The following is a 115,343-nucleotide window of genomic DNA, read 5'->3' as shown; positions in this document are numbered from 1 at the left end:
GGCGCGCAATCACGGTCGCCGTGTAACCAAGACGCAGATATACAATGCGGTCTATGGTCTGATGAACGAGGACGTGGATGAGAGTGTTGTGGAGAGCCACATCTCCAAACTTCGCAAGAAGCTGAAGATGCAGCTTGGCTACGATCCGATCGAATCCGTTCGTTTTCTGGGCTACATGCTGAAAAAGGAAGATGAGCAGAGCTTGTGAATTCTCGGACCGGATGCGGAGGTGTTCTTCCCGCTTGGGCCTGTCCGAGGTCTGTCGCTCTGCCTCCTGCTTGACAAGCGGGCTCCAGCCCCTCAAAGGAGGGGCGACGATTTTCGGAAGAGTGGCCGAGTGGTTGAAGGCACCGGTCTTGAAAACCGGCAGGCGGGTGACCGTCTCGTGGGTTCGAATCCCACCTCTTCCGCCATTGCTCTCACCAAGCATATGATTCCGTTGGTGGTAATTCTCCTTGTGTGAAGTGGATCTCGCTCTTCTGGGGCGAGATTGCGCGAGGGGATGAGATCGATGGTCCATGCCTTGTTTCGCCGGAAGCCACATGAATGGCCCGCGCGGAAGTCGGTTCGCAAATTCGCTGACGCGTTCGCCACCGTCATTGCAGACCCATATAAGCGGGACGTGCCTTTCGGGTCTGGACGTTGCCTCGCGACGGTGTTTCAGGGCGGGCAATTGCCTCATTTCATTCCGCTTTGACATGTGAGGCCCCCGAGCGGACGCGTCTTGAACGTCTGTCCCATGCCAGATCGCGCGCATTCGCCGATCTCGGAGCAAACCCGCTGCATTGAACGATGAGACCGACAGATGACCGCAGTCCTTTCGGGACTGAGGTTTGCCGCCGTCCTGTTCATGGCGGAAATGGCGCTATTCTGAATCAGTTTCCAGCCTTCTGCGACGTCACGTTGCTGCTGGCCTTGCTGCAACATTGGCATCTGCCGCTGCGTCGTAATTGATTATTTTCAATGCTGAATATCCGCTCCGCATGATCGAATTGAGATAAGGAGCAGGCAGATCCTTGAAAAATCCGCGAAGAAGAAACCTCTTCGCGATGACCTATTTAGAGTTTGTCTTATTGGACCCGACTGCACCGGGTTGGCACACGATCCGGGAGGGGGCGTCATGCAATTTCAAAGTGTTCCGCTCAACGCGTTCAGGCTGGCAATTCGGATTGAAAGCAGGGGGCACCAATGACCGGGATCGTCAGGAATATCTCTCGTTTGATCGATGCGCGGAGCCTCTTGGGGATGCTCGCATTGGTTCTGGCCTTTGGGGCCCCGCTTTTCACCTCTCAGTCTGGCGCGCAGGAGCCTGCCCCGGAAGAGGCAGCCAGCGACAGCACGGCCGACCATTCCAAGTTCAAAATTCTCAATGGACCGTTCGCCAGCGGACAGGACGTCACGAAGGCCTGCCTGACCTGCCACAACGAAGCCGGCAAACAGGTTCAGGGATCGCTGCACTGGACATGGGACTACAAGCACGCCCGGACCGGCCAGACTCTTGGCAAAAGAAACGTGATCAACGCGTTCTGCGGCAATGTCGCGAGCAACGAGCCTCGGTGCACCAGCTGTCATATCGGATATGGCTGGGACGATATGCGCGAACCGCCACCTGCCGATGAAACGGCGGTGGATTGTCTCGTCTGTCATGCCGACAAAGAGCTCTATGCCAAGCTGGACAATCAGGCCGGACGTCCCGCCGTCGCCCCCTTCAAAGACGGTTCGAAGACGATCACGGGCGAGCAAGCCACCCCCATCGACTTGTCCGTCGCCGCCAGGAGCGTTGGTGCTCCGGGGCGCGAGAATTGCGGCCAATGCCATTTCTACGGCGGCGGCGGCGATAATGTGAAACACGGCGATCTCTCGTCCGCCCTCATGGCACCGGAGCGTTCCGTGGACGTTCATATGGCCAAAGACGGTGCGAATTTTGCCTGCTCAACCTGCCATGTCACCCATTCGCACAAGACCGCGGGCAGTCGTTACGACGTGGTGGCGAAGGATACGACGGGACGCGGCGGACCCGGAGCCTCGCGGGAGGCGGCAAGCTGTGAATCCTGTCACGGCACGAAGCCCCATCCGGGCAACTCGATCATCGCCACCAAGCTCAACCACCACACCGACCGGATCGCCTGCCAGACCTGTCATATCCCGTCTTTCGCGCGCGGCGGCGTGGCGACCAAGACCGCGTGGGACTGGTCGACTGGCGGCAAGCTGAAGGATGGCAAGCCCTATCACGAAGAGAACTTCGTGCAGAGCGACGGCAAGCATCTTCACACCTATCTGTCCACGAAGGGCGATTTCGAGTGGGGCGAGAATGTCGTGCCTTACTACGCCTGGTTCGATGGCGAGGTGAGCTACACATTGGCCGGCGACACGATCGACCCGACCAAGGTCGTCGAGATCAACGCGATCTCCGGGTCAGCCAACGATCCCGATGCCCGGATCTGGCCCTTCAAGCGGATGGTGGGACGGCAAGCCTACGACAAGAAGCTCAACCACCTTGTCTACAACAAGGTCTATGGGCCGGACACCACGACCGCCTTCTGGACGAACTTTGATTGGGCCAAGTCGATCAAGGCAGGGATGGACTACATGGGGGTGCCCTATTCGGGTGAGTTCGGCTTTGTCGATACCTTCATGTACTGGCCGATCACCCATATGGTCGCTCCCAAGGAGGATGCGCTGAAGTGTGGTGAGTGTCATTCGAAGGACGGGCGGCTTTCTGATGTGCCCGGGCTCTACATCCCGGGAGCGGCCCCGTTCTCCGACGCGACGAAGATCGGGCTCGGAATCCTGTTGTTTGTGATGATCGGCCTGCTGGGTCACATGGTCGTGCGTCTCGTGCGGTGCGGGAGGAAGGCAAATGGCTGAGCGCAAGGTCAAGATCTTCACGCGGTTCGAACGCTTCTGGCACTGGACGCAGGCGCTGCTCATCGTGACGCTGATGTTCTCGGGGCTCGGTGTCCACGGGCTGCATCATGCCCTGTATTTCGGTCAGGCGGTCACCCTCCACACCATTTCCGCCCTTTGTCTGATAGCCCTTTGGGTCTTCGCGATCTTCTGGCATCTGACCACGGGGACCTGGCGTCACTACGTGCCGGATATTTCGGGCCTCTGGCCGGTCATCCGCTACTACGCCTATGGCGTCTTCAAGTGCGAAGCGCACCCCTATCACAAGGGGTTCTGGCGCAAGCACAACCCACTTCAGGTGCTGGCCTATCTGGGGCTGAAGCTGGTTCTCTTCCCGACCATGTGGATCACCGGCATCGCCTATCTGACTTACGAGTTCTGGCAATCGACGCCGAATGCGTCCGCCAAGCTCGAACTGATAGCGAGCCTCCACCTGATCGCGGGCTACATGATTGTCAGCTTCGTCCTGATCCACGTCTATCTGCTGACGGTTGGGCACTTTTTCGAGCATGTCCGCCCGATGATCACCGGTGTGGACACGATCGATCTGACGCAGGAAGAGGAGGCCTATCTTGAGACCTCAGAGCCGCATCGCCTGAAGGGGTGAGCTCCTTGTGGCTCATCCCTCGTTTTCGCCGACCGCCAGGATCCGGTTCAAAAGATCCTGCGTGACCGAGCGCAACGGCTCGTTGCGGCGATGGAACGCGATGATCGAGATATCTGGAATATCGTGGACAGGCCGCCAGATTATGCCCGCGCGCTCGTAACCGCGCGCGGTCATTTCGTCCACGATCCCGATCCCGCCGCAACTGAGCACCAGCGCGCACACATTCGCACAAAAGGGCACCGTGCAGGATGGTTCATATGTGAGGCCGCCGCCCTGAAAGGCATCGCGAATGGATGAGCCCATGGGGGACCAGTCGGCGTCGTAACAGACCAATGGATGAGAGGCGATGTCCGAACACGAAAGCCGCTTTCGTGCGGCCAGCTCGTGTCCTTCGCGCATCACGGCAACAAGGGCGCTGCTCCCGACCATATGGGCATGAAACTCCACCTTCGGAGGTACGGCCATCTGCAGGCCAATATCGGCAATGCGAGAACGCAGGTCCTCGACCGGATCGTGGATCCGGATCTCGAGCGTCTTCTTCCAATTATCATAGCCCGCCGCCACGAGGGCCGGACCAAGATACCACTCCACCAATATGGGCGTTGCCGCGATAATCACGGGTTCCGCATATCGATCCCGCATGGCGGGTAGGCGTGACCTTATCCGCGCCTGCGTGGCAAAGATCGGCTTTGCCTGCTCGTAGATTTCCAGTGCCTCCGCCGTCGGCTCCAGCCTGTTTCCCGTGCGCTGGAACAGGGAAATGCCCAGCCGGCTTTCCAGCCGCTTCAGCTGCGCACTCACGCCGGGCTGAGAAATTCCCAGAACCCGCGCTGTCTCGGTGGTCGTTCCGACGCGCATGAGCGTACCAAACAGTTCCATTTCTCGAAGATTCATTATCAGCTCACTGATAGCAGGCCGCTTTTTATTGATTTTGTTTATGGATGTGAGCCGCCTCTAATATCAAGCCTGAATTGCGGGCGGATCAGGCCCGCGGAAAACCAGGAAAGCGGCCAGTTACCATGTTCTACCTCACCGACAGCGGCTGGAGCGAACGCTGTGAGACCGTAAAAGCGACGATTCTTGAACGTTTTGGCGCAGATGGCATTACCGAGGACGGTTTCGGCTTCGTGGCCTTGCGCGAGACGGGCAAAGGAAAGGCGCCCGCGGGCTACGCCCATAACGGCGACTGGCATTGCTATCCCTGCAGCCTGGTGAAGGCCTTTCATCTGATCCATGTGCTCAAAATTCTGGAAGACGAAAGGGTCTCGCCGCCGGTCGATCTCGATGATGCGATCCGCGACATGATCAAGTGGTCCTCCAACACCGCCACGAATTACGTGATCGATTTCGTGACCGGCACGACCGGCGACACCTATCTGGGTCGTGAAGAGTATGCGATCTGGGAAGAACAGCGAGAAGGCGTGAACCGGGTCTTCGCTGATCTGGGATGGCCTGAATGGTCCGGCTGCAATCTCAATCAGAAGCTGAACGGCGACATTCGCTATGGTCGGGAAGCGCAATTGGCCGGTGCTGACGGCAGTTATCTCAATTCGTTGACCCCTCATGCCTGCGCCCGGCTTTTCCATGAGCTGTTCTGCGGCGAGCTTCCCTTGCACGACACCAGCCGCAAGCGCGCCCAGGACACCCTGAAGCGCGATCGCGTCGGCCCTGATGCAAGCCTGCCTGCCTATCAGTTGGCCGAGTATCTGGGAGCCGGGATACCGGGCGAGGCAGACATATGGAGCAAGGCCGGTTTCACACCGTGGACCGGGGATCCGCGCACATCCTTTTACCGCCACGATTTGATGCGCGTCGCAATGCCCGATGCCGCTCCGGTCATACTGTCGATTATGACTAGAGGGGAGCAGATCAGCGACAACGGACCGAGGGTCTTTCCGCTGATCGGCGAGGTTCTCGCAAAATTGCTTGTTGATGCCCACTGACGAGTGGCTTGGGGGATCGTTATTCCCCTTTTTCTCAACGCCGATTGGGCGTAATGCGACCGGTGTCCTCTTCCTCGGGACCTTGGTCTTCTGTCCTGAAATGACCTTCCTGAACAAGAAACGGAGAAATTCATGTTTCTAAAGAAAAGACTGGGATTGCTGGCACTGGCGACGACGCTTGCAGTCGCCCCGGCAAGCGCAAAAACGCTTGTCTATTGTTCCGACGCCTCTCCGGAAGGCTTCGATGCCGCGCTTTATACCTCGATCACCACGTTTGACGCATCCTCGCGCCCGGTCTTCAACCGGCTCGTGGAGTTCAAGATCGGCACCACGCTTGTCGAACCTGGATTGGCGGAAAGCTGGGACGTCTCCGAAGATCGCAAGGAGTTCACGTTCCACCTTCGCAAAGGGGTGAAATTCCACTCCAGCGACATCTTCACGCCGACTCGTGACTTCAATGCCGACGATGTGCTTTTCAGCTTCAACCGTCAGCGTCTGGCGGACGATCCGTACCACAAGTATGCCGGTGGCAACTGGACCTACTTTGGCGCAATGGGGCTCGATGAGCTGATCAAGGACATCGTCAAGGTTGACGATTACACGGTCAAGCTGGTGCTGAACCGTCCCGAAGCGCCGATGCTGTCCAATCTGGCGATGGATTTCGCGACCATCCAGTCCAAGGAATATGCTGATCAGCTCATGGCTGCGGGAACGCCGGAACTGTTGAACCAGAAGCCCATCGGCACCGGTCCGTTCCGCTTTGTGGGCTACAAGCAGGGTTCGGTCATTCGCTATGCCGGCAACAAGGACTATTGGGCCGGTGCGCCTGCGCTCGACAGCCTGATCTTCGCAATCACCCCCGATGCCTCGGTGCGCTATCAGCGGCTGAAGTCCGGTGAATGCGATATCATGCCCTATCCGAACCCGGCCGACCTTGCCTTGATGCAGGAGGATCCGGCGATCAACGTGATGGAGCAGGAAGGGCTGAACCTCGGCTACCTTGCTTTCAACACCCTGCAGCCGCCGTTCGACAATCCCAAGGTTCGCAAGGCGCTGACCATGGCCATCGACAAGCAGGCCATTCTTGAGGCGGTCTATCAGGGCTCCGGCGAGATGGCGACGACGCCGCTGCCGCCCACGATCTGGTCGCACAATGCGGATGTGAAGCCCGCGCCATTCGACCCTGCCGCCGCAAAGGCGATGCTGGAGGAGGCCGGTGCGTCCGGCCTGGAAATGAAACTCTGGGCCATGCCGGTTTCGCGCGCCTACAACCCGAATGCCCGCCGCATGTCGGAAATGATGCAGGCTGACCTCGCCAATGTCGGCGTCAAGGCAGAGATCGTTTCCTACGAGTGGGGCGAGTATCTGAGCCGTGCGCGGGATCGCAATCGGGATGGCGCCGCGCTGCTGGGCTGGATCGGCGATAACGGGGATCCCGACAACTTCCTCGCCGTGCTTCTCGGCTGCGATTCCGTTGGCGGATCCAACACGGCCAACTGGTGTTATCAGCCCTATGAAGAGCTGATCCAGAAGGCGAAGATCACCTCGGATGTTGCTGAGCGAACAAGTCTTTACGAAGAGGCGCAGGTCATCGTGGCCGATCAGGCTCCGATCCTTCCGATTGCCCATTCGGTTGATTTCATGCCGATGGCCGTGAAGGTGAAGGGCTACAAGATCCACCCGATGGGCACGCACAATTTCTACGGCGTCGATATCGAGTAGCGAGCGCGTAAGCGACATCGCGCGAGACGGAAGAAAGCGGCGGGACCCGGACAGGTTCCGCCGTTTTGCGTTCGGCCCCCGGTGTTTGGTGGTTTGCTATGGGGGGGTGATACCTTACGTGTCATCGGACCGGAGAGATCACCCCCCGGACAGCCAGTTGCGGGGCGCTGCTTGCAGTGACGCCCCTATCACCCGCGGCACTTATGCAGGCTGTTAAACGGGATTTTTCAGGGCAATATGGGCGACCGGATCAGGCGCCCAAGCCACCCCTTTTTCATCGTGAGGATTATCGAATGAAGAGCCTCAATCCGTATTTTATCACCATCGCCGCTTTTCTGTTTTCCCTTGGCGCGCAGGCCAATGACACCTCTGCCACCATAGCCTCCGGTGGGTTGGAATTCGTTCAGCAGGAGGCTGTGGCGATGTTGCAGGAAGACCTCCACATCACGCCCGAGCGCATCGACGTGCGCTATGTGTTTCGCAATGAAAGCGACAGGGACATCACCACGCTTGTGGCCTTTCCGCTTCCCGATATCGGAGCGATCACCGACTTCAGCAATCCCATTCTTCCCGATCAGGACGCGGTAAACTTCATCGACTTCGCCACCAGGGTGAACGGGCAACCTGTCGAAATGGCGCTCGACCAGCGTGCGATTGCGCTCGGCGTGGATCGAACCGCCATGCTGCGGGAATATGGCCTGCCGCTGGAGCCCTACAAGTCCTCCACCCATGATGCCCTGGCGGCCTTGCCCCCGGACCAGAAGGCACAGTTGCGGGTGGTCGGGCTTCTTCGCGATGATTTCGACTACGAGGAGGCCGGCTGGACGATGCACACGACCTATTACTGGGAGCAGACCTTTCCGGCGGGGCGTGAGGTGGTGATCGAGCACAGTTACAGGCCCGTGGCGGGGCGCAGCGTGGCCGCACCGCTCGGATACGGCGATCCGCAGGGCGAGACGGCGCAACAGGCAAAGGCCGCCTATTGCATATCCGATGATCTGGCGACCTCCATCGAGATCAACAAGCCGCGGACGAAGGATGAATATGGCATGCCCTATACGAGTGCCACGGTGGAATACATCCTGAAGACCGGGGCGAACTGGTCCGGGCCGATCCGCAAGTTCAACCTCACCGTGGAAGCGGCAAGTCCTGCCCATTACGCTTTTCTCTGCCTGGATGGGGTTCGCCGCATTTCCCGATCCACGCTGGAATTGAGCGAGAAGGATTTCTGGCCGCAGCGGGATCTCGACATTCTTTTCATCGAACCCGCCGAAGGGAACTAATGGCGCGCTCACGAGTGCTGCTTCCTGCGGCAGTCGCCATCTCGGGGCGCGCCCCGCGAGCCCATCGCTTGCAATGATCTCGGTTCGCCTGCATCAAGACGCGGCTGATTAAGGGACTATGCGGGAGATCTGACCGGTGGACTACAACGAGATACTCGATGGCGAGATGCGCGCGTTCATAGATGAAACGCTATCCTTCTATCCCGACGATCTGGAACCCGGTGACTGGTCTGCCCAACGTGCCGTCTACGACCGCATGGCTGCTCATTTCCACGCGGGCAGGCCGCAGGGGCTGTCCATTGCCGATCGCACTGTCTCTGGCGTCCCGGTGCGCATCTATGGACCGGCAAGCGACACCGTCATTGTCTATGCGCATGGCGGGGGATTCGTTCTGGGCGGACTGGAAAGCCACGACGATGTCTGCGCCGAGATCGCCGCTGAAACGGCTGCCCGTGTTGTGTCGGTCGACTATCGACTGGTGCCGGAGCATCCCCATCCCGCCGCCTATGACGATGTGCTCGCGGTTGTGAGGGAACTCGCCCGCAATCATCGCATCGTCCTCTGCGGGGATAGCGCTGGCGCAATGATCATGGGCTCGATCGCGGGGACGTGGTCAGCGCCTGCCTTGCTGGGGCAGGTTCTGATCTATCCCGATCTCGGCTACAAGCCGGAAGGCGGCAGCTACGAGACCCACGCATACGCGCCCTTGCTAAGCCGCGAGGAGTGTCTCAGCTACGGTGATCTCCGCCATGGCCCGACGGACGATCCGACGGCCAATCCCTCGCGCGGCAACCTGACAGAGCTTCCCCCGACCTGGCTTTTTCCTGCCGAATGCGATCCGCTCCACGATGATTGCCTGCGCTATCGTGATCAGGCGAGGATGGCTGGCAGGGAGGTCGAAGTCCGCACCGGGCAGGGGCTCGTCCATGGATGGCTCCGCGCCCGCCATCGCAGTGCGCGGGCCCGTGAAGAGTTTGCGGTGATCTGCGACCGGCTGCGTCGTGCCATCTGAGCGGGCAATAGGGCGGCCGTGGCCGTTTCCCATGCACTCTTCGCCGCTTCGTTGGTTTTTCAATCCCGCTTGCGAGGCCGCCCCCTAGTTCTCCGACCCCTCGAAAAGCGGTCGGGTGTTCGCGGGGTGGATGGTTTTCTGATATTGGCGGATCGGCTGGCCGAAGACCCTTCGGAAGGCTTTGGTCAGCGAGGCCGCATCCGCGTAACCACAACGAAATGCGATTTCCCGAAGGTCCAGATCGGTATTTTCAGACAGCTCGCGCGCATTGGATAGCCGGAGCTGCTGGTAGTACTGGCCTGGTGACATGCCGAGCTCGGCGCGAAACAGCCTGTTGAGCGAGCGTGGCGAGATGTGTGCCCGTTCGGCCAATGCGGGAAGCGATAGCGGATGTTCGATCGTTTCCGCCATGATGGAAATGACCGGCTCCACGCGGCCCTTGCGGAGCGTGTGCAAGGCTGTGGGCGTCCGCTCTTCCTGCCTTTGAAGTGTCCCGTCCGATGTGAACATCGATGATGCCATGTAGGCCTTCGCCGGTCCGAACCGCTCCTTGATGAATGCCAGGCTCAGATCCAGCGCGGTGGAGGCTCCGCCACAGCTCCAGAATTTCCCCTCCATGACATTTTTTTCCTGGGTGACCTGAATGTGAGGATAGGTCTCGGCGAATTCCGACATGATCGCCCAATGCATGGTGACCGTCAGTTCATCGAGCAGGCCGGTCGAGGCCAGAAGCCAGACGCCTGCATCCGCCCCCACCACGATCTGCGACTGGCGCACGAGCTGCATGACCAGTCTCTGGTTTTCCGGCGTCGGATGTTGGCGATAGCCATTGCTTGAGATCACGACCAGAAGGTCGGAGGCCTCAATGTCTTCAATCCGCGCATTCGGGGTGAGATGCAGATTTGAGGAACTGGGAACAGGGCCATCCGTGGGCGTCACGACCCGCCATTCGATCTCGTCCTGATAGAGCTCGCGCAGCATTCTTATCGGTTCAAGCAGGCAGGAGAGAACGAGGTTTGAGAAGCCCTCGAAGAGCAGAAATGTGACTTTCATGCCGTAATGTGTCCAAAGAAGACAAATAATTGGCAATATAGGACAATAGATAGCGAGGCCACCAGCCTATTATCTCCATGTCAATTCGTTTTGACCCCTATGCGGCTCCCCCCGGTCGCTTGATGGGTCGGTTGGACGATCCGATGCCATGTCGGCCCTGACGAGGGTTTCGCCGCCTGCGGCGCGCGCAAAGACCCCGGCAACGGATCCGCCCATGAACCTGCGCGCTGATCGTATCGCGCATTCTCGGGTTTATGACGCGCGCACACGCCGAGTGGTCCGGCCGTTAATACCAGCATGAACGCGCTTCGCGGCGCCTAACTGCGAACGGTCCTGCTCTGCATCCGGTGTCTGGCGCCATTGCATTGCAACGATCTGAACGAAAAAGCGCAAGGCCCCGTGTTCGGGTTTTGCGGACGTGTGTACCGGGCCATGCGGGGCGTTCCGCAGGGACAGGACATGTGCGCCCAGTCGCCGGGCTATGGCCTGCTGTGCGCAAGCGTATCCGCAAGCCTTTGCGAATGAAAAAGTGAGCCCGAGGCGTATCCCGAAAATGGGATGTGGCGGGATACGGAAAACGAAACCATGGCAGCCGCCATCGAACGATGCGGAGGCTGTGGACCACAAGCGGACGATACATGCCAATAACAATGAATCGCGAAGTCTTCATCACTTGCGCCGTAACGGGATCTGGCAGCACACAGGATCGCTCCCCCCACGTGCCCCGCAGCCCCAGGGAAATCGCGAACAGCGCCATCGATGCGGCAAAAGCGGGCGCGGCGATTGTCCATTGTCATGTGCGCGATCCCGAAACCGGGGCTCCGGCGCGTCTCCCCGCACTTTACCGTGAAGTGACAGACCGTATTCGCGATGCGGAGATCGATGTCGTTCTCAACCTCACCGCCGGTATGGGGGGCGACATCACCTTTGGGCCCTGCGAAGCACCCTTTCCCGTCAACGAGGCGGGGACCGACATGATCGGTGCCAGCGAACGCATGGTTCACATCGCTGAATGTCTGCCGGAGATCGCCACACTCGATTGCGGCTCGATGAATTTCGCCGAGGCGGACTACGTGATGGTCAACACACCCGGCATGTTGCGCGCCATGGGATCGATGATGACGTCACTCGGTGTGAAGCCCGAAATCGAGGCGTTCGACACGGGCCATCTCTGGTTCGCCAAGGAGCTGGTGAGGGAAGGGACGCTGGACCAGCAGGCGCTCGTGCAGCTCTGCATGGGCGTTCCGTGGGGCGCGCCGAACGATCTCAACACATTCATGGCGATGGTCAACAACGTGCCGCAGGACTGGCACTGGTCTGCATTCTCTCTTGGCCGTGATCAGTTGCCTTATGCGGCGGCTGCGATCCTTGCCGGGGGCAATGTTCGCGTCGGACTTGAGGACAATCTCCACCTGAAGAAGGGCGTACTCGCAACAAACGCGCAGCTGGTGGAAAGTGCTGTGACGATTGCTGAAAACATGGGCTGCCGGATCGTTGGTCCGCAGGAGGTCCGAGAGAAACTCGGCCTCGTGAAGCGCGCGCCGGGGAGCGCAAGCTGATGGAGGCCGCAATGACCACGGGTGCAAATGCCAAAGTCGCCGCGATTGTTGGCGGTGGTGTGATCGGTGGGGGATGGGCTGCGCGGTTCCTGTTGAACGGCTGGGACGTGCGGATTTTCGATCCCGCGCCGGAAAGCCGTCGTCAGATTGGCGAAGTCATCGCGAATGCCCGTCGCACGCTGCCCGCGATTTATGATCGTGCTCTGCCGGAAGAAGGCAAACTAACCTTTTGCGAAACGCTCGAAGACGCGTTGAAGCAGGCATGCTGGATCCAGGAGAGCGTGCCGGAACGTTTGCCCTTGAAACAGGTCGTCCATGCCGCGATTGCCACCGCTGCAAGGCCGGATGCCATTGTCGGGTCCTCGACCTCTGGTTTCAAACCGTCGGAACTGAACGATCGCGGAACCAAGGCCATCGTCGCGCATCCGTTCAATCCGGTTTACCTGCTGCCTCTGGTGGAACTGGTCGGCGACAAGGCCGCTTGCGAGCGCGCATCCCGGATCTTGCGGTCCATCGGCATGTATCCGCTCATCGTGGAAAAGGAAATCGACGCCCATATCGCGGATCGCCTTCTGGAGGCTGTCTGGCGCGAGAGCTTATGGCTCGTGAAGGACGGGGTCGCCACAACGCGCGATATCGACGAAGCGATCCGCATGGGGCTTGGCCTGCGCTTTGCCCAGATGGGCATCTTCGAGACCTACCGCATCGCAGGCGGCGAAGCGGGCATGAAGCACTTTCTGGCCCAGTTCGGCCCGGCGCTGAAATGGCCCTGGACCAAGCTGATGGACGTGCCGGAATACAACGATGAACTGGTGGAGCTGATCTCCGCCCAGTCGGACACCCAGTCCGGCGGCTATTCCATTCGCGAACTGGAACGCCAGCGCGACGACAACCTCGTCGGCATTCTGCGGGCGCTTCGGGTCAACAAGGCTGCGGCGGGCAATGTCATCGCCGCGCATGAGACGTCGCTTGTCGTTGATGGTGAACGCGATGGCCTGCCAGTCACGTTGCGACGTCAGGTTCCGCCGTCATGGACCGACTATAACGGCCACATGAACGAGACCTTCTATCTGGAGGCCGGCTCCAAGGCGACCGACGGGTTCATGGAGCGGATCGGTGCGGATGAAGCCTATATCGCGCGGGGCCTGAGTTATTTCACCGTGGAAAGCCACGTTCGCTACCTCGACGAGGTGCATGGGGGCGACATGCTGACAGCAACGACCCAGGTGCTGAACGGCGAAGGCAAGAAGCTGCACCTCTATCACCGGCTTTTCCGCGGAGATGGCGCACTCGCAGCAACCGTCGAGACGTTGCTGCTTCACACCGACCTCACAGCCCGCGCCAGCTGTCTGCCTGCGCCCGAAGTCGCCCAACGGCTGGCAGCCTATGCGGCGGCGCACAAAAATCATGAAAAGTCGGGAGCAGGGCGGTTTGTCGGTGAACCCAACAAGCGGCGGGAGGAGGCACCTACGACCGCCTGACCGACATTGCCCGGAAATCCGGATGAGGCTCGTCCATCCAGAAAGATGCCGCTCGGTTTGAGGCTTGCGAGCCACCTCGATTACGAAGCGCACCAGAGAACGAAACGGACAGATCACCATGAGCGATTACATCAAATATTTGACCAGGTTGACAGCCGCAGGCGGCATGTCGCGTCGCGAATTTCTTGGCCGCACATCTGCCCTGGGCGTCGGCGCCATTGCGGCGAATTCCATGCTCGGTCAGGCCGTTATGGCCGCGGGGCCGGTCAAGGGAGGCCTGCTGAAACTCGGTCTCGCCGCCGGTCAGAGCACGGACAGCCTCGACCCGGCCATTGCCGCGAACACCGTGACCTTCATGGTTCAGCGCGCCTGGGCCGAAGCCCTGCTCGAAGTGAACCCGGACGGGACGCTCTCGCCGCGTCTTGCGGAATCCTATGACAGCTCCCCGGACGCGAAGACCTGGACCTTCAAGATCCGCAAGGGCGTGGAGTTCCACGACGGCAAGACCCTGACTGCCGAGGATGTCAGCGAGACGCTGCTGCGACATTCCGACGAAAACTCAAAGTCCGGCGCGCTCGGCGTGATGCGCGGCATCGAGAAGATCAGCGTGGACGGCGACAATGTCGTGGTGGACCTCAAGGCCCCGAACGCAGATCTGCCCTATCTGATGTCGGATTTCCACCTGATGATCCAGCCGGGTGGCGGTCGCGAGAACCCGAATGCCGCCATCGGCACCGGCGCCTACAAGCTCGTGGAGCATGAAGCGGGCGTTCGCTACACCTTCGAGCGCAATCCGAACTACTGGGACAGCGAGCGGGGGCACTTTGAGTCCGTTGAAATGGCTGTCATCAACGATGACACCGCCCGTAATTCCGCTCTCCAGTCCGGGCAGGTTCATGTCGTGAACCGCGTCGCTCCGAAGGTCGCGGGGCTTCTGGGACGCGTTCCCGGCATTTCGGTCAAGAACGTTTCGGGCCGTGGCCACTATGTCTTCATCATGCATTGCGACACCGCGCCCTTCAATTCGCGCGACCTTCGCAACGCCCTGAAATACGCCATCAACCGCGAGGAGATGGTGGAGAAGATCCTGCGCGGCTATGGCTCTGTCGGCAATGATATGCCGGTCAACGGCACCTATCCGCTGTTCGATGAGAGCATCCCGCAGCGCCATTATGACCCGGAAAAGGCGGCAAGCCTCTACAAGAGCTCCGGCCACGACGGCAGCCCGATCGTGCTGGAAGTCGCGGACGCAGCGTTCCCGGGCGCAGTCGATGCAGCCCAGCTTTTCCAGCAAAGCGCCAAGGCCGCCGGTATCCCGCTGGAGCTGAAACGCGTTCCCGATGACGGGTATTGGTCGGATGTATGGAACAAGAGGCCCTTCTGCGCGTCCTACTGGGATGGCCGTCCCGTTCAGGACCAGATGTACTCCACGGCCTATCTGTCTACTGCCGACTGGAACGACACGCGTTTCAAGAACGAGAAGTTCGACAAGCTGCTTGGCGAAGCCAAGGGGGAGTTGGACACGGCCAAGCGCAAGGCGCTCTACTCGGAAATGGGGATGCTTGTGCGCGACGAGGGCGGCCTGATCGCGCCGATGTTCAACGACTTCATCGAAGGCGTTTCGGACAAGGTCCAGGGCTGGGAGAAGAACGGTGTGTTCCAGCTCATGAACGGTCTCGTCACGACCAAGTGCTGGTTCGCCTGAGGACAGCACATGAGCCCCGCAATAGGAAAATTGTTGGCCCAGCGGATCCTGCTGGGCCTCTTCCTGATACTTCTTTCATCCCTCCTGATCTTCGCCGGAACGCAGATGCTGCCCGGCGACGTGGCACAGGCGATCCTCGGTCAATCGGCGACACCGGAAGCGCTCGCCAATCTGCGTGCGGAGCTTGGGCTCAACACGCCGATTTACCAGCGCTATCTCTCCTGGTTGATCAACCTGCTGCATGGCGATCTGGGGACCTCCCTCACCAACGGCCAGGATATCGCTGCCGCGATCGGACGAAGGCTCTCCAACACGTTGCTGATGGCGGGCGTTGCGGCGGCCATTTCGGTGCCGCTTGCGATCTCGCTCGGGCTGATTTCGGTGCTTTATCGCAACCGCTGGCCCGACAAGCTGATCTCAGCCGTCACGCTTGCCTCGATCTCGGTGCCGGAGTTCATGCTGAGTTACATCCTCGTCTTCTATTTCGCGGTGAAATTCGGCCTTGCGCCTTCGGTGGCGATGATCAACCCGCACATGTCATTGCTCGACAGGTTGCATGCCATCGCACTGCCGGTGGCGGTTCTGGTTCTGGTCGTTCTGGCGCACATGATGCGCATGACCCGCGCCGCACTGCTGAACGTCATGCAGTCGGCCTATATCGAAACCGCGGAACTCAACGGGCTGGGTCGTCTGAAAATCATCTGGCGGCACGCCATGCCCAATGCGGTCGCGCCCATCGTCAACGTGGTCATGCTGAACATGGCCTACCTGATCGTCGGCGTGGTCGTGGTGGAGGTCGTCTTCGTCTATCCCGGCATGGGGCAGTATCTGGTCGATCACGTCTCCAAGCGTGACGTGCCGGTGGTTCAGGCCTGCGGGATCATCTTCGCCGGTGTCTACATCTTCCTGAACATGCTGGCTGACGTGTGCTCCATCCTGGCGAACCCGAGGTTGAGGCATCCCAAATGAAAAAAATCCCTTTGCCATCCTTGCTCGGTCTCACGGTCACCGCGACCTTCTTCGCCGTCGCTTTGCTGGCCCCGGTTATTGCGCCCTATGGGGTGAGTGAAGTCGTTGGCGACGTGTGGGAGCCCGCCTCCGCTTCCTACTGGCTTGGCACCGACAATATCGGCCGCGACCTGCTTTCGCGGCTCATCTACGGCGGACGCACCACGATCTTCGTTGCGCTCGTGGCCACAATGCTCGCCTTCGCCGTCGGTACGGCGCTCGGTCTTCTCGCTGCCGTCGTCGGCGGCTGGGTCGATCATCTCCTGTCGCGCCTTGTCGATCTGATGATGTCTATCCCCTCGCTGATCTTCGCACTGGTGGTGCTGTCGGTCATGCCCGTGACGATCCCGGTGCTGATCGTCGTGATCGGCCTTCTGGAATCCACCCGCATGTACCGCCTGTCGCGGGCCGTCGCCGTGGACCTCGCGGTCATGGACTTCGTGGAAGCCGCGAAACTGCGCGGGGAGGGGCTTCGCTGGGTGATCTTCCGCGAAATCCTGCCCAACGCACTTTCGCCGCTGATTGCGGAAATGGGAATGCGCTTCATCTTCGTCGTGCTTTTCATCTCCACGCTCTCCTTCCTCGGCCTGGGCATCCAGCCGCCCGCTGCCGACTGGGGCGGCATCGTGAAGGAAAACAAGGACGGGATCGTCTACGGCATTCCCGCAGCTCTCCTACCCGCCGTTGCCATCGCGGCCCTGGCCATTTCGGTCAATCTCGTTGCCGACTGGATCCTTGAACGCACCACGTCCCTGAAAGGAGGCCGCAATGGATGACACGCTCCTTGAAATCGAGGGCCTGAAGATCGAGGCGACCGCTTATCCGCCCGGTGAAAAGCCCCAACGGATCACCATCGTCGACGGCGTTTCGCTGAGCCTTGAAAAGGGCAAGGTCCTGGGCCTCATCGGGGAATCCGGGGCGGGCAAATCCACCATCGGCCTCTCCGCCATGGGATATGGGCGCGGCGGTGTCCGTCTGTCCGCCGGCTCAATCCGCCTGAACGGGCGTGAACTGCGCAAAGCCAGCGGCGCGACATTGCGTAGTGTGCGCGGATCGGAGGTCACCTATGTGGCGCAATCCGCCGCGGCTGCCTTCAACCCGGCCCGAAAACTGATGGATCAGGTTATCGAGGCGACGGTGGAACATGGGCGAATGAGCCGGGCGGAAGCAATGACCCGTGCGGTCGAGCTTTTTCGCCGCCTCGATCTGCCCGACCCGGAAACCTTCGGCGATCGCTATCCCCACCAGGTCTCCGGCGGGCAGCTTCAACGCGCCATGACGGCGATGGCGCTGTGCCCGAAACCCGATCTTGTCGTCTTCGATGAACCAACGACGGCGCTCGATGTGACCACACAGCTTGGTGTGCTTCAGGCAATCAAGCGTGCGATCCGCGATTTCGAGGTCGCAGCGATGTATATCACCCACGATCTGGCCGTCGTTGCCCAGATCGCCGATGACATCATGGTGCTGCGCGGCGGCGAGATGGTGGAATATGGTTCCTGCGAGCAGATCATTACTGACCCGCAGGAGGAGTACACCCGCGATCTGGTGACCGCGAAGAGCGGTGAAAAGCAGGAGCAGCACCCGGACGGCGAGCCGCTTCTTTCCATCCGCAATGTCAGCGCCCGCTATCGAAGCCTCAATTTCGACGTGGTGCGCAACATCAGCCTCGATGTTGCGCCCGGCACCACCCTTGCTGTGGTGGGCGAAAGCGGATCGGGAAAATCCACGCTTGCTCGCGTGGTGACGGGTCTGCTGCCACCCCATGAAGGCGAGGTGGTTTTCGATGGGCGTCCTTTGTCTGCGAACCTGAAGGGCCGCACCAAGCAGGACCTTCGCGAACTCCAGATGATCTACCAGATGGCCGATGTCGCGATGAACCCGCGTCAGACGGTCGGCACGATCATCGGACGTCCGCTGGAGTTCTACTTCGGCTACAAGGGCGCGGAACGGCGCAAGCGGGTGATCGAACTGCTCGACAAGATCGAACTTGGCGAGGAGTTCATCGACCGCTATCCGGCAGAGCTTTCCGGCGGTCAGAAGCAGCGCGTGTGCATTGCACGGGCGCTGGCGGCGGAACCGAAACTCATCATCTGCGACGAGGTGACAAGCGCGCTTGATCCTCTGGTCGCCAAGGGCATCCTGAAGCTCCTGCGCGATCTGCAGAAGAAGGAAGGCGTCTCCTACATCTTCATCACCCATGATATCGCAGCCGTGCGCGAAGTCGCCGACACGATTGCCGTCATGTACCAGTATGAGGTGGTTCGTTATGGCGGCAAGAAGGAAGCCCTCAGCCCGCCTTATGACGACTACACCGAGCTTCTTCTGCGCTCGGTGCCGGAGATGCGCCTTGGTTGGCTCGAAGACACGCTGGAGGCGCTGAAAATGCACCTTCCTTCCGAACACCCGGCACCGGAGGCGGCCTGAGGGGCCATCTCCCTGATCCTGACCTTTCGACAGTAAAGGAGCCTGAAGTGGCACAGTCCCGTCAGGACGCATCGCCGCGCACAGCCATGGTCACCGGCGCGGCGTCGGGCATCGGGCGCGCGATTGCAAGCCTGCTGAGCGCACGTGGCTGGCAGGTTCACATTTGTGACGCGGATCGAGACGCCATTGCCCGGATGCGCGACGAAAATCCGGCCATTGAAGCAAGTGTCTGCGATGTGTGTGATGCGATGCGGGCTGCTCAGACGGTTGAGCGGATGCTGGAAAAGACCGGCGGGCGCCTCGATCTCCTCGTCAACAATGCTGGAACATCCGGCATGAATGCGCCCCTTGAGGAGATCGATCCCGACGACTGGCGGCGCACCCTGGATGTGAACGTCAACGGCACATTCAACTTCCTGCGCGCGGCCATTCCGGTCATGAAGCGGGCAGGAACAGGGACGATCGTGAATATCGCCTCCACGGCGGCGCTTTTCGGCTATCCCAACAGATCGCCCTATGCGGCGGCGAAATGGGCGCTGATCGGCATCACCAAGACGCTCGCCATGGAACTCGGCCCGCACAACATCCGGGTCAATGCAATCTGTCCGGGCTCCGTCGAAGGTCCGCGCATCGACGGCGTGATCGAGCGTGATGCCAGAACCCGCGGCGTGGCACCGGATGCGGTGCGTCGTCTGTATGAGGGCCAGGTCTCCATGCGCCGCTTTGTAAGCGCCGACGATATAGCCCGCATGTGCGCCTTTCTGGCATCAGATGATGCTGGCATGGTGTCGGGGCAGATTGTGGCTGTGGATGGTCACACGGAAACCCTGTCGAACCCTCTTTGACGGAGCCTTTCATGAAAGCCGTTTGTTTCGAGAAATTCGGCAAGGCCGCCGATGTGTTGCAAGTCGTCGAGATCGACAAGCCGGAGCCCGGCGAGGGAGAGGTGCTGGTGCGCCTCCATGCGAGCGCGCCCAATCCCTCCGACGTCAAGAAACGCATGGGGTCGTTTCCGAACCTCGTGGACGAAGGATACGTCATTCCGCACAGCGATGGCGCAGGCGTGATCGAGGCCGTTGGCGCCGGTGTGTCTCAAGCCCGTATCGGCGACCGGGTGTGGATCTTCAACGCGCAGTTCGGCAGGCGTTTCGGAACGGCGGCTGAATATGTCAGCGTCCCGTCTGCCCACGCGCCGAAGCTTGCGGAGGAAGCGGATTTCGAAATCGGCGCCTGTCTCGGCATCCCGGCCATGACCGCCCATCGCTGCGTCTTTGCCGATGGACCGGTGGAGGGGCAGACCATTCTCGTCACGGGGGGCGCGGGCCGGGTTGGATACTACGCCATCCAATGGGCCGCCAACGCAGGGGGCCGCGTCATTGCCACAGCCAGCAATGCGGACGATGAAGCCGCCTGCCGCGAGGCCGGGGCACAGATCGTCATCAATCACCGCAAGGAGGGCTGGCCGGATCTGTTGCTGGAGGCGACCGGCGGGGAAAAGGTCACCCGCGTCATCGACGTGGAATTCGGGGCCAATCTGGAGAAGGTTCTGGACGTCATCGCCACCGGCGGGGTGATCGCCACCTACTCATCGACGCAAGAGCCCACGCCGTCGCTTCCCTTCTTTCGCATGATGTATCTGGATCTCACGATCCGGATGGTGATCGTCTATGCGATGCCGAGGGCCGCGAAGGAGGCGGCAATCGCCGATATCGACGCCGCGTTGAAAGCTGGCAAGCTGAAGCATCGCATCGCCGAGACCTTGCCACTGGATGAATGCGCAAGGGCGCATGAGATCATCGAGGCGAGCAAGATTCGTGGCTCGGTGGTTCTGACGATCTGAATATCGCAAACAAGCCGTACCAGATGCTGGCCCGGTCGGGAGCGATCGGACCATTTCTCATTCAGGCGCCAGACCTTCAGGCGGGCCGCACTCTCGTCTTGGCGCGCAGGCGCTGATCGGCCTCATCCGCCAGCAAGCGCCCGAGCGGTGTCAGACGCAGGCTGCCTGCCGTCTGCTCAACAAGCCCTGCGCGCAGGAGCTTCGTGCCGGTTGCCAATGTGATGTGACTTCCGCCCGCCTGCTGTCTCCAGCCGTTTCGAACCCTCCAGAGCGGGCGGCTCCGCAAATTGGCGAGAACCGTCTGCTGCGCCTTCGTCAGATCCGACAGGCTTATGAGCCCGTCAACTCCCTCTTGCATGACCATTCGCGCTTCCCTCCGCGATCAACCATGACCGTGAAGTATCGTAGCGTATTGCGCGATTTTGACCAGTGCCTGCGCTTATCCGCCTTGCAGAAGCCCGGGCAGCAGACCCACGACTTGCGGAAAGACCGCAAGGAAGAAGACAAAGCACAGCATGATAATGAAGAACGGAAAGGCCGCCCGCACCACCCGCGTCAGCGGCTCACGCGTCAGCCCCTGAAGTACGAACAGGTTCATCCCCACCGGCGGAGAAATCTGCGCCAGTTCCACCATCAGGATCAGGAATACGCCGAACCAAACCTTGTCATAACCAGCCGAGACGACGAGCGGCAGGACAATGGGGATGGTCATCACGATGATCGACATGCCTTCCAGGAAGCTTCCCAGAATGATGTAAACCACCATCAGGAGCACGATCAGCCCGAGCGGGGGCAGGTTGAGCCCGTTTATAAAGGCGGAGACCGCTTGCGGCATTCCCAGAAAACCGATGGCCGAGGCAAGAAAACTCGCCGCTGCGATGATCAGGCCCAACATGGCGACCGTTCGTGCCGTTCCGGTCGCAGCATCGCTCAAGGCACGCCAGGTCAGCGACCGCTCTAGCGCCATCAGGACCATTGTCACAAGCACCGCCACGGCGGCGGCCTCCGTCGGGCTCGCGATCCCGCCATACATGGACCCCAGTATGGAGCCGATCAGCACGATGAAGGGGAGCAGTGCCGGCAGCCCCGCCAGCCGCTCTCTCCAGATGCGGGAGTTGTCGCCGGTGTGTTTCGGCACGATGTTCGGGCGCAGTTTTGCAAGAACCGCGATGAACCCCATGAAGCAAAGCGTCAGAAGTGCGCCAGGAAGAATGCCGGCGGTGAACAACTTCAGGACGGATGTCTGGGAGAGAACCCCATAGACGATCATGACGATGGAGGGAGGGATCAGGAACCCGAGCGTCCCCGCACCGGCCAGCGTACCAATGGTAAGGCGACGATCATATCCGCGCCCGTCCAGCTCGTTGATCGTGATGCGTCCGACGGAGCTGGTGGTTGCAGCGGAGGAGCCGGAGACAAGCGCAAAGAATGCGCAAGCGAGAATGTTGGTGTGCAGCAATCCGCCGGGCAGGCGCCGTACCCACGGCTCCAGCGCAGAAAACAGCCCGTCGATAAAGCGTGAGCGAAAAAGCAGCTCCGCCATCAGAATGAAAAGCGGCAGGGCAAGCAACTCCGCCGACGAAACACCATTCCAGATCGACTGCGCCAGCAGTTTCTCAACCGGAATGGAGCGGAAGATTTCAAGACTGAATATGCCCACGCCCATGAGGCCCAGGGACACCCACACTCCGGACGCCAGAATTGCCAGGAGCGAGATCATTGCGACGATGGAAGGTAATGGCATGCGGCAGGTCAATCCATGATGGGGGCGCGGTCGCCGTCGCGCATGTTGTCAATTTCCGGCTCACTGCCGAGGGCAAGGTGAACAAGGCGCAATGCAATCTGCACCGTCAGCAGGACAGCCCCGAAAGCCATGAAGCCCGCCGGATAAATCAATGCGATATCGGTGGTTGAACCCGAGGTTCGTCCGGTTCGCCAATAGCTCCACGCCAACAGCACAAGGGCGTTGGTCATATAAGTGGAGATGGCAAGCCCGATCAGCGTCGCAAACCATTCGAAAGCGCGCGGAAACACGGATTGCAGCAAAGTCACGCGGATGTGGCCGCCGGTACGAAGCGTCCAGGCCGAACCGAGAAAGATCGCCGCCATATGGAGGTAGACCGAAACCTCCCAGACGAAGGTGAGACTGATGGAAAACAGGTTGCGCAGCACGATCTCGCTGACAACAAGCCCGGCCATCAGAAAAATCGCAAAGCCGGACAGCACCGCCAAAGCTCTGGAAAAACGGTCGATCAAAGTAAGCAACGCCATCTGTTCCGGTTCCCTCTTCCGTCGTGGCATTTTTACTGGTCGATAGTAGGCAGTCGTCGATGTGACCCGCCCCAGGCCGAAACCCGGGGCGGGCCCAATACAGGTTATTCCGGCTTGAAGCCGTCCACGATGGCCTTTGCTTCGTCGCCCATCTTATCAAGGATAGCCTGACGCAGCGGCGCGGCGCGATCACGCAATTCCGCACGCAGAGCATCGCTGATCTTGCCAAGGGTGATCCCGTGCTCCTTCAGGATCGCCATGTTCTTGGCATCTTCGTCTTGAGCGGCCTGCCAGAACTTCGGTTCGACCTGGGCGGAGATTTCCAGGATCGCCTTCTGGTCCGCTTCGCTCAAAGCGTTCCAGGCATCAAGGTTCACCGTCATCGCATTGATGTTCCAGGTCTGACGGGTCGGGAAGCCGTATTTGATGAATTCCCAGAAGGAGCCGTCAACCGCAGAAGGGGACGACGTGGCCACCGCATCGATGGCACCGGCGGCCAGCGACGGGATGACTTCGCCCCACGGCAGCTGAACCGGGGTCATTCCGGCGGAATCGAACACGTCCGTCGATGCGCGGTCATAGGAACGGATCTTGATGCCGGCCATCGACGCGATGTCGGTGATTTCCGTCTTGGTCCAGATCTGCTGCTGCGGCCAGGGAATGGTGTAAAGCAGCTTCTGGTTGTTCTTCTGCATCAGGTCCGCAAGCGTCGGACGGAAATAGTCGTTGAACTTGATGAATTCATCAAAGGAGCCAAGGAAATAGGGCAGCGACGTCATGCCAAGAAGCGGCTCCGTGCCCACTTGCTGGTTCAAGAGCATGTCGCCGATCGGAACAAGACCGTCGCCAACCGTCGACAGCATTTCCGGCCCCTTGAAGCCGAGAGAGCCGCCCGGATGAAGCGTGATGTCCACGCGACCTTCCGTGGCCGCCTTGACTTCGTCTGCGAAGGATTGGGCGCTGACGCTAATGTAATTGGTTGCGGGCCATGCAAGCGGAAGGTCCCAATTTTCGGCCTGTGCCGTATTCGAGATCATGGCACCGGACAGAATGGCAATAGCCACAGTGGCGGATTTAAGCATGGAAGACGGGCTCCGATTGGTGAACTGATGTTATGTTCTTAGTTGACAGGAAGGCATGAATGCCGACGGACGAGGTTTGAGTTTGTCACCGCGGCTTTCAACGAAATAGCGATATTTTGTTGCCTCTATACATGCCGTTTGGGAATGTAATTGCGCAGGTGCTGGTTCATCTCATCGGCTTGCACGATGAAACCGGGACGACCTTGCAGCTGTCAGATTATTTTGCGTAAGGCGCAATCGATTGTCCGGCATCCTCGATGCCGCCGCGGATCGCGTGTGCAAGATCAAGGGCGCCGGCGGTGTCGCTGTGAACGAGAATGGAATCGACCGGCATCTCCATTCGTTCTCCGCTCACGGTCGTGACGCGACCCGTGGTCAGAACCTCCGCCACCCGTTCGCGCACCGCGGCAGGCTCGTGAATGACAGCCCCCGGTGTGCCGCGCGTCGCCAACCGACCCGGCGCGGTGTAGCCTCGATCCGCGAGGAACGACCAGATCACCGTCAGCCCCTGCCGTTCGGCCTCGTGGGCCGCTTCGGTATCGGGCAGGCCAATGAACTTGAGTGCCGGATCATAGGCCTTGATCGCGCCGATTATGGTTCGTGCGACGTCCTTGTCGGCGAAGGAGAGGTTGCCGAGTGCGCCGTGAAAATTCGCATGATCGAGCGTCATGCCGCAGTGAGCTGCGATGGCGCCGAGTGCGCCGAGCTGCGAGATCACCATCAATTCCAGTTCGTGCAGCGACATCTTGAATGCGCGCCTGCCAAAACCTGCGATATCCGGATAACCGATGTGACCACCAACGCTCACGCCATTGGCTTGAGCAAGCTTCAGCGTGCGTTCCATCGTAACCGGATCTCCGGCATGACCTCCCGTAGCGATATTCGCTGACGTGACCAAGGGCATGAGTGCCGCGTCATCGGTAATCGCGTAGGGACCGAAGCCCTCGCCCAGATCGGAATTGACGTCGATGGATTTCATGAGCCGAAAGCCTCGTGGTCGTGGAAGGGGAGTTCACTGCGAGAGATTTTGCAAAACCGCGCAAGTGCCGTCAGGCGTTCTTCTGCCGCCATGCGGGCCGCGCGGGCCTCGTCGAGGGTGCAGAGCTCAAAGCGAACGTTTTCACCGAGCGGCACCTGGGTTGCCCGCGCAAAATCGACGTCGATGAGAGTGCCGAGTTTGGGGTAGCCGCCGCAAGTATTGGCCTCGCGCATCTGGATGAGCGGAAGGCCGGAAGGCGGAAGCTGAATGGTGCCGGGAAGGATCCCGTGGGAAAGGAGCTCACGGCGAACCGAGGGGACCAATTCCGGGCCTTCAAGCCGGGCCCCGACGCGATTGCTGTCGTAGGATACTGTCCAGTGCGTCGAGGTGAACCGCGACCGGTTGGCCTCATCCAGATCGTCCCATTCGGCTGCCGGAATGAACCGCAGCACCTGTGCATCGCAGGGGCAATCGAAAAGCTCGGGGAATGTGGCGTAATCGAGCGCATAGGGCGAGAAGCGGAAGGCAGAACTGCGGGACACGGGCTTCAGCCGATCTCCAGCCTGCAACATTCGCCCGTCGAGCCCGCCGAACCCTGCCTTCACGTCCGTGGCCCGAGACCCCAGGATCTCGGGCACATCGATGCCGCCGGCCAGCGCGAGATAGACCCGCATGCCGGTCTCACTGAACGCGCATCGCAAGTGTTGGCCCTTCTTGAGCGTCTGGCTCCACCACCGCGGGATCGCTTCATCATCGATGGATCGCGGTGCATCTGCGCCACCAACCGCGATGGTCACATCCTCGCGGGCCAGCACGTCGAAATCGCCATAGGTGAACTCGACAACCGCCGCATTTTCCGGATTGCCCAGCATCAGATTGACGATGCGCGCGCTATGGGCATCCATGACGCCCGCACAGCCCACACCAATACTGCGATAGCCGTTTCGCCCCAGGTCCTGGACGGACCCGAGCGGGCCCGGATTGAGGATCTCGATCACGTGAGGACCTCCACAGCGCGGAAGCGGATACGATCTCCCGGCGCAAGAAGCGCGGGGGGCTCCCCATGCGCATCGAATACCTTGAGAGCCGTGTGGCCGATAATGTGCCAGCCGCATGGCGACGTGCAGGAAAGAATGCCGGCCTGCGCCCCGCCAATGATGATGCTGCCCTCGACCACGCTGAGACGCGGCACGGCGCGGCGCGGGGTTGCCAGGCTTGGATCGAGCCCGCCCAGATAGCCGAGGCCCGGTTGGCTGCCCAGCGCGAAGACCGTGTATTCGGGGCATGTGTGGCGCTTAACCACCTCATCTACGCTTAGTCCGTGCGTTGCGGCAAGGTCCGCAAGATCCTCGCCCATCTCCCCGCCATAACTGACCGGCACCTCGATGAGGCGCCCGGCCGTATCCAACGGTTCGACCTGACGCCACATTGCGGCGAGCAATTCGCGGAACGCTGCGGGCGCGACATCCGGGGCAAGAACGACAAGGACGCTATGTACGCCGGGAACAGTCTCCACGACTTCGTGATGTCCGGCGAGATGCCGGGCCATCGCCCATATCCGTTTCTGGACATCGACATTCATCGGGCCTGCCACATCCAGCAGCAGCGCCCTTTCACCGATATGTGTAATGCGATGCTCGAATACAGACATGGCTCGGTCGTGTCTCACTTCGAATAGGAAGCGCCGGTGTAGGTGCCGTTCGCGATGGAAGCCAGGATCTCGGTTTCCTTCTCCTGCTGCTTGAGTGTGGCAGCCAGCAGGTCCTCGGCAATATCGGGCGAGAAGGCCACGATACCATCGGCATCGCCCACCACGATATCGCCGGGAGAAATGACGAGGCCGCCAATGCTGACCGGCACGTTCAGCTTGCCCGGACCGTTCTTGTAGGGACCAAGGTGGCTCACAGCGCGCGCAAAGACCGGGAAGTCGCTTTCCTTGAGGGCTTCAACATCCCGAATGGCTCCATCAAGCACCACGCCGCCAGCACCTTTGGAGCGCGCGATATTGGCCATGATCTCGCCGATGAGCGCACGATCCCGGTAGCCCTCGCCGTCGATCACCAGGATTTCGCCGGGCTGAACCTCTTCGAACGACTTGTAGATATAGACATTGTCACCCGGTGCCGTTCGCACCGTACGGGCAACGCCAGCCATGCGCGGGCCAGTGTAGAAGGGGCGCAACCCACGCACACCGACAGCCCGTTCCAGATTGTCGCTGATATTGGGAACCGGGCATTTCTGGAAAGCCGCAACAAGGGCTTCCAGGCTCATTTTTTCAGAAGACGTTGTCATGAAGCGCAAAGTCCTGGTGTTGGGGACGCCGCTTATGCGGCGCCTGGATAACGAGACCCCTCAAGCGGACAGTTTTGCCACCGCCGCAGCAATCGCCGTACACCCGGCGCGGATCGTGTCAGAGCCGGTTGCATAGGATATTCGCAGGAAGCCGGGCATCCCGTAGGAGGTGCCGTCCATCAGCGCGACGCTTGCCTCTTCCAGCAGGTAATTGACCAGATCGACATCACTCTCGATGGTCGTTCCATTGGGCGCTTTGCGGCCGATGAGAGCGCGCACGTCGGGGAAGATGTAAAACGCGCCGGCAGGCTTCGCACAGGCCACGCCCGCGATGTCATTCATCATCGAGACGACGAGATCTCGACGCGCGCGATAGAGCGATACCATCTCCGCCACAGGCGTCTGATCGCCCCGAAGCGCGGCAAGCGCCGCTGTCTGGGCAAAAGCTGTCGTACACGTCGTGGACTGGCCGATCAGCTTCACGATGGCCTTGATGAGATTGGCCGGGCCCGCCGCATAGCCGAGACGCCATCCGGTCATGGCATAGCCTTTGGACATGCCGTTCACGACAAGGCAGCGATCCTTAAGGCTCGGCGCAATGCCGACGGGCGAGTGATTGACCACACCGTCATAAACGATCTTCTCGTAGATCTCGTCGGTCATCACGGCCACATGCGGATGACGTTCCAGAACCGCGATGATGTCCTTCCACTGCTGTTCGCTCAAAACCGCACCAGAAGGGTTGGACGGCGAATTGATGATCAGCCAGCGGGTCTTCGGTGTGATCGACGCTTCCAGCGCGTCCGCACGCAGCAGGAAGCCATCCTCGGCGGGGCAGGGAACGATGACGGGCTCGCCACCGTTGAGACGCACCATATCGGGATAGCTCACCCAGTAGGGGGCGGGAATGATCACCTCATCGCCGGGTTCCAGCGTCGCCGACAGGGCCTCGGCGATGATCTGTTTCGCCCCAACGGCGACCACGATCTCGTCGGGGCTGTAGGTGCAGCCGTTCTCTCGCGCGAGTTTTTCGCAGATCGCCTTGCGCAGCTCCAGTTTGCCTGCAGAGCCCGTGTAATGGGTATCGCCGGAGCGCAGCGCTGCAACGCCGGCTTCAACGATCGCCTCAGGCGTATCAAGATCCGGCTCGCCAAGGGTGAAATCCAGGATCTTTCGACCCTGAGCCTCCAATTCGTTCACGCGCTGCTTCGCTGCGATGCTTGCAGACGGCTTGAGTGCCTGAACCTTCTTCGAAAGCGCGATCGCCATTTTGGAAAAACCTTGATGCCTGGGTCAGATGGGCAAAAAGGTAGGACGGGCTGATAGGTCCGAAAAAGAGATATTACCGACTGCCTTTGCATTCCCCGCGGGAATGAAGCGATTTCAGCTCAGCAAACCCTGGCTGAAATCGGCGCATTCCGACGAGATCTGAGCGACTTCCTGGATCAGCGAATGCGGCCGGTCCTCGCGATACATCGCAACATAGGGAACCGGCGGAAGGCTTTCCTCGATACGGATGACCTCAAGCTGCCCTGCGTCAACAAACGAACGGAAACAGGCTTCCGGCAGATAGCCGACCCCAAGCCCCGCCACGACAAGCCCGAGCAGGGCCGTCATGCTGTCGGATGTCAGCGCTTCGGTGACGGTCACACCCTGCGTATGCAGCCATTTGTTGAGCAGGATCCCCGACCCGGATTTGGTTCCCTGCATCAGGAGGGGCGTGCGGGACAGATCATGCAGAGAGCGGACTTCAGCCGGATCGATCAGGCCCGTCTTCGCCATCCAGACATTCTCGACCTCTGCCAGCGCCAGCGAAACATATTCCGGCATCCGGAAAGCCGCTGGCACAATGATCAGGTCGAGATTGTCATCTTCCAGAGCCGTGAAGAGCGTTCGGCTCATATCCACGGTCGGAGTGATTTTCAGCGTCGGATACCGTAAGCGCAGCCGGGCGACGAGCCGGGAAAGCCATGTCATGGCCGTAAGTTCCGTCACACCGAGGCGCAACAGGCGAGGGCGGCCGCCGTCGCTGAGCCGGACATCCGCGATCTGATCGTGCAGATTGAGCATCTTCTCTGCGATCGCAAGCAGCTCCTCGCCCTTTGCCGAAAGCCGCGCGCCGCGCTGGCTGCGATCAAAGATCTCGATGGAAGAGGCGCGTTCAAGCTCTTGTATTCGCTTGGAAACAGCCGATTGTGACGTCGCAAGCCGGGAAGCCGCGCGCTCGAACGTCCCAAGGCGCGCGATCCAGAAAAGGGTTTCAAGCTGCTTCAGTGTGATCTGCGTGTTCATGGTGCCCTGCATCTGTGATCAAGCATTCGCCAACAGCATGAGAAATGCATATTTTCCATGAAGTTTCGAGATGAAACATGCCACACGCGGTCGGTTTGGATGCCCGACGCTCAGTCCTTGCGTTCCAGCATCAGGAAGAAGACCACGGTGATTGCCAACACAATGAGGAGCAGGACGAATGCGGCCGCGTTGCCTTCGTTAAGCGACAGCCCCTGAAAAGCGCGCTTGTAGGCGAAGAACGAAAGCAGTTCTGTGGAGACACCGGGCCCGCCCTTGGTCAACACGTAGATCAGATCGTATGTGCGGAATTCGTTGATCAGTTGAATGATGATTGCGATCGCCGAAATGGGTCTGAGCAGCGGCAGGGTGATGTACCAGAACTGTTGGAACGGGGAGGCGCCATCGACCTCCGCGGCCTCGTAAGGGTCCTTGGGAAGGGAGGCAAGGCCAGCCGAAAGCAAGAGAACGACGAATGAGGTCTGTTGCCAGATATCGATCCCCACCATGGTGGAGAGCGCGATGCTGGAGCTTCCGAGCCAGTCCACCGCCGGCAGACCCATTCCCGTCAGCATCTGGTTCACGATGCCGAGATTCGGTTGCAGCAACATGCGCCAGATAAGCGCCACGGCGACCGGAGACATGGCCATGGGAAGCGTCAGAATGGCGAAATAGACCGGCTTCATCTTCAAGGTGCGCTGAAGCATGAGCGCGATCGCAAGTCCGATCACGAATTCGCCGACGACTGTGGCCACGGAATAGCGCACGGTCAGAAACAGCGAGTGCCAGAACAGGTCCTCGCTCATGATCTGAACGAAATTGGCAAGCCCCAGGAAGGGCGACAGGTTCGGCTTGAGCAACGTCATTGAAGAGACAGAGATCAAGAGCGCATAGACGAGCGGAAAGCCCATCGTGATGGCGAGTGCGGAAAGTCCGGGAGCGGCGAACGCCCAACCGGTACGCCTGCGTCGATCCATTGCACTGAAAAGGGCCATTCGCGCGCTCCTGGAGGATAGGGACAGCCCGGCCCCGAAAAGGGGCCGGGCAGCTTTTGCGTTGTCGGCGAACCGCAGACTTACTTTGCCAGCAATTCGTCGAGCCCCTTGGCGGCCGCTGTGATCGCGTCGCTGGTGGTCGCATCGCCACTCGCAGCCAGCGAAACCTGCGTGCCGAGCACGTCTTCATACTGCGCGGTATAGGTGAAGATCGGGAACGACCTGCCGCTCGCCACAACGCTCAGGCCTTTGCTGTAGAACGGGTATTTGGCCAGAACGCCTTCATCCTCGAAGACATCGGACCGGACCGGCGCATGGCCCTCCATTGCGCGCTTGACGGCGATTTTCTTGCCCTGCACCCAGGTGATGAATTTCCAGGCGGCGTCCTTGGCTTCCGGCGAGACATTTCTCGGAATACCCCAGCCCCAGCCGCCGCTTTCGCCATGCCCGCCGGGCATCACGTCGAGCGCCAGCTTGCCGGCAACCGCCGGACAGGTTTCCGCATTGTCGAGCTGCGGCAGCATCCACCAGTAGGTGACCATGGAGAAGGCTTCGCCCGAGCACATCAGCCGCATCGTGTCGTCGAGCGTTGCGGAAAGGGCGCCAGTCTGCGCGGCGTTCTTGATGGCGTCCACGTAGAGATCAAGGGCGGCGACACCCGCATCGCTGTTCAGGGCCACCTTGCCCTCGGCGTCGAGATATGCGCCACCGGCGGAGAACAGGTAGTTGGAGAACTCCATGGAGTTGGGATCGCCGCGCTGGCCCTGCATGGCGGACCCTGCGACACCGGCATGGCCCTTCATGAACTTGGCCAGCTCGACATATTCCGCGAGCGACCCGGGCATCTCAAGCTTCTTCCCATAAGCCTTGGCGAGCTTTTCGTCGGCCAGCAGATCGGTGCGATAGATCACGCCCATGGAGTAGTTGTACATCGGCAGGATCGGCATGGTCTCTTCGGTGGCGCCCAGCAGATCCAGCATGGATGGGATAAAGGGTTTCAGGTCAAAGCCCGTCTTTTCCGCGTAGGGACGCAGATCTTCCAGCCAACCGGCGGCCGGGAACTCGCCCGCCCACAGGAAGTCGACGGAAAGGACGTTGTAGTAGCTCTCTCCGGAGACAAGCTGCGCGACGAGCTTGTCGTGCATGTCGCCATAGCCGACCTTCTCGAATTCCACCTCGATACCGGTTTCCTTGGTGAATTCCGGCAGGAGCGCCTCGATGATGGAGGTTTCCGGCACGTCCTCCATCAAGGCATGCAGCGTGACGCCTTCGGCATGGGAAATGGTGGTTGATGCGAGCAGTGCGGCGATGAGTGTGCCGGTATATTTGTATTTGGTCATGCGGGCTTGCCTCTCTGGAATTGGACATACACAGCGAGGGCCTTTGCGGCCCAAATCGGCTATTTTACGCTGCCGAATGAGAGCCCCTGGACCAGGTAGCGCTGGATGAAGCGCGAGGCGATCATCAGGGGAAGAATGGCGAGCGACACCCCGGCCGAGACCTTGGCGATTTCCACGCCGTTGGATGTCTGAAGCGATGCGAGAGCCACGGGCACGGTTGCCGTGCGCGGACCGCCGAGGATCAGGGCGACGAGGAATTCGTTCCACGACAGAATGAACCCGAGCACCGCGGCGGCGGCTATTCCGGGTGCCGCGACCGGCAACACGATGCGCCAGAACGCGCCCCACGCGGAGGCTCCGTCGGTCATCGCGGCACCTTCAAGATCGCGCGGAACGGCCTCGAAGAAGCCCATCAGGATCCATGTCAGGAACGGAAGGTTGAGCGCGGCATAGACCAGCATCAAACCGGGGAGGGAGTTGGTCAGCCCGATTGCGCGGTAAAACATGAAGGTCGGAAGGGCCAGCGCCACGGGCGGGAGCATCTGGGTGGCCAGGACGGTGAACCGCCCGGCAGCTCCACTGGTCTTGAAGCGGGCAAAGGCATATCCCGTGGTACAGGCCAGAGGCAGCGCCATGAGGACGGACCCACAGGCGACGAGGACGGAATTCAGATAGTTGATGCCGAAACGTTTGGTGGTGAAGAGCGCCACATAATTGTCGAAGGTCAGGTCGGGAAAGACCTGCGAGCTGTAGGACATATGCTCGGGAACGAGACTGGTTCTGAAGACCCAGAGGATCGGCAACAGCACAACGGTACAGAAAAATATCAGGCCGATGTGTGAGACGATCTTGCGCATGGGCCTAGTCCTTTCGCCCGTACGGGCGGGGATAGGCGCGCGTGGTTTCTTCATCGAAGAGATGAAGCTGCGCAGGATTGGCGTAAAGCGTAATCCTTCCCCCCACGGTTGGCAGGAAGTGCCGCCCCAATCGAGCGGTGAACTCCTGCCCTTCGACATTGAAGACGAGGATGTTCTCCGTCCCCAGTGCTTCGACAGCCACGATTTCTGCCTCAAAGGCCACATGGCCCGTCGCAGGCTCGGAATGGATATCCTCCGGCCGCAATCCGAGCAGGAGCCTTCGCCCCTGGGCCGGTTCGAAAGCAGCCCTCTGCGCGTCTGTCAGCGGAAAGCGGCCCAGGAGCGACGAGATCCGTGCGCCTTCGTCATCGATATGAAGCGTGGCCTTCAGCATATTCATGGCCGGTGAGGCGAGAAACTGCGCAACGAATGTATCAACCGGCTGGGCATAGACATCGAGCGGCTTGCCAACCTGAACCAGATGCCCGTCACGCATGATGCAGATCCGGTCGCCCATGGTCATGGCTTCCACCTGATCATGGGTGACAAAGACCGTTGTGCGCCCAAGACGGCGATGAAGCTTGATCAGCTCCAGACGCATCTCCGCGCGTAGCTTGGCGTCGAGGTTGGATAGCGGCTCATCCATGAGAAAGACGTCGGGCTCGCGGACCATCGCGCGTCCCAGCGCCACGCGCTGCCGTTGCCCGCCGGAAAGAGCGGCCGGTTTGCGGTTGAGATAGGGCGTCAGCCCAAGGATCTCGCTCACGTCTTCAATACGGGCATGACGCTTGCCGCTTTCCACACCGCGCATTTTCAGCCCGAACTCCATGTTCTGGCGCACGGTCATGTGGGGATAGAGCGCATAGCTTTGAAAGACGACGGCAACATTGCGATCGCGCGGCGCGGTCCGCGTCATGTCCTTGCCACCGATAAGGATCTTGCCGCTGGTCACGTCCTCAAGCCCTGCGATCATCCGCAATGTCGTGGATTTGCCGCATCCGGACGGCCCGAGGAAGATCATGAACTCCCCTTCCTCGATCGTCAGATCCACATCCCGGACCCCGTAGACATTGGGTCCGAAAGCCTTGGTGATCGCTTGCAGTTGAATGCTCGCCATACGCCTATCCGGTTGGCTGATCGCCGCGTGGTTCATGTGAGATTAAACAAACACAAACGAACAGTACAGATCAGGAATCGAACAAAGTTAGATCAGGTCATGTAGATTCCGCCGGTCACATTGATCGCCTGGCCGGTCATGAAACGCGCCGCGCCCGAGCACAGGAAAACGACGACGCCCGCGACGTCCTCCGCCGTTTCAATCCGCCCGAGAGGGGTCTGGGCAACATAGTCTTCCATCACCGCGTCCGGCGTCATGCCGCGAAGCTCGGCTTCCCATTGGATTTCACGGTCTTGCATGGATGTCTTGACGAGACCCGGACACACCGCATTCACGCGAATACCCTTCGGCGCGAGCTCCCTGGCGAGGCCTTGCGTCCAGCCGACCACGGCGAACTTGCTGGCGGAATAGTGCGCCAGAAGAGGCGCACCAACCTTGGCCGCAAGCGATGCCGTGTTGGAGATCACACCGGAGCCTTGCTCCAAAAAATGGCGGGCCGCCCACTGGTTGCATAGAAAGACGCCACGTGCGTTGACGTCCATATTGAAGTCCCAGTCATCGTCGGTCAGATCGATCGCGCGGGCCATCGTCGAGACGCCGGCATTCGCCACCAGAATATCGAGCCCGCCCATTTTCTCCCGCGCCGCTGTGAAGGCAGCATCGACGGACGCTCGTTCGCGCACGTCTATCGCTTGCGAAAAATGGGCGCCGGGCAGGGCGGCTGCTGAAGTCGCCGCTGCGTCCGCGTTCAGATCGGCAATGGTGACCGTCACACCCTGTGCTGCCAGGGCGCGTGAGATCGCGAAGCCGATGCCGACCGCGCCGCCGGTCACAATCGCCTTCTTGCCTTTGAGGTCAGGGTAAGATTGCTCTGGAAGATCGGTAGGGGTCATCGGTCGCTCCTTTGACGTATAGGAGAACAAAACCGCACACAAAAAACAACATAAATGTTTGATTTGAAGATTGGTTGAATGTAGCTTTGCAATGAAGCGGCTTGCTTGGCGCGCAGCCCTGTCTGCGGACCTGTTACGGCCGTCCCGTCCATATGACGTCATGCCCGGCAACGCGGCACAGGAAATTCGCGATGAGCATTACGGAAAAGACCCGTAGCCCTGCACAAGTGAGAATGAACGAGATTCTCAAGCGTCTGCACGAGGGCGGTGCGATCACCGTGGCTGAGATCGCGCGCGATTTTGGCATCTCCGACATGACGGTACGTCGGGATCTGAGCGAGCTTGAAAAGGAAGGCCTTCTGGAACGCGTCCACGGCGGCGCCATCCCTCCGGCGGGCGGGCCGCTGCGCGTGATTGACGATGTGGAGCCGACCTTCAAGGCCCGGCTCGACCACAATGTCGACATCAAGACCCGTATCGCGAGGAAGGCGGTTGAGGTCATCGCGCCCTTCCGCACCATCGCAATGGATGTGGGAACGAGCACATTGCTGGTTGCGCAGATACTGGCCAGGTCGGCGGAGCATCTGCATCGCAAGCGGGTCTTTACCAACAGCCTCCGTATCGCCGAGACCCTCGCGGAAACCGTGGCCGAGGTCTATGTGCCCGGCGGTCGCGTCCGTGGCGACGAGATGTCCATGACCGGCCCGGCCGCTGTGGAGCAGTTTTCCAGATATCGTTATGACGTGGCCGTTCTCGGCACCGCTGGCATGACCGTGGAAGGCTTCTTCGACTACTCGCTTGAGGAAGTGGAGTTGAAGCGGGTCTATCTGGATCGCGCCGCGCATCGCGTCGTGCTTTGCGATTCCTCGAAGTTCCGTCGCATGTCCACCGCCCACGTCGCTTCGCTTCAAGAGGCGAACGTCCTCATCACGGATGCGCCCCCTCCAACCGATATCGCCTCGGCGCTGGCCTTGGCCAAAGTCGACGTTCAGATCGCAAGCCTTTGAGATTGCACGATCGTCAGCGCTCACCCATCAGGAGTAATCGATGATTTTCGACTTTTTCGGCGACAAGAAAAAAGCCGTCATCGCCATGGCGCATATTGGTGCACTGCCGGGTTCGCCGCTCTATGACCCCAAGCGCGGGATGGACGGCCTGATCGAGGACGTCGCCGCCGACGTGGAAAAGCTGCAGGCCGGTGGCGTGGACGCCATCATGTTCGGCAACGAGAACGACCGTCCCTATGTGTTCAAGGGAAGTCCGGAGAGCATCGCCGCCATGACGTCGGTGGTCATGGCCATCAAGCCGTTGCTCAAGGTGCCCTTCGGCGTGAACTACCTGTGGGATCCGATGAGTTCGATCGCAATCGGATCGGTCACGGGCGCGAATTTCGTGCGTGAGATCTTCACCGGTGTCTTCGCCTCCGACATGGGCATCTGGGAGCCCGATTGCGCCTCTGCCGCGCGTCTGCGTGCCAATCTCGGCCGCCAGTCGATGAAGATGCTCTTCAACATCAACGCCGAATTCGCCCATTCGCTTGATCAACGCCCCATCGAACTCCGCGCCAGAAGCGCGGTTTTCTCGTCCCTGGCGGATGCGGTTCTCGTCTCCGGTCCAATCACCGGCCAGCCCGCCGACCAGTCGGACCTGCGCAAGGTCTGCGAAACGGTGACCGACGTGCCGGTCTTCGCGAATACCGGCGTGAACATCGACAATGTGGCCGATGTCATGTCGGTTGCCAGCGGGTGCGTGATCGGCACCCATTTCAAGGTCGGCGGAAACACCTGGAACGCGGTGGACGCCGACCGCGTCAAGCGTTTCATGGATAAGGTCGAAACGCTGCGCTAGCCGGGACAAGGCCGGAGCGCGACGCCAAACGCGATCCGGCCCCGCCGTCTTCGGGTGGAGCGCCCGAAGACGGCCTTGGTCCTGCAGCATCAATGGAGACGGTCCATGACGCTCGTCCTTGGTCTCGATATCGGCACGACTTCAACGATCGGAATTCTGATTGAACTTCCGAACAAGGTTCTGGCGACAGCATCGCGCCCCGTCACGCTGCATTCGCCTCATGCCGGATGGGCTGAGGAAGATCCGCAGCAGTGGTGGGCCAATGTCTGCGAGATCGTGCCCGATCTGCTGGGGCAAAGCGGCCAGGCAGGGAATGAGATCGTAGCGATCGGCGTCTCCGGCATGCTCCCGGCTGTCGTGCTGCTCGACAAGGAGGACCGGCTGATTCGCCCGTCCATCCAGCAAAGCGACGGGCGGTGCGGCGTCGAAGTCGATGAGATGCGTCGGGAGATTGATGAGGCCTCATTTCTCAAGCGGGCAGGCAACGGGGTCAACCAGCAGCTCGTCGGGGCGAAGATGCGCTGGATCAAGCGCCATGAGCCTGAAAACTATGCAAGGGTCGCGACCGTTTTCGGGTCCTATGACTTCATCAACTGGCGCCTGACCGGCTCAAAGGCCATCGAACAGAACTGGGCGCTCGAAGCCGGTCTGGTCGATGTGAAGAGCGGTGTGCTCGATCCGGAGCTGGCCCGCATGACCGGGGTGCCAGAGACCGCGCTTCCTCCGATGATCGGCTCCCACTGCATCCTGGGCAAGGTAACGCCCGAGGCAGCGGCTGCGACCGGGCTGGCCGAGGCCACACCCGTTGTGGGCGGCGCAGCCGACATGATCGCTTCCGCGCTTGGTGCGGGGGTCACCAAGGCCGGCGACGTTCTCCTGAAGTTCGGCGGTGCGGTGGATATCCTGACCGCCACCGACCGGGTCATTCCCGATGCCCGGCTCTATCTCGATTACCATCTCGTGCCCGGTCTGTTCATGCCGAATGGCTGCATGTCCACCGGCGGCTCGGTGTTGAACTGGTTCGTGAAGACCTTTGCGACCAACGTGGATACCGGGCGCTCATCCATCCACGCATGGCTGGATGAACGGGCAGCAGAAAAGCTCGCCGGATCCGATGACCTGCTTGTCCTGCCCTATTTTCTGGGTGAAAAGACCCCGCTGCACGATCCCTTCGCCCGCGGCGTCATAGAAGGGCTCACGCTCTCGCATGACATTGGCCACTTGTGGCGCGCGGTTCTGGAGGCCTATGCCTACGCATTGCGCCACCATGTGGAGGTACTGCGGGACATCGGGCATCCGGCGGAACGTTTCATCGTTTCCGATGGGGGCTCCCAGTCGTCGGTCTGGATGGGGATTGTCGCCGACGTCATGGGCGCGCCGGTCCACAGGCTCGGTGGTCATCCCGGCTCTTGTCTCGGCGCAGCCTGGACCGCGGCCGTCGGGGTTGGGCTGGCGGAGTGGGAGGGAATTTCCGCTTTCGTCAGTGATGCGGGCACGATAGAGCCGAATGCCGTGCATCGCGATGCCTATGAACGCGGGTATGCCCGCTTCCGTGAACTCTATAGTCGGCTGCAGGGATTTCACATTTGAACGAGAGAGATTTGCAGGCTGTCGCCTGGGATGTCGATGGCACACTGATCGATAGCGAACCGCTGCACCATGAGGCTCTGATTGCCATCAGCGCACGTTATGGCGTCGACCTCACGAACGAACCGGAAGAACGGTTTCGCGGCGTCCACATGTCGGATGTCTGGCGCGCTTTGAGCGAGGAATATCCGCAAGACCTGACGTTGGAAGCCTGGAACGACCAGATCACCGATTATTACGTCCAGAAGGCTGACGATTTGCGGCCCATTCCCGGTGCGGTGGAGACCGTTCGCAGGCTCGCAGATATGGGGGTGCCTCAGGTCTGTGTCTCTAACTCCTCCCGTCGCATCATTGACAGCAACATCCGCAGCCTGGGGATCCAGAACTGCCTCGCAGGCTCGGTCAGCCTGTCGGATGTCACGCGCGGCAAGCCAAATCCGGAGCCCTATGTGCGTGGCGTGGGCCTTCTGGGGCTTCCGGCAAATTCCGTGCTTGCGATCGAGGATTCCGCAACGGGAGCATTGTCGGCGCGACGCGCGCGCCTTGCGGTCGGCTTCTACAATCCTCGCCCCGGCTCCATTCGGGCGTTTGACTATGTGGACTACGAGATAATCGATCTCTCAGCCATTCCGGACATGCCGTTTTTCGCCGAACGATCAAGGGCGCGATGAGCCGCCATGGCTTGCGGTGCGAACGGCGCGATCAACGGCAGAACATGCGACCACCGGAAGCATCCAGGACATAGCCCGTGCGCGGGTCAAAACGGCGGTAGCGCGTGAGGCAGTAGTCGTACCATGCCTCGCTCCACGGAATGGGGCCGCGATAGCTGTGAGCAAACGGAGCGATCTGGAGCGGATAGGAATAATCCGGCGGGGCGGGGCGCGAGCCGACATAGTAGTTCGGTTCGCCGTATCCCGCATATCCGGGCCCATGGGGCCCGGGATAGGGAGCGGCGCCGGGCTCGCCCGCCATGGCAGACAACGAAAGGGCCAGTGCCATCGCGAGGCTTGAAAATCTGGCGAAAGCCGTCAGTAAAAAGCACGGCAAAGAAACGGAGTGTCCGCCGGAACAGGTTTTCAACATCCAGATTGCCTCGGAAGATGTCTTGCGCTTGCGACCACAAATCGGAGCGATTGGGGGCAACGATACGCTCCGAGCGACTGTGTGACCAGATCCCTGTCAAAGCGTTTGAATATCTGCAAGAGGGCCAAGTGTGTTGTTTGTCCGCAATAATGGCACAAAGAAACGTCCAATCAGCACCTTATTCCCACTGCCATCACATCTTCGTCACGTTTTTGCCTTGGTTGACATATTCCGTGCACGAGACGTGTAGCCCATTGTCTTGAACATCGGTGCGTGACGACTTGCGACAAGTCATTGCGTCCGGATGCCAAACTGGACTATGGGAGGCTACACAAATCGGGGATTGTCGGAAAAGTCGGATGAATTCAGGACTTAGCCGTCGGTTAAGACATCGGCACGATAATATGCGTTGGAGTTTGTGGGGACGGCTCCGCGTCGATGTTGCCACCGTTGGGGGAACGGTGTCGGGGAAGGTCGTGCGTGTTTTGCACGGATCCCAGATCGCGATCCTGACGTCCCTCGGCCGACAGAGTGTATCGAGTATGACGGCATGACGGATGTAACCAACGCCTTGACCGGTGGTCTTGACGGGCACGCAACAGTCGGGACGTCGGCCATGCGCCGGTTCTTGACCTGCGCTGTTCTGGTCGCGACCTGTGTTTCCATCGCCGCTTGCGGCACCACTCCGACGACGAAAAACAAGTTTGAGCCCAAGAAATACGGCGTGAAGGGAAGCCCGCGCGTCGTCTCGAAGGGCAGTTCCGTTCCCAAGGGGGGCGGGCGCTATGTTGTCGGCAAGCCCTACAAGATCGCGGGCAAGTGGTATCGTCCGAAGGTGGAGCCTGATTACGACAAGGTCGGCCTCGCCTCATGGTATGGCCCAACCTTTCATGGCCGCATGACCGCCAATGGCGAGATTTTCGACAAGAATGCTCTGACGGCCGCCCATCCGACCATGCCGCTCCCGTCTTATGCGCGCGTCACGAACGTCAAGAATGGTCGCTCGATGATCGTGCGCGTGAATGATCGTGGCCCATTTCATGGAAACCGCGTGATCGACCTGTCCAGCAAGGTCGCCGACATGCTCGACTTCAAGTCGAACGGCACGGCAAAGGTTCGCGTCCAGTATGTCGGTCGCGCCCGAATGGATGGGCTTGATCACTCCTATCTTGTTGCTTCCTATCGCGGGCCGGGTTCGGTCGCTCCGGGCGGAACGCGTCCGGGCACGATGATCGCCATGGCCCCGCCCGCAGGCCTCGTCGGCCCCGCACCGGTGCCGCGTGAACGCCCGCTTCTGTCCTCAGATGGCAGCTTCAGCGTCGCCTTCGATCCCGCTCAGTCCTATGAGACGTCGACAAAGGCCATCACGGTCGCCTCGAACAGCGGGCCCTACGGCACCGCCGGCGCCTTTGAACCGCGTGTGGAGAGCGGATCCCAAACGCTCGGCTATCTTCCGGCCAGCTCTGTTGGGGCATCCTCCGCCACCTATCAGCCCGCTGCCTACCGGCCCACGACGTCCTATGAACCGGCCAGCAGAGGCATCCTTCCTCCGGTTCCCGTCAGCTTGAAGAGCTCGTTTGCGGCCGAGAAGCGAATCGATGCGGCTTATGGCGCGCTCGCAGAAATCGGCGGCGGCGTTTCGCTCACCCGGATCTCCTCGTCAAACTGACATCCGGGGCGCGAATTATCGGAAGCGACGTCAGTTTTCGCATGAATTCGCTGTAAAATAGGCGGGCGGGCGATTAAATCGCGGCCCGCTCTTTCCTTTTCGGGTTTAAGCCAATTGCCAACCGCTGGCTGGCAGCCGATCATGTTAACCAAACTCCGCGCCATGACGGCGCGCTGTTCGAAGGCGCTTTTGTGCGTCTGCTTCAGAGGACCGATCATGATGACGGGGTACGGCATTGCCAAAAACTGGACGGCAGCCGTTACGCATGGTCTCAGGCACGCGGGGCTAAGCCTTGCCTGCATCGTCCTGTTTCTGGCAGCTGGCGCTGCACAGGCGGCGATGGAGACCAAGGCCAAGCACGCGATCCTCTATGACATGTCCAATGGCACCGTGCTGTTTGAAAAAGCAGCTGACGTCCCGTTTGAGCCGGGCTCTCTCGCCAAGCTGATGACCCTGGACATGATCTTTGAGGCGCTCGATGAGGGCTCCGTCACCATGGAGACGACCTATCCGGTCTCCGAGTTTGCGTGGCGGACCGGTGGTGCGCCGGCGCGCACGACGACCATGTTCGCCGCGCTGAAGTCAGAGGTCCCGGTCTCGGCTCTCATCCGCGGGATCATCGTCCAGAACGCGAATGACGCCTGCATCATTTCCGCCGAAGGGTCCGCGGGCTCCGAAGCCGCTTTTGCAAAGCGCATGACCGCGCGGGCGCGCGAACTCGGCATGACGCAATCACAATTTGCAAATTCGACCGGGTTGCCCGGATCAACCACCCGGATGAGCGCGCGCGATGTGTCCATTCTCGCCGAGCATCTGATCCGGGATCATCCGCAGCTTTATAAGATCTTCTCCGAAGAAGCCTTCACCTGGAACAACATCTATCAGCGCAATCGCATGGCGCTCTATGGCCACTCCATCGGCATTGATGGCCTGAAGGACGGCTTCGCAGAAGGGGCGGGGCACTCGCTTGTTTCCTCGACCACACAGGATGGCCGTCGCCTGATTGCTGTTGTCTCCGGACTTCCCGATGCGGATCAGCGAGACGCCGCCATTCTCTCGCTTCTGCGTTATGGCTATGAGGAATTCCAGACAGTCAGGCTGTTTGATGCCAACGAGACGGTCGCCGAGGCCCGTGTCTTTGGTGGCGCCAAGGGATATGTGCCGCTTGTCTCCTATGTTCCCGTCAGCATGACGCTGCCGAGTGATGGGCGCGAAGCCTACCGCATGCGCGTCGCCTACACAGGGCCGATACCGGCTCCGGTCAAGAAGGGGCTGAAGATCGGCGAGGTGCGACTTTACAAGGACAAGACACTCGTCCACACGGCGCCGCTTTTCACCGGGGAGGAGATTGCTGTCGGTCGCCTGGATCAACGTGCGGTGGATGGCGCACGTGAACTCTTGTTCGGCTGGTGGTAACCGATCCTTTCAGCCCGTATAAAGACGGAACGGTCGGGAACCAAGGAAGCGGCAAGTGCGAGGACAGTTCATCACCTTCGAAGGTGGCGAGGGCGCGGGCAAATCAACCCAGATAAAGCGTCTGGCCGACTACTTGCGCCAGTGCGGCGTCAAAGTGGTGACAACGCGCGAGCCGGGTGGCTCGACCGGCGCGGAGGCCGTGCGCCATGTTCTTCTGTCAGGTGCCGCCGAAGCCCTTGGTCCCGAAGCCGAGGCGATCCTGTTTGCGGCCGCGCGCGCCGATCATGTGGCCCAGACGATCGAACCGGCTCTTGCCGAGGGAACATGGGTCCTGTGCGACCGCTTCATCGATTCCACGCGCGTCTATCAGGGCGAGAGCGGCGTTGAGCCTGCCATGCTCGAAAAGCTCGAAGATGTGGCCGTAGGGCGTGTCATTCCCGACCTCACGATCATTGTCGATGTGCCGCCGAAACTGGGCCTTGCGCGCATCGCCGGTCGTGACGAAGCCTCCGGTGGGGCGGAAAAGGATCGTTTCGAGCGCGAGGCGCTGGAGGTTCATACCAGCCGCCGCAAGAGATTTCTCGACATCGCGGAGCGCGAACCGGAGCGTTGCGTGGTGATTGACGGATCGCGCAGGCAGGATCTCGTCGCAACTGACATCGTCGAGACGGTAGAAGGGCGCCTTGGCCCGGTGGCCGACAGCGTATCGGCCCCACGCGGCAAGAAAGCACGCTGACGAGAGAGACCCTGTTTCATGGCCGCAACCGCCAGCACCGATCAGGTGCCCGAATTCGACCGCATCGACGGCTTGCCGCTGCCACGCGAGCAAATGCGGCTTGTCGGCCACCGCGAGGCGGAGATGACGCTTCTCGATGCCTATCGCTCTCAGCGGTTGCATCATGCTTGGTTGGTCGGCGGGCCCAAAGGCATCGGCAAGGCGACCCTCGCCATGCGCATGGCGCGATTCGTCCTTTCCAATCCCGACCGCGACGCACCGCATCTTGCGCTCGCCACGGATCTTTCCGTGGACAGCGCAGACCCGGCTGTCCGCCGCATCCTTGCTGGCAGCCACGGCGACCTCTTGCATCTTCGTCGCCCCTGGGATGAAAAGGGGAAACGCTTCAAGTCGTTCCTGACGGTGGACGAGGTCCGGCGCACGGTGTCCTTTTTCGGATCCACCTCGTCTTACGGCGGCTGGCGTGTGTGTATCGTCGATGCTGCCGACGACATGAATGCAAGTGCAGCCAACGCCTTGCTGAAAATTCTTGAAGAACCGCCTGAGAAATGCCTGTTCTTCGTGCTCACCCATTCCCCAGGTCGGCTGTTGCCCACGATCCGCTCTCGCTGCCGTCGGCTTGATCTGAAACCGCTCACCGTGGACGAGATCGTTCAGGGGCTTGAGATGTTCGCTCGGGCGGGCGAGGAGGCGCGCCATGCCGCAGCCCTCGCGGATGGATCTCTGCGCCGAGCGATCCAGTTGCTGGATGCGGGCGGCATCGAGGTCGCCAACGGTATGGATCGGCTCATCGGCCAGCTTCCCAAACCGGATCTGCGCCAGATTCACCGTTTCGCGGATGTCGTGAGTGACCGAAAGAACGAGGAATCCTACCGCATTTTCCTCGATTTGCTGCGCGACTGGCTCGACCGGCGTGTTCGTGACGATGCGGCCGCGGGGCTGCCTCCCGCCGTGCTTGTCAGGTGGAGCGAGGTGTGGGAAAAGACCACCCGGGCCGCGACGCTCGCCGATGCGCTCAATCTGGACCGCAAGCAGGTGGTTCTGGATGCCTTTCAGGCGCTTGGCGAGGCGGCGCGCGAAAGACCTGCCGCTTGAGAGAGAATTGATCAGCCGGCCATTTACGTTGAAAGAACCGGGATACGGACGGCGCCGCGCCTGCAATGCCGTTCGGCCTGGGTTTTGAGCGATGTTCATGACCCGCCGCGCATGACAGGAATTCCATGACCGACACGACGCCGTTCTACATCACCACCGCCATTTCCTATCCCAATGGTGTGCCCCATATCGGCCACGCCTATGAAGCCATCGCGACCGATGCGATCGCCCGCTTCATGGCGCTTGATGGCCGTGATGTCTATTTTCTGACGGGTACGGACGAGCACGGTCAGAAGATGCATCAGACCGCCGCCCGCGAGGGTATGCCGGTGCGCGAGCTTGCCGACCGCAATGCGGGCCGGTTCAAGGAGATGGTGGCGGCGCTCGGGTGCTCCAACAATGATTTCATCCGCACGACCGAGCCGCGCCACCATGCCGCCAGCCAGGCAATCTGGCAGCGCATGCTGGAAAATGGCGACATCTACAAGGACAGTTATTCCGGCTGGTACTCGGTGCGCGACGAAGCCTATTACCAGGAAGGCGAGACCGAGCTTCGCGAGGACGGTGTCCGCTACGGCCCGCAAGGCACGCCGGTGGAGTGGGTGGAGGAGGAGAGCTATTTCTTCCGTCTCTCCGCCTATCAGGATCGCCTTCTGGCGCACTATGAAGCAAATCCGGATTTCATTGGCCCGTCGGAACGCCGTAACGAGGTCGTGAGCTTCGTGAAGGGGGGGCTGAAGGACCTTTCCATTTCACGCACCACTTTCGACTGGGGCATCCCGGTGCCGGGCGACCCGAAGCACGTGATGTATGTGTGGGTTGATGCGCTCACCAACTACATCACCGCGCTCGGCTATCCCGATGAGAGCGATCCGAAGTGGCAGAAATTCTGGCCGGCCAATCTTCATGTGATCGGCAAGGACATCGTCCGCTTCCACGCCGTCTACTGGCCCGCCTTCCTGATGTCGGCGGGCATCGCGACCCCGCATCGCGTCTTCGCGCACGGTTTCCTCTTCAACCGCGGAGAGAAGATGTCGAAGTCGGTCGGCAACGTGATCGACCCGTTCTCGCTGATCGAACATTATGGCCTTGATCAGCTCCGCTTCTTCCTGCTGCGTGAAGTGCCCTTTGGCCAGGACGGCAATTACAGCCACGATGCCATCGTCAATCGCACGAACGCGGACCTGGCGAATGATCTGGGCAATCTCGCGCAACGCTCATTGTCGATGATCGGCAAGAACCTTGGCGGTGTGCTGCCGGAGCCCGGCGAATTCTCCGCGGCCGACAAGGAGATGCTCACACAGGCTGATGCGCTGCTGGAGACATGCCGCAAGGCCATGGAGAAGCAGGAGATCCATCAGGCTCTGGCAGCCGTCTGGTCCGTGGTCGCGGAAGCCAACCGCTATTTCGCCTCCCAGGAGCCCTGGGCCCTGAAAAAGACCGACCCGGCTCGTATGGGCACGGTCCTCTATGTGACGGCGGAAATCGTCCGACAGGTGACGATCCTGGCCCAGCCGGTCATGCCGACCTCCTGTTCCAAGCTGCTCGACCTTCTTGCTCTTGACGAGGGCGCGCGCAGCTTTGCCTCTCTTGGAGAGACCGGGCGTCTCAAGCCGGGCGTTTCGCTTCCCAAGCCGTCGGGCGTCTTTCCGCGCTACGTCGAAGAAGCGAAGGAAGAGGGCACGGCGTAATGGTCGTCGACAGCCATTGCCATCTCGATTTTCCCGATTTCGACGCGGAGCGGGACGAGGTCATCGCACGCGCCAACGCGGCCGGGGTCGAGACCATGGTCACGATCTCCACGCGGGTGGCGCAGTTCGAGAAAATCCGCCCCATTGCGGAAACCTATGACTGCGTGTGGTGCTCTGTCGGCACCCACCCGCACAATGCGGACCAGGAACTCGATATCACCGCCGACGATCTCGTCGCGCTTGCCGAAGGCCATCCCAAGGTGGTGGCCATTGGCGAGGCGGGGCTCGACTATTTCTACGACAAGGCCCCGCGCGACGCGCAGGCCGAAGGCTTCCGCCGCCATATCGAGGCTGCCCGGCGCACGCAGTTGCCGCTGGTCATTCATGCGCGCGATGCCGATGACGACATGATCGCCATTTTGAGCGAGGAAATGGGCCGCGGATTCTTCCCCGCGATCCTGCATTGCTTCTCCTCTGGCCGGGATCTGGCCATGAAGGGCGTGGAGCTCGGGCTTCACATCTCGTTTTCGGGCATCCTGACATTCAAGAAATCGGAAGAAATCCGCGCCGTCGCGGCGGATATCCCGACCGATCGTCTGCTGGTGGAAACGGATTCGCCCTATCTCGCCCCCATGCCGAACCGTGGAAAGCGCAACGAGCCGTCTTTTGTGGTGAACACCGCAAGGGTGCTCGCCGAGGTTCACGGCGTCCCTTACGAGGAAATGGCGAAGATCACGACAGAGAATTTCTACCGTCTCTTCGCCAAGGTCGATCGCAGCAAGGCGGCTGTTCAGGGAACGTGAGCGTGCTGGAGTGGCGGGTATGACATCGCGTTATCGTTTCACCATCCTTGGATGCGGCTCGTCAGGTGGCGTGCCGCGCATTGGCAATGACTGGGGACATTGCGATCCCTCCCAGCCGCGCAATCGCCGCCGCCGGTGTTCTCTGGTGGTGGAGCGTATCGCAGCCGATGGTGGGCGCACGCAGGTTCTCATCGATACCGGCCCGGATATGCGTCAGCAGCTTATCGATGCCGATGTCGGAAATCTGGATGCGGTGCTCTACACCCATGCCCATGCCGACCACATCCACGGCATCGACGACCTGCGCCAGATCGCGATTCACAATCGCTCGCGTGTGCCTGTCTTTATGGATGAGACGACCGCCGAGCGCGCGCATGCGGCCTTTGGCTATTGCTTTACGACACCGCCCGGTTCCGGCTATCCGCCCATCCTGGAGGAAGCACGTCTGACGCCCGGCGAGCCGGTCACAATCGTTGGGGAAGGGGGGCCTATCACCGCCTTGCCCATCGCGGTCAACCACGGCGAGATCAACGCCCTCGGTTTCCGGATCGCTGGTCTTGCCTACATGCCGGATGTCAAAGCAATCCCGGAGGAAAGCGTGTCAGCGCTGGAAGGACTGGATGTCTGGATCCTCGACGCCTTGCGTCCGCGCACCCATCCCAGCCATTTCTCGCTCGATGACGCGCTTGACTGGCTTGAGCGCATGAAGCCCGCGCGCGGGATCCTTACCAATATGCATGTCGATCTGGACTACGACACATTGGTTGAGACCTTGCCGCAGGGCATCGAACCCGCCCATGACGGCATGGTGATCGAATATCCGGCTCCCAAGGCCTAGGCGGCGCGGGCAGGGCGGAAAGCGGCTTTGCCGAAAGCTCCGGTTCAGGACTTTCCAGAACCATAGCCGTTCAGGAAAATATCAACCGCCAGATCGACGGTCTTTTCAATCTCGGCCTCTTCGACAGTGTTGATCATCCCGAACATCCTGCGCTTCACAAGGCTGGCAACACAGAGCTCGAAGAAATGCTCGGCCGCGCGGACGGTGTCGCAGGATTTGAGCTTGCCGGCGGCGACACAGGTATCGAGATAGGCCCCGAGGCGTATCGCGCCCTGAACCGGACCTGCCTCATAGAGGAGGCGACCGAATTGGGGGAATTTCTCCGCCGCCCCCAGAACCATTCGCAAGGTCGCGATCTTGTCTTGTGAGACCATCAACCGGACGTAACGACGCCCCAGTGACTTCAGGTCTGTGACCATATCCGGGTGTTCGGTGTTGAATTTGAGGAGGGACTCAGCCTGGGTGTGGCGGTCGGCCAGAATGAGCGCCTCAAATAGCGCTTCCTTGCTTTCGAAATAGACATAGAGGGTCCCCTTGGAGACATTGGCCTCGCGCGCAATGGTCTCCATGCTCGCGCCGTCAAAGCCCTTCGCGCGGAACACAGTGCGCGCTCCCTCCAGAATCTGGCGGCACTTTGCATTGTCTTGCGGTGCAAGAGGGGCCTGCGTTTCCTTCGCACCACGAAGGTGCGCCGCTTTTTTTTCTGCCTTATCCATAACGCTCATGTTTGTATTGCCATCAGCTTTCTGGGCATTCATGCCGAAACACATGCCACTTCATTATATTCTTTTAGCGCCCTTCGGTCGATCATTCGGGATTGGCTGCGACCGAAGGGAGGCTTGACACCCGCAGTCCGTAATTCACATCTCCCTTGCATCGGGAATGCGCGGCAAAAGTCTTATATCCTATTGTATATAAAGACTTATTCGTTAGGTGTGCCGTACACGTGACTGAGTGCCTTTTCTGCCGTATCTGAGATGGTTTCGCGATTTCGGCTCTTGCCATCGCCGCGAAGATGCGACATATAGGCATTGACCGAACCGTTCAGTCAACTATTTTACGACCCGATCGTCGGCTTCGCGCGATTTTGCGCCAGACGTAGGTCAGCTTCTCGAATTCAAAGACCAAGGTGCAGCCCGTGGCATACCGGACCGACCGCTCATCGCAGGAAATCGTCATGGATTCCCCGATTCCCATTCGCAAGCAGGACAGTACCCCGGAGCCCGCAACGGCGAAAAGTTCCAAGGTCGACGCACTGCCGACCGGTGCCGCCGGTGCCAAGGGCGAAGCTCCGCAGCACAACGACGACGCGCCGATGCTCGAAGCCAGTGAGCCAAAGCGCGGTGGGCGTCGCACCCGCCCGCCCAAGCGGGGCAACAAGGCACGTCGCATTCTGTTGGCCATTCTGGCTCTCGGCGGCGCCTTCGGTGCCTATGAAGGCTTTACTTGGTGGACCCATGGTCGGTTCTACGAGACCACGGACGACGCCTATGTGAGTGCGGACATCACCACGATCATGTCCAAGGTCTCCGGTCACGTGGCCGCGATCGAGGTGAGCGACAACCAGACCGTCCGGGCAGGGGATGTTCTTGTCCGTCTTGATGATGGCGACTACAGGCTCGCCGTTCGTTCTGCGGAGAATGCGGTCGCGTCTGCCAAGGCAGCGGTTGTCCGGATCGAAAAGCAGATTGAAGCTGGCAAGGCGAACGTCACCCAGGCCGAAGCCTCCGTTGATTCCGCTGCCGCCAGCTATGAAAAGGCAACCACCGACCATACCCGCCAGAAGCGGCTCGTGGAGACACGCACCGCGTCACAATCCACGCTCGACACCGCCGAGGCCGCGCTCAAGCAGAGCCGGGCCAACCTGGCTTCCGCACGCGCTGCCGTGGTGCTTGCCAACGCCAATATCGATGTGTTGCGCGCCCAGCGCGAAGAGGCTCTTCAGGCTGTCGCGAGTTCTCAGACCGCGCTTGCCAAGGCCATGCGGGACCTGAGCTTCACGGTGATCCGTGCGCCGGTGGATGGTGTCGTCGGCAATCGCGCTGTCGATATTGGAACCCTTCTCCAGCCCGGCAGCCGCGTGGCGGCCATGGTCCCGCTTTCCAAAGTTTACGTGGAAGCCAATTTCAAGGAGACGCAGCTTGAGGGCATCGAACCCGGCGCCGTCGTTGACCTTGAGGTCGACGCGCTGCCCGGTGAACCGGTCCACGGCACGGTCGAGAGCATCTCGCCTGCGACCGGCTCGGTGTTCTCGCTGCTGCCGCCCGAAAACGCGACCGGCAACTTCACCAAGGTCGTTCAGCGCGTTCCGGTTCGCATCGCCGTTTCACCCGAGGAAGCTGCGCGCGGCCACCTACGGGCGGGCATGTCGGTTGAAGCCAGCGTCGATACCCGCACTGGCAACGCGCCGGGCGCGACAACGGCGGCGGCACTGCACTAGGCGTATGATCCAATGAGCAGCCAATCGCGGACCGGCGCGCCGGAAGACGAGCATATCGACGGGCGAAAGCTCTTCACCTTCATGTGCATGGTCTTCGGCATGTTCATGGCGATCCTGGATATCCAGATCGTCTCCGCTTCCCTCAGCGATATCCAGTCCGGCCTCAGTGCGTCGTCGGACGAAATTCCGTGGGTGCAGACGAGTTACCTGATCGCGGAGGTCGTCATGATCCCGTTGTCGGGCTATCTCTCGCGGATGTTGTCGACCCGCTGGATGTTCGCGATCTCAGCGGGCGGCTTCACGATCATGAGCCTCCTGTGCTCGACGGCGACGACCATCAACGAGATGATCATCTACCGCGCGCTGCAGGGTTTCATTGGCGGCGGCATGATTCCGACGGTTTTCGCGACCGCCTACCTCATTTTCCCGCGCGCGAAATTCAATATCGTCTCGCCGATCATCGGCCTCGTGGCGACGCTTGCGCCCACGATTGGCCCGACGCTCGGCGGCTACCTGACCGAATTCGCCTCCTGGCACTGGCTGTTCCTGATCAATGTGGTGCCGGGCATTCTCGTCACCATCGCGGCCATCGTGCTGATTGACTTCGACGAACCCGATCCCTCACTTCTCGAAAAGCTCGACTGGGCCGGGCTTGCAGGTCTCGCTGTCTTCCTAGGCTCGCTTGAATACGTGCTGGAGGAGGGATCCAAGGAAGACTGGTTCCAGAGCGAAATTATCCTGGTCTTCGCGATCGCTTCGGCCGTCGGCGGCTTTCTCTTCTTCTGGCGCGCCTTTACGGCCGAAGAACCGATCGTCGATCTTAGGGCCTTTTCGGATACGAATTTCGCAATGGGCAGCCTGTTCAGCTTCACCATGGGCATCGGGCTTTACGGGCTTACCTATCTCTATCCTGTCTATCTGGCCGGCATACGCGACTACAACGCGCTCCAGATCGGCGAAACCATGTTCGTGAGTGGGGCAGCCATGTTCCTGACGGCGCCGATTGCGGGCCGTCTGATGAGTGTGCTCGATCCAAGGGTGATGATGGCGCTCGGTTTTTCCGGCTTCGCGCTCGGCACCTGGATGGTCACCGGAATCACGGCGGAGTGGGACTTCTGGGAGCTGTTTATTCCGCAGATCCTGCGCGGTTGCTCGTTGATGATCTGCATGGTGCCGATCAACAACATCGCCCTCGGTCTGTTGCCGCCGGAGATGATCAAGAACGCCTCCGGCCTCTTCAATCTCACGCGGAACCTTGGCGGTGCATTTGGCCTTGCGGTCATCAACACCATGTTGAACGACCGTCAGGCGTTCCACTACGAACGGATCGCGGAAAACGTGAACTGGTCGCGCCACATGGTGAACGAGACCATGGCCGGCATGGCCCATGCCTTTGGGGCGCTTGGCCCCTCGGCGGAAAAGGCCGCACTGATCACGGTTTCAAACCTCGTGAGCCGGGATGCCTTCCTGATGTCCTTTGCGGATCTCTTCTTCGTTCTCACCCTGCTCTTTGTCGGCCTTCTGGTGGCGCTCGTCTTCGTCAAGAAACCACAGGGGCTCAGCGGGGGAGGTGGAGGAGGGCACTAATCCCGACTCCGCAAAGCGTATCGTGGAAATCGCTCCTGCGCGCGATTGAACAAACCCGTCAACCATGCAAGATGCGCCATCTTTATCCGGCTCGGGGAGCTTTCGCATGCTGGCAAGATCGACATTTCTGGCGCTGGCCACGCCATTTCTGGCTGCCTCCATGTTCACATCAGCGCATGCCCAGTCTCTGGACCAGGAATTGAAAGCCAGCTTTGAGGCAGGGGATCTGCCGGGACTTCACGGAGCGATAATCGATTTTCGGCACAAGAGGCTCGCTGAGGTCTATTTCCCCGGCGAGGACGAGCGCTGGGGCGATCCGCTTGGCGTTCGTGACCACGGGCCGGACACGCTTCATGATTTGCGCTCCGTGACCAAGTCGGTGGTCGGGCTACTTTATGGCATCGCCTTGTCCGAGGGCAAGGTCGCCAGCCCCGACGCGCCGCTCTACGCCCAGTTTCCCGAATATGCCGACCTCATGAACGAGCCGGGCCGCAACCGCATTCTGGTCCGGCATGCGCTGTCGATGCAGATGGGGCTGGAGTGGAATGAAAACCTTCCCTATAGCGACCCGCGCAACAGCGAGATCGCCATGGAGAATGCGCCGGATCGCTATCGCTATGTTCTTGAGCGTCCGATCCGCGAAGCGCCTGGTGGCAGCTGGATCTACAGTGGTGGATCGGTCGCGCTGGTGGGAAAGCTCATCGAAAAGGGCACAGGCATGAAGCTCGATGCCTATGCGGCGAAGGTGCTCTTCGAGCCGCTTGGCATTGACAGTTACGAATGGATTTCGGGCAAGGATGGCGAGCCCTCGGCGGCGTCGGGCCTGCGGCTCACCTTGCCGGAATTGGCCAAGATCGGGCAACTGGTCGCCGACGGCGGAAAGTTCGAGGAAAAGCAGATCATTCCAGCCGAATGGCTTGATGTCTCTTTCAAGCCGCGGGCCAAAGTCGATGACAGGACCCGCTACGGGTATCTCTGGTATCTGGCAGGCGGCGATGCCCGCACCATCGCGATTGCGGTCGGAAATGGTGGGCAGAGACTGACGGTTCAGCCTCAGGTCGGACTTGTCGTAGCGTCCTTTGCCGGCCGTTACAACGATCCGGGTGCCTGGCAAACCTCTCTCAAGGTGCTTCTCGACTTCGCGATCCCGCAGGCAAAACGTCTGATGGCCCAATAGGGCGCGATGTTCTTGCGTTTGGCGGCTTTCGAAACTTTGCCTCAATGCCCTGAATCGGCGAAAAGAAAGCATGAGCGCACCGACGGAAGACCCGGACGAGAAACGCCGCAGGATCTACAAGCTGCCGGATCCCGAGCGGCTGATAAGGTCCGCTGTGGCGTATCTCGACCGCTATGCCTCGTCGTCGGAAAACCTGCGGCGCGTTTTGGAGCGCAAGGTTGCCCGTGCGGCACATGCCCACCAGCGGGATCCGTCCGAATTCTCCGAAATGATCGGCCACACCGTTGAGCGCTGTGTTGCGCTCGGGCTTGTCGATGATACCGCCTATGCCGAAACGCGGGCCTATTCGCTACGCCGCAAGGGCGCGTCCCGTCGCCAGATCGAGGCGAAACTGGCGGCAAAAGGTGTTCCCAAGGCACTTATCGAACGTGTGATCGCGGCCGACACCACAGACGAGACAAGCGCGGCACGGCGTCTGGCCAAACGGCGCAGGCTCGGCCCGTGGCGCACACGCGGACAGCGCGCGGACTATAGCGAACGCGATATGGCAGCCCTGTGCCGCGCGGGCTTCAGCTACGATGTGGCACGCACCGTCATATCAAGTGAGGACGAGCCCGGCGATCCGTTCTGAACCGTCACGCTCGGTGGCAGCGCGCAAGTGGCAAGGCGCTCCCGATCATGGGACTGGTTGTCGTCGGCCCCCCCATGAACTCGGCAGCCAGCAAGTGTGCGGATCGGCTGTGATATCAACGCCTAAGGGCCGGGCCAGCCGCGGCACTCTGCGCCGATGGCCATCGAACCGGAACCGGCCAAGTCTCCCACCACAGACGCCCAGTCATAAGTTCCATAATATATCTTATGCGAATTATGGATCGGTACTGGAGATTGCGCCCCTCTGCACCAAAGGTCCCTTCGCTTCGTCCGTGCACATCAACTCTTTCGGCGACAGCGCCCTGTCTTCCGGCTGGGCGATCCTCGCCACACCCCATTTCGCATCGCCGATGCCGCTCTTTGTCACCGCAAGTCGTGTCTGTTTTCAGATTGCTGCGCTGGATGCCTGTCGTGCAAAGCGCCATGCGACAGCTGCGGACGGTTTGGCGTCGCCGACGATACGACTGACGCCTGCCGAAACACCAGATCAAGCCTTGCCAATTGTTGGGGCACCATCCCGTGAGCGCGCACGGTGGTGAAACAACAAGCCCAATAAACCTCCCAGGCAGAGCGCCACCGCATGCCCTGGCTTGGGATAACCTGCGGTCATGAAGTCAAGTGCCAGTCCAGGGATTAAGGCGAATGCCACCAGGACACCCCCGCGCATCCGCTCAACTTCACGATAAAAGATCAAAACGAGAGCAGTTGTCGCCAACGCAAAGACAGCTTGCGATGCGCCGGTTCCCACATTCCAGGGAGCCTCTACTCCAATCGGGCTGACATATGTTGCCAGTCCTCCCGCAAACAGCCAAATGACGAGGACGCGGGCTGGACCTATCTTTTTCTCAACGAGACTTCCGACAAGCAAAAGACAAACTGCATTATATAGCATATGTCCTTGTTTCACATGAACAAGTTGGGCTGTAATCAAGCGCCATAGTTCAAGATTTCTTATGTCAGCAAAAGTCGTTCCACCGTAGTCCCTGAGTGCAGCAACGCGGACCGTGCCAAACGGGTTCCCATTTGCGTCATATGCAACCAAGGCTGAGGCAATGATGGTCGCGATGGCAAGAATGGCGGATACAGACTTGATTGAAGGCGCAAGTTTCGGGTGCATTTGAATATCCAGCACTTCTCTTTTGAAGGAGTCGGGATCTTAGATGTAATTATGTTTATTCTTGGGAGCATCGGTGGGATTAGCCTAGAATAATGGTCCGCTCTTCTGCTTTAGTTTTCTGACCTCTAGACGTTTCCCTGTATGGATATGGCTGGCGTAGTGGGATGCGATTGCGAACCGAAAAAGCGGTCGCTCGGGATGAAAGCGGCTCAATAAGGCCAGCCATTGATCCAATGTGGCTGGCACATCCCCACGCGGGATTGAGGAGCTCCGGCTGGTGCGTCACGCGCTCATGTGAGCGACGGGCTGTCAAAGCGGTCCTGGGCCGTCTCGATTTCCGCTTTGTGCTGCCCTCTCCCGTCCCCACTTGTGCCCGGCCGGTCCGGTTGGGGGCTCGCGGTTGGAACCAACGTCGCATTTCTATCGCGCCAGACCCATCGTATGTCTGCAAGGACACCGGCGCTCCGGCCTCGATGCCGGCGCACTGCCTTCGGTGTGGACTGCCAACATCGGCTGAGCCTTTTTTGGCGGCCGTGTCGCGAAAGGCGTTGCGCCAACCCAGACCCTGCTGATTGCGCCCTTGCTCTGTGCCTATGACGATGGGGCGTCAGCAGTGAGGATGCCGGAATGCCGAGCGTGTTTGTTGCTTCCAATTGGAAGCTCGGAGTGACGATCCTCATTGTCTTGCTCAAAGCGGAGCTATATTCCCAAATTCAGAGATATTCACTAATTGCCATATGAGGGCTTTTCTAGATGACGGCTACTTCCCCGGATGCGGATGCAAACGAGCCCCGGCTCAAACATTTCCCAGTCAGCTTTTTCGCTGTGATCATGGGGATGGCAGGTCTGACGCTCGCCACCCAGCGCCTGCAGCATACGCTGGGCAGTCACGCGCTCTTTCCCCTCGCCCTTCTTGCCATCACCATTGTCTGCTTCATAGCCGTCGCCACGCTTTATGCCATCAAGGCAATGCGTCATCCCACAGACATCGCCTGGGAATGGAACCATCCGGTTCGCATCAGCTTCTTCCCCACCATATCCGTCAGCCTCGTGCTCATAGGCACGGCAATGGCAAAAGCTGCGCCTGGGGGCATGGCGATGACGATCTGGGGCATCGGGGCCCTGCTTCATCTGGTGGGCACGCTGGCGGTTGTCTCCGCCTGGATTGGCCATCGCCCCTTCGAGGCACTGCACATCAATCCGGCCTGGTTCATTCCCGCCGTCGGCAACATAATTGTCCCGATTGCCGGGGCCGAGTTCGGTTTCATCGAAATTTCGTGGTTTTTCTTCTCCGTCGGGCTCGTCTTCTGGGTCGTGCTGCTCACGCTGGTCTTCAACCGGCTGATCTTCCACAACCCGCTGCCGGACAAACTCATGCCGACGCTGGTTATCCTGATTGCGCCGCCCGCGGTCGGGCTCATCGCCTATGAGCAGCTGACGGGCGAGCTCGATGTCTTCGCCCGCATTCTCTACAACGCCGCCATCCTGTTCTTCCTGATCATTGCAGCACAGGCCACCAAGTTGCGCCGCCTTCCCTTCGCCCTGTCGTGGTGGGCCTATTCGTTCCCCATCGCCGCCTTCACGATCGCCACATTCATCTTCGCGGAAAAGAGCGGATCCGCGCTCCATCAAAAGGCGGGCATCGCCCTCTATGCGCTGCTTTGCGCCGTGATCCTGCTTCTGATCTGGAAAACGCTCACAGCGATACGAAACGGGGCGGTCTGCGTTCCCGAGGGCTGACAGGCGCGAACAGATCCAGTCTTCCTGCCAACCTCCAGTCACCTAAAGGTCTTTTGAAACTGGGAGAGGCTAATGCCTCGTGCCTGCGGGTGAGCTTTGATACGATCCACGGATTCGCAACGCAGCCTTGCAGCCTTGGGGCCGCGTTGCCGACCATTTCCGGAAGAACCATCATGCAGCCGTCCCGCGATATTTCCCGCCTGATCGAGATCATGGCCGCCCTGCGGCAACCCGAGACCGGGTGTCCCTGGGACGTGGAGCAGACCTTCGAGACAATCGCCCCCTACACGATCGAGGAAGCCTATGAGGTCTCCGACGCGATCCATCGCGGCGATCCGGTCGATCTGTGCGAGGAACTGGGCGATCTGTTGCTGCAGGTCGTCTATCACGCCCGCATGGCCGAGGAAGACGGAACATTCGCGTTTCCCGACGTGGTCGAGGCGGTGACCACCAAGATGATCCGACGCCATCCGCATGTCTTTGGCAACGAGGAAGCGCGCAACGCCGGAATGGTCAAAGGCCTGTGGGAGCGGATCAAGTCGGAGGAAAAGCGCGAACGCGCCGAACGCCGTGCCGCTGCTGGCCTTCAGGACAAGGCCCCAGGCCTGCTGGACGGCGTGGCGCGCGCCTTGCCCGCACTCATGGAAGCCGAGAAGCTTCAAAAACAGGCGTCAAAGGTCGGATTCGACTGGGGAAAGCCCGGTCCGGTCATCGCCAAGATCCGTGAGGAGCTGGACGAGCTTGAAGCGGAGATCGCGGCCTCTGAAGGCGATGCCACGCCTGAGATGGAAGATGAGCTGGGGGATGTGCTGTTTGCCGTTGCCAATCTCGCCCGCCACCTGAAACTGGAGCCGGAAAAAGCTCTTGCCGGCACCAATCGCAAGTTCCGCCGCCGCTTCGCAGCCATTGAGGACGCCGCTCTCGATCAGGGCCGAGATCTGAACGACATGACGCTCGACGAGATGGAGGCGGAATGGCAGGCCGCGAAACGGCGTGAAGGGAAGGCGCGCGAACAGGTCTAGCGCGCGCCCTCTATCTGTCCTGCAAACCGGGCTCGGAAGGCATCAAGCGCCTTTTCGGGAACCCGCACACGCAAGTCCATACCGGCTTCGCTATCTTCGCGGGCAAGAACCTCCGTGGCGCGGTAGAGCCATGCCAGCCCCTCCCCGTCATCGGCACTCAGGTGGACTTCCATCACCTCGCGCTCTGCCGTCAGAATGGCCTCCACACGGCCAAGCAGAGCCTCAACCCCCTCGCCCGTCAGCGCGGAAACGGCAATCGCCTCGCCACTTTCCTGCGTACGGGCAACAAGCCCAGCACGGTTGTCCGGCTCAAGCCTGTCTATCTTGTTCCAGACCTCGACAATCCGCACCCCATCCTTCGGATTGACGCCCAGCTGCTCCAGCGTCTCTTCCACGTCTTCCGCCTGCGCGCTCGTGTCGGCATGGCTGATATCGCGCACATGGAGGATGAGATCGGCTTCCAGAACCTCTTCCAGCGTCGCCCGGAAGGCGGCCACGAGATGTGTCGGCAGATCGGAAATGAACCCCACCGTATCCGACATCATCACTTCCAGCCCGTGCGGCAACGTGATCTTGCGCAAGGTCGGATCCAGCGTGGCGAAAAGCAGGTTTTCCGCCATCACCTTCGCGTTGGTCAGCCGATTGAACAGAGTCGATTTGCCGGCGTTGGTATAGCCGACAAGCGCCACGATGGGATGCGGGATCTTGCGGCGCTGGGCGCGGTGAAGCGTACGGGTGCGGCGCACCTGCTCCAGCTCCTTCTCAAGCCGTGTAATCCGCTCCTGAATGATCCGGCGGTCGGCTTCGATCTGGGTTTCGCCCGGCCCGCCAATGAAGCCCAGCGAACCGCGCTGGCGTTCAAGGTGTGTCCAAGAGCGCACGAGGCGCGACTTCTGCCACGTCAGATGAGCCAGCTCCACCTGAAGCCGACCTTCCTTCGTGCGCGCCCGCTCTCCGAAGATTTCCAGAATAAGCCCGGTCCGGTCGAGAACCTTCGCGTTCCACGCCCGTTCCAGGTTGCGTTGCTGGATGGGGGTGAGCATATGGTCCACGACCACCAGCTCCACCTCTTCCGCCTTCACAAGCGCGCCTAGTTCTTCAACCTTACCGGTGCCGAACAAGGTCGCAGGTCGCCTGTCATTCAGGCGGACCACGCTTGAGTGCTTGATATCGAGTGCAATGGCGGCGGCGAGCCCCACCGCCTCTTCCAGGCGCGCTTCCGGGGTCCTGCGCGGGGCTGAGCCCTGTGCCGCCCTGCGCCCCGATATAATAGGGACGATTACAAGTGCCGGCGCGCCATGGGTCACGCCGTCTTCCGGTCCGGTAGCCTCAGCCACCTCCGGCTTGTCAATCTGCCGCCAGTCGACGGGTTCCAATTAGTCCTGAGCCTTTTCCGTATCTTCGTCAGTGGGATCGAACAGCTGTACAGGCTGGTTCGGCATCACCGTAGAGATAGCATGCTTGTAGACGAGCTGTGAATGGCCGTCACGACGCAACAACACGCAGAAATTGTCGAACCAGGTCACGACGCCCTGGAGCTTCACACCGTTGACGAGGAAGATCGTAAGAGGCGTCTTGCCCTTGCGGACATGGTTCAGAAACGTATCCTGAAGATTCTGAGCGCGGTCTGCCATAATTGTTTTTTTCCTGTTCTGCGCGGACGCGGCTCCGGCGTCCTAGTCTTGATACACGGTTCTTTTGTGGCCACTGCCGGCCGTGTGCCGGGCACGTGCGCCTTGGTCCCACAGATTCAGACAAGCACAAGCGATGCCAATTGCTTCGCAAGCTTTCATCCACCTGCCCATCGCGGAGAAAAACCGAGAGCGGCTCGGATCAGGGCCCCATTCGCCCCCAATTCCGCCGACATTGCCCCCTTCGTTCTCCACGTCCCCTCTGCCGACAGCATCAACAGCCAATCCGGCACACGCGGCGGTGCCTCAAAATTGACCTTTGACGCCAGTGTCATCGGCATTTCGTCCCAGTCGGTTCCGAAAAACGACCGCGGGGAAAACCCGCCGCGATCCTGTCCCTGCCCCGAAAGGTGACCTTCCATTCCGGCCGGATTGCCGCCGATTGTCTGTCAGGCGCCTCCCGTCCGTTCACGCCTTCCCGCTCCACAGACCGCACGGGTTCCATCCCGTGCGGAGCCTGCCTCCGAGAGGACATGTCACACGATGCCGAAGCGGTTACCTCCCAACCGGACCGGCCCGCAAGCAAGATGCGAATGACGACGATGTCGCACCTCGCATCCGTTTCTTCCAACCTCTGGCTTGTTCAACCCGCAAGGCTTGCTAGCCGCTACGCCCCAAAGCACCCGGCCATGACCTTGCAGATTGGCTGTCCCGATCCTGCTCCGATTGTTCAACACCGGATCCAGGGTCTTGGTTCCTGTCCACCGGATGGGCTTCCATCGCCCATCCATCGTTTCGGGCCTCTGAATACCTGCTTCCGCCCGTTTTCATCAAGCTTTCCGGACACCCGATCCGCAAGCTCGACGGGCCAAGCACGAGACTGCCTTTTCGGACAGGCCCGTTCACCGTTGCTCCCCCCAACGACGCCAGCCCAACGGGCATCTGGCATTTCGCCCTCGTTCAGATATTGCTTGCCGTCGGGTTCGCCCCAGTCCTTCGAATCCCGTAAGCCTTGCCCATTTCAACGCTGTCCGGCACACCTTTCTATAACCCAAAAGGCTATAGCGGAACCATGGGAACCGGCGTGCCCCAAAGATCAATCGTCTTCCTCGGCCAACGCCATCGCCTCAGGACGTCCTGACCGCCGACAGTGATGACCAATACAAATCAAGGGCAGAACAATTGATTTCGCCCGAGTTTGCAGAATACCCAATGGATGGCGTGCGCGTCCCTCGTAACCGTCGGCTCCAAACGCTCGAAAAATGGCCCAAAAAGCCGCGCCTGTCACCCGTCAGCTACAGACCAAAGCGTATTGTGCGTAAAGACTGTGACAAAAATAGCATGGCCGCGGAGGTTGTGTACGAAAACGTACATATAACTCAAGCGTCCCTGCGGCTGTTTAGCGCCGGAACCAGTAGGTTCTGTTGAGCGCCCCAAACAATGCGAGCACCTCGATGCGACCCAGAATCATCAAGGCGCACAGGATCAGCTTCGTGTGGGAGTTAAAGGCAGAGAATTCCGGCCAGGCCGGCGCATCGATCGGAAGCCAGGCGCTCGTATAGAGCGTGCCGATATTCGAAAAGCTGCCGATGGCGGCAATCAAGGCGCCTTCGTAGTCCATGTTCTCCAGCGCCAGCGCCAGAGACCCCATGGCCACCGTGAAAATCGCGGCAACAAAGAAGCTCCAGATCGCCTTCATGAGCTGGATATCATAGGTCTGCGATCCGAATTGCGAGGACCGGATCGCGTGTGGGTAGACCAGCCGCCCGAGCTCGCGATAAGCCTGCACGGCCATGCCGCCAAGGCGGTAGTGCTTGAGCCCACCAGCGGTCGAGAATGTGCCGCCACCGACAAGCGCGATGAAGAGCACAAGGGTGAGCGGCAACACTGTGAAGCCCCCGTTGCGCACCTCAAAGCCGGTCGTGCTGACGAGAGAAATCGCTGTAAAGAGCCCTTCACGCAGCGCCTGGAACGGCCCCAGAACGGTACTGGATCCGGCGGCCCGGAACAGCACAGCCGCATAGACCAGTCCCAGCACCGCCGCCAGAATGATCACCGAATAGCTTTCACGGTGTTGTTTCAGGACCTGTACCCGCCCGACGAGCAGCATCCGCTGCCACAGAATGCTGGTGGCTCCGGCGAGCATGAAGACCATCAAGACCATTTCTGCCATCGGATTGGCGAAAGAAGAGATCTCGCCATCGATGGGAACGAAGCCACCCGTCGAAACGGTTGAGAAGGCGAGGCATACCGCATGGATGGGCGCGATGCCGGAAACGAGCAGCGCAATGATGCAGGCCAGCGTGACGCCGACGTAAAAGCCCGCAATATCGAGCGCAGCTGACAGCACACGCTTGCGATCCTGGTGTCCCTCTGTTCCGATCAGGCGGATATAGCGATCCGGCAATCCGCCGATCCCCGCAGGAGCCGAAATCAGGGTGATGCCCAGCAGGGTCAGCAATCCGCCAAGCCACTGCAGCTCCGCCCGCCATACGACCAGAGCCAGCGGCAATCGCTCAAGCGAGCCGATGGCGGTAGCTCCCGTCGTGGTGAAGCCGGAAACGGACTCAAAGATCGCTGTCCAGGGGTTGATGCCCGCAATCGTCATGAAAGGCAGCGCGCCGACGAGCGGCAGCACCACCCATGCGCTCACGAGCAAGACGTAGGATTGCACCCGGTTGAAGCGGCGCATGTTCCCGCCCAGGGCGAGAAACGTCGAGCCCGCAACGAACGCCACCAGCGCGGCGATCATGGCAAAATTCAACCCGACCGGCAGATCTCCCCCCGCGACCGCCACGGCAGCCGGGAACAACATGGTCCCCGAGAAGACCAGAAGCAGGATGGAGAGGAAATAGAATGTGCCGGTCATGGTGTCTCGCCGGCTGCCTCAGAAGAATTCGAGGCTGACGCGGAACATCTGTTCCACCTGCCGCACACGATCCGCCGTGGCGAAGATCACGACCCGGTCATTCGCCTCGATCTGGGTGCGCCCGTTCGGCGTGATCACCGTGTTGTCGCGAAAGATCGCGCCGACGCGAATGCCATCGGGAAGATCGACCGCAGACAGAGGGCGTCCGACGAGCGGAGAGGTTTCCAGCGCCTCCGCCTCGATGACTTCCGCCTGCCCGTTCTGCAACGAATGCACGCCCCGGATACGTCCGCGTCGCACATGTTGCAGGATCTTGGAGATCGTCACCGCGCGCGGGTTGATATAGGCGTCGATGCCCAGAGCATGGGCAAAGGCCGGATAGCCCGCATTGTTCAAAAGGCTCAGATTGCGGCGACAGCCGAGCTTCTTGGCCATGACGCAGGACAGGATGTTGACCTCGTCGTCATTGGTCAGGGCCACCATCGTGTCGGCTTCGCCGATATCGGCCTCGCGCAGGATTTCCTGATCGAGCGCGCTGCCATGCAGGATCACCGTGCGCTTCAGATCATCGGCGATCTGGATGGCACGGTCCCGCGAGCCTTCCACGATCTTGATCTTTGCCCGCGCCTGCCGCTTTTCCAGATTGCGCGCCACATAGAGCCCGATATTGCCACCGCCTGCGATCACGACCCGGTTTGCCTCCGGCTCCTCGTGGCCGAAAATGGCGAGCGTCCGGCGCACATGCTCGCGCTTGGCGACCACATAAACCAGATCGCCTTCCAGCATGCTGTCGGAACTCTTGGGCGCGAACAGGTGATTGCCGCGCATGATGCCCGTCACCACGGCGCCCAGATCGGAGAACAGCTCGGTGAGCTGGCGAAGCGGCGTGTCGACGACCGGGCAATCCTCTCCACACAGGATGCCGACCACGACAACGTGATCGTCTGCAAAACGGATGGTTTCCACCGCCCCCGGCAATGCCATCCGCCGCAACACCATTTCGCCCACCTCGATTTCCGGCGAGATGATCACGTCGATGGGCATGTTGTCCCGCGTGAACAGATCGCGCCAATGGGTGTGCAGGTAGCTTTGGGCGCGGATGCGGGCGACCTTGGTGGGAACGTTGAAGAGCGAATGTGCCACCTGACAGGCGACCATGTTCACTTCGTCGTAGAGCGTCACGCCGATCAGCATGTCCGCCTGATCGGCCCCGGCCAGTGCCAAGGTGTCGGGGTGAGACCCGTGACCGACAAAGCCGCGCACATCCAGCGTATCGCGGATCGCGTTGATCAACTTTGGCGAGGAATCGATGACCGATACGTCGTTTTGTTCGGCAGCCAGTTTTTCGGCGATGCCATAGCCGACCTGGCCGGCTCCACAGATCACCACTTTCATCGCGCGCTCCTGATCTTGCGCGCACGCCCCTCAAGCCGCGCACGCTGACCTGATCCGGTACCACGACTGTGACCGATTGCAAGGCCAAGCTGACAGCAAACGTCGCAATCCCCGGAAGAACGGACAAGGGTAACCCCCTGTCATCCCCACCGGAAACACCCCTGTCAGAGGGATTCCACGCCTCTGAATCGGGATGAATCGCGCCGCCTTTTCAACGACATCGCGCCGATCAGGAAACGCCCAGTGACTTCAGCTTGCGATGGAGTGCCGAGCGCTCCATGCCGACAAATTCCGCCGTGCGCGAAATATTACCGCCGAAACGCTTGATCTGGGCAGTCAGATAATCGCGCTCGAACATCTCTCGCGCCTCGCGAAGCGGCATGGCCATGAGGTGTTCGCCGCCATTGTTGGACGCCATCGGAGGCAGGGTGGACCCCACCTCGGCCGGCAGCATGTCGGCGGTGATTTCCGTGTCGCTGTCCCCGCGGGTCAGGATCATCAGCCGCTCCACATTGTTGCGCAGCTGGCGGATATTGCCCGGCCAGTCATGGGTCTGGAGCACCGCCATGGCGTCCGCAGCGATCGCGCGCACGGGCAGACCGGAGCTGGCGGAAATCTGATCCATGAAGAAGGCGACAAGCTCCGGAATGTCCTCGCGGCGTTCCGCGAGCCCCGGCACACGCAACGGCACCACGCCGAGGCGATGGAACAAATCCTCGCGAAAGCGGCCTTCTGCAATCTCGTGCTCCAGATCGCGCGAGGAGGAGGAAATGATGCGGATATCCACCTGAACGCGTGTTGCGCCATTGAGGCGGGTAAACGTCTGGTCGACCAGCACACGCAGGATCTTGCTCTGGGTCTCGCGTGGCATATCCGCCACCGCATCCAGATAGAGTGTGCCGCCATGCGCCTCCTCAAGCGCGCCCACCTTGCGCGGACGCCCTTCCCCATCCGGTTCCACGCCGAACAGCTCTTCTTCCATGCGATCTGGCGTGATCGCAGCCGCGTTGATGACCACAAACGGCCCGTTGCCGCGGCTCGACATGCGGTGGATCGTGCGCGCCGCCAGTTCCTTGCCCGCTCCGGAAGGACCGGAGATCAGAATGCGGCTGTTGGTCGGTGCAACCCGTTCGATGGTCTGGCGCAAATGGTGGATCGCGGAAGACGTGCCGATCAGCTCCTCTGCGCCACCGGAGCGCTGGCGCAGTTCGGCAACTTCCTTGCGCAGCTTGGAGGCCTCCAGCGCGCGTTCGGTGATGAGAACCAGCCGGTCGGCCTTGAACGGCTTCTCGATATAGTCGTAGGCGCCGCGACGGATGGCGGACACGGCGGTCTCCACATTGCCGTGACCGGAAATGATCACGACCTGGAGATCCGGGTGCTGTTCCTTGATCTGGTCGAGCAACGCCAGTCCGTCGAGACGGCTGCCCTGGAGCCAGATATCCAGAATGACCAGCGATGGCCTGCGTTCCTCGATGGCGGCAAGGGCGCTGTCGCTGTCCCCCGCGGTTCGGGTCTGATACCCCTCATCATCGAGAATGCCCGCAATCAGGTCGCGAATGTCAGCTTCGTCATCAACGATCAGAATGTCAGACGCCATTTGAGTGCACCGCTTGTGTTTCCAGATTGTTTGAATCGTGTTCCAGCGCGGCCTGCTCGCCGGACAAGGGCGCATCCCCGGCCGCGATCGTCAGACGCACCAGCGCCCCATGGCCGCCCTCTGCGACCTGCGGCGCATCCATCAGCTCGATGCCTCCGCCGTGGTCTTCCATGATCTTGCGAACGATGGCGAGGCCGAGGCCGGTGCCCTTTTCGCGTGTGGTCATGTAGGGCTCCAGCAGGCGCTGCCGGTTTTCCACCGGCAGGCCTATGCCGTTATCCGCGACATCGATCACGAGCCGGTCCCCCTCTTCATGAAGGGAAACGGTGATGTGGCCCTTTTCTTCGCCACTCTCCACTTCAGGCGCCGCGAGCACCGCTTCGGCGGCGTTCTTGATCACATTGATCATCGCCTGACCGATCAGCCGGTGGTCGAAATAGGCATTCACCGCGTGATCCGGCATCCGGCTTTCGATGTTCACGTCAGGGTGGCCGACCGACTGCAGGAAAACCGCCTCGCGCACAGCTGAGACGAGATCCTGATATTCCTTTGTCGGCTTGGGCATACGGGCGAAGGACGAGAACTCGTCGACCATCCGTCCGATCTCGCCCACCTGCCGCACGATGGTGTCGACGCACTGGTCGAAGACCTCGCGATCCGTCTCGATGCGTTTTCCATAGCGACGACGGATACGTTCGGCGGAAAGCTGGATGGGGGTGAGCGGGTTCTTGATTTCATGGGCGATGCGACGCGCCACATCCGCCCATGCGGATGTGCGCTGGGCCGTCACCAGGTCCGTGATGTCGTCCAGCGTCACCACATAGCCATGCTCGCTTTGCGAGGACTGTTCCGTCGTCACGCGAACATTGACGATCCGCTCCTGCCCGCCCCGCATCAGCATCATCTGGCCGGACACCGTCCGTCCATAGGCATGGTTCAAGGCAGGATCGACGATTTCCCCGATTTCCGGCACGGCTTCGGCCAGATCGCGCCCGAGCAGGCTTTCATCGTTCGCTTCAAGAAGCATCGTCGCGGAACGGTTGACGAGCGTGATGCGCCGACTCTCGTCAATGCCGATGACGCCAGCCGTCACGCCAGCGAGCACCGCTTCGGTGAACCGGCGGCGCTGGTCGATCTGGTCGTTGGCAGAAAGGAGCGCCTCGCGTTGGCTGCGCAATTGCGCGGTCATGATGTTGAAGGTCGCGCCGAGATTGGCAAGATCGCCTTCGCGCCGGTCGATTGGCACCTGCACATAGAGGTTTCCTTCGGAGACCTGTCCCGCCGCCGCGATCAGCCGCCGGATTGGCGAGACCATCGTGTTGGCAAAGCCGAAACCGAACCAGATCGCGGACAGGAGCAACACCAGCGCCACACCGATATAGACGAGCGCGAACGCGATCTGGACCCCGAAGCGACTGTTGTCGAGCGCGTTGTATTCCTGCGCACCTTCCTGCGACATGCGCAGATAGTCGACAACCCGCGGGTCCATGGACCGCGTCACATAGAGATAGATCCCGTCATAGGCGGTGAGCCTCATCACGCCGCCAACCTGGCTGGAGACACCCGGCGCGATCAGAACCGGCTGACCTGCGTCAGCCTGCTTGAATGCGCTCAAGGGCGGCATCAGCACCTGGGCCTTTGAGTCCACGACGGTTCGGGTAACGATGGAACCATCTGCCTTGAGAAGGAACGCCGCCGGAATGCCGCGCAGCGAGGCTTGCGCCTCAAAGAAACTGTCAAAGCGCGTCGGCTCGAAATCATAGACCGATTTCGCCCGGTCCACGTCATTCGCCATGGCGATGAGATCGGCGCGCAATACCCTCGCGTGTTCCTGAAGGTAGGCGCGGGCAACCGTCAGAGCGTTGTCGATGATCGATCGTGTGCGAACCTCAAACCAGCGGTCCAGGCCTCGGTCGAGCGTGAAGGTGGCGACAACGGCCACAAGGATGGCCGGAATAACCGCGATAAAGGAAAACAGGCCGACGATGCGGCCTTGAAGCCGGGCCGCCGCCCTGCCCCGCCGACGCGCGGTCCACAGCCCATAGATTTCCCAGGCGATCGCCGCCACAAGACCCGAGACGAGCACCCCGTTGGTGAGAAGCGCGATCGTCACCACTTTGCCCGTCGGGCGCAGCGGGGTCAGCCCGGTCAGCACGGCGAAGGTGACGCCAATCGAGATCAGCGACAGGACCATGAAGACGAGGCCATAGGACCGGATCATCCGGTTGCCGTGCGCCTGTTTGCGCTGAGCCGTGTCTGTTGCCAGGTCTTCGGAAGCCGTCATGGAATGCCTTCGGTCTACCGTTTGCATGCACGCTGAACGCGCAATGAACTCGCGTAACGGATATCACACACTGTAGCCAAAATGCGACATAGCAAAGGCTTGAGAAAAAATAAGCTCTCAAAACACAGCATAAACCGGATGGGACTGGAAAAAGTGCCCGTGCGCGACAGCAAGCATAGCCATCGCCAAGGGGGTGACCGGCCAAACTTCCCCGGCATTGCGCGAGGCGATTCTCCGATGAACTGGTGACTGTGGGCCCGGATGCCCTGTCCTCAGGGCCTCAACGGCGAGGTCTGGCGCCCGGTCCGGGGCTCAGACAAGGATCCCGGCCAAAGGCTGGGATCCTGATTGTCGTTCAAAGCAGGCGAACCGCGTCACCTAGCGTGAGTTCCGGATCACCTGAATGTCGAGATCGCGGATCTTCTTGCGCAGCGTATTCCGGTTCAGGCCAAGCAGCTCCGCCGCCTTGATCTGATTGCCGCGCGTGGCCGCCAGTGCGGAGGACAGAAGCGGATACTCCACTTCCCGCAGCACCCGGTGATACAGGCCCGGCGGCGGCAGCGCGTCACCGAAATTGGCGAAATAGGCGTTGAGGAACCGCTCCACCGAACCGGACAGATCCGTTTCGGCATTGTCGCCTTCCTGCTCGCTCGGCGTCGCCGTCTGTTGCGAAAGCTCCTGCTCCACCAGACCCGCGGTGATGAGTTCCTGCGGATAGAGTGCGGCAAGGCGACGGATCAGGTTTTCCAGCTCGCGCACATTGCCTGGCCAGCGATAGCGGCGAAGCTGCTCAAGTGCCGCCTGCTCGATTTGCTTGGCCGGAAGGCCCTCCTTCTCGACGAGAGCGAAGAAATGGCGCACGAGATCGGGAATGTCCTCTCCGCGCTCGCGCAGCGGTGGCAGACGCAACGGCACCACGTTCAGACGGAAATAGAGGTCCTCGCGGAACAGCCCCTGATTGATGAGCTGTCGCAGGTCCTTGTTGGTCGCCGCCACGATGCGCACATCGGTCTTGATCGGCGTACGCCCGCCGACGGCGGTGTACTCGCCCTGCTGCAACACACGCAGAAGGCGCGTCTGGGCCTCCATCGGCATATCGCCGATTTCATCGAGAAACAGCGTACCGCCATCCGCCTGCTCGAAACGACCGGCACTGCGCGCCTGCGCGCCCGTGAAGGCGCCCTTCTCATGACCGAACAGCTCCGCCTCGATCAGGTCGCGCGGGATGGCAGCCATGTTGATGGCAACGAAGGGCCCGTTGCGGCGCTTGCCATAGTCATGCAGCGCCCGGGCGACGAGTTCCTTGCCTGTCCCGGACTCGCCCGTGATCATGACAGTCAGATCCGTCTGCATCAGGCGCGCCAGAACGCGGTAGATTTCCTGCATCGCAGGCGAGCGCCCGACCAGCGGAATATTCTCGGTGTTCTCGTCCGCCCCCGTGACCCGCTTCGCCTTGGGCTCCGCAAGCGCGCGCCCAACGATCGAAATCAGTTCCTTCAGGTCAAAGGGCTTGGGCAGATATTCGTAAGCCCCGCGCTCGGACGCCCGGATGGCCGTCATGAACGTGTTCTGCGCGCTCATCACGATGACCGGCAGGTCGGGCCGCATCTTCTTGATCCGCGGCAGCAGATCGAAGGCGCTTTCGTCCGGCATCACGACGTCTGTGATGACGAGATCCCCATCGCCCGAAGAGACCCAGCGCCACAACGTGGCGGCGTTGGATGTCAGCTGGACATTGTATCCTGCCCGCGACAGGGCCTGATTGAGAACGGTCCGGATGGCAGCATCGTCATCGGCTACAAGAATGGTGCCGCTGGGCATGGTCAGTTGTTCCTGTCGCTGTCGGTCGTTTTTTCGCCGGTCTTGTCTACGCCACCCAGAGCCTCGTCCGGGTCTGCGTCGCCGCTATCCGATACGCCAAGATAGGCAGGCATAAGGATGCGGAAGGTCGTGCGACGTGGCTGGGACTCGCATTCGATGACCCCGCCATGGTCGCCTATGATCTTGGCGACAAGCGCCAATCCCAGACCTGTGCCGTTTATCTTGGTGGTGACGAACGGGTCGAACAGGTAGGAAACGAGATCATCGGGAACGCCAGGGCCATTGTCGCGGACGCAAAACTCAAGTGGCAGGGAGACGCGTTCGCCCGCGCCGGGTACGGATAGCCGGATCCCCGGCTTGAACGCGGTGGAGAGGACGATCTCACCTTCGGGATTGTCTCCAATGGCTTCCGTCGCGTTCTTCACAAGATTGAGGAACACCTGAATGAGCTGATCGCGGTTCGCATAGACCGGCGGCAAGGAGGGATCATATTCCTCCACGATGGAGATATCGCGCGCAAAACCCGACTGCGCGAGCCGCTTCACGTGATCGAGAATGACATGAATGTTTATGGGGTCCCGATCCACCGGGCGCTCGTCGGAGAACACCTCCATCCGGTCCACCAGTTTCACGATCCGGTCCGCTTCCTCCATGATCAGCCGCGTGAGCGACCGGTCATTGTCATCTGCAGATTGCTCCAGAAGCTGCGCCGCCCCCCGAATGCCGGAAAGCGGGTTCTTGATTTCATGGGCAAGCATCGCGGCAAGGCTGGTGACGGTGCGTGCAGCCCCGCGTGAGGTCAGCTGACGGTCGATCTTCTCCGCCATCGTGCGCTCCTGAAGCATCAGGGTCACGTGACCGGGATGTTCGGCGAGCGGACTGGCATAGATGTCCACCATCTTCTCGTTGCCGATACGCGGGGAAGAAATGTCCACCTTGTATTCGTTGACCGCGGCACCGCGCTGGCGCACCTGCTCGATCAGCGTGAGAACAGGGCTGCCGAAGGGAACGAAATATCCCAGCTTGTGCCGTCGAAGAACCGCGCCGCTTGCTCCGAAGAACTCCTCCGCAGCTATATTCGCGGCTTCCACCTGCTCGGTGGGACCAATAAGCAGCACCGGATGCGGGATCGCATCCAGGATACTCGTCTCCCCAACCGAGATGACAGGCTTCGGCCTCTTTGTCTCATGGTCGATCATGCAGCACTCCGGACTTCCGCTTCGCGGAAGATCTCACCGATCAGGCGAAGGACGACGGCGGTGTCTTCCGACGTCAAGAGAACGCGGCGGTTGCCCGCCGGACAGTCGATTTCGGCGGCATCGAGATACCAGGCCAGGTGCTTGCGCGCCGCGCGGAGCCCGATATGGATCCCATAGTGGTCGAGAAGCGCCTCGTAATGCTCGCTGACTAGTTCTGAAAGCGCGGGGCCGCTCGGGGTGTCAGGCACGGCTTCGCCATCGAGCGCCGCCCCGATCTGACCGGGAAGCCAGGGCCGCCCATAACTCGCCCGCCCGATCATTACGGCATCGGCGCCCGAGCGCGCCATTATCTCGCGCGCATCCTCCAATGACGCGCAATCGCCATTGGCAACCAATGGAATGGACACCGCATCACGTACGGCGCGGATGGCGTCCCAATCCGCCTGCCCCTTGTAGAACTGGCAGCGCGTGCGCCCATGGACCGTCACCATGGCGATGCCTGCTTCCTCGGCGCGCCGTGCAAGTTCAGGGGCATTGATGGATTTATCGTCCCAGCCGAGCCGCATCTTGAGCGTCACCGGCACGCTGACCGCGCCTATGGTCGCTTCAACAAGCGTCATCGCATGATCGAGATCGCGCATCAGCGCGGATCCGGAATAGCCGGTGGTGACGCGCTTGGCGGGGCACCCCATGTTGATATCGATGATCTGGGCGCCCGCTGCTTCCGCCATGCGTGCGCCTTCGGCCATCCAGCGCGCCTCACGCCCGGCCAGCTGCACCACATGCGGAGATATCCCCTCGCCTAACGTGCGCTGCGTCGTCTCGTCGTCGCCTTCCACGAGCGCATCGCTGGCGACCATCTCCGATATGACGAGGCCTGCACCAAAACGCGCGGCGATGCGACGAAATGGCAGATCGCTGACGCCGGACATCGGCGCAAGAAAAGATCGGTTGCGAACCTCTACACTGCCAACTACCAAGGGGGGCAACACGGGACCATCCTCGCTCTGGGACCTTGACTGAGAGCCCGATCCCGAATTCTGAGCCGAAGACCGCGCCTTCGCCTCGTCTGACATTACGGTTGCCGGAAGTCCATTCCATGCATCCCGCAAATTCATTCCGCTCCGCGCTCCCTGTGCATGCTTAATTCGTAAGCACAAGCATTTCGTGCCCATATATTAGCCAATATTCTCGAATGGGCAAGCGATTGCGTGTCATTTGTACAAGAAGATTGTCACACTGGCTGATATGAACGAAAACACCTGCAAGACCTGTCGGCAGCGATGCCGCTTTAAGTGAAGTTCACGCAGGAAAACGCAAATACCGTGCCGACACCGCCTCGTATAGTCGCCCTTCTCGTTGCTGCCGGTCGTGGAACCCGAATGGGCGACACATCAGGGACCGCGCCTAAGCAATACCGAGAGCTGGCGGGCCAAGCGATCCTTGTCAAGAGTATCGAATCACTGGCCGCCTCATCGCGGATTAACGCCCTCCAGGCCGTCATCCACGCAGATGACCGCGAATCCTATGAGACAGCGGTTTCCTCAATCGGACTTGGGGACAGGCTCCGGGCGCCAGTTATTGGCGGGGCAACCAGACAGGCATCGGTTCTTGCGGGCCTGGAGGCGCTGAGCGACGCGGCGCCGGACTACGTCCTCATTCATGACGGCGTCCGCCCCTTTGTCACTGTTGCCACCGTGGACAAGGTCATCGATGCACTGCTTGGGGGCTGCGATGCGGCCCTTGCCGCGACTCAGATTGTCGACACGCTCAAGCGCACCGACCAGGCCGCCCATATCGTCGAAACCGTTTCGCGCGAGGATCTGTGGGCGGCGCAAACACCACAAGGATTCCGTTTCGCACCTCTCATCGCCGCGCATCGCAAGGCGGTGGCGGACGGTGAAAACACCTTTACCGACGACGCCGCCGTCGCAGAATGGGCAGGGATCGACGTGTGCGTCGTGGAGGGCGACAAGGGCAACATGAAAATCACCACCGCAGAAGACCTCGAAGAGGCCCGCACAAGGGCTCGCCAGGCCGAGTGGATGGCTCTGGCTGATATCCGCACCGGCACCGGCTACGATGTTCACGCCTTTGCTCCCGGCGATCATGTCACCCTCGGCGGCATCGACATTCCCCATGATCGTCGCCTTTCAGGCCACTCCGATGCGGATGTCGCGCTTCATGCCATCACGGACGCGATCTTCGGAGCTCTGGCGGACGGCGACATTGGCTCGCACTTCCCGCCTTCCGACCCCCAATGGAAGGGCGCGGCCTCCCATATCTTCCTGCGCAAGGCTGTGGCGCGGGTGGCAGAGCGAGGCGGCGCAATCGCCCATCTTGATGTGACCATCGTCTGCGAAGCGCCGAAAATAGGCCCGCATCGAGATGCCATGCGAAAGAGCATTGCCGAAATCTGCGGCCTCAGCCTTGATCGCGTCGCCGTGAAGGCGACAACATCGGAACGCCTTGGTTTCACCGGTCGAGGCGAAGGCATCGCGTCGCTTGCAACGGCAACGATCCGGCTTCCATTGCGTGACGAGACCTGAAACAGACCGGGCCAGCTCCACCATGACCGACCTCACGTCCCTGCACCCGATTGCACGAACGATCCTCCAGGACGCCCGACAGGCGGGCCTTATGGTCGCAGCCGCGGAATCGTGCACCGGAGGCTTGGTCAGCGCGCTTCTTACGGAACTGGACGGTTCCTCGGCGGTTTTCGAGCGCGGTTTCATCACCTATTCGAACGAAGCCAAGATGGAATTGCTCGGCGTCACTCAGAAGACGCTTGAGGCCTATGGCGCGGTGAGCGAGCCGACAGCGCGCGCCATGGCGCAAGGTGCGCTGGAGCGCTCGCACGCCGATATCGTTGTCTCGATTACCGGGATTGCAGGGCCTGGCGGCGGATCCGCGGACAAACCGGTCGGGTTGGTACATTTCGCCATTGCGGCCCGCAAGCTCGCCACAACGCACCATGTCATGACCTTCAAGGACACGGGTCGCTCCGCCATTCGGCTGGCTGCGACAGCATACGCATTGCAACTTGTATCAAATACGATCTATTCAGTTGGTGTAATGTCAATTCCATGATGCTACGTTTTTATCCCAACATCGTATTTTGACACTCCGACATGAGGTCGATGAGGAAATGCGGTGGCGGAGGGAGCTCTGACATGACGGCACGGCTTGGAACGTTTGCGGCAGCTGTCGCAACCCTCATCGCAACGATCCAGTTAGCTGCCGCCGGCGAAGTGCACATCATCTCGCGAGATCGCTCCGGAGCCTTCGTCTCAAGTCATCAGATTTTCGCTCAAAAGCCCCCGGCCCAGCGTGTCGTGTCGGTCGAATATTGCGGACGCACCTATTACGTTTATCGCAGCACCCTTTACTGGCTGGAAAGCCAGGCCTATGAAGGCCGCCTGATCGGCGTGGAATATTCCAATGGCAAGAATTGGCGGCTGATCTGCCGCAAGCCCGAGGAACAGACCGCCAATGTGCCGCCAGAGACCGGCAACAAGAAGCAGACCGGTGCGCAAATCCCAAAAAGCAAAAAATATGGCTGGATCAACATGCTGAACAAGCGGGCAGCCAACTAGCCTTTGCAATCGCAAGACCGTCCTGCCCCCTCGCTCAATCCGTGCCGTAGATCTCGTCCGCCCGCTGTTCAAATGCCACCGCGAACTTGCGGAATGCCTTGTCGAACATGGTTCCCATGAGCGAGCCCAGAGCCCTGGAGCGGAACGCGTAGTCGATATAGAAGCCCACATCGCAGGCTTTCTCGCCGACATCCTTGAAATTCCATCGGTTCTCAAGGTGCTCGAACGGTCCCTCCAGATACTCGACGAGGATCAGCCCTTCCGCCTTGTCCAGCGTGACGCGGGTCGCGAAGGTTTCGCTGAAGAGCTTGTAAGCCACCGTCATGTCGGAGATCAGAACCGAGCGGCCATCCTCCAGCTCGCGCCGTCCACGTACGCGGATGCGCTGGCATAGCGGTACGAATTCGGGATAACTCTCCACATCCGCAACGAGGTCGAACATGTCGTCGGCAGTGTGACGGACACGGCGGGTAGTCTGGAATGTCGGCATGCGCGGGCTCTCGGGGGTTGCCTGGCTGTCGGCTGAATCAGGTTTTGGCGACCATGCCGTCACGGGCAAGCCGCGCGGCTTTCAGATCGCGGAAATCCTCGCCCGCATGGTGCGAGGAGCGCGTCAACGGGCTTGCCGAGACCTTGAGGAAGCCCTTCGCATAGGCGATCTGCTCATAGGCTTTGAAAGCCTCAGGGGTGACGAAATCGATCACCGGATGGTGCTTCCGCGTCGGCTGCAGATACTGGCCAATGGTCAGGAAGTCGACATCGGCGGAGCGCAGGTCGTCCATGAGCTGGAGAACCTCGTTCCGCTCCTCGCCAAGCCCCACCATGATGCCGGACTTGGTGAAGATGGTCGGATCGAGTTCCTTGGCGCGCTGAAGCAGCCGGATGGAATGGAAATAGCGCGCGCCCGGCCGAACCTTCAGATAGTTCGACGGCACCGTCTCCAGATTGTGGTTGAAGACGTCGGGCTTGGCTTCCACCACGATCTCAAGTGCGCCGTCCTTGCGCAGGAAGTCGGGCGTCAGAACCTCCACGGTCGTCGTCGGAGAGCGATCGCGGATTGCCTTGATGACCTTGGCAAAATGCGTCGCGCCGCCATCATCGAGGTCATCGCGGTCCACCGACGTGATCACGACGTGGTCGAGCCCCATGGCAGCCACGGCCTCGCCGATACCCTTGGGCTCATTCTCGTCGACAGGCCCCGGCATGCCGGTGCGCACATTGCAGAAGGCACAGGCGCGGGTACACGTGTCGCCAAGGATCATGAAGCTGGCATGCTTCTTCGACCAGCATTCCCCGATATTCGGGCAACCGGCTTCCTCGCACACCGTGACCAGCTTGTTGGAGCGCACGACATCCTGCGTCTCACGGAATACAGGCGACCCGGGAGCCTTCACGCGGATCCATGCCGGCTTGCGCTGCATCGGCGTTTCCGCGTTCTTCTGCTTTTCAGGATGACGCGGGCGCGCGGCCTGTTGAGCCTTTCCCGCAATGTTATCGACGACTGTGACCATGATCGAACATGTCTCGCGATTGGCGACGCACGTCAAGGTCGGCACGCCGCATTCGATGTGTAACCGGCACTTCTAAATAGACCTCACGCAAAACCATTCAATTGCGAATGGCCCTCATGAGGAAAATCAGGGCGCACGCTCCGATGACCGCCCCGCCAAGCTGCCAGAGCAGCATGTATCCCGGAACGCCCAGTCCAAACCCCATGCCCCAGCCCCCCATGTGGCCATACACGGGCATTCCGATGAGCGGCAACAAGACCGCATTGGCGATGACCGCCCCCAGTATGCCGACGAGGATGCTTGCGAGCAGACCGAGCCGGGCCTTCATGATCCCGCTAGCGATCCACCCAGCGAGCGCACCGAAAAGGACCGTCGCTATCCAACCGAAACCGAACATGAGAACACCTCGTGCAGTTGCGCTTTCACCGATCCGGCATAGAAAGGACAACCACCTGACAGCGACCTGAACGGGGCGCGGACAACGCGCCGTGCGACCACCCGCCGCACGGCTTGTTCACTGCCCCAGGCTGTTGCGCCTACATGTTCAGCACGCGGCCATAAGCGTCCAGCACACTTTCCTTCATCATTTCAGACAGAGTCGGATGCGGGAAGACCGTGTGCATCAGCTCTTCTTCCGTCGTCTCCAGGTTCATGGCGACGACATATCCCTGAATGAGCTCGGTGACTTCCGCGCCCACCATATGGGCGCCCAGAAGCTGCCCGGTCTTGGCATCGAAAATCGTCTTGATGAGACCGTCTGACTCACCAAGCGCAATCGCCTTGCCGTTTGCGATGAACGGGAAGCGGCCGACCTTGATTTCGTAGCCCGCTTCCTTGGCCTTGGCTTCCGTCAAGCCGACGGAGGCAATCTGCGGCTGGCAATAGGTGCAGCCCGGGATCTTGGATTTGTCCATCGGATGGACATCGAGCCCGGCGATCTTCTCCACACAGATGACGCCTTCATGCTCCGCCTTGTGCGCAAGCATCGGCGGCCCGGCCACATCGCCGATGGCGTAGATCCCAGGCACGTTCGTGCACCCGAAGCCATCGATGGAGATACAGCCCCGATCGGTCTTTACGCCAAGCTTCTCAAGCCCGAGGCCCTCGATATTGCCGACGACGCCGACGGCCGAGATCATCCGATCTGCGGTGATCTCCTGCGTCTTGCCATCCTTGGTCTCAACCGTCGCGGTCACGCTGTCCTTGCCCTTGGCGACCTTGGTCACCTTGGCATCGGTCATGATCTTCATGCCCTGCTTTTCGAAGCGCTTGCGCGCCTTGGCGGCGATCTCGGCATCCTCCACCGGCAGGATCTGCGGCATGACTTCGACGACCGTCACGTCCGCGCCCATGAAACGATAGAAGGAGGCGAACTCGATGCCGATGGCGCCAGAGCCCATCACGATCAGCGACTTCGGCATGGTTTCGGGAACCATCGCCTCGAAATAGGTCCAGATCAGGTTCTGGTCGGGCTCGATGCCCGGCAAGGCGCGCGGGCGCGCGCCGGTCGCCACAATGATGTGCTTGGCGGAATAATCGCCGCCCTTCAGCGCCCCGCGCGGCGGGTTCTCGGCATCCTTGACCTTGATCTTGCCCGGAGCGGTGAGTTCCGCCCAGCCCCAGATCACGTCGATCTTGTTCTTCTTCATCAGCCCCTGCACACCGCTGGTAAGCTGCGCGGAGACCCCGCGCGAGCGTTTCACGATGGCGTCGAGATCGAAGCTGATGCCGGTCGCCGAAAGACCGTAGTCCTTGGCGTTTTCCATGTAGTGATAGACTTCCGCCGTGCGCAGCAGCGCCTTGGTCGGAATGCAGCCCCAGTTGAGGCAGATGCCACCCAGATGCTTCGGTTCCACGATCGCGGTCTTGAAGCCGAGCTGGGCGGAGCGGATCGCGGTTACATATCCGCCGGGCCCCGACCCGATGACGATGACGTCGTATGAGGTATCGGCCATGCCCATCCTTTCCCTGTCGTCTCGCAAAGGCCTGCGGACCTGAGCCGCGGCGTCGCCCTATTGCCTAGCCGGAGCACGATTTGCCCCTGCCTTCGCTGCTTGTTCGCTTGTCACCCCGGGCTTGGCCCGGGGCCTGGTAAACTCTGTGGTCCGAACCTTGGCGCCAGCCGATGCGGACCATGTGAAATCCGCGCGGGCACCCCCGCGCCGGACCGTCAGGGCGTGAGAAGTTTCGTCACGATCGGCGCCAGCGCTTCGCCCAGAATGCGCGAGTTGGCCGCATCCATATGCACCCCGTCGACCGCGCTGACATGCACGGCGGAAGCGGCGTCGAAAAACGCGCATCCGTTCTGTTCCGCAACCGCCCGGTAGAGCGGGCCGAGCTGACGCGATTCCTCGATCAGCGGGTCCATGCCCCTCATCGCCGGATTGTCCGTCGCAGCGATATGCGGCGGCGATACGATCAGGATGGCTGGCGTTTCCGCCTTTTCCGTCATTCCGTAGTGGCGAACGAGTTGAACGAGCCGTCCCATGCCGCCGGCTGCCGCATAGGCGGACCCGGAAAGAAACGGTTTCAGATCATTGGTTCCCAGCATCAGGATGACGAGATCGAGCGGTGCGTGCGTTGCCAGAATGGTTGGCAGCACGCGCGCGCCGTTGCGATCGGCAGCAACGGAGAAATCGTCGAAGACCGTCGTGCGACCATTCAGGCCTTCTGCAAGAATTCGGAATTTGCCGCCGGTGGCACCATCAAGCGATGTCGGCCACCGGTCCTCGAAAGCGTGCCTGCCCGTCATGCCGGGCAGGCACCCCCATGTCAGAGAATCGCCATAAGCGAGAATGGTCTTCACGCAAGCCCCCTAGACCAGCATGCTCATCGGGCTTTCGATAAAGCCCTTGAACGCCTTGAGGAGCTGGGCCCCGAGCGCGCCGTCGACCGCACGGTGATCGGTGGCGAGCGTCACGGTCATCATCGTTGCGATGGCGACGGCATCATCCTTGACGATGGCCCGCTTCTCGCCTGCGCCCACCGCAAGGATCGTGGCATGCGGCGGGTTGATGACGGCGTAGAAGTCCCGCACGCCGAACATGCCAAGGTTGGACACCGCCGTGGAGCCGCCCTGATATTCGGAGGGCTGCAGCTTGCGGTCCTTGGCGCGCTTGGCCAGATCCTTCATCTCGTTGGAGATGGTGGACAGCGTCTTCTCTTCCGCGCGTCGAATGATCGGCGTGATCAGGCCGCCTGGAATGGAAACCGCAACGCCCACATCGGAATGCTTGTGCAGCACCATGTTGGCTTCGGTCCATGACGCATTGGCTTCCGGCACGGCCTTGAGGGCCAATGCCTGGGCCTTGATGATCATGTCGTTGACCGACAGCTTGTAGGCGGGCTTGCCGTCATCATCCAGCGGCGCGCTGGAATTGAGCTGGGCACGAAGGGCCAGCAGCGCGTCGATATTGCAGTCCGCCGTCAGGTAGAAATGCGGAACGGTCTGCTTGGATTCCGTCAGGCGACGCGCGATCGTCTTGCGCATGCCGTCATGCGGCACAAGCTCGTAAGACCGTTCCTCGAAGAGCTTGAGCACGGCCTCGTCGGAAGGCGGTGCCGCCGGTGCGGGAGCCGCCGCTGCCTTCGGAGCCTCCGCCGCCGAAGCAGCCGCGGCCTTGGTTCCGGTGCCGGACTTCAGCGCCGCCTCGATATCGCGTTGAACGATACGTCCGCGGGGCCCGGATCCGGACAGGGCAGACAGGTCGAGGTCATTCTGCGCGGCGAGCCTGCGCGCAAGCGGCGAGGCAAAGATACGCTCGCCATCGACGCGCGGAACCGGCCCGGCGCTTGCCGAGGGCTTGGTCGCCGGGGTCGGAGTTGGCTCCGGCTCGGGTTCCGGTTCGGATGGGCCGTCCTCATTGACGGGTGCCTTTTTCTCGGAACCTCCTTCGGAGATCGCGGAAGCGTCCTCGCCCTCTTCAAGCAGCACAGCGATCCGCTCGTTGACCTTCACGCCTTCGGTGCCGTCGGCAACAAAGATCTTTCCGACGGTTCCTTCGTCGACGGCTTCCACTTCCATGGTCGCCTTGTCGGTCTCGATCTCGGCAATGACATCACCGGAAGAAACCGTGTCGCCTTCCTTCACGAGCCACTTTGCGAGTTTGCCCTCTTCCATCGTGGGAGAGAGCGCCGGCATCAGGATATCGATGGGCATTTCTGTCCCTCCTCACGAGGCGTAGGTTACAGCCTTCACCGCTTCGATCACCTCGGCGACCGACGGCAGCGCAAGCTTTTCGAGATTTGCCGCATAGGGCATCGGCACGTCCTTGCCCGTCACGCGGACGACCGGCGCATCGAGATAGTCGAACGCCTTTTCCATGATCTGGAACCCGAGTTCCGACGACATGGAGCAGGTCGGCCAGCCTTCTTCGACGGTCACGCAACGCCCGGTCTTCATGACCGAGGCGATCACCGTGTCGATGTCGAGCGGACGCAGCGTGCGCAGATCGATGACTTCCGCATCGATCCCCTCGCCCGCCAGTTCCTCTGCCGCCTTCGTGGCATAGGTCATGCCGATACCGAAGGAGACGATGGTGACGTCCTTGCCGGACCGCACGACCTTGGCCTTGCCGAGCGGCACGGTCCAGTCGTCGATCTTGGGGATCTCGAAGGACTGCCCGTAGAGAATTTCATTCTCAAGGAAAATGACCGGGTTCGGCGAACGAATGGCCGACTTCAGCAAGCCCTTGGCATCCGCGGCAGACCAGGGCTGAACGACCGTCAGTCCCGGAATGTGGGAATACCACGACGCATAGTCCTGGCTGTGCTGAGCGGCGACGCGAGCGGCTGCGCCGTTCGGGCCGCGGAACACGATCGGGCAGCCCATCTGGCCGCCGGACATATAGAGCGTCTTGGCGGCGGAGTTGATGATCTGGTCAATCGCCTGCATGGCAAAATTGAACGTCATGAACTCCACAATCGGCTTCAGACCGGACAGAGCCGCACCGACGGCAAGGCCGGTGAAGCCATGCTCCGTAATCGGTGTATCGACCACACGGCGGTCGCCGAACTCATCCAGCAGGCCTTGCGTGATCTTGTAGGCGCCCTGATAGACCGCCACTTCCTCGCCCATGATGAAGACGTCGCCGTCGCGGCGCATTTCTTCCGCCATGGCGTCGCGAAGCGCCTCGCGCACCGTGACCTTCACCATCTCCGTGCCTTCCGGAATTTCCGGATCGGACGCGGGCTCCGGCGTTGCTGGCGCAGCTGCGACCGGCGCCGATACAGACGATGCAGCGGGGGCCGGCTCGTTTGGTTCCGACGCGGCCTTATCGGCCTCGGCGGCGACCGCATCTTCGGCGCTTTCGCCCTCACCCGCCAGCACGGCGATTGCCGTGTTGACCTTCACACCTTCGGTGCCTTCGGCGATGAGAATCTTGGCGACCGTCCCTTCATCGACGGCCTCCACTTCCATGGTCGCCTTGTCGGTCTCGATCTCGGCAATGACGTCGCCGGAAGATACCGTGTCGCCTTCCTTCACGAGCCACTTGGCCAGCTTGCCCTCTTCCATGGTCGGCGAGAGCGCGGGCATCAGAATTTCGATAGCCATTATCCGTTTCCCCCGGGCTCAGAGCACGATATCGGTCCAGAGCTCGGAAACATCCGGCTCAGGATCGGTCTGGGCGAATTCTGCGGCCTCACCGACGACCGAACGGACATCCTTGTCGATATCCTTCAGCTCATCCTCGGTGGCCCACGTTTTCTCCAGCACGCGCTGGCGAACCTGCTCGATCGGATCGTGCTCGGTCCGCATCTTCTGGACCTCGTCCTTGGAGCGGTACTTGGCGGGGTCGGACATGGAGTGTCCGCGGTAGCGATAGGTCAGCATTTCCAGGATGTAAGGGCCGTAGCCCTCCCGGCAGTGGCTGATGGCACGTTCGGCGGCTGCGTGAACAGCGCGCACATCCATGCCGTCCACCTGTTCGCCGGGAATGTCGAAGGATGCACCGCGTTCAGACAGGTCGACATTTGACGACGCGCGTTCCACGCTCGTGCCCATGCCGTACTTGTTGTTTTCGATGACATAGATCACCGGGAGCTTCCACAGCTTCGCCATGTTGAAGCTCTCGTAGACCTGTCCCTGGTTGGACGCGCCGTCGCCGAAATAGACAACCGACACGCTGTCATTGCCGCGGTAGCGGTTTGCGAAGGCGAGGCCAGTTCCAAGCGGCACCTGCGCACCGACGATGCCATGTCCGCCGTAAAACTGCTTTTCCTTGGAAAACATGTGCATCGAACCGCCCTTGCCCTTGGAGTAACCTCCACGGCGTCCGGTGAGTTCGGCCATGACTCCCTTGGGGTCCATGCCGGTTGCCAGCATATGGCCATGATCGCGATAGCTGGTGATCACCTGATCACCCTCTTTCTGCGCCATCTGCATTCCCACCACCACGGCTTCCTGGCCGATATAAAGGTGACAGAAACCGCCGATCAGGCCCATGCCATAAAGCTGGCCTGCCTTTTCCTCGAAACGGCGGATCAGGAGCATTTCCCGATAGGCGGAAAGATCCTGTTCCTTGCTGAATTCAGAAATTGCCGGCGCGTTTGTTTTCGACCGGGCGTTCGTAGCGCGGGTACGCGACTGCGCCCCGCCCTGGCTGCGTTTGGCAGCAGTTTTGGGTTTCGTAGCCATAGGCCCTCGTCTCGGTGACGTTTCCCTCAAGAGCGTAGCGGAAAGTACCTGAGACGATCTGTCAATCCAAGTTCGCTGGAGCGGGCTGTCTACCCAGCCCATGCAATTGTTTTAGAACAGAAATATGAGTAATAACCAATTTTCGGTTGATCAGTCATAATTAACTTGAAATCAGATGACACGCGCAACTAGCGCGCTCCGCGCAATATCACCACCTCATCCGACTGGGCCAGATTGAGGCTTTCACGCGCCCGTTCGTCGATCATGTCCGGATCGAGGCTCTCCGGGCGCAACAGAACAACCCGTCGTTCCAGCGCCAGCCTCTTGTTACGCACAGCGGTGAGCTGCTCGTCCAGTTGCTCCGCTTCCGATTTCAGCTGTTCCCGGGCAATGAGACCATAGGCTCCCGAGAGGGCGTGCAGCACGAAATAGGCAAGCAACGCAGCTGACAGACCCGGAAGGATCAGCCGGCGAAGAACGGACTTCTTGCGCTGACGGGTATACATGGGGGTACGCAGAACTCTACTAAGACTCTAAAACAGCGCCATCCTGTGCCATTAGGCTTAATGGAGCGTTGAGATCGCGGGTAAAATCCAACCCGTTTAATCAAACCAGTTCTTTATCCGCCTGGTCTGTGCAAAAGCATGGGCGTTTTCGAATACAGGCCCCACCCGGCGGATAACTACAGGCAACCTGATACCACCCCGCGATAACCTTTCCGCATGCCTGCGCCTGTTCGTTTCATGAACCGACGCCGGTCCGTACGTTTGGTCTTCCGCCGGAAACAATCTCCCCCTCGTGGCTTGGCCATCGCACTTCCCCTGCGGCGACAAGAAAAACGGGGCGGTCCCGCATCAACCGGAACCGCCCCGTCCTGTAGTTTCAACGACCGGACGAGTCCGGTCAGGTTCTTGGCTTCGCGGCCAAGCCATGCAAATGACCGCGCCGCGACCGCGAGACGTCTCCGACCTGCTGTGCCCATAGCCGCTCGTAAGCCCCAAGGTGCCTGCGAAGCCTGGCCTTGCATGCCCTTCCCGGCCATGCGCCGCAAAGCCTAGTCGATATCGGCCACGTCCACATTGTCGCCGCCGACGCGATGCGCGAGAGCGGCTTCCATGAAGTCATCGAGATCGCCATCAAGCACATCGCCCGGAGATGTCTTTTCGACACCCGTACGCAGGTCCTTGACCATCTGATAGGGCTGCAGCACGTAGGAGCGGATCTGGTGCCCCCAACCGATATCGGTCTTGGCCGCCGCATCCGCGTTCGCCTTCTCCTCGCGCTTCTGCAATTCCAGCTCATAGAGCCGCGCCTTCAGCATGTCCCATGCTGTCGCCCGGTTCTTGTGCTGCGAACGCTCGTTCTGACACTGCACGACGATGCCGGTGGGATTATGCGTGATACGCACGGCGGAATCGGTCGTATTGACGTGCTGACCGCCCGCGCCCGACGCGCGATAGGTGTCAATCCGGCAATCGCTTTCGTTGATATCGATGTCAATCGAGTCGTCGATGACCGGATAGCACCACACACTGGCGAAGCTCGTGTGGCGACGCGCCTGGCTGTCATAGGGCGAGATGCGGACAAGACGATGCACGCCCGCTTCCGTCTTCAGCCAGCCATAGGCGTTGGGGCCCTTGATCTGGACCGTGGCCGACTTGATGCCCGCCTCTTCACCGGCATGGATTTCCATGATCTCGGTCTTGTAGCCGTGCTGTTCCGCCCAGCGCACATACATGCGCAGCATCATGTTGGCCCAGTCCTGGCTTTCGGTACCGCCAGCGCCGGCATGAATTTCGACGTAGCAGTCGTTGCCGTCCGCCTCGCCGGAAAGCAGCGTTTCCACCTGACGGCGGTCGCTCTCCAGCTTCAGCGCCTTCAACGATGCCTCGGCCTCTTCCACGACGGAGGCATCCTCCTCCATCTCGCCAAGCTCGATCAGTTCGAGATTGTCGGAGAGCTCGCTCTCCATGCGGCGCACCGCCCCGATATTCTCTTCCAGATACTGGCGCTCGCTCATCAGCTTGCGCGCTTTGGTCGGGTCGTTCCAGAAGTCGGGGCTTTCGGCAGCCGCGTTCAGTTCATCCAGACGTGAGATCGCGCGATCCCAGTCAAAGATGCCTCCTCAGCAGGCTGAGTGCCTGCTCGACGTCATCAACGATCGTCTGCGTTTCCGGACGCATCGCATATGCCTCGCAAATTGGATTTGAAGTGGGAGGGGAAGCCGGTCCCGACCGCCCCTGCCGGATCAGGTGCGCGACCATAGTCAGCGCACCTGCCGCTGTAAACCGGCACCTGACGGGTGCGGATGCGTGGGCCTAATAAAGGCCGCCCGTTCCCGTCATGATCGCACGGTCTGCCTCGGGCGTGACGGTGCCAGGTGCTCCCATATCGCCCTCATAGCCGATGATGGAATAATTGTCCGGCGGCGCTGTGCCCGGCTTGAAGGCTTCCAGAATCGTCCCCGGAGAGCCAGCCGTCGCCCGCAGCCCCGTGCGCCCGTCAATGGGAATCAGATGGATCCCCTCAGGAACACGGAATTCCACCGCCGGCTTGTCGGCCAGCGCCTGCTTCATGAACTCGGTGAAGATCGGGGCCGCCACGTGACCGCCGGTCTGCCCACGGCCCAACGGGATCGGCGTGTCGTAACCCACGAAGACGCCAACCGTAAGGTTGGGCGAGAACCCCATGAACCAGGCATCGCGCTCGTCATTGGTGGTGCCCGTCTTGCCGGCGACCGGACGCCCGACGGCACGAACGCTGGTTGCGGTTCCGCGCTGCACCACGCCTTCCATCATGGACGTGATCTGGTAGGCGGTCATCGGGTCGAGAACCTGCTCGGAATTGTCGATCAGCGTCGGCTCGTCCTGACCGTGCCAGTCCACCGCCTCGCATCCGTCGCACTCGCGCGCATCGTGCTTGTAGATGGTGCGACCGTAACGGTCCTGAATGCGGTCGATAAGGGTCGGCGTCACCTTGCGCCCCCCATTGGCGATCATCGAATAGGCCGTCGTCATGCGCAGCACGGTCGTTTCGCCCGCACCCAGCGCCATGGACAGCACTGGAAGCATGTCGTCGACGATCCCGAAACGACGCGCATATTCGGCAACCAGCGGCATTCCCATATCCTGCGCAAGGCGGACGGTCATGACGTTTCGCGATTTTTCGATGCCGGTGCGCAGCGTCGACGGACCATAGAACTTCCGTCCGAAATTCCGCGGCGACCAAACCTCACCGCTGGCCTGTTCGATGGAAATCGGCGCATCCATGACCACGCTCGACGGCGTATAGCCGTTATCGAGGGCCGCGGCATAAACGAAAGGCTTGAACGAGGATCCCGGCTGGCGATGGGCCTGCGTGGCGCGGTTGAACTCGCTCTGGGCGTAGCTGAAGCCGCCGACCATGGCCAGGACGCGCCCCGTGAACGGATCCATGGCCACAATGGCGCCAGACACTTTCGGCACCTGTTGCAGCACCCACTGGTCGCTGGGCGCCCCGGCGGGATCCTCCTCGCGTGTTACGTAGACCACATCGCCGACATTGAGCACATCGTCCGCGCCGTTGACCGAACCGGTGCCGTCCTTGACCCGCTTCACCCATTTCATCTGATCATACGCGATCTGACCGCGTGTGCGCTGCGTGGAGAAGCTGCCCGAAGCAAGCTGCGCGGGCCGGATGCCGATCGCAGCCCCATTCGCGTTCGCATCGAGAACGACAGCGAGCGTCCATTCCGGCACGTCTTCCAACGGCTCGATCTTGGAAAGCTGTCCGCCCCATTCACCGGCGTTCAGATCGATCGTCGCAACCGGACCGCGCCAGGTGCCATGCTCATGGTCGAAGCGGATGAGACCATCCATCAGCGCCTTGCGCGCTTCGGCCTGAAGCTTCGGATCGAGGGTGGAGCGAACCGACAATCCACCGTTATAGAGCCGGTCCTTGCCGTACATCTCGGCCACTTCGCGGCGCACCTCTTCGGCGAAATACTCCGATGCCGCAAGCTGCGCGCCGGTCTCGCGCGGTGTCACCTTAAGCGGCTCCGCCTTGGCAGCCTCGCCGTCGGCTTCGCTCACATAGCCATTCTCGACCATCCGGTCGATGACCCAGTTTCGGCGCGCGATCGCCCCTTCAGGGTTGCGGAAGGGGTTGTAGTTGTTCGGCGCTTTCGGCAAGGCCGCCAGATAGGCGCATTCGGCAATGGAAAGCTCGTGCACCGATTTGTCGAAATAGAGCAGCGAGGCCCCGGCCACGCCATAAGCCCCCATGCCGAGATAGATCTCGTTCAGATAGAGTTCGAGGATCTTGTCCTTGGTGTAGGCATCCTCGATGCGCAGCGCCAGAATGGCTTCCTTGATCTTGCGCTCGTAGGAAACTTCATTGGTCAGAAGGAAGTTCTTCGCAACCTGCTGGGTAATCGTGGACGCACCGACCGGGCGCCGGGAATTGCCGGCCAGCACGTTGCGTGCATTGACCACGACAGCGCGCGCAATGCCGGTAACGTCGATGCCCGGATGATGATAGAAATTCTTGTCTTCCGCCGACAGGAAGGCGTTCTTCAGCAGATCGGGAATGCCCTGAATCGGCAGGAACATCCGGCGCTGCTCGGCATATTCGGCAATCAGACTACCGTCGCCGGCATGCACCCGCGTCATCACCGGCGGTTCGTAGTTCTTCAGCGCCGTATAATCCGGCAAGTCCTTGGAGATCGTGGATAGATACCACGCCCCGCCCGCTGCGCCGACAAGCGCGCACACGGCACCAAATCCAAAGAGATAACCTAAGAACTTCAGCAGAAACTTCATGGAGCGGGCTCGTCCGTACTCGTCCGTATCGGGCACATTTCAATTAGCAAAGACCGATCGCGCGTCAAATGGCGCATGAAACCGCGTCTTTCCGAAAGGCTCTCGTCCTTCATCGCACCCCCGGCTCCCGACGCTCTTCGCCGGGCCCGGAGTGAGGCCGGATAACCGGCCAGCGCGCCACGTAGCATAACCGTGGGCCCTCGTCGCCTGCATCAGCCACCAATGTGGCGATGCTGAGGCGTTTTTGCCCGCCTTAGCGATGCCGGGAGGCGCTCGCACCCATGAAAAACCCCGCAACCCGCGGAAAGAACATGGCTACCGCCCCTGAGCCATCCGCGGCTGGAAGAATCGGTCAACGCTCGCCACCAACGCATCCGCAGCCCGCTCGCGCCACTCGCCAGACATCAGCAGGCTCTCATCGTGCTTGTTCGACAAGTACCCGAGTTCGACCAGGACCGAGGGAACATCATAGGCCTTCAGAACCCGAAACCCGGCGGACCGCCACGGATTCTTGATCAGCTTGACCGCACTTTCGAACTCGGAAACCAGCGTTTTCGCAAATAGAATCGAGAAGCTCTTCGTCTCGCGCCGGGCCAGATCGATGAGAATATCGGCCACATCGTCCGGCTCATCTTCCAGATCTGCTCCTGCCAGGATGTCGGAGCTGTTCTCGCGTGTGGCGAGGGCGGCGGCGATAACGTCGGAGGCGCGTTCGGAAAGGGTATAGACGGTTGCCCCGCGCACATGATGCTGCGGCGCGGAATCGGCATGAATCGATATGAACAGGTCTGCGGCGCCGTGGCGCGCGAATTCCACCCGCTTGGCAAGCGGAATGAACCGGTCGTCATCCCGGGTCATCAGAACCTCGTAGGCCCCCTTCTCCTCCAGCTTCTTTTTCAGAAGCTTGGCGAACTCAAGCACCACGACCTTCTCGTGAATGCCGTCGACACCGGTGGCTCCGGTATCGATGCCGCCATGGCCGGGATCCAGGACGATGATGGGGCGGGTGCGGGAATCCGGACCGACATCCTTGCGATCCCCCTTCGGCGCGGCCGTCTCCAGCGACCGTGGGCGCTCATATTCACTCAGGAATGCCTCGCGCGTCGTCTTGACGAAATCGAGAACGAGCCGCGCGGGCTGCTCATCGATTGCGGGCAGGACGAACGATTTGTCCAAACGGGCGGGCGCGGAAAGATCCAGCACGATGCGGGACTTTCCAGGTGCGATCAGGCCGTAACGCCACGCCTTGACCAGGCCGCGACCGTTTTTACCCGCCTCGGGCGGCAATTGGAAACTGACCTCCGGCATGTCGATGATCACCCGGTCGGGCGATGCGAGGGCAGAGGTGGAAAAGGACAATGAGCGGCTCAGGTCGATGATGAACCGCGTACGCTGGGCATCGCCTGCCACACGGGCGCCGGACGCGGTGACTGGGGTCTCCTGCGCAGCGTTTGGGGCCGACGCATCCGTCTCCGTTCTCAATTCGTCCATGACGGCATCGATAGCGGCGGTTGTGGTCGGATCGATGGCGGAGACATCTTTTCCGCCTGCACCAGTTACCGCGACGGCCTCCTGCCCCTTTGCCGTCGAGATGGCCCGCGGTTCCGCTCCTGCCCCAGGATCAGACGCCAACAGGCTCGCAAAGATTGCGATGCCGAGCGCGATTATGGATGCCTTGAGTTTCATGTTCGGTCGCAATTCCCGCGTTCCAAAGCTCTATCGTTCATCTTTCGGGCTGTTCGCATCCGTCCGCAGTCCCGTCACAGCCACCTCCCCTTCGCAACGGGATTGCAGCGCGTCAAGACCAGCCAGCAAAACCGATCTTGCGGCGAATTGAAGGCCAGGACGCGGGTCCGGCGATAAATGGAATGCGCCGCAACGTCGCCAGCCGAATTCCAGACCTGTCCTTATTAGGACATTATAAGCGCATGGTTAACCGGGTGTTTCGCTTATTGCCCACGACATCGCCCCCCGCGCCACAACCAGGAGCGATCAAAAGGGGCACATCTGTCCGACAGCGTGAGCTATTACCACGGCTTATCTTGCCAAGCGCACAAGTCGTCCTTAAAAGAGCAAGTTGGATTTAGGTCAACGTGCGACTGATTCCGCCGTCTCGAACGCCGTTTCGGGACGGGACCCGATGGGGGCGCGTCTTCGCGAGACGATTTCTCGAGACGAAATGCCCGCATTTCAGGGTCCTCTGCCTGTACCCAAGCGGCCTACCGCCCGGGACGTGTGGCAGTGGCGAATGCTGCGTTTTGCAGACATTGAACCGTCTGTGATCTGAATTCACCGGACTGAATTCCGTGTCGGATGCGGCAAAACCGGACACGGCCCTTCGGTCGGCTCGATGCCGACCTTGCAGAAATTCGACGACTGGCCGGCATGAGGTCGGCCGCATGTAGATTCGACAAACACAGAGCGTTGCGATGAGCGACCGCGCTAAAGCGAAATACAGAAAAGAGACGACAGGCGCCTCGTCAAAGGCCGCCTTCCCGTCCGCTGTGGCGCGCGCAACGTCTGAAACAAGCATTCATCTCAACAAAGACAAACCAAGCGACCATCCGGACGGAAATGACACGCGGCTGCGTACAGCGCCGGTTCCACGCGGTGGTCGTGGAGATCCTCCTCTATGGCAAACAAGATGCTCATCGATTCGGCGCACCCGGAAGAGACCCGGGTCGTCGTGGTGCGCGGCAATCGCGTAGAAGAATTCGATTTCGAAGCGGCGAACAGAAAGCAGCTTCGCGGTAATATTTATCTGGCGAAAGTCACACGGGTCGAGCCGTCCCTGCAGGCCGCCTTTGTCGATTACGGCGGGAACCGTCACGGCTTCCTCGCCTTCTCGGAAATACACCCCGATTTCTACCAGATCCCCTTGGCGGACCGTAAGGCGCTGTTTGAGGAGGAGGCGGAAGCCGAGGAAGAGGTGGCCGAGGCGGCCCCCGCGCGGCGCAAGCGTGGCGCGAAGGTGTCCAAGAAGGTCGAGGCCAGCGACGACGACGCGCAAGATGAAAACGTCGACGACGCCGATGGCGACGACGAGGATGGTGACGACGTCTCCAAGGCCTCTTCCAAGGGCGATGGCGACGACGAGGGCGAAGACCAGGTGGAATCCGTTGGCGCGGAAGACGCCATGGAAGAAGTGCCTGTGCGCCGTGAACGCCAGAATCGGCGCCAGTACAAGATCCAGGAAGTGATCAAGCGCCGTCAGGTGCTGCTTGTTCAGGTCGTCAAGGAAGAACGCGGCAACAAGGGTGCGGCGCTCACCACCTATCTGTCGCTTGCCGGTCGCTATTCGGTGCTGATGCCGAACACGGCGCGCGGTGGCGGCATTTCGCGCAAGATCACCTCCGTTCAGGACCGCAAGCGCCTCAAGTCCATTGCGAGCGAGCTGGATGTGCCGGAAGGCATGGGCGTCATTCTGCGCACCGCTGGCGCCAGCCGCACGAAGTCGGAAGTCAAGCGCGACTTCGAATACCTGCTGCGCCTTTGGGAAAACGTCCGCGATCTGACCCTGCGCTCCATCGCCCCCTGCCTCGTCTATGAGGAAGGAAGCCTGATCAAGCGCTCGATCCGTGACCTTTACAACAAAGACATCGATCAGGTTCTGGTCTCCGGAGAGGACGGCTACCGCGAGGCGAAGGACTTCATGCGCATGCTCATGCCGAGCCATGCCAAGAACGTTCAGCCCTACCGCTCCACGACGCCGGTCTTCACGCGCTATGGTATCGAGCCGCAGCTTGATGCGATGTTCTCGCCGCAGGTCACCCTGAAGTCTGGCGGTTACATCGTCATCAACCAGACCGAGGCTCTGGTTGCCATCGACGTGAACTCCGGCAAGTCGACGCGCGAACACAATATCGAGGACACGGCCACCCAGACGAACCTGGAAGCGGCCGAGGAAGTCGCACGTCAGCTCCGCCTGCGCGATTTGGCGGGCCTGATTGTCATCGACTTCATCGACATGGAAGAGAACCGGAACAACCGGGCGGTCGAAAAGCGCATGAAGGACTGCCTGAAGTCCGACCGCGCCCGCATCCAGGTTGGCCGCATCTCCCATTTCGGCCTTCTGGAAATGTCGCGTCAGCGCATCCGCACCGGTGTGCTGGAAAGCTCCACCGAGCTTTGCCCACACTGCCGCGGCTCCGGCATGATCCGGTCCGTGGAATCCGTGGCCCTTCATGTGCTGCGTGCGCTGGAAGATCACCTGCTGCGCCACTCCGATCATCACCTGACCGTCAAGACGCAGCCGGCTGTCGCCCTCTACATCCTGAACCAGAAGCGCCATCACCTGATGGAGCTGGAGCAGCGTTTCGGCCTGAACATCACCATTTCGGCAAGCGACGACATCGGCACCCAGCATTTCGTGCTGGAGCGTGGCGAACCTGTCGTGCGCGATCCCAATGCCCCTCCGGCTCCGACCATCGTGCAGCCTGACACCATCATGCTGGACATTGATGATGACGCAGAGGCCGCTGCGGATGAGGCTGCGGTGCGCGCTGAGGAAGAGGAAGCGGAAGAAGCCGAGGAAGCCGCACGCTCTGAGGAAGGCGGACGTTCCAAGCGCCGCCGGCGCCGTCGGCGTCGCAACAACAATGACGATCAGGACAACCGCGAAACGTCCGATGAGGCCGAGGGCGGCGATGAAAAGTCCGCAGACGCGGGCGAAGCCGCTTCCGACGGCGATGATGAAAACGGGGATGGAGACGGTGAAAACCGCCGCAAGCGTCGCCGTGGTCGCCGGGGGGGACGTCGCGGTCGCCGCAATCGCGAGGAGCAGGCCTCTGCCGAGGGCTCTGAGGACGGCGAGAAGACCAGTTCCGATGGCGCAGATGACGAAAGCGCGTCGGAAGGCGCTCAGAGCGAACAGCCCGTCGCAGAGGAAGCCGTAGCCCAGCCTGCGGAAACCGTAGCAGAGCCTGCCGAGGTTGAAACTGCGACGGACGCAGGCGAGGTCAACGCCGCGGCCCTCACAACGGATGCGCCTGAGGCAGCTTCGCCAGACGCGGTTTCGCCAGCCACGGCTTCTGATGAAGCTGCGGAAGACAAGACCCCAGGCTTCGGGGAGGCCCCGACGCCTGCCATTGAAAAGACCGAGGACACCTCGGCCGTGGAAACGGCATCCGAGGAGAGCGACACCGAAGCTCCTGCCGAGGAGGTCAAGGCGACCGAAGAAGGCTCTGCCGACGACGAGATTGAAGCTCAGTCGGAAGTCGCGGCAGAGCCCGAGGCCGAGCCGACGAAGGAACCCGAACCCGCAGCGGCCGAGAGCGATGCGCCGAAGGCTGCCGGCTCGGAAGAGGAAAAGCCGCGCAAGCGCTCCGGATGGTGGCAGCGCGGTTCGTTCTTCTGATCGAACCTTTGATTTTCGAAGAAACAAGAAAGGCGGCCAGTTGGCCGCCTTTTTTAATGCGCTGCTCGAAGACTGGATGGAGCTTTGTTAGCCAAGCCAGTCCTTCAGACGCGTTGTGGCGAGTTCCATGTCTTCATGGGACCCGGCAAACGAGAAGCGGATATAGCCATTGCCGCGCTCATGATCGAAATCCGCGCCCGGCGTTGTCGCCACCCCCGCTTCCGCCAGCATGCGCTTTGCGAAATCCATGGAGTCGTTCGTGAAGGAGCGCACGCCTGCATAGACATAAAAGGCCCCGTCGACGGGCAGGAGTTCGTTGAACCCGATCTTGGGCAACCTGTCCAAAAGCAGGGCCCGGTTGCTGGCATAGCCGGCCTTCACCACCTCCAGTTCCCCAGTGGCGTCAAAGGCGGCCAGCCCTGCGCGTTGGGAGATGTCGGGCGGGCAGATGACGAGGCTCTGGGCGATCCTTTCCACGGGCCGCACTAGGCTTTCCGGCAGGATCATCCATCCGATGCGCCAGCCAGTCATGCAGTAATACTTGGAGAAGCTGTTCACAACGATGGCATCGTCCCAGTATTGCAGGGCGCTGGCCGTTTCTCCTTCATAGACGAGGCCGTGATAGATCTCGTCGGAAATGAAGGTGATGCCGAGATCGCGTGCCGTTTCGCACAACGCCTTCAAGGCATCTGGCTGCATCATCGTTCCGGTCGGATTTCCCGGGCTCGCCACGAGGACGCCGCGGATCGGCGCTTCGCGATGCGCCTTTTCAAGAAGCTCCGGCGTGAGAACCCAGCGCGTATCGGGGCCCACGGGGATCTCCACCGGCTCAAGGCCCAGCGCGCGCAGGATATTGCGATAGGCCGGATAGCCGGGCGCGGTCAGCGCGATGCGATCGCCGGGGTCAAAGGCACCCAGAAAGGCAAGATTGAACGCACCGGAGGAACCTGTGGTGACCATGACGCGGCTTTCGGGAATATCGACGCCATAGGTCTTGCGGTAATGGCGGGCAATCCGCTCGCGCAAGGGGCGAATGCCGCGCGCTTCGGTGTAGCCGAAGCGGCCCTCCGCCAATGCGGCCTGCGCGGCCGCGACCACGGTCGAGGGCGCGCGAGCGCCGGGCTGCCCGATTTCCATATGGACGATGGTATCGCCCGCAGCCTCTCTGCGACTGGCCTCTTCCAGAACGTCCATCGCCAGGAACGGTTCGACCCCGGAGCGAAGAGAGGCTTTGATGGTCAAAGGTTCAAACTCCTTGGTTGCAGCGCGGGAGCGATCCGCCCAAACGCCGTTGATTTGCCGTATTCACGAGTTGTTTTCGGGCGGTTGACCCGGGTCATGCGGCTCACCTACCCTCACCGCAAGCCCACCACGGAGGATGCAGCGCGTGAATATCCGTCCCCTAGCGCAGATTAGCCGGTTGTTCCAGCGCGGAGCCGCAACCCAACCGCTCTCTTCTCCCGCAGAGCGCCGGATTCCCCACGCAAAGATTGAAGATCGTGCAGGCCGATCAAATCCCCCACATCCTCTGAAACGGGTCGCCTCGGCCGGCTTTGCCGGGATGATTGCGTTTCAGGCGATCGCGCCCATCGCGGCCGAAGCGCAGCAACGTCGACGCCTTCCGCTCGTGCGCGATGCGGAGGTGGAGAACCTGTTGCGCGATTATGCGGCCCCCATCCTGCGCGCGGCGGGGCTCGGCAATACGCAATTGGAAATCATCCTCGTCAATGATCTGAGCTACAACGCCTTCGTTGTCGACAGCCGTCGCATGTTCATGAATGTGGGCGTGATTACCGATGCCAAGACGCCGAATGAAGTGATCGGCGTCATCGCGCATGAAGTCGGCCATATCGCGGGCAATCACCTTGTGCGTCTCCGCCAGGCGGCCGCCAATGCGCAGATCATGGCCGTCATCGGCACGATCCTGGGTGCAGGCGCGATCGTTGCTGGCGCATCTTCGGGGGCCGGAGGCCTCGGCCAGGGCGGCGGAGCCGCGCTTGGTCTGGGCATGGGCATGGCCCAGCGGTCCCTTCTCGCCTATCAGCGCACCGAAGAAGCGACCGCCGACCGATCCGCCATCAAGTATCTGAACGCCACGCATCAATCGCCCAAGGGCATGTTGGACACGTTCAAACGCCTTGCCGATCAACAGCTTTTCGCAGCCCGCCACGCAGACCCCTATGTCCAGAGCCACCCGATGGCCCGCGAGCGTGTGTCGATGCTGGAGAACCTCGCGAAGAAGAGCAAATATTTCGACAAGAAGGATCCGCCGGAGCTGCAGGCGCGCCACGATCTCGCCCGCGCGAAGCTGCTTGCCTTCGCTGGCAGTCAGGGCGCGGTTGCCCGCACCTACGGCAATGGCACCAGCCTTCCTGCCCGCTATGCCCGCGCCATCGTCACCATGCAGCGGGGCAATCCGCGCGACGCTCAGCGCGCCATTGACGGATTGATTAAGGCCCAGCCGAATAACCCCTATTTCTGGGAGCTGAAGGGGCAGGCCCTGATTGAATCCGGCAATCCGGGGGCGTCGGTATCCGCCTTTGAAAAGGCGGTCGCCCACGCGCCGCATGAAGGGTTGATGAAGATCTGGCTCGGCTACGCGCTGGTGGCAACCGGCAACAATGCCAATCTGAACAAGGCGGTCTCATTGTTGCGCGCCGGTTTGCGGCAGGAGCCGAACTCCCCCCTGGCCTATTCGCAACTCGCCATCGCCGAGGCGCGGCGCGGCAACCCTGCTCTTGCCGATGTCGCCACCGCCAAGAGCATGATGCTCGCAGGCGATTTCCAGACCGCCCGGAAATTCGCGGCGCGCGCTCAAAAAAGATTGAAGCGCGGCTCACCGGAATGGCTGCAGGCCGATGACATCATCTCCTACAAGCCGCCCAATCTGGGAAACCGCTAAACGGGCATAAGCTTGCAGCGACATCGCGCATTGCCCTCGGCAGGGCACGAAAGCGTGATGCCACACGTAAAATGTGAGCGCACGGGCAATTGACCTCGGCGGAGATAGCCTTCAAGTCTCCAACGAGACTATAAATGGCCCGGACGCCCTGGGCGTCACGCCGACCACGCTCCTGATCGAAAAACGATCCAGCAGGAAAGAAGCACACATGATCACCCCCGGCCGTATCGTGGCATTCGTTGCAGGCATCGTCTTCGCTGCCGCGCCTTCTCTCGTCGCCATTCAGGCGATGCGCAGCGCCACTCCCACGGTCGCCACCGCGCAAGCCCCCGTCAGCGGCGCGTTCATTCGCACCTATCTGCTCGACAACCCGGAAGTCATCCGGGACGCCTTTTACGAGCTTGAGCGCCGTCAGGCCGAAGCGGAGAAGAAGCAGCGTATCGCGCAAATCTCCGACAACGAATCGATCCTGTTCAACTCCACCCGTCAGGCCGTGCTCGGCAATCCGGAAGGCGACGTCACGCTTGTGGAGTTCATGGACTACAACTGTGGCTACTGCAAACGTGCTCACGGGGACATGAACCGGCTGATCGCGGAAGACCCGAACCTGCGTGTGGTCTTGAAGGAATTCCCCGTGCTGGGCCAGCCTTCCGTGGAGGCCGCGCATGTGGCGGCGGCCGTCAACCTTGTTGCGCCCGAGAGCTACGCTGCGTTCCACGACAAGCTGATGACATCCAAGGGCCGGGCGAACGGCTCCAAGGCCATCGAGGCAGCCAAGGAGATCGGCATCGAGGATGATATCCTGGCCGCTGCCCTGAAGGACCCGGAAGTTGGCGCCACGATCGAGGAAGCCTATGGGCTTGCAAAGACACTGGGCCTGACCGGCACCCCGGCCTATGTGGTGGGCGACGAAGTGGTGTTCGGCGCAGTGGGCTTTGACGAGCTGCGCGCCAAGATCAAGGCCGTGCGCGAATGCGGCTCCACCAGCTGCTGAATTTGCAGCGCTGACCGGACCGGAAAGCTCTCAGCGGGCGGCGTGAAAACGTCGCCCGTTTTGCGTTTTCGGCGGGTCAGGCGGACGAACGTCGACCGAGCCTTCCAAGGAATCACACCAGGCCCGCTTTTCTGTGACATATCGGTTCCAGGCCCGGTTTTTCCCGTCGCAATCCGCTCGAATTCGCTCTTTCCAGGTCGAAAGACCGCTCCTTGAGGGTCGTCGATGCGTTTTTTCCCGCCTGCCCGGACTGTAGCCGCCTACAAAGCGTGCAAGGGGGTTTTCCTGCACCCCATGAACAAATATAAGAGGCGGGACTGCGATATAGGGCGGGCCCTTCCTCCGCCTCACGATGCATGAAGTCAGGCAAAAGCACATAATCGGCCTTGGCGCGGCAGGTCCGCGTTTGAGGCGGTGCTATGGGGAGCGAATGGCGTCAGCCTTGTTTATCCTGAACGGGCCGAACCTCAACAGGCTCGGCACTCGCGAGCCCGATGTCTACGGACATACGACGCTCGGCGATATCGAGAGGATGTGCCGGGAAACGGCCGAGGACATCGGTTTCGACATCGAGTTCCGGCAGACCAATTTCGAAGGCATGCTGGTCGACTGGATTCAGGAAGCGGGCGATGTGGCGCAAGGTTTGATCATCAATCCTGCTGCCTACACCCACACCTCCGTCGCAATCCGCGATGCCATCACCACCGCTGACATTCCGACAGTCGAAGTTCATCTGAGCAATATTCATGCTCGGGACGCATTTCGCCATCATTCCTATGTATCGCCTGTAGCTTATGGCGTGATCTGCGGATTTGGCGCCACGGGCTATCGCCTTGCGATTGAAGCCCTCTCCGAAGTGATCCGGGCCTGACCGGCTCCGGCGTGAAATGAAAAGCAACATGTCGACCAAGAAAAACTCTATCGACCACGATCTGATCCGCCAGCTCGCAACACTGCTCGACGAGACCAATCTCACCGAGATCGAGGTGGAGCAGGACAGTCTTCGCATCCGTGTGGCGCGGCAGATGTCCGTTCAGGCACCTGTCTCGATGCAGGCTCCGGCCCTCACCGCAGCCGCACCGGCATCCGCCGCGGAGACCGCCTCGGCGGTGGATCCCGCGAACCGCCCCGGCGTCGTTCCCTCCCCGATGGTCGGAACCGCCTACCATTCGCCCGAGCCCGGCGCCCGTCCCTTTGTCGACGTTGGCCAGACTGTTCGCGCCGGACAGACGGTGATGATCGTCGAAGCCATGAAGACCATGAACCAGATCGCGGCCCCCAAGGCGGGCACCGTGAAGGAAATTCTGGTCGAAGATGGCCAGCCGGTCGAATTTGGCGAGCCGCTCCTCATCATCGAATAGGCGGTATCATGTTCACCAAGATCCTCATCGCCAACCGTGGCGAAATTGCCCTGCGCATCATGCGCGCGGCCAAGGAACTGGGCATCTCTACCGTCGCCGTCCACTCCACAGCCGATGCGAATGCCATGCATGTGCGCCTCGCCGACGAGAGCGTATGTATCGGTCCCCCGGCTGCACGAGACAGTTATCTCAACATCCCCAATCTTCTGGCGGCATGTGAGATCACGGGCGCCGACGCCGTACATCCCGGTTACGGCTTCCTGTCGGAGAACGCCCGTTTCGCCGAAATCCTGGAAGCCCACAAGATCGGCTTCATCGGCCCGTCTTCCGACCATATCCGCATCATGGGCGACAAGATCGAGGCCAAGCAGACGGTCAAGCGTCTGGGCATCCCGGTCGTCCCCGGTTCCGATGGCGGCGTGACCGATGTGGTCACCGCAAAGCGCGTCGGGGCGGAGATCGGCTATCCCGTGCTGATCAAGGCTGCTGCCGGTGGCGGCGGGCGCGGCATGAAGGTGGCACGTTCGGAATCGGAGCTGGAGGAAGCCTTCCAGACGGCGCGCACCGAGGCGCGCAATGCCTTCGGCGACGACGCCGTCTACATGGAAAAGTACCTCGAAAAGCCGCGCCACATCGAGATCCAGGTGCTGGGCGACGGCAAGGGCAATGCGGTTCATCTGGGCGAGCGCGACTGCTCGCTTCAGCGCCGTCACCAGAAGGTTCTGGAAGAGGCTCCCTCTCCCGCCCTCAATGACGAGCAGCGCAACCGAATCGGCGGCATCGTCGCCAAGGCGATGGCCGAGCTTGGCTATTCCGGCGTCGGTACGATCGAATTTCTCTATGAAAACGGCGAGTTCTATTTCATCGAAATGAACACCCGCCTGCAGGTGGAGCATCCGGTCACCGAGATGATCACCGGCATCGATCTGGTCAACGAGCAGATCCGCATTGCCTCCGGTGGCGTGCTGGGCATCACCCAGGATGATATCAAGCTCGAAGGCCATGCCATCGAGGTTCGTATCAATGCCGAGCACCCGCGCACCTTCGCGCCCTCGCCCGGCAAGATCACCTATTACCACCCGCCCGGCGGCCTCGGCGTGCGCGTGGAATCCGGTGTTTATGCCGGGTATACCATCCCGCCCCATTACGACAGCCTGATCGGCAAGCTGATCGTGCATGGTCGCAACCGGGTGGAGGCCATGATGCGCCTTCGTCGCTGTCTCGACGAATTCGTCATCGACGGCATCCAGACGACGATCCCGCTCTTCCGCGATCTCGTCGACAACCAGGACATCGCCAACGGCATGTATGACATCCATTGGCTTGAGAAGTACCTGGCCGCCAAGACCGACGACGACTAGGCGAGAGATCTGCCCCCGCGGTGCGCGATTACGCATCGCTTTCCGCGGGGGATCCCACCCGCATTTATGCGGATTGGCCCTTCAGGTCCGAGCCCTATATTTCTGGTCATCCTTTATGGCCGCGCATTTGTTTTCACGCGCAGTTTTGTCGTCCCACACGATTGTCCATCCCATGTCGCATCGTACCGATAGCTCCCAGTTTCTGACACCTCAGGTGCTTTTGAAAGCCTATGCCTGCGGGATATTTCCCATGGCGGAGACGGCGGATAATCCGGACCTGATGTGGATTGAGCCGACCTGGCGCGGCATTATCCCGCTCGATACGTTCCATGTGGCGCGCAGGCTCAAACGCACCGTTCGCTCTGATCGCTTCCAGGTCACCGTCGATACGGATCTGGAAGGCGTGATGGACGGGTGTGCCGCCCCGGCGCCGGGACGCCGCAAGACATGGATCAACGCAACCATCCGTCGTCTTTGCTCAGAACTCTATGGTATGGGGCATTGCCACACGGTCGAATGCCGCCTCGACGGCCGGCTCGTCGGCGGGCTTTACGGCATTGAGCTGGGCGGCGCGTTCTTCGGCGAGAGCATGTTCTCCTTTGAACGGGACGCCTCCAAGGTAGCGCTTGTCCACCTGGTCGCCCGTTTGCGTGCAGGCCGCTTCTCCCTCCTCGATACGCAGTTCGTCACCGACCACCTGATGACGTTCGGCGCCAAAGAGATTTCAAAGCACGACTATTATGACCTTCTGGAAGACGCGATCATCCTTGAGGACGCGGACTTCCATGCGTGTCCGGCAACGATGAGCGGAGCCGAGGCTCTGGCCCTTGTCGGCGCCGCCGACGGCGACTAGCCGCCCGCCTTGCGGCGTTCGTCCAGAAGGCCAAGATAGTACTGCGCCACAGACGAGCCCGCGATGGCCGTGATATCTGCGTGGTCATAGGCAGGCGCCACTTCCACCACATCGCCGCCCACGAACCCGATGCCCGAAAGTCCGCGCAGGATCATCAGCGCCTCGCGCGAGGACAGCCCACCGGAAACAGGCGTCCCTGTTCCCGGTGCGAAGGCCGGATCCAGACAATCGATATCGAAGGTCATGTAGGCCGGACGCCCGCTTACGCGTTCCTTGATCTTGCCGATCACACCGTCGACGCCCAGGCGATGCACATCCTCGCCATGGATGATGGAGATGCCGCAGGTCTCCGGGGCATGGGTGCGGATGCCGATCTGGATGGAGTGTTCCGCATCGATCAGACCCTCGCGTACCGCGCGGCCCACAAAGGTGCCGTGGTCGATCCGGTCGCCCTTGTCGTCCCAGGTATCCTGATGCGCATCGAACATCACAAGTGCAAGCGGCCCATGGATCGCCGCATGCGCCTTCAAGAGCGGATAGGTGACGAAGTGGTCGCCGCCAATGGAGAAGAGATGTGCGCCGGACTTCAGGATCTCGGCCGCCTGCCCCTCGATGAACGCGGGCGCGCGCTCGTTATGGCCATAGTCGAGCGAGCAATCGCCGTAGTCGACGACCACCATGTTCTCGAACGGATCCGCATGGAACGGGTATTGCGGGTCCCCGCAAAGAATGGCCGAGGCCCGCCGCACGGCCTGGGGCCCGAACCGGGCGCCCGGACGATTGGATACAGAGGCATCGAAGGGAATGCCCCACACCACCGCATCGACGCCGGTCAGATCGCGCGTCAACCGGCGCCGCATGAAGGAGGTCACGCCGGAAAAGGCCGGCTCCATGGAACCGCCTGTCAGGCTTTGCCCGAAGACCGCGTCATCGGTGGGATAGGGACGAAATTCAGACATTGATTCCTCCGCCAGTTCATCGGATTGGAGAATGCACGGAATTGGGTAAGGAGAGAATGGCATACTTGCCGGCAGGTTCCATGAACGCGATCAAAAGAGTGCCTGTGGGGATATCGCATCCGAACCGTATTCGTTTCCGTCCGCTCGCGCATTTTGAAGGAGAGCACATGCGCGCCATGTCGAGCCTGCACCTTGGACTGATCCTTGTGCTCGGTGTTTGCGGCATTGGCAGCCCTGCCCGTGCGGAGATTGTTTCGCGCACGCAATACACGACCCATCCGGTCTCCGGCATCTCCCCCGCCGCCCTTGTTGCCTCCATGAAACGCTTCCCCATTCCCGATGCGGGCGACGAGGTCGTGATGGGGCTGCTCGTCATGGATTCGCGTTTCACCTATCAGCCGTTCCTCACCCGGAACGGCTGTCGTGTCGGGGCCATGAAAACACAGGTGACCTTCACAATCACACTGCCTCGGGCCACCCAAGAAAACCGTTTCGACCGCGCAACGAAACAGCTGTGGACCCATTTTGTTGAGAACGTAAAGACCCACGAATTGGTTCACCGGCAGTATTTCCTGGAATATGCGGCCGCATATGAGCGCCGCGCCCGGCGCATCGAAGCAAGAACTTGCAAGGGCGTGGACCGGGCTCTGGCGCGGATTGCGCGCGAGGAGTTTGACCGCGCCCAGCGGCGCAATGACAGGCTCGACAAGAAGGATGGCGACGCTGTCACACGCTTGCCGCTGTTCGTCGCAGCCGAGCTTGAGAAGCCGGGCCTTCTCGCCACGTTCCGAGGCCCCTCCCACCAGACCAGGTAGAGCCGCGGCACAGCGTCAGAACAGACGAAGCGGAAAGAACCTCCCAAAGACACGTTCGGCCCAGGGTGACCGAGACCTGAGCACGTATCGGGGACAGATCTCAGCCTTTGTCACCGAGTGTCGCCAACACCCAAGCGACATCCGCATCACTTGGAAAAATCGGATAGAGCACCGCCTCGATCACCCCGTCGCAGGCGATAAAGGTGAGACGCTTCAGAAGCGTCATTCCCGCGGTTTGGAATGTCGGCAGATCAAGCGCGCGGGCGAAATCCAGCCCGGCATCCGATAGCACCGCAAAAGGCAAATGCAGCCGCTCGACCATCTCGCGCTGGTAATCGGTCGTCTGGGCGCTGAGGCCGAAGACCTGCGCGCCCAGCGCGCCAAGTTCCGCGTGGTGGTCCCGCCACGAGCAGCTTTGCGGTGTGCATCCGCGTGCGCCGGGAATGCTGTCCCAGCCCTCCGGCAGCGCCACATCGGGCCTTCCCGTCATCGGATAGCAATAGACGACAACGCGTCCGCTCTCCTTTGAAAGATCGACCCTGCCTCCCTCCGTCGATGGGAGGGCTTGCGAGGGCAGAGGTCTGCCCACCAGGTGATCGGCAGCGCCGTCATCCACGGGCACCGGCAGACCTTTGGGTGTCTCGGTGAGATCGACGGCTCCCCCATCCCTCGACATGACGGTCCTCCCCGGGCAACTCAAGCAAATGGTCAAAAAAAACGCTGCACCAATGTGCAGCGTTTTTCCGTTTTCTGGCAATCGGTGTCTTCGAGGTGAAGACCCGAGCAAGCTTAGCGCTTGGAGAACTGGAACGAACGACGGGCCTTGGCCTTGCCGTACTTCTTACGCTCGACCACGCGGCTGTCGCGGGTGAGGAAGCCGTTCTTCTTCAAGATGCCGCGCAGCTCCGGCTCGTAGTAGGTCAGAGCCTTGGAGATGCCGTGGCGGATCGCGCCGGCCTGACCGGACAGACCACCACCGGAAACGGTGGCGACGATGTCGAACTGGCCATCGCGGTCGGTGAGGACGATCGGCTGACGGACGATCATCTGAAGAACCGGACGACCGAAATAGGCCGAGAAGTCCTTCTTGTTGATCGTGATCTTGCCGGTGCCCGGCTTCACCCAGACGCGGGCAACCGCATCCTTACGCTTGCCGGTCGCGTAGGAACGGCCCTGCGCGTCTACCTTTTTCTCATGGACCGGAGCATCCGTCTCAGCAGTGGTGCCGATGGCTTCGCCCAGTTCCTCAAGGGATTGCACTTCAGCCATGCTCAGCCCCTCTTCGCATTCTTGGCATTGAAGGAAGCAACGTCGATCTGTTCCGGCTGCTGTGCTTCATGCGGGTGTTCGGAGCCGGAATAGATCCGGAGGTTCTTGAGCTGAGTACGGGTCAGCGGGCCGCCCGGCATCATGCGCTGCACGGCCTTTTCCAGCACACGCTCCGGGAAACGGCCTTCAAGGATGCCACGCGCGGTGCGCTCCTTGATGCCACCCGGGTAACCGGTGTGCCAGTAGTACTTCTTGTCGGTGTATTTCTTGCCCGTCAGCACGACTTTGTCGGCGTTGATCACGACGATGTTGTCACCGCAATCGATATGGGGCGTGAAGGTCGCCTTGTGCTTGCCGCGCAGGCGCATGGCGATCAACGAGGCGAGGCGGCCGACGACAAGCCCTTCGGCGTCGATCAGAACCCACTTCTTCTCGATGTCCGCCGGTTTGGCAGAATAGGTCTTCATGACTCGCATCCGAGATGAGGATGTCCGGTGCCGGTGGTTGCCCTCCGAAATCCGGACGATTGTAAATGTGCGGCAGCGCGAATGCCCAAAGAACATATGCGAGCCACCGCAGGATCGGTGGAGGTAATACAGAGCCGCGGGCGTCACGTCAAGCGGATTGTTCCAAAAAACATAATATAAATCAATAACTTGCAAAAAAGGTAATAAGTTACCACATCTTTTCGCCTCGCGATGCCTCTCCGCCTCTATCGGCACGCGAATGCCCGCAGGATTTGGCAGGACGCGCAGCGGGCCCGCGCGTCCCTCAAGATGGTGGCACAGACGAAACGGGCCAGGCTTTCCTGATCGAAAGCCCGGCCCGTCCTCAATTCATCTCACCCGGACTGAAACCGGGGCACAGGCCCAATTCACTGGCCCAGTCCGCTGGCTCAGAACGGAATTTCGTCGTCCATGTCGTCGGCAATCGGGCGACCGCCGCCCTGCTGGCTGCCACCACCATATCCACCGCCCTGCTGGCCTCCGCCATAGGAACCGCCACCCTGGCCGCCCCCATAGGAGCCGCCACCCTGACCGCCGCCCTGGCCACCGCCGAAGGAGCCGCCGCCACCCTGACCACCGCCTTCGCCGCGACCATCGAGCATGGTCAGCGTGGAGTTGAAGCCCTGCAGAACAACTTCGGTCGAATAGCGGTCCTGACCATTCTGATCCTGCCACTTGCGGGTCTGGAGCTGGCCTTCGATATAGACCTTGGCGCCCTTGCGCAGGTACTGCTCGGCCACCTTGCACAGGCCTTCATTGAAGATCACGACGCGGTGCCACTCGGTGCGCTCCCGACGTTCGCCGCTGTTGCGGTCGCGCCAGCTTTCGGAAGTGGCAACGCTGAGATTTGCAATGGGCCGGCCGTCCTGAGTCCGACGAATTTCCGGATCGGCTCCCAGATTGCCGACCAGAATGACCTTGTTGACGCTTCCAGCCATGATTGACTCCGTTTCAATTCGCCTGATTGCCCGCCACTTCCAGGCCTCAGCCGAGACCGTGCTCCGGGCCGGAGCATCCCCCGTAACCGGGGTGGAGCGACAAACCTGTCTCGCCCTGAATCTGTGTTGCGCCCGGCAGTACGCGATAGGGTCGGGCAATACAACCCGCCGATACCCGCCATCCCGGCTTATCAAACATTGCCGACCGGCTGTCAGGCCAGTCCCCTTGCGACAACAGCCTTGCGAACGCGCTGCCACATCGCAGCCAGCGGATATCGCGCATTCTCTCCAGTTTAAACGCTTCTGTGCGCCCGCGCCCAAGCTCGGAAACGATCCTCAAGCCACCCTGCCCCGTTTTTTCCACAGTCGCATTGGCACAATCCAAATGTTTTTGTTTTGTTCCTATATGATTTTGGCAATCTCATCAATTCCCCGTTCAGATCGCCGGATGCGCTTGTCCGGAGAAAATTCCCTCCACTTTGGAACGCTTCGTTCTGGCCATCATGCCTTTGCCTGGACTAGGTTGGCGCGCGCTTCGTCCTAAGAGGTGTCTGTGAGAATTTCGGGAGTCTATTGAATGTATCTGTTTTCCAAGGGGCATCGCGTCCTGGCCTCGGCAACGCTCGCGCTGAGCCTGTCGATGGTGGCCGCCCCTGCCCTTTCTCAGGAGAAGGCCGCAGCAACATCCCCCGCGCGCCTGTGGTCCGTAACCTGTGCCGATGCGGCGTCCGGCAAGGGCAGCCAATGCCAGATGGTTCAGACCCTCGCCATGAAGAACACCGGCCAGCGCCTCCTGACCATCGCCGTGCAGAAGCAGGAAACAGAGGATCATCCGCGTCTGATCGTCGGACTTCCCCATGGTGTCTTTTTCCCAGGCGGCGTGTCCGTTGCCATAGACGAAGGGAAAAAGAGCCCGGTGACCGTGCAGACCAGCGATGCCAATGGCGCCTACGCCACCGAAACCCTTGATGACAAGATGTTGGAAGCGCTGCGCAAGGGCAGCCAGTTGAAGGTCGAGTTCGAAAGCGGCAGCCGCGAGAAGCTGGAAATCCCGGTCTCGCTCAAGGGCTTTGCCGAAGCCTATCAGCGCGTTTCCAGCTTCGGTGGCTGAGGGGCGCGGAGACACCCGGTAGAAATTCAAAAAGGCCCCGCAGCATCAGCGCCGCGGGGCCATTTTTCATGTCACGTGCATTTCCTGCAGAGCAGGCGAAATCAGCTATCCGCCTTGCGCGCGAGCTCGCCCCAGCACTGGCTGGAGATCAGATGGCAATAGATCCCCGCGATCACGCCATCGCGACGCAGCCCCAGATAGGCCTCGTCCGACAGCGTCTGGAGCTTGCGCTCATCGATCACGAGATAGTCGGCGATGCGCACCGTGTCGCCGCTCTTGAGCGTGAACTGCGCCTGGTTGGGCACCAGAAGTTCGTTTTCCTGCAGCCGCTGGACGAAAGCCTCCGTCGCGCTGGCCTGCCGCTGGAAGGCGGCGCAGAATTCCAGAGCCTTTTCCGTCCACTCCGAAGGCTTGCCGTCGACAAAGAGCGGCATCTCGCCGCCCTCGCGCAGACGCGGGCTCGCACGGTCCACGCAAAGGGCGAAATTGTCGCCGGTATTCTCCCGAACCAGAATGTAAGGATAGCGGCGTACATACCCGGGAACATAAGCGTTTTTGTCCCAGCGCCCCTCCGCATCGACAAACATGTTCTCGTTTTGATGAAGGCCGACGATCGCCACGGGCTGCGGCGTTTCGCTGCCGACAAACACGATCGGATAGGTCCGACAAGCGGCCGGAAATTCCGCCAGCGTGATCGGCACGGCCTGCGTGTGCGCGGCAAAGCCGACATCGTCACCCGGATCAAGCCCGAGCCCCTCATGCCGCTCCGGGCTCAAGGCCTCCGGCGCTGAATAGAACAGCGGCAGAATGCCCTTGGGCGCCTCACCTTCGCCGGAGCCGTTCGCAACAGCGCCATTTCCCGCCTGGGAGGTCTGAGCCGCCGCATCGGCCGTGCTTGTCTTGTCCGTCATCAAATCTGATCCTGAGCCGGAAATTCCATGTGTGACAGTATCTTTGCCATCGAATCGCATTTTACGCCACTTGCGGGGTCATTGCTGACCAATCCCGGCTTTCAAAGGGCAAAAGCCACCAGAAACACTGCATAAGGCGCTTTTACAGGGTTTTCATGAGATCCGCATGTCGCGCAAAAGGCGCGGCAAGGATGCCGGCGCAGCCCAAAACCCGATTTCCGGCAGGCCCTTGGCGGGCGAACGACACAGCCGGGACAGGCTTGCCGTCTTTGGAGTGCGCGCCGACCGCTTGTCGCGCGATCCCCTGCGATGGCCCGCCGTCTTTCTGGTTGACCCTCTGCAAACGCGGTCATGAGCCGCTTCCGCAAGAAAGATTGCACACAGCCCCGTTGCCCATGCCAATCGGCAGCCGCCCGTCCGCAATCCCTCGGCGATCCGCGCGCCCCATCTGGCGATGCCATGCCTTGGCGCAACGCTCCCGTTGACCTATGGTCAGGTAAGAGCGCGACGACCTGGCGAACGCGGGACGCAATCCACACCATGACCGACCTCGCCGCACTGGAACTGAGGGTTTTTGAACCGCTGATCGGCGAGACATTCCGGCTCAGCTGCGATGTCGGCGACATGGATCTGGTGCTGCACGAAGCTCAGGCACTGGGGCCGTCGATCCGGTCGCGCGGCGCGTTCGCGCTCGTCTTCCGGGCAGCACCGGAGCGCCCGCTTTCCCAGCAGCTTTACACCATTCACCACCCGGCATTGGGCAACATTCAGCTGCTTCTCATCCCGATTGGTCCCCAGGGCGACGCCCTCGCCTATGAAGCGATCTCCACCTAAAGTCTGCCTTCCAAACGAATTCTTTCAAGACTTTAAAAACAAAGCCTAGGACGCTTTATTTGCAATATTATTCATGGTTGCACCTTCCTCCCCAGACGGCGTGAAGCCGCTCCTCGCGAAAGCCGCATGCCCCCCTGTTGCGGGTTACCGAAGATGCTGAAAACGCGCATGATGCAGATGCCATTCGCAGTTATGGATCGATGCCCCGGGCGGGCGCCTCCTGCCAAGGCTTCACGCCCCCTCCCGCACATCTGGCATTGGTCGACCCTGGCGACTTTTTCATTGTTCCGCTTTTGTTCCTGCATTAATATGGCGTTCGCCCCGTTGAAAGCTCCGCGAAATCTCCCACTTGATGCATCTATGCGCTGAGACGATATTCGCGCTCGCCGGAAGGTCGGCCCCGTAACGCAAGCATACGGGCGCGCGCTGCCAACGATATTCGATATGAACTATGCGGCGTCGGACGAACGCCGCACGGAAGGACGTCCTGATGCCGGACCAGTTAACCGAGCCGAGCCGCTCCATCTCCATTCGCGGTGCGCGCGAGCACAACCTGAAGAATGTCGATCTCGACATTCCGCGCGACAAGCTGGTGGTGATGACCGGTCTGTCCGGGTCCGGCAAATCCTCTCTCGCCTTCGACACCATCTATGCCGAGGGACAGCGCCGCTATGTGGAAAGCCTGTCCGCCTATGCGCGCCAGTTTCTGGAGATGATGCAGAAGCCGGACGTCGATCAGATCGACGGGCTTTCTCCGGCTATTTCGATCGAGCAGAAAACCACCTCGCGCAATCCGCGCTCCACGGTGGGCACGGTCACCGAAATCTACGACTACATGCGCCTTCTTTTCGCGCGTGTCGGCGTTCCCTATTCGCCGGCAACGGGCCTGCCGATCGAGAGCCAGACGGTCAGCCAGATGGTCGACCGCGTGCTGGAGCTGGAAGAAGGCTCGCGGCTCTATCTGCTGGCCCCCATCGTGCGGGGACGCAAGGGCGAATACCGCAAAGAACTCGCGGAGCTGATGAAGAAGGGCTTCCAGCGGGTCAAGATCGATGGTGAATTCCACGAGATCGCCGAAGCGCCTGCGCTCGACAAGAAGCTGAAACACGACATCGACGTGGTCGTCGATCGCCTTGTGGTGCGCGCGGACATCGCCAACCGGCTGGCGGACAGTTTCGAGACGGCCCTTCAGCTGGCGGACGGGCTCGCAATCGTCGAGTTCGCGGATCGTCCCAATGATCCCGCCGATGCCTCCGCCGTTCTTCAGAACAAGAACGAGACCCACCAGCGCATCGTCTTTTCGGAAAAGTTCGCCTGCCCGGTCTCCGGTTTCACCATTTCCGAAATCGAGCCGCGCCTGTTTTCGTTCAACAACCCCTTCGGCGCCTGCCCAAGCTGCGACGGCCTTGGCACGATGCTCGCTTTCGAGGGGGCGCTTGTCGTACCCGACGGATCGCTGACGTTGCGCGGCGGCGCTGTTGCCCCCTGGGCGCGTACCGGCGCCACCTCTCCTTATTACGCCCAGACGCTGGAAGCGGTATGCCGCCACTTCGACGTCTCGATGAACGACGCCTGGGATGATCTTCCCGAAAGCGTGCGTGATGTCATTCTCTATGGCTCCGGCGATGAGGAAATCACCTTCACCTATGATGACGGCTCGCGCAGCTATTCCACCACAAAGCCGTTTGAGGGCGTGGTGCGCAATATCGAGCGCCGCTGGCGGGAAACGGAATCGAACTGGGTTCGGGAGGAGCTGTCACGCTACCAGTCCGACACGCCCTGCGAGGCCTGCAACGGTTACCGGCTGAAGCCGGAGGCCCTGGCGGTGAAAATCGGCGGCCGCCATATCGGCGAGGTGACGGCCCTTTCCATCCGCAAGGCTGCGGAGTGGTTCGAGGCCCTGCCCGGCCAGCTCAACACAAAACAGAATGAGATCGCGCCGCGAATCCTCAAAGAGATTCGCGAGCGGCTGAAGTTCCTCAACGATGTGGGGCTGGAATACCTGACGCTTTCGCGCAACTCCGGCACGCTGTCGGGCGGCGAAAGCCAGCGCATTCGCCTGGCGTCGCAAATCGGCTCCGGCCTGACCGGCGTTCTCTACGTACTGGACGAGCCCTCCATCGGCCTGCATCAGCGGGACAACGCCCGCCTTCTTGAAACGCTGAAGCACCTGCGCGATCTCGGCAACACGGTGATCGTTGTCGAACACGATGAAGATGCGATCCTGACCGCCGATCATGTCATCGACGTCGGCCCCGGCGCGGGCGTCCATGGCGGCGAAATCATCGCCGCCGGCACCCCGGCCGATATCTTGGCCTGCCCGAAATCGCTCACCGGACGCTATCTGTCCGGCGATCTGGAGGTTCCGGTTCCTGCAGAACGACGCAAGATCTCCAAGACAAAGCGCCTGAAGGTCACGGGGGCCAACGGCAACAACCTGAAGAACGTGACCGCGGAAATTCCGCTCGGCACCTTTACTTGCATCACGGGTGTTTCGGGCGGCGGCAAGTCTACGCTGCTCATCGACACAATCTACAAGGCGGTGGCCCGAAGGCTGAACGGCGCACGGGACAACCCCGCTCCACATGACCGCCTCGAAGGCCTGGAATTTCTCGACAAGGTCATCGACATCGACCAGTCGCCGATCGGCCGAACCCCGCGCTCAAACCCGGCCACATATACCGGCGCCTTCACGCCGATCCGCGAATGGTTCGCAGGCCTGCCGGAAGCCAAGGCGCGCGGCTATGCGCCGGGACGATTCTCGTTCAACGTGAAGGGCGGGCGCTGCGAGGCCTGCCAGGGCGATGGCGTCATCAAGATCGAGATGCACTTCCTGCCGGATGTCTACGTCACCTGTGATGTGTGCAAGGGCAAGCGCTACAATCGCGAAACGCTTGAAGTGCAGTTCAAGGGCAAGTCCATCGCCGATGTCCTCGACATGACGGTTGAGGAAGGCGCGGAGTTCTTCTCCGCCGTCCCCTCCATCCGCGACAAGCTGGTCACCCTGCGCGAGGTGGGACTGGATTACATCAAGGTGGGTCAGCAGGCGACGACTCTGTCGGGCGGCGAAGCGCAGCGCGTGAAGCTCGCCAAGGAATTGTCGAAACGCGCGACCGGTCGCACACTTTATATTCTCGACGAGCCAACGACAGGACTGCACTTCCACGACGTGGCGAAGCTGCTGGAGGTTCTTCACTCACTGGTCGAGCAGGGAAATACCGTCGTGGTGATCGAGCACAACCTCGAAGTCATCAAGACGGCGGACTGGGTTTTGGACCTTGGACCGGAAGGGGGAGACGGTGGAGGCGAAATTGTCGCACGCGGACGCCCCGAAGATCTTGTCGCTGTTGAAAAAAGCTACACCGGCCAGTTCCTGAAAGAACTTCTGACACGGCGACCGAAGCGCAAAAACGAGGCAGCCGAATGACATTGCGGCGCACCCGCGCCGCAATGTCCCTGAAACCTGCGATTTTGGGCGAGTTTTCAGGCTAAAAATTTTGCGCTGCACAATTTAAAATGCTTGTATATTTGCGGCATTTCCTGCCCAAAAACACGGCAAACCTACGTGATGACACGGAGGGGCAAAACGGCGCATAAGTGGCAGAAATGTGCCTTTTCTCTGCGTCATTTTGTTGCTTTGCACAAAACGCAGACCTGCTATGCGACCACCCCACTCGCGACGCAACTTCGATTGGCTTAGGTAAGGGTCATCGACAACGCGCTGCACCGCAACAACGCGGTAGACGAACCGGTCAGAAGCTTTGGGGTCCTGAGATGCTCACCACGCTTTCACATCGCTTCCGCAGCTGGCGGAAATATCGCGAGACCTATGACGAGCTTTCGAAGCTGTCTAATCGCGAACTTCACGATCTGGGTATCGGGCGCACCGATATCGAGTTCGTCGCTCGCAGGGCTTCCGTTTAAGCCAAGCGCGCACTCAAGAGTTTTGCGTTCATGAGGCTACCTCCTCCCAGGCCGAGTGAACGTTCTGCAAGGACTACCTCCTCCCAGGTCTTTGCAGATTAAAAGGCGCCCGCCGGTACCTCCTCCCACCGGCGGGCGACTTTCCCAGGCGCAAGGCGCACGGCAGACCAAATCGCCGCGCATCCGCGACAGGGGCAAATGGGAAGCAGAGTTTGCGTCCAGGTGGCCACCTCCTCCCAGGCCTAATGGACGTTCCGATGGGGCCACCTCCTCCCAGGCCCCTCAGGAAAAAGCGCTCGCTGGTACCTCCTCCCACCAGCGAGCGCATTTTTCCAAACAGTTTGCGTCCATGCGGCTACCTCCTCCCAGGCCAATTGGACGTTCCGATGGGGCTACCTCCTCCCAGGCCCCTCAGGAAAAAGCGCTCGCTGGTACCTCCTCCCACCAGCGAGCGCATTTTTCCAAACAGTTTGCGTCCATGCGGCTACCTCCTCCCAGGCCAATTGGACGTTCCGACAGGGCTACCTCCTCCCAGGCCCTCAGGAAAAAGAACGCTCGTCGGCACCTCCTCCCGCCGCCGAGCGTTTTTTTTCGCCTGCGCCAATCCGGTTAGAAAACACGAAACCCGCCCAGACCTCGCCGAACACTTCGGTCGGGGGCAAACAGGCGCGCGTCGATGCTGACATAAGCAGGCGACTTCCCGCCCAGCCCCACAAGTGGAATACGAATGGCGGCGATAGGGGCGAAGAGGCGTGAAAAGAGACCGCAGAACAGGCTTCCTGGCCACCCTGAGGACGCAGCGGAGGGGCAGCAAGCCAACTCCCCCGTATCATAGACCTGGGTGATCGCTCCTCATGCTTGCCAACACCATCCAGGCATAGAGCGGCCCAATTGGGAATCACCCGGCAACCGGCTAGCGGACCAGCCTTTCGACCTGTCACAAGCGCTCGGAGGCCCGAAGAACGACACCCCGCAACAGGAAGAAGCGCGCCGTCGGGAAGCCCGGCACATGTAGCAGAACGGCCTTCAGCAGCTTTCGGGGAGGTGTCACCGCGCCGAGAAGGTCATGGCGACACCACTCACCCGAGAGGCCAAGGCAGAGCGGATCCGATTGGAGGAATCCACCCCCGATATCGGAAAGCCGATGACATTCTCTCCGCTACGGCAAGTGTCAGAAAGAATGCAGCGAGCCCGACGCGCCCGCAAACGACTCACCAATTGCCCCTGCGTAGGACAGTCTTTCCCGGCGGCAGCGTCAGGGCGCCTTGGGCCGGCGAAAATTTCGTCGCAAAAGAGCCCCTGTTCTTACGTCCGCGCGCAGTTTTTTTTCGACCTAACAAAAGGTTAACTGGCACGATATTCGCTTTCGAGCGCGTCTTGAGACACCCCATTTTCCACCTACAGGCCCCCTCAGGCAGAGCGTTTTTCGCGCAGACGCCTCACCAGCCCCATCGGTATTGGCATATTTCCCCGCGAACAGACGTTTTCATTGTCAGTATTTGCCAGCTTCCCTAGAGGGAGCTTCGGAAAGCGTCATGCACAGAAAATGGGCACAGCGTGCAACGACGGTGCGATATTATCGCTCATACGCCAGTGCAAGGCAGCTATGCAGGCAGGTGACTGCCTGATTCTATGCCAATCGCCTAGATAATCACCATAAGAGATCACCGAGGCCCCGGCGCAAACACATCCGAAGCGGGCTGCCAAGGTCAGAGCCCCGATGGAGATGACAATGTTCAACACGTTCACACGCAAGTATCGCTCTTGGAAAAACTACCACCGCACGGTTGCCGAACTGTCGCGTCTGTCCGACCACGAGCTGCATGACCTCGGCATCGGCCGCGGCGACATCGAATTCGTCGCCCGCCGCTCGGTGAACTAAGTTACCGTTTTACCTCGAAATTTTCCCTCCCAATTTCGAGGTTGAAGGCGGGGTTCTGGTTCCCTCTTTCCCCGCCCGAATACACGCCCGCCGGTCCCTCCCCCGGTGGGCGTTTTCGTTTCTGACGTAGGGTTTCCGGCATCGGCCTCGGACGGTGATGCCGTGCGCCTCCGGCTCAGCTGCCGCCATATTGCGCGAACCACGTGTCGAGCGGCATCACGTCCGGCGAAACGCCGTTGTCATGGGTCCAGGAATCGATCGCCCATGCGTCGTTGCTCTTCTTTTCGGAAACGACCGCAGTAGCATGCGGGTAGCGGCCGTCCAGAAAGAACCCGCGCGCAACCGGACTGCGCACCACATGATGCTTCAGGAAGCCGTGTCTTTCGGCCACCAGCAAGAGGCTCGTCGTATTGGTCGCCTCGTCGATGCAGTCCATCTGGCCGGGGACGCCGGAATCGAAGGTGAAGCCGCCCTTGTCGTTGCCGGAGCCGACAGTGGGGGCAACACGCAGTTCCTGCCATTGGACGGCGCGGGCAAGCGCCTGGCGCTCCGCAGCCGGCGACGCATCGCCCGAAGCGATGATCTCCTGCAGTCGCGCGAGGTCTTTGGCGGAGAAATCGACCGGCGTACGCAGATTGCACCCGAAACCGTGACAGATGACGATCCGGTCGCCCCTCGGCTTCACCGCATTGTGCCGGCTATACCATGTGGAGGGGGCGTCAAGCGCCTGGCCGGCACAGCCGGCCAGCAGGCCCAAGAGCCCCCACCAGAAGACATATCGCGACATGCCAAGGCGTCGGTGTTCGGGGGCTTTGTGCCTGTTCGCCGTGCCAATCATTGTCTCTTCGCTAATCCTGTCGTTTTCGCGTCGCGCAGAGTTACGCTCAAACGTTGCGCCTGCCAAGCCGACACGGTATCAGCACCGCAACGACGTTGCACTCGGGCTGCCTCCACACGCATCGGAGGCCCCGCATCATGCGAGCCCCGAGCCCGGCTCGTCGACACGGTTCACTCAACAGCGGGATTTATTAGTCCATGAACCCGATTCATGTCATCGGCGGTGGCCTTGCCGGTTCTGAAGCCGCATGGCAGGCCGCGCAAGCCGGCGTGCCCGTCATCCTGCACGAAATGCGCCCCCATCGCGGCACCGAGGCCCATGTGAGCGAAGGACTGGCGGAGCTGGTCTGCTCCAACTCCTTCCGCTCCGATGACGCGGAGCTGAACGCTGTGGGGCTGCTGCATGCGGAACTGCGCCGCGCGGGCTCCCTGATCATGAAATGCGCGGATGCCAATCAGGTGCCCGCAGGCGGGGCACTGGCCGTCGATCGACACGGGTTTTCCGCCGCCGTAACCGCAGCGCTCGAAGCGCATCCGCTGATCACGATCCAGCGCGAGGAAATCGCAGCCCTTCCGCCCGCCGACTGGGACAGCGTGATCATCGCGACCGGCCCGCTCACCTCGCCTGCGTTGAGCGAGGCAGTCCTCTCAATCACCGACGAGGACGCGCTCGCCTTCTTCGACGCCATCGCGCCCATCGTCCACTTCGACAGCATCGACATGGACATTGCCTGGTTCCAGTCGCGCTACGACAAGGTGGGGCCGGGCGGCACGGGCGCGGATTACATCAACTGCCCGATGAACCGTGACCAGTATGAAGCCTTCATCGATGCGCTGATCGCAGGCGAAAAGACCGAGTTCAAGGAATGGGAAAAGACCCCCTATTTCGACGGTTGCCTGCCCATTGAGGTCATGGCTGAGCGCGGACGGGAAACCCTGCGCCACGGACCGATGAAGCCCATGGGCCTGACGAATGCGCACAAGCCCGACGAAAAGGCCTATGCGGTTGTCCAGCTCCGTCAGGACAACGCGCTTGGCACGCTCTACAACATGGTCGGTTTCCAGACGAAGCTAAAATACGGGGTTCAGTCGGAGATCTTCCGCATGATTCCGGGGCTGGAAAACGCCCAGTTTGCCCGTCTGGGCGGCCTGCATCGCAACACCTTCCTGAACTCCCCCAAGCTTCTGGACGGCACCCTGCGCCTGAAGGCCCAGGATCGCCTTCGTTTCGCGGGTCAGATCACCGGCTGCGAGGGATATGTGGAATCGGCCTCCGTCGGCTGTATGGCGGGCCGCTTCGCCGCAGCGGAGCGTCTGGGAAAAGACATGCCGCAGCCGCCGGTTACAACGGCCATGGGCGCTCTGCTCAACCACATCACCGTCGGCCATCTGGAAGGCGAGGAAACGGGCAAGCGCTCTTTCCAGCCGATGAACGTGAATTTCGGCCTGTTCCCGCCGGTGGAGTTTTCCAAGAAGAGCGAAGACGGCAAGCGCATGCGCGGTCCGGACAAGGCCAAGGCCAAGAAACGCGCCCTGACATCCCGTGCCATGGCCGATTTCGACACCTGGCTGGAGGGAAGCGGTATTCCCGCCGCCGACTAGGCCGGGGCTACGCCAAGCTTCGCTTCGTATGCCTGAAACGCGAAAAACGCGCGCCCTTGCCCGGCGCGCGTTTTGTTTTGACTCAGCAGGCCTTGCACTTGTTGGCCTGGCGGCAAGCCCGCCACAGCGTCCATTGCCGCCGCCACTGGGGGATCTCCACCGCCGTGTGAAGCGGGTCATAATCAGGGTGATCCATTCGCGCCAGATAGCCGGCCACAAGGGCCACCGGCAGCATGGCCGGGCCACACCCCTGTCCCAGACTTCGGATCGAGGCCTGGGTCTTGGCAAGATGCTTGCGCGTGATGAGCCGAAGCTCGGCGAGACAGGCCTTCAAGGCAGGCGTTGTCCGCCCGCAAAAGACATCGTTCGGATCGACCCCGAAGGCATCCAGCATATCGGCGGGCAGATACATCTGATGGCGACG

Annotated in this window: 99 protein-coding genes and 1 tRNA gene (2 of these 100 running past the window's edge); 50 read left to right on the top strand and 50 right to left on the bottom strand. The window is 60.9% G+C overall.

The window, feature by feature from the left end; all coding sequences use genetic code 11:
• The 4 genes from ABGM93_RS04830 to ABGM93_RS04815 form a co-directional block, all read left to right on the top strand.
• Positions 1–208: the final stretch of a response regulator transcription factor gene (locus tag ABGM93_RS04830; protein ID WP_321503958.1), read on the top strand. It extends 482 nt beyond the left edge of the window; 208 of the gene's 690 nt are visible here — the last part of the coding sequence; its start codon lies off the left edge, out of view; its stop codon occupies positions 206–208.
• Between the two features lie 115 nt (positions 209–323).
• Positions 324–413 (top strand) — tRNA-Ser (locus ABGM93_RS04825).
• Between the two features lie 832 nt (positions 414–1,245).
• The gene (locus ABGM93_RS04820; protein ID WP_321503957.1) at positions 1,246–2,868 is read left to right on the top strand and encodes a tetrathionate reductase family octaheme c-type cytochrome; all 1,623 of its coding nucleotides are present in this window, start codon (positions 1,246–1,248) and stop codon (positions 2,866–2,868) included.
• Complete coding sequence (locus ABGM93_RS04815; RefSeq protein WP_321503956.1) at positions 2,861–3,514, top strand: cytochrome b/b6 domain-containing protein; 654 nt, start codon at positions 2,861–2,863, stop codon at positions 3,512–3,514. The genes ABGM93_RS04820 and ABGM93_RS04815 overlap by 8 nt, the downstream gene beginning before the upstream one ends.
• 12 nt (positions 3,515–3,526) lie before the next feature.
• Here ABGM93_RS04815 and ABGM93_RS04810 read toward each other — a convergent pair whose 3' ends face one another.
• A complete protein-coding gene (locus ABGM93_RS04810) occupies positions 3,527–4,408 on the bottom strand; it encodes a LysR family transcriptional regulator (protein ID WP_321503955.1) in 882 nt (293 codons plus the stop codon).
• Between the two features lie 125 nt (positions 4,409–4,533).
• On the opposite strand from ABGM93_RS04810, the gene ABGM93_RS04805 reads away from it, so the two are divergent.
• The 4 genes from ABGM93_RS04805 (at position 4,534) to ABGM93_RS04790 (ending at position 9,474) form a co-directional block, all read left to right on the top strand.
• Positions 4,534–5,457 carry a serine hydrolase gene (locus ABGM93_RS04805; protein ID WP_321503954.1) on the top strand — a complete coding sequence of 308 codons (924 nt, stop codon included), beginning with the start codon at positions 4,534–4,536 and terminating at the stop codon, positions 5,455–5,457.
• A gap of 132 nt (positions 5,458–5,589) precedes the next feature.
• Entirely contained in the window at positions 5,590–7,179 is a 1,590-nt protein-coding gene (locus tag ABGM93_RS04800; RefSeq protein ID WP_321503953.1) for an ABC transporter substrate-binding protein, read from the top strand.
• A gap of 293 nt (positions 7,180–7,472) precedes the next feature.
• Positions 7,473–8,462, top strand: coding sequence for a DUF4424 domain-containing protein (locus ABGM93_RS04795; RefSeq protein WP_321503952.1), 990 nt, complete (start codon positions 7,473–7,475; stop codon positions 8,460–8,462).
• A gap of 136 nt (positions 8,463–8,598) precedes the next feature.
• Complete coding sequence (locus ABGM93_RS04790) at positions 8,599–9,474, top strand: alpha/beta hydrolase (protein ID WP_321503951.1); 876 nt, start codon at positions 8,599–8,601, stop codon at positions 9,472–9,474.
• 84 nt (positions 9,475–9,558) lie between these two features.
• Here the strand turns inward: ABGM93_RS04790 and ABGM93_RS04785 are convergent, their stop codons facing one another.
• Positions 9,559–10,527 (bottom strand): helix-turn-helix domain-containing protein, encoded by a 969-nt coding sequence (locus ABGM93_RS04785; RefSeq protein WP_321503950.1) that lies wholly within the window; start codon positions 10,525–10,527, stop codon positions 9,559–9,561.
• A 638-nt stretch (positions 10,528–11,165) separates the two neighbouring features.
• On the opposite strand from ABGM93_RS04785, the gene ABGM93_RS04780 reads away from it, so the two are divergent.
• From ABGM93_RS04780 to ABGM93_RS04745, 8 genes are all read left to right on the top strand, one after another.
• Positions 11,166–12,086, top strand: coding sequence for a 3-keto-5-aminohexanoate cleavage protein (locus ABGM93_RS04780; RefSeq protein ID WP_321503949.1), 921 nt, complete (start codon positions 11,166–11,168; stop codon positions 12,084–12,086).
• Between the two features lie 11 nt (positions 12,087–12,097).
• Entirely contained in the window at positions 12,098–13,567 is a 1,470-nt protein-coding gene (locus ABGM93_RS04775) for a carnitine 3-dehydrogenase (protein ID WP_321503948.1), read from the top strand.
• Between the two features lie 118 nt (positions 13,568–13,685).
• A complete protein-coding gene (locus ABGM93_RS04770; protein ID WP_321503947.1) occupies positions 13,686–15,272 on the top strand; it encodes an ABC transporter substrate-binding protein in 1,587 nt (528 codons plus the stop codon).
• A gap of 9 nt (positions 15,273–15,281) precedes the next feature.
• Entirely contained in the window at positions 15,282–16,241 is a 960-nt protein-coding gene (locus ABGM93_RS04765; RefSeq protein ID WP_319773762.1) for an ABC transporter permease, read from the top strand.
• Positions 16,238–17,056: an ABC transporter permease gene (locus tag ABGM93_RS04760; RefSeq protein WP_321503946.1), complete on the top strand. Its 819-nt coding sequence runs from the start codon at positions 16,238–16,240 to the stop codon at positions 17,054–17,056. Before ABGM93_RS04765 ends, ABGM93_RS04760 begins: the two co-directional genes overlap by 4 nt.
• Positions 17,049–18,707, top strand: coding sequence for an ABC transporter ATP-binding protein (locus ABGM93_RS04755; RefSeq protein WP_321503945.1), 1,659 nt, complete (start codon positions 17,049–17,051; stop codon positions 18,705–18,707). Before ABGM93_RS04760 ends, ABGM93_RS04755 begins: the two co-directional genes overlap by 8 nt.
• Positions 18,708–18,754: 47 nt before the next feature.
• On the top strand, positions 18,755–19,552 hold the full coding sequence (locus ABGM93_RS04750; RefSeq protein ID WP_321503944.1) for an SDR family oxidoreductase: 798 nt from the start codon (positions 18,755–18,757) through the stop codon (positions 19,550–19,552).
• An 11-nt stretch (positions 19,553–19,563) separates the two neighbouring features.
• Entirely contained in the window at positions 19,564–20,547 is a 984-nt protein-coding gene (locus tag ABGM93_RS04745; protein WP_321503943.1) for an NADPH:quinone reductase, read from the top strand.
• Positions 20,548–20,623: 76 nt separating this feature from the next.
• Here ABGM93_RS04745 and ABGM93_RS04740 read toward each other — a convergent pair whose 3' ends face one another.
• The 15 genes from ABGM93_RS04740 to ABGM93_RS04670 all read right to left on the bottom strand — a co-directional run bounded on the left by ABGM93_RS04740 (position 20,624) and on the right by ABGM93_RS04670 (position 34,662).
• On the bottom strand, positions 20,624–20,905 hold the full coding sequence (locus tag ABGM93_RS04740) for a hypothetical protein (RefSeq protein WP_319773757.1): 282 nt from the start codon (positions 20,903–20,905) through the stop codon (positions 20,624–20,626).
• 81 nt (positions 20,906–20,986) lie between these two features.
• The gene (locus ABGM93_RS04735; protein WP_321503942.1) at positions 20,987–22,291 is read right to left on the bottom strand and encodes a TRAP transporter large permease subunit; all 1,305 of its coding nucleotides are present in this window, start codon (positions 22,289–22,291) and stop codon (positions 20,987–20,989) included.
• An 8-nt stretch (positions 22,292–22,299) separates the two neighbouring features.
• Positions 22,300–22,803 (bottom strand): TRAP transporter small permease subunit, encoded by a 504-nt coding sequence (locus ABGM93_RS04730; protein WP_321503941.1) that lies wholly within the window; start codon positions 22,801–22,803, stop codon positions 22,300–22,302.
• Positions 22,804–22,922: 119 nt separating this feature from the next.
• Entirely contained in the window at positions 22,923–23,900 is a 978-nt protein-coding gene (locus ABGM93_RS04725; protein WP_321503940.1) for a TRAP transporter substrate-binding protein, read from the bottom strand.
• Between the two features lie 217 nt (positions 23,901–24,117).
• Entirely contained in the window at positions 24,118–24,879 is a 762-nt protein-coding gene (locus ABGM93_RS04720) for a 5-oxoprolinase subunit PxpA (RefSeq protein WP_321336905.1), read from the bottom strand.
• Entirely contained in the window at positions 24,876–25,877 is a 1,002-nt protein-coding gene (locus ABGM93_RS04715) for a biotin-dependent carboxyltransferase family protein (protein WP_321503939.1), read from the bottom strand. The genes ABGM93_RS04720 and ABGM93_RS04715 overlap by 4 nt, the downstream gene beginning before the upstream one ends.
• Complete coding sequence (gene pxpB / locus ABGM93_RS04710) at positions 25,874–26,530, bottom strand: 5-oxoprolinase subunit PxpB (RefSeq protein ID WP_321503938.1); 657 nt, start codon at positions 26,528–26,530, stop codon at positions 25,874–25,876. The genes ABGM93_RS04715 and pxpB overlap by 4 nt, the downstream gene beginning before the upstream one ends.
• Positions 26,531–26,544: 14 nt before the next feature.
• Positions 26,545–27,171, bottom strand: a complete 627-nt coding sequence (locus tag ABGM93_RS04705) for an RraA family protein (protein WP_321503937.1) — start codon at positions 27,169–27,171, stop codon at positions 26,545–26,547.
• Between the two features lie 60 nt (positions 27,172–27,231).
• Positions 27,232–28,440, bottom strand: a complete 1,209-nt coding sequence (locus tag ABGM93_RS04700; protein WP_321503936.1) for a pyridoxal phosphate-dependent aminotransferase — start codon at positions 28,438–28,440, stop codon at positions 27,232–27,234.
• Between the two features lie 114 nt (positions 28,441–28,554).
• Positions 28,555–29,463 (bottom strand): LysR family transcriptional regulator, encoded by a 909-nt coding sequence (locus ABGM93_RS04695; protein ID WP_321503935.1) that lies wholly within the window; start codon positions 29,461–29,463, stop codon positions 28,555–28,557.
• Positions 29,464–29,573: 110 nt separating this feature from the next.
• Entirely contained in the window at positions 29,574–30,455 is an 882-nt protein-coding gene (locus ABGM93_RS04690; protein WP_319773747.1) for a sugar ABC transporter permease, read from the bottom strand.
• A gap of 80 nt (positions 30,456–30,535) precedes the next feature.
• Positions 30,536–31,795: an extracellular solute-binding protein gene (locus ABGM93_RS04685; RefSeq protein WP_321503934.1), complete on the bottom strand. Its 1,260-nt coding sequence runs from the start codon at positions 31,793–31,795 to the stop codon at positions 30,536–30,538.
• Positions 31,796–31,854: 59 nt separating this feature from the next.
• Positions 31,855–32,652: a carbohydrate ABC transporter permease gene (locus tag ABGM93_RS04680; RefSeq protein WP_321503933.1), complete on the bottom strand. Its 798-nt coding sequence runs from the start codon at positions 32,650–32,652 to the stop codon at positions 31,855–31,857.
• A gap of 4 nt (positions 32,653–32,656) precedes the next feature.
• A complete protein-coding gene (locus tag ABGM93_RS04675) occupies positions 32,657–33,769 on the bottom strand; it encodes an ABC transporter ATP-binding protein (RefSeq protein ID WP_321503932.1) in 1,113 nt (370 codons plus the stop codon).
• Positions 33,770–33,861: 92 nt separating this feature from the next.
• A complete protein-coding gene (locus tag ABGM93_RS04670) occupies positions 33,862–34,662 on the bottom strand; it encodes an SDR family NAD(P)-dependent oxidoreductase (protein ID WP_321505744.1) in 801 nt (266 codons plus the stop codon).
• 191 nt (positions 34,663–34,853) lie between these two features.
• On the opposite strand from ABGM93_RS04670, the gene ABGM93_RS04665 reads away from it, so the two are divergent.
• The 4 genes from ABGM93_RS04665 to ABGM93_RS04650 all read left to right on the top strand — a co-directional run bounded on the left by ABGM93_RS04665 (position 34,854) and on the right by ABGM93_RS04650 (position 38,768).
• Positions 34,854–35,669 carry a DeoR/GlpR family DNA-binding transcription regulator gene (locus tag ABGM93_RS04665; protein ID WP_321503931.1) on the top strand — a complete coding sequence of 272 codons (816 nt, stop codon included), beginning with the start codon at positions 34,854–34,856 and terminating at the stop codon, positions 35,667–35,669.
• Positions 35,670–35,709: 40 nt separating this feature from the next.
• On the top strand, positions 35,710–36,510 hold the full coding sequence (locus ABGM93_RS04660) for a BtpA/SgcQ family protein (RefSeq protein WP_321503930.1): 801 nt from the start codon (positions 35,710–35,712) through the stop codon (positions 36,508–36,510).
• 105 nt (positions 36,511–36,615) lie between these two features.
• Positions 36,616–38,100 carry an FGGY-family carbohydrate kinase gene (locus ABGM93_RS04655; protein WP_321503929.1) on the top strand — a complete coding sequence of 495 codons (1,485 nt, stop codon included), beginning with the start codon at positions 36,616–36,618 and terminating at the stop codon, positions 38,098–38,100.
• Positions 38,097–38,768 carry an HAD family phosphatase gene (locus ABGM93_RS04650; protein WP_321503928.1) on the top strand — a complete coding sequence of 224 codons (672 nt, stop codon included), beginning with the start codon at positions 38,097–38,099 and terminating at the stop codon, positions 38,766–38,768. The genes ABGM93_RS04655 and ABGM93_RS04650 overlap by 4 nt, the downstream gene beginning before the upstream one ends.
• Before the next feature lie 31 nt (positions 38,769–38,799).
• On the opposite strand, the gene ABGM93_RS04645 is transcribed toward ABGM93_RS04650, so the two are convergent.
• Positions 38,800–39,096, bottom strand: coding sequence for a BA14K family protein (locus ABGM93_RS04645; protein WP_321503927.1), 297 nt, complete (start codon positions 39,094–39,096; stop codon positions 38,800–38,802).
• Between the two features lie 700 nt (positions 39,097–39,796).
• Between ABGM93_RS04645 and ABGM93_RS04640 the strand changes: the two genes are divergently transcribed.
• From ABGM93_RS04640 to ABGM93_RS04610, 7 genes are all read left to right on the top strand, one after another.
• On the top strand, positions 39,797–40,849 hold the full coding sequence (locus ABGM93_RS04640) for a septal ring lytic transglycosylase RlpA family protein (RefSeq protein ID WP_321505742.1): 1,053 nt from the start codon (positions 39,797–39,799) through the stop codon (positions 40,847–40,849).
• 141 nt (positions 40,850–40,990) lie between these two features.
• Positions 40,991–42,265, top strand: a complete 1,275-nt coding sequence (locus tag ABGM93_RS04635; protein ID WP_321503926.1) for a D-alanyl-D-alanine carboxypeptidase family protein — start codon at positions 40,991–40,993, stop codon at positions 42,263–42,265.
• A 55-nt stretch (positions 42,266–42,320) separates the two neighbouring features.
• Positions 42,321–43,001: a dTMP kinase gene (gene tmk, locus ABGM93_RS04630; RefSeq protein ID WP_319773736.1), complete on the top strand. Its 681-nt coding sequence runs from the start codon at positions 42,321–42,323 to the stop codon at positions 42,999–43,001.
• Between the two features lie 18 nt (positions 43,002–43,019).
• On the top strand, positions 43,020–44,096 hold the full coding sequence (locus ABGM93_RS04625) for a DNA polymerase III subunit delta' (protein ID WP_321503925.1): 1,077 nt from the start codon (positions 43,020–43,022) through the stop codon (positions 44,094–44,096).
• A 125-nt stretch (positions 44,097–44,221) separates the two neighbouring features.
• Positions 44,222–45,787 carry a methionine--tRNA ligase gene (metG, locus tag ABGM93_RS04620; RefSeq protein ID WP_321503924.1) on the top strand — a complete coding sequence of 522 codons (1,566 nt, stop codon included), beginning with the start codon at positions 44,222–44,224 and terminating at the stop codon, positions 45,785–45,787.
• A complete protein-coding gene (locus ABGM93_RS04615) occupies positions 45,787–46,590 on the top strand; it encodes a TatD family hydrolase (protein ID WP_321503923.1) in 804 nt (267 codons plus the stop codon). The genes metG and ABGM93_RS04615 overlap by 1 nt, the downstream gene beginning before the upstream one ends.
• 19 nt (positions 46,591–46,609) lie before the next feature.
• Complete coding sequence (locus tag ABGM93_RS04610) at positions 46,610–47,428, top strand: MBL fold metallo-hydrolase (RefSeq protein WP_321503922.1); 819 nt, start codon at positions 46,610–46,612, stop codon at positions 47,426–47,428.
• Between the two features lie 44 nt (positions 47,429–47,472).
• Here ABGM93_RS04610 and ABGM93_RS04605 read toward each other — a convergent pair whose 3' ends face one another.
• A complete protein-coding gene (locus ABGM93_RS04605; RefSeq protein WP_321503921.1) occupies positions 47,473–48,030 on the bottom strand; it encodes a TetR/AcrR family transcriptional regulator in 558 nt (185 codons plus the stop codon).
• A 575-nt stretch (positions 48,031–48,605) separates the two neighbouring features.
• On the opposite strand from ABGM93_RS04605, the gene ABGM93_RS04600 reads away from it, so the two are divergent.
• The 4 genes from ABGM93_RS04600 to ABGM93_RS04585 all read left to right on the top strand — a co-directional run bounded on the left by ABGM93_RS04600 (position 48,606) and on the right by ABGM93_RS04585 (position 53,263).
• On the top strand, positions 48,606–49,868 hold the full coding sequence (locus tag ABGM93_RS04600; RefSeq protein ID WP_321503920.1) for an HlyD family secretion protein: 1,263 nt from the start codon (positions 48,606–48,608) through the stop codon (positions 49,866–49,868).
• A 12-nt stretch (positions 49,869–49,880) separates the two neighbouring features.
• Entirely contained in the window at positions 49,881–51,455 is a 1,575-nt protein-coding gene (locus ABGM93_RS04595; protein WP_321503919.1) for a DHA2 family efflux MFS transporter permease subunit, read from the top strand.
• Positions 51,456–51,561: 106 nt separating this feature from the next.
• On the top strand, positions 51,562–52,632 hold the full coding sequence (locus ABGM93_RS04590) for a serine hydrolase (protein ID WP_321503918.1): 1,071 nt from the start codon (positions 51,562–51,564) through the stop codon (positions 52,630–52,632).
• A 70-nt stretch (positions 52,633–52,702) separates the two neighbouring features.
• Positions 52,703–53,263: a RecX family transcriptional regulator gene (locus tag ABGM93_RS04585; protein ID WP_321503916.1), complete on the top strand. Its 561-nt coding sequence runs from the start codon at positions 52,703–52,705 to the stop codon at positions 53,261–53,263.
• A gap of 507 nt (positions 53,264–53,770) precedes the next feature.
• On the opposite strand, the gene ABGM93_RS04580 is transcribed toward ABGM93_RS04585, so the two are convergent.
• Positions 53,771–54,400: a rhomboid family intramembrane serine protease gene (locus ABGM93_RS04580; RefSeq protein WP_321503914.1), complete on the bottom strand. Its 630-nt coding sequence runs from the start codon at positions 54,398–54,400 to the stop codon at positions 53,771–53,773.
• Positions 54,401–55,237: 837 nt separating this feature from the next.
• On the opposite strand from ABGM93_RS04580, the gene ABGM93_RS04575 reads away from it, so the two are divergent.
• Both ABGM93_RS04575 and mazG read left to right on the top strand, forming a co-directional pair.
• On the top strand, positions 55,238–56,140 hold the full coding sequence (locus tag ABGM93_RS04575; protein ID WP_321503912.1) for an SLAC1 anion channel family protein: 903 nt from the start codon (positions 55,238–55,240) through the stop codon (positions 56,138–56,140).
• Positions 56,141–56,313: 173 nt separating this feature from the next.
• Entirely contained in the window at positions 56,314–57,162 is an 849-nt protein-coding gene (gene mazG, locus ABGM93_RS04570; RefSeq protein WP_321503910.1) for a nucleoside triphosphate pyrophosphohydrolase, read from the top strand.
• Here mazG and hflX read toward each other — a convergent pair.
• The 9 genes from hflX to dusB form a co-directional block, all read right to left on the bottom strand.
• Positions 57,159–58,499 (bottom strand): GTPase HflX, encoded by a 1,341-nt coding sequence (gene hflX / locus ABGM93_RS04565; RefSeq protein ID WP_321503908.1) that lies wholly within the window; start codon positions 58,497–58,499, stop codon positions 57,159–57,161. The genes mazG and hflX overlap by 4 nt on opposite strands.
• 39 nt (positions 58,500–58,538) lie before the next feature.
• The gene (gene hfq, locus ABGM93_RS04560) at positions 58,539–58,796 is read right to left on the bottom strand and encodes an RNA chaperone Hfq (RefSeq protein WP_319773723.1); all 258 of its coding nucleotides are present in this window, start codon (positions 58,794–58,796) and stop codon (positions 58,539–58,541) included.
• A 1,396-nt stretch (positions 58,797–60,192) separates the two neighbouring features.
• Positions 60,193–61,662, bottom strand: coding sequence for a potassium transporter TrkG (locus ABGM93_RS04555; protein WP_321503906.1), 1,470 nt, complete (start codon positions 61,660–61,662; stop codon positions 60,193–60,195).
• Between the two features lie 18 nt (positions 61,663–61,680).
• Positions 61,681–63,057 (bottom strand): Trk system potassium transporter TrkA, encoded by a 1,377-nt coding sequence (trkA, locus tag ABGM93_RS04550; protein ID WP_321503904.1) that lies wholly within the window; start codon positions 63,055–63,057, stop codon positions 61,681–61,683.
• Positions 63,058–63,286: 229 nt separating this feature from the next.
• Entirely contained in the window at positions 63,287–64,657 is a 1,371-nt protein-coding gene (locus ABGM93_RS04545) for a sigma-54 dependent transcriptional regulator (protein WP_321336957.1), read from the bottom strand.
• Complete coding sequence (locus tag ABGM93_RS04540) at positions 64,647–66,941, bottom strand: PAS domain-containing sensor histidine kinase (RefSeq protein WP_321503902.1); 2,295 nt, start codon at positions 66,939–66,941, stop codon at positions 64,647–64,649. Before ABGM93_RS04540 ends, ABGM93_RS04545 begins: the two co-directional genes overlap by 11 nt.
• Positions 66,942–67,319: 378 nt before the next feature.
• Complete coding sequence (ntrC, locus tag ABGM93_RS04535; protein ID WP_321503900.1) at positions 67,320–68,762, bottom strand: nitrogen regulation protein NR(I); 1,443 nt, start codon at positions 68,760–68,762, stop codon at positions 67,320–67,322.
• Between the two features lie 2 nt (positions 68,763–68,764).
• Positions 68,765–69,961 (bottom strand): nitrogen regulation protein NR(II), encoded by a 1,197-nt coding sequence (locus ABGM93_RS04530; RefSeq protein WP_321503896.1) that lies wholly within the window; start codon positions 69,959–69,961, stop codon positions 68,765–68,767.
• Positions 69,958–70,893 (bottom strand): tRNA dihydrouridine synthase DusB, encoded by a 936-nt coding sequence (gene dusB, locus ABGM93_RS04525; protein WP_321505741.1) that lies wholly within the window; start codon positions 70,891–70,893, stop codon positions 69,958–69,960. Before dusB ends, ABGM93_RS04530 begins: the two co-directional genes overlap by 4 nt.
• Before the next feature lie 450 nt (positions 70,894–71,343).
• Between dusB and ABGM93_RS04520 the strand changes: the two genes are divergently transcribed.
• The 3 genes from ABGM93_RS04520 to ABGM93_RS04510 all read left to right on the top strand — a co-directional run bounded on the left by ABGM93_RS04520 (position 71,344) and on the right by ABGM93_RS04510 (position 73,557).
• The gene (locus tag ABGM93_RS04520) at positions 71,344–72,510 is read left to right on the top strand and encodes a bifunctional 2-C-methyl-D-erythritol 4-phosphate cytidylyltransferase/2-C-methyl-D-erythritol 2,4-cyclodiphosphate synthase (RefSeq protein WP_321503894.1); all 1,167 of its coding nucleotides are present in this window, start codon (positions 71,344–71,346) and stop codon (positions 72,508–72,510) included.
• A gap of 22 nt (positions 72,511–72,532) precedes the next feature.
• Positions 72,533–73,051: a CinA family protein gene (locus ABGM93_RS04515; RefSeq protein WP_321503892.1), complete on the top strand. Its 519-nt coding sequence runs from the start codon at positions 72,533–72,535 to the stop codon at positions 73,049–73,051.
• 83 nt (positions 73,052–73,134) lie between these two features.
• Positions 73,135–73,557 (top strand): hypothetical protein, encoded by a 423-nt coding sequence (locus ABGM93_RS04510; RefSeq protein WP_321503890.1) that lies wholly within the window; start codon positions 73,135–73,137, stop codon positions 73,555–73,557.
• A 34-nt stretch (positions 73,558–73,591) separates the two neighbouring features.
• Here the strand turns inward: ABGM93_RS04510 and ABGM93_RS04505 are convergent, their stop codons facing one another.
• The 12 genes from ABGM93_RS04505 to ABGM93_RS04450 all read right to left on the bottom strand — a co-directional run bounded on the left by ABGM93_RS04505 (position 73,592) and on the right by ABGM93_RS04450 (position 88,190).
• Positions 73,592–74,047 carry a type II toxin-antitoxin system RatA family toxin gene (locus ABGM93_RS04505; RefSeq protein WP_319773714.1) on the bottom strand — a complete coding sequence of 152 codons (456 nt, stop codon included), beginning with the start codon at positions 74,045–74,047 and terminating at the stop codon, positions 73,592–73,594.
• A gap of 37 nt (positions 74,048–74,084) precedes the next feature.
• Positions 74,085–75,068: a lipoyl synthase gene (gene lipA / locus ABGM93_RS04500; RefSeq protein WP_321503887.1), complete on the bottom strand. Its 984-nt coding sequence runs from the start codon at positions 75,066–75,068 to the stop codon at positions 74,085–74,087.
• A gap of 97 nt (positions 75,069–75,165) precedes the next feature.
• Complete coding sequence (locus ABGM93_RS04495; protein WP_321503885.1) at positions 75,166–75,465, bottom strand: GlsB/YeaQ/YmgE family stress response membrane protein; 300 nt, start codon at positions 75,463–75,465, stop codon at positions 75,166–75,168.
• A 139-nt stretch (positions 75,466–75,604) separates the two neighbouring features.
• Positions 75,605–77,023 carry a dihydrolipoyl dehydrogenase gene (gene lpdA, locus ABGM93_RS04490; protein ID WP_321503883.1) on the bottom strand — a complete coding sequence of 473 codons (1,419 nt, stop codon included), beginning with the start codon at positions 77,021–77,023 and terminating at the stop codon, positions 75,605–75,607.
• A 215-nt stretch (positions 77,024–77,238) separates the two neighbouring features.
• Complete coding sequence (locus tag ABGM93_RS04485; protein WP_321505738.1) at positions 77,239–77,820, bottom strand: SGNH/GDSL hydrolase family protein; 582 nt, start codon at positions 77,818–77,820, stop codon at positions 77,239–77,241.
• Positions 77,821–77,883: 63 nt separating this feature from the next.
• Positions 77,884–79,227 carry a pyruvate dehydrogenase complex dihydrolipoamide acetyltransferase gene (locus ABGM93_RS04480; protein WP_321503882.1) on the bottom strand — a complete coding sequence of 448 codons (1,344 nt, stop codon included), beginning with the start codon at positions 79,225–79,227 and terminating at the stop codon, positions 77,884–77,886.
• A gap of 12 nt (positions 79,228–79,239) precedes the next feature.
• Entirely contained in the window at positions 79,240–80,622 is a 1,383-nt protein-coding gene (locus tag ABGM93_RS04475; RefSeq protein WP_321503880.1) for a pyruvate dehydrogenase complex E1 component subunit beta, read from the bottom strand.
• An 18-nt stretch (positions 80,623–80,640) separates the two neighbouring features.
• Positions 80,641–81,705, bottom strand: coding sequence for a pyruvate dehydrogenase (acetyl-transferring) E1 component subunit alpha (gene pdhA, locus ABGM93_RS04470; protein ID WP_321503878.1), 1,065 nt, complete (start codon positions 81,703–81,705; stop codon positions 80,641–80,643).
• Between the two features lie 188 nt (positions 81,706–81,893).
• Positions 81,894–82,211 carry a septum formation initiator family protein gene (locus ABGM93_RS04465; RefSeq protein WP_321503876.1) on the bottom strand — a complete coding sequence of 106 codons (318 nt, stop codon included), beginning with the start codon at positions 82,209–82,211 and terminating at the stop codon, positions 81,894–81,896.
• Positions 82,212–82,759: 548 nt separating this feature from the next.
• Positions 82,760–83,888 (bottom strand): peptide chain release factor 2 gene (prfB, locus tag ABGM93_RS04460; RefSeq protein WP_321503871.1). Its coding sequence is split into 2 segments (ribosomal slippage): positions 82,760–83,818 and positions 83,820–83,888, totalling 1,128 coding nucleotides; the frame shifts between segments, so codons are not numbered across the junction.
• Between the two features lie 135 nt (positions 83,889–84,023).
• Positions 84,024–86,495: a penicillin-binding protein 1A gene (locus ABGM93_RS04455; RefSeq protein WP_321505736.1), complete on the bottom strand. Its 2,472-nt coding sequence runs from the start codon at positions 86,493–86,495 to the stop codon at positions 84,024–84,026.
• A gap of 324 nt (positions 86,496–86,819) precedes the next feature.
• On the bottom strand, positions 86,820–88,190 hold the full coding sequence (locus ABGM93_RS04450; protein WP_321503869.1) for an N-acetylmuramoyl-L-alanine amidase: 1,371 nt from the start codon (positions 88,188–88,190) through the stop codon (positions 86,820–86,822).
• 946 nt (positions 88,191–89,136) lie between these two features.
• Here ABGM93_RS04450 and ABGM93_RS04445 point away from each other — a divergent pair.
• Positions 89,137–91,860 carry an Rne/Rng family ribonuclease gene (locus tag ABGM93_RS04445; protein WP_321503867.1) on the top strand — a complete coding sequence of 908 codons (2,724 nt, stop codon included), beginning with the start codon at positions 89,137–89,139 and terminating at the stop codon, positions 91,858–91,860.
• An 87-nt stretch (positions 91,861–91,947) separates the two neighbouring features.
• Here ABGM93_RS04445 and ABGM93_RS04440 read toward each other — a convergent pair whose 3' ends face one another.
• Positions 91,948–93,054 carry an aminotransferase class I/II-fold pyridoxal phosphate-dependent enzyme gene (locus ABGM93_RS04440; protein WP_321505734.1) on the bottom strand — a complete coding sequence of 369 codons (1,107 nt, stop codon included), beginning with the start codon at positions 93,052–93,054 and terminating at the stop codon, positions 91,948–91,950.
• 367 nt (positions 93,055–93,421) lie between these two features.
• Between ABGM93_RS04440 and ABGM93_RS04435 the strand changes: the two genes are divergently transcribed.
• The 6 genes from ABGM93_RS04435 to aat all read left to right on the top strand — a co-directional run bounded on the left by ABGM93_RS04435 (position 93,422) and on the right by aat (position 99,331).
• Positions 93,422–94,762, top strand: a complete 1,341-nt coding sequence (locus tag ABGM93_RS04435) for a M48 family metalloprotease (protein WP_321503866.1) — start codon at positions 93,422–93,424, stop codon at positions 94,760–94,762.
• Between the two features lie 208 nt (positions 94,763–94,970).
• Positions 94,971–95,756, top strand: coding sequence for a DsbA family protein (locus ABGM93_RS04430; protein WP_321503863.1), 786 nt, complete (start codon positions 94,971–94,973; stop codon positions 95,754–95,756).
• A 430-nt stretch (positions 95,757–96,186) separates the two neighbouring features.
• Entirely contained in the window at positions 96,187–96,627 is a 441-nt protein-coding gene (gene aroQ / locus ABGM93_RS04425; RefSeq protein ID WP_319773699.1) for a type II 3-dehydroquinate dehydratase, read from the top strand.
• Between the two features lie 28 nt (positions 96,628–96,655).
• Positions 96,656–97,117 carry an acetyl-CoA carboxylase biotin carboxyl carrier protein gene (gene accB, locus ABGM93_RS04420; protein ID WP_321503861.1) on the top strand — a complete coding sequence of 154 codons (462 nt, stop codon included), beginning with the start codon at positions 96,656–96,658 and terminating at the stop codon, positions 97,115–97,117.
• Between the two features lie 8 nt (positions 97,118–97,125).
• On the top strand, positions 97,126–98,478 hold the full coding sequence (accC, locus tag ABGM93_RS04415) for an acetyl-CoA carboxylase biotin carboxylase subunit (protein WP_321503859.1): 1,353 nt from the start codon (positions 97,126–97,128) through the stop codon (positions 98,476–98,478).
• 172 nt (positions 98,479–98,650) lie between these two features.
• Positions 98,651–99,331 carry a leucyl/phenylalanyl-tRNA--protein transferase gene (gene aat, locus ABGM93_RS04410; protein WP_321503858.1) on the top strand — a complete coding sequence of 227 codons (681 nt, stop codon included), beginning with the start codon at positions 98,651–98,653 and terminating at the stop codon, positions 99,329–99,331.
• Here the strand turns inward: aat and speB are convergent.
• A complete protein-coding gene (gene speB, locus ABGM93_RS04405) occupies positions 99,328–100,290 on the bottom strand; it encodes an agmatinase (protein WP_321503857.1) in 963 nt (320 codons plus the stop codon). The two genes, aat and speB, sit on opposite strands and share 4 nt — an antisense overlap.
• Positions 100,291–100,457: 167 nt before the next feature.
• Here speB and ABGM93_RS04400 point away from each other — a divergent pair, with 167 nt between their 5' ends.
• Positions 100,458–101,105 carry a DUF922 domain-containing protein gene (locus ABGM93_RS04400; protein ID WP_321503855.1) on the top strand — a complete coding sequence of 216 codons (648 nt, stop codon included), beginning with the start codon at positions 100,458–100,460 and terminating at the stop codon, positions 101,103–101,105.
• A 100-nt stretch (positions 101,106–101,205) separates the two neighbouring features.
• On the opposite strand, the gene ABGM93_RS04395 is transcribed toward ABGM93_RS04400, so the two are convergent.
• From ABGM93_RS04395 to ABGM93_RS04380, 4 genes are all read right to left on the bottom strand, one after another.
• The gene (locus tag ABGM93_RS04395; RefSeq protein ID WP_321503853.1) at positions 101,206–101,781 is read right to left on the bottom strand and encodes a peroxiredoxin; all 576 of its coding nucleotides are present in this window, start codon (positions 101,779–101,781) and stop codon (positions 101,206–101,208) included.
• Between the two features lie 113 nt (positions 101,782–101,894).
• The gene (gene rpsI, locus ABGM93_RS04390) at positions 101,895–102,374 is read right to left on the bottom strand and encodes a 30S ribosomal protein S9 (protein WP_319773692.1); all 480 of its coding nucleotides are present in this window, start codon (positions 102,372–102,374) and stop codon (positions 101,895–101,897) included.
• A 2-nt stretch (positions 102,375–102,376) separates the two neighbouring features.
• Positions 102,377–102,841 carry a 50S ribosomal protein L13 gene (rplM, locus tag ABGM93_RS04385; protein WP_319773691.1) on the bottom strand — a complete coding sequence of 155 codons (465 nt, stop codon included), beginning with the start codon at positions 102,839–102,841 and terminating at the stop codon, positions 102,377–102,379.
• A 428-nt stretch (positions 102,842–103,269) separates the two neighbouring features.
• Positions 103,270–103,818 (bottom strand): single-stranded DNA-binding protein, encoded by a 549-nt coding sequence (locus ABGM93_RS04380; protein ID WP_321503851.1) that lies wholly within the window; start codon positions 103,816–103,818, stop codon positions 103,270–103,272.
• A gap of 577 nt (positions 103,819–104,395) precedes the next feature.
• Between ABGM93_RS04380 and ABGM93_RS04375 the strand changes: the two genes are divergently transcribed.
• Positions 104,396–104,929, top strand: coding sequence for an invasion associated locus B family protein (locus tag ABGM93_RS04375; RefSeq protein WP_321503849.1), 534 nt, complete (start codon positions 104,396–104,398; stop codon positions 104,927–104,929).
• 101 nt (positions 104,930–105,030) lie between these two features.
• Here ABGM93_RS04375 and ABGM93_RS04370 read toward each other — a convergent pair whose 3' ends face one another.
• Positions 105,031–105,840 (bottom strand): SapC family protein, encoded by an 810-nt coding sequence (locus ABGM93_RS04370; protein WP_321503847.1) that lies wholly within the window; start codon positions 105,838–105,840, stop codon positions 105,031–105,033.
• A gap of 540 nt (positions 105,841–106,380) precedes the next feature.
• Between ABGM93_RS04370 and ABGM93_RS04365 the strand changes: the two genes are divergently transcribed.
• The 4 genes from ABGM93_RS04365 to ABGM93_RS04350 all read left to right on the top strand — a co-directional run bounded on the left by ABGM93_RS04365 (position 106,381) and on the right by ABGM93_RS04350 (position 112,480).
• Entirely contained in the window at positions 106,381–106,674 is a 294-nt protein-coding gene (locus ABGM93_RS04365; RefSeq protein WP_321503845.1) for a hypothetical protein, read from the top strand.
• 490 nt (positions 106,675–107,164) lie between these two features.
• Positions 107,165–110,101, top strand: a complete 2,937-nt coding sequence (gene uvrA, locus ABGM93_RS04360; RefSeq protein WP_321503843.1) for an excinuclease ABC subunit UvrA — start codon at positions 107,165–107,167, stop codon at positions 110,099–110,101.
• Positions 110,102–110,448: 347 nt separating this feature from the next.
• A complete protein-coding gene (locus ABGM93_RS04355) occupies positions 110,449–110,598 on the top strand; it encodes a DUF1127 domain-containing protein (protein ID WP_321503842.1) in 150 nt (49 codons plus the stop codon).
• A gap of 1,732 nt (positions 110,599–112,330) precedes the next feature.
• On the top strand, positions 112,331–112,480 hold the full coding sequence (locus ABGM93_RS04350) for a DUF1127 domain-containing protein (RefSeq protein ID WP_319773679.1): 150 nt from the start codon (positions 112,331–112,333) through the stop codon (positions 112,478–112,480).
• 175 nt (positions 112,481–112,655) lie between these two features.
• On the opposite strand, the gene ABGM93_RS04345 is transcribed toward ABGM93_RS04350, so the two are convergent.
• Entirely contained in the window at positions 112,656–113,267 is a 612-nt protein-coding gene (locus ABGM93_RS04345; protein ID WP_321503840.1) for a hypothetical protein, read from the bottom strand.
• Positions 113,268–113,515: 248 nt separating this feature from the next.
• Between ABGM93_RS04345 and trmFO the strand changes: the two genes are divergently transcribed.
• Entirely contained in the window at positions 113,516–114,919 is a 1,404-nt protein-coding gene (gene trmFO / locus ABGM93_RS04340) for a methylenetetrahydrofolate--tRNA-(uracil(54)-C(5))-methyltransferase (FADH(2)-oxidizing) TrmFO (RefSeq protein WP_321503838.1), read from the top strand.
• A gap of 82 nt (positions 114,920–115,001) precedes the next feature.
• On the opposite strand, the gene ABGM93_RS04335 is transcribed toward trmFO, so the two are convergent.
• Positions 115,002–115,343 carry the 3' end of a phytoene/squalene synthase family protein gene (locus ABGM93_RS04335; protein WP_321503836.1) on the bottom strand. Its footprint extends 516 nt past the window's final position, so 342 of the gene's 858 nt are visible here — the last part of the coding sequence; the start codon falls outside the window, past its right edge — the gene reads right to left on this strand; it ends in the stop codon at positions 115,002–115,004.

This window comes from Breoghania sp., assembly GCF_963674635.1.
In the GTDB taxonomy this organism is placed as follows: Bacteria; Pseudomonadota; Alphaproteobacteria; order Rhizobiales; family Stappiaceae; genus Breoghania.
This window is presented reverse-complemented; position numbering and strand designations above follow the sequence as displayed.

Excerpts from the sequence above, each read along its gene's own strand:
- ABGM93_RS04820 (WP_321503957.1), top strand. The coding sequence starts at position 1,246 with ATGCTCGCATTGGTTCTGGCCTTTGGGGCCCCGCTTTTCACCTCTCAG.
- ABGM93_RS04815 (WP_321503956.1), top strand. The coding sequence starts at position 2,861 with ATGGCTGAGCGCAAGGTCAAGATCTTCACGCGGTTCGAACGCTTCTGG.
- ABGM93_RS04810 (WP_321503955.1), bottom strand. The coding sequence starts at position 4,408 with ATGAATCTTCGAGAAATGGAACTGTTTGGTACGCTCATGCGCGTCGGA.
- ABGM93_RS04805 (WP_321503954.1), top strand. The coding sequence starts at position 4,534 with ATGTTCTACCTCACCGACAGCGGCTGGAGCGAACGCTGTGAGACCGTA.
- ABGM93_RS04800 (WP_321503953.1), top strand. The coding sequence starts at position 5,590 with ATGTTTCTAAAGAAAAGACTGGGATTGCTGGCACTGGCGACGACGCTT.
- ABGM93_RS04795 (WP_321503952.1), top strand. The coding sequence starts at position 7,473 with ATGAAGAGCCTCAATCCGTATTTTATCACCATCGCCGCTTTTCTGTTT.
- ABGM93_RS04785 (WP_321503950.1), bottom strand. The coding sequence starts at position 10,527 with ATGAAAGTCACATTTCTGCTCTTCGAGGGCTTCTCAAACCTCGTTCTC.
- ABGM93_RS04780 (WP_321503949.1), top strand. The coding sequence starts at position 11,166 with ATGCCAATAACAATGAATCGCGAAGTCTTCATCACTTGCGCCGTAACG.
- ABGM93_RS04775 (WP_321503948.1), top strand. The coding sequence starts at position 12,098 with ATGACCACGGGTGCAAATGCCAAAGTCGCCGCGATTGTTGGCGGTGGT.
- ABGM93_RS04770 (WP_321503947.1), top strand. The coding sequence starts at position 13,686 with ATGAGCGATTACATCAAATATTTGACCAGGTTGACAGCCGCAGGCGGC.
- ABGM93_RS04765 (WP_319773762.1), top strand. The coding sequence starts at position 15,282 with ATGAGCCCCGCAATAGGAAAATTGTTGGCCCAGCGGATCCTGCTGGGC.
- ABGM93_RS04760 (WP_321503946.1), top strand. The coding sequence starts at position 16,238 with ATGAAAAAAATCCCTTTGCCATCCTTGCTCGGTCTCACGGTCACCGCG.
- ABGM93_RS04755 (WP_321503945.1), top strand. The coding sequence starts at position 17,049 with ATGGATGACACGCTCCTTGAAATCGAGGGCCTGAAGATCGAGGCGACC.
- ABGM93_RS04745 (WP_321503943.1), top strand. The coding sequence starts at position 19,564 with ATGAAAGCCGTTTGTTTCGAGAAATTCGGCAAGGCCGCCGATGTGTTG.
- ABGM93_RS04740 (WP_319773757.1), bottom strand. The coding sequence starts at position 20,905 with ATGCAAGAGGGAGTTGACGGGCTCATAAGCCTGTCGGATCTGACGAAG.
- ABGM93_RS04735 (WP_321503942.1), bottom strand. The coding sequence starts at position 22,291 with ATGCCATTACCTTCCATCGTCGCAATGATCTCGCTCCTGGCAATTCTG.
- ABGM93_RS04725 (WP_321503940.1), bottom strand. The coding sequence starts at position 23,900 with ATGCTTAAATCCGCCACTGTGGCTATTGCCATTCTGTCCGGTGCCATG.
- ABGM93_RS04720 (WP_321336905.1), bottom strand. The coding sequence starts at position 24,879 with ATGAAATCCATCGACGTCAATTCCGATCTGGGCGAGGGCTTCGGTCCC.
- pxpB (WP_321503938.1), bottom strand. The coding sequence starts at position 26,530 with ATGTCTGTATTCGAGCATCGCATTACACATATCGGTGAAAGGGCGCTG.
- ABGM93_RS04705 (WP_321503937.1), bottom strand. The coding sequence starts at position 27,171 with ATGACAACGTCTTCTGAAAAAATGAGCCTGGAAGCCCTTGTTGCGGCT.
- ABGM93_RS04700 (WP_321503936.1), bottom strand. The coding sequence starts at position 28,440 with ATGGCGATCGCGCTTTCGAAGAAGGTTCAGGCACTCAAGCCGTCTGCA.
- ABGM93_RS04695 (WP_321503935.1), bottom strand. The coding sequence starts at position 29,463 with ATGAACACGCAGATCACACTGAAGCAGCTTGAAACCCTTTTCTGGATC.
- ABGM93_RS04690 (WP_319773747.1), bottom strand. The coding sequence starts at position 30,455 with ATGGCCCTTTTCAGTGCAATGGATCGACGCAGGCGTACCGGTTGGGCG.
- ABGM93_RS04685 (WP_321503934.1), bottom strand. The coding sequence starts at position 31,795 with ATGACCAAATACAAATATACCGGCACACTCATCGCCGCACTGCTCGCA.
- ABGM93_RS04680 (WP_321503933.1), bottom strand. The coding sequence starts at position 32,652 with ATGCGCAAGATCGTCTCACACATCGGCCTGATATTTTTCTGTACCGTT.
- ABGM93_RS04675 (WP_321503932.1), bottom strand. The coding sequence starts at position 33,769 with ATGGCGAGCATTCAACTGCAAGCGATCACCAAGGCTTTCGGACCCAAT.
- ABGM93_RS04670 (WP_321505744.1), bottom strand. The coding sequence starts at position 34,662 with ATGACCCCTACCGATCTTCCAGAGCAATCTTACCCTGACCTCAAAGGC.
- ABGM93_RS04665 (WP_321503931.1), top strand. The coding sequence starts at position 34,854 with ATGAGCATTACGGAAAAGACCCGTAGCCCTGCACAAGTGAGAATGAAC.
- ABGM93_RS04660 (WP_321503930.1), top strand. The coding sequence starts at position 35,710 with ATGATTTTCGACTTTTTCGGCGACAAGAAAAAAGCCGTCATCGCCATG.
- ABGM93_RS04655 (WP_321503929.1), top strand. The coding sequence starts at position 36,616 with ATGACGCTCGTCCTTGGTCTCGATATCGGCACGACTTCAACGATCGGA.
- ABGM93_RS04645 (WP_321503927.1), bottom strand. The coding sequence starts at position 39,096 with ATGGCACTGGCCCTTTCGTTGTCTGCCATGGCGGGCGAGCCCGGCGCC.
- ABGM93_RS04640 (WP_321505742.1), top strand. The coding sequence starts at position 39,797 with ATGCGCCGGTTCTTGACCTGCGCTGTTCTGGTCGCGACCTGTGTTTCC.
- ABGM93_RS04635 (WP_321503926.1), top strand. The coding sequence starts at position 40,991 with ATGTTAACCAAACTCCGCGCCATGACGGCGCGCTGTTCGAAGGCGCTT.
- ABGM93_RS04625 (WP_321503925.1), top strand. The coding sequence starts at position 43,020 with ATGGCCGCAACCGCCAGCACCGATCAGGTGCCCGAATTCGACCGCATC.
- metG (WP_321503924.1), top strand. The coding sequence starts at position 44,222 with ATGACCGACACGACGCCGTTCTACATCACCACCGCCATTTCCTATCCC.
- ABGM93_RS04615 (WP_321503923.1), top strand. The coding sequence starts at position 45,787 with ATGGTCGTCGACAGCCATTGCCATCTCGATTTTCCCGATTTCGACGCG.
- ABGM93_RS04610 (WP_321503922.1), top strand. The coding sequence starts at position 46,610 with ATGACATCGCGTTATCGTTTCACCATCCTTGGATGCGGCTCGTCAGGT.
- ABGM93_RS04600 (WP_321503920.1), top strand. The coding sequence starts at position 48,606 with ATGGATTCCCCGATTCCCATTCGCAAGCAGGACAGTACCCCGGAGCCC.
- ABGM93_RS04595 (WP_321503919.1), top strand. The coding sequence starts at position 49,881 with ATGAGCAGCCAATCGCGGACCGGCGCGCCGGAAGACGAGCATATCGAC.
- ABGM93_RS04590 (WP_321503918.1), top strand. The coding sequence starts at position 51,562 with ATGCTGGCAAGATCGACATTTCTGGCGCTGGCCACGCCATTTCTGGCT.
- ABGM93_RS04585 (WP_321503916.1), top strand. The coding sequence starts at position 52,703 with ATGAGCGCACCGACGGAAGACCCGGACGAGAAACGCCGCAGGATCTAC.
- ABGM93_RS04580 (WP_321503914.1), bottom strand. The coding sequence starts at position 54,400 with ATGCACCCGAAACTTGCGCCTTCAATCAAGTCTGTATCCGCCATTCTT.
- ABGM93_RS04575 (WP_321503912.1), top strand. The coding sequence starts at position 55,238 with ATGGCAGGTCTGACGCTCGCCACCCAGCGCCTGCAGCATACGCTGGGC.
- mazG (WP_321503910.1), top strand. The coding sequence starts at position 56,314 with ATGCAGCCGTCCCGCGATATTTCCCGCCTGATCGAGATCATGGCCGCC.
- hfq (WP_319773723.1), bottom strand. The coding sequence starts at position 58,796 with ATGGCAGACCGCGCTCAGAATCTTCAGGATACGTTTCTGAACCATGTC.
- ABGM93_RS04555 (WP_321503906.1), bottom strand. The coding sequence starts at position 61,662 with ATGACCGGCACATTCTATTTCCTCTCCATCCTGCTTCTGGTCTTCTCG.
- trkA (WP_321503904.1), bottom strand. The coding sequence starts at position 63,057 with ATGAAAGTGGTGATCTGTGGAGCCGGCCAGGTCGGCTATGGCATCGCC.
- ABGM93_RS04545 (WP_321336957.1), bottom strand. The coding sequence starts at position 64,657 with ATGGCGTCTGACATTCTGATCGTTGATGACGAAGCTGACATTCGCGAC.
- ABGM93_RS04540 (WP_321503902.1), bottom strand. The coding sequence starts at position 66,941 with ATGACGGCTTCCGAAGACCTGGCAACAGACACGGCTCAGCGCAAACAG.
- ntrC (WP_321503900.1), bottom strand. The coding sequence starts at position 68,762 with ATGCCCAGCGGCACCATTCTTGTAGCCGATGACGATGCTGCCATCCGG.
- ABGM93_RS04530 (WP_321503896.1), bottom strand. The coding sequence starts at position 69,961 with ATGATCGACCATGAGACAAAGAGGCCGAAGCCTGTCATCTCGGTTGGG.
- dusB (WP_321505741.1), bottom strand. The coding sequence starts at position 70,893 with ATGTCCGGCGTCAGCGATCTGCCATTTCGTCGCATCGCCGCGCGTTTT.
- ABGM93_RS04520 (WP_321503894.1), top strand. The coding sequence starts at position 71,344 with ATGGGCGACACATCAGGGACCGCGCCTAAGCAATACCGAGAGCTGGCG.
- ABGM93_RS04515 (WP_321503892.1), top strand. The coding sequence starts at position 72,533 with ATGACCGACCTCACGTCCCTGCACCCGATTGCACGAACGATCCTCCAG.
- ABGM93_RS04510 (WP_321503890.1), top strand. The coding sequence starts at position 73,135 with ATGACGGCACGGCTTGGAACGTTTGCGGCAGCTGTCGCAACCCTCATC.
- ABGM93_RS04505 (WP_319773714.1), bottom strand. The coding sequence starts at position 74,047 with ATGCCGACATTCCAGACTACCCGCCGTGTCCGTCACACTGCCGACGAC.
- lipA (WP_321503887.1), bottom strand. The coding sequence starts at position 75,068 with ATGGTCACAGTCGTCGATAACATTGCGGGAAAGGCTCAACAGGCCGCG.
- ABGM93_RS04495 (WP_321503885.1), bottom strand. The coding sequence starts at position 75,465 with ATGTTCGGTTTCGGTTGGATAGCGACGGTCCTTTTCGGTGCGCTCGCT.
- lpdA (WP_321503883.1), bottom strand. The coding sequence starts at position 77,023 with ATGGCCGATACCTCATACGACGTCATCGTCATCGGGTCGGGGCCCGGC.
- ABGM93_RS04485 (WP_321505738.1), bottom strand. The coding sequence starts at position 77,820 with ATGACGGGCAGGCACGCTTTCGAGGACCGGTGGCCGACATCGCTTGAT.
- ABGM93_RS04480 (WP_321503882.1), bottom strand. The coding sequence starts at position 79,227 with ATGCCCATCGATATCCTGATGCCGGCGCTCTCTCCCACGATGGAAGAG.
- ABGM93_RS04475 (WP_321503880.1), bottom strand. The coding sequence starts at position 80,622 with ATGGCTATCGAAATTCTGATGCCCGCGCTCTCGCCGACCATGGAAGAG.
- pdhA (WP_321503878.1), bottom strand. The coding sequence starts at position 81,705 with ATGGCTACGAAACCCAAAACTGCTGCCAAACGCAGCCAGGGCGGGGCG.
- ABGM93_RS04465 (WP_321503876.1), bottom strand. The coding sequence starts at position 82,211 with ATGTATACCCGTCAGCGCAAGAAGTCCGTTCTTCGCCGGCTGATCCTT.
- ABGM93_RS04450 (WP_321503869.1), bottom strand. The coding sequence starts at position 88,190 with ATGAAACTCAAGGCATCCATAATCGCGCTCGGCATCGCAATCTTTGCG.
- ABGM93_RS04445 (WP_321503867.1), top strand. The coding sequence starts at position 89,137 with ATGGCAAACAAGATGCTCATCGATTCGGCGCACCCGGAAGAGACCCGG.
- ABGM93_RS04440 (WP_321505734.1), bottom strand. The coding sequence starts at position 93,054 with ATGGACGTTCTGGAAGAGGCCAGTCGCAGAGAGGCTGCGGGCGATACC.
- ABGM93_RS04435 (WP_321503866.1), top strand. The coding sequence starts at position 93,422 with ATGATTGCGTTTCAGGCGATCGCGCCCATCGCGGCCGAAGCGCAGCAA.
- ABGM93_RS04430 (WP_321503863.1), top strand. The coding sequence starts at position 94,971 with ATGATCACCCCCGGCCGTATCGTGGCATTCGTTGCAGGCATCGTCTTC.
- aroQ (WP_319773699.1), top strand. The coding sequence starts at position 96,187 with ATGGCGTCAGCCTTGTTTATCCTGAACGGGCCGAACCTCAACAGGCTC.
- accB (WP_321503861.1), top strand. The coding sequence starts at position 96,656 with ATGTCGACCAAGAAAAACTCTATCGACCACGATCTGATCCGCCAGCTC.
- accC (WP_321503859.1), top strand. The coding sequence starts at position 97,126 with ATGTTCACCAAGATCCTCATCGCCAACCGTGGCGAAATTGCCCTGCGC.
- aat (WP_321503858.1), top strand. The coding sequence starts at position 98,651 with ATGTCGCATCGTACCGATAGCTCCCAGTTTCTGACACCTCAGGTGCTT.
- speB (WP_321503857.1), bottom strand. The coding sequence starts at position 100,290 with ATGTCTGAATTTCGTCCCTATCCCACCGATGACGCGGTCTTCGGGCAA.
- ABGM93_RS04400 (WP_321503855.1), top strand. The coding sequence starts at position 100,458 with ATGCGCGCCATGTCGAGCCTGCACCTTGGACTGATCCTTGTGCTCGGT.
- ABGM93_RS04395 (WP_321503853.1), bottom strand. The coding sequence starts at position 101,781 with ATGTCGAGGGATGGGGGAGCCGTCGATCTCACCGAGACACCCAAAGGT.
- rpsI (WP_319773692.1), bottom strand. The coding sequence starts at position 102,374 with ATGGCTGAAGTGCAATCCCTTGAGGAACTGGGCGAAGCCATCGGCACC.
- rplM (WP_319773691.1), bottom strand. The coding sequence starts at position 102,841 with ATGAAGACCTATTCTGCCAAACCGGCGGACATCGAGAAGAAGTGGGTT.
- ABGM93_RS04380 (WP_321503851.1), bottom strand. The coding sequence starts at position 103,818 with ATGGCTGGAAGCGTCAACAAGGTCATTCTGGTCGGCAATCTGGGAGCC.
- ABGM93_RS04375 (WP_321503849.1), top strand. The coding sequence starts at position 104,396 with ATGTATCTGTTTTCCAAGGGGCATCGCGTCCTGGCCTCGGCAACGCTC.
- ABGM93_RS04370 (WP_321503847.1), bottom strand. The coding sequence starts at position 105,840 with ATGACGGACAAGACAAGCACGGCCGATGCGGCGGCTCAGACCTCCCAG.
- ABGM93_RS04365 (WP_321503845.1), top strand. The coding sequence starts at position 106,381 with ATGACCGACCTCGCCGCACTGGAACTGAGGGTTTTTGAACCGCTGATC.
- uvrA (WP_321503843.1), top strand. The coding sequence starts at position 107,165 with ATGCCGGACCAGTTAACCGAGCCGAGCCGCTCCATCTCCATTCGCGGT.
- ABGM93_RS04355 (WP_321503842.1), top strand. The coding sequence starts at position 110,449 with ATGCTCACCACGCTTTCACATCGCTTCCGCAGCTGGCGGAAATATCGC.
- ABGM93_RS04350 (WP_319773679.1), top strand. The coding sequence starts at position 112,331 with ATGTTCAACACGTTCACACGCAAGTATCGCTCTTGGAAAAACTACCAC.
- ABGM93_RS04345 (WP_321503840.1), bottom strand. The coding sequence starts at position 113,267 with ATGTCGCGATATGTCTTCTGGTGGGGGCTCTTGGGCCTGCTGGCCGGC.
- trmFO (WP_321503838.1), top strand. The coding sequence starts at position 113,516 with ATGAACCCGATTCATGTCATCGGCGGTGGCCTTGCCGGTTCTGAAGCC.